At 54.4% G+C, this 115343-nt stretch carries 95 protein-coding genes and 1 riboswitch (1 of these 96 running past the window's edge); of the genes, 29 read left to right on the forward strand and 66 right to left on the reverse strand.

Features of this window, described 5'->3' with window-relative positions; translation table 11 throughout:
• Positions 1 to 429: 429 nt before the first annotated feature.
• From Q9245_RS14565 to Q9245_RS14590, 6 genes are all read right to left on the reverse strand, one after another.
• The gene (locus Q9245_RS14565; protein WP_305897867.1) at positions 430 to 1047 is read right to left on the reverse strand and encodes a sulfite oxidase heme-binding subunit YedZ; all 618 of its coding nucleotides are present in this window, start codon (positions 1045 to 1047) and stop codon (positions 430 to 432) included.
• Entirely contained in the window at positions 1047 to 2018 is a 972-nt protein-coding gene (msrP, locus tag Q9245_RS14570) for a protein-methionine-sulfoxide reductase catalytic subunit MsrP (RefSeq protein ID WP_305897868.1), read from the reverse strand. The genes Q9245_RS14565 and msrP overlap by 1 nt, the downstream gene beginning before the upstream one ends.
• A gap of 92 nt (positions 2019 to 2110) precedes the next feature.
• Positions 2111 to 2923, reverse strand: coding sequence for a CDP-diacylglycerol--serine O-phosphatidyltransferase (pssA, locus tag Q9245_RS14575; protein WP_305897869.1), 813 nt, complete (start codon positions 2921 to 2923; stop codon positions 2111 to 2113).
• 90 nt (positions 2924 to 3013) lie between these two features.
• A complete protein-coding gene (gene ilvC, locus Q9245_RS14580) occupies positions 3014 to 4030 on the reverse strand; it encodes a ketol-acid reductoisomerase (RefSeq protein ID WP_305897870.1) in 1017 nt (338 codons plus the stop codon).
• 67 nt (positions 4031 to 4097) lie between these two features.
• Positions 4098 to 4589 carry an acetolactate synthase small subunit gene (gene ilvN, locus Q9245_RS14585; RefSeq protein ID WP_199007892.1) on the reverse strand — a complete coding sequence of 164 codons (492 nt, stop codon included), beginning with the start codon at positions 4587 to 4589 and terminating at the stop codon, positions 4098 to 4100.
• A gap of 2 nt (positions 4590 to 4591) precedes the next feature.
• Positions 4592 to 6310, reverse strand: a complete 1719-nt coding sequence (locus Q9245_RS14590) for an acetolactate synthase 3 large subunit (protein WP_305897871.1) — start codon at positions 6308 to 6310, stop codon at positions 4592 to 4594.
• A gap of 470 nt (positions 6311 to 6780) precedes the next feature.
• Between Q9245_RS14590 and Q9245_RS14595 the strand changes: the two genes are divergently transcribed.
• Complete coding sequence (locus tag Q9245_RS14595) at positions 6781 to 7257, forward strand: DUF4124 domain-containing protein (protein ID WP_305897872.1); 477 nt, start codon at positions 6781 to 6783, stop codon at positions 7255 to 7257.
• A 73-nt stretch (positions 7258 to 7330) separates the two neighbouring features.
• Here Q9245_RS14595 and clpB read toward each other — a convergent pair whose 3' ends face one another.
• The 3 genes from clpB to rluD form a co-directional block, all read right to left on the reverse strand.
• Complete coding sequence (clpB, locus tag Q9245_RS14600; protein ID WP_305897873.1) at positions 7331 to 9907, reverse strand: ATP-dependent chaperone ClpB; 2577 nt, start codon at positions 9905 to 9907, stop codon at positions 7331 to 7333.
• 158 nt (positions 9908 to 10065) lie between these two features.
• The gene (gene pgeF / locus Q9245_RS14605) at positions 10066 to 10821 is read right to left on the reverse strand and encodes a peptidoglycan editing factor PgeF (protein WP_305897874.1); all 756 of its coding nucleotides are present in this window, start codon (positions 10819 to 10821) and stop codon (positions 10066 to 10068) included.
• Entirely contained in the window at positions 10811 to 11788 is a 978-nt protein-coding gene (gene rluD, locus Q9245_RS14610; RefSeq protein WP_305897875.1) for a 23S rRNA pseudouridine(1911/1915/1917) synthase RluD, read from the reverse strand. Before rluD ends, pgeF begins: the two co-directional genes overlap by 11 nt.
• A gap of 172 nt (positions 11789 to 11960) precedes the next feature.
• On the opposite strand from rluD, the gene Q9245_RS14615 reads away from it, so the two are divergent.
• Positions 11961 to 12794, forward strand: coding sequence for an outer membrane protein assembly factor BamD (locus Q9245_RS14615; protein WP_305897876.1), 834 nt, complete (start codon positions 11961 to 11963; stop codon positions 12792 to 12794).
• 11 nt (positions 12795 to 12805) lie between these two features.
• Here Q9245_RS14615 and Q9245_RS14620 read toward each other — a convergent pair whose 3' ends face one another.
• Entirely contained in the window at positions 12806 to 14470 is a 1665-nt protein-coding gene (locus Q9245_RS14620; protein WP_305897877.1) for an NAD+ synthase, read from the reverse strand.
• A 94-nt stretch (positions 14471 to 14564) separates the two neighbouring features.
• Here Q9245_RS14620 and Q9245_RS14625 point away from each other — a divergent pair, with 94 nt between their 5' ends.
• A complete protein-coding gene (locus Q9245_RS14625) occupies positions 14565 to 16208 on the forward strand; it encodes a PAS domain-containing sensor histidine kinase (protein ID WP_305897878.1) in 1644 nt (547 codons plus the stop codon).
• Between the two features lie 52 nt (positions 16209 to 16260).
• Positions 16261 to 17640 carry a sigma-54 dependent transcriptional regulator gene (locus Q9245_RS14630; RefSeq protein WP_305897879.1) on the forward strand — a complete coding sequence of 460 codons (1380 nt, stop codon included), beginning with the start codon at positions 16261 to 16263 and terminating at the stop codon, positions 17638 to 17640.
• 33 nt (positions 17641 to 17673) lie between these two features.
• Here the strand turns inward: Q9245_RS14630 and Q9245_RS14635 are convergent, their stop codons facing one another.
• The 13 genes from Q9245_RS14635 to murJ all read right to left on the reverse strand — a co-directional run bounded on the left by Q9245_RS14635 (position 17674) and on the right by murJ (position 32985).
• Positions 17674 to 18282: a GspH/FimT family pseudopilin gene (locus tag Q9245_RS14635; RefSeq protein WP_305897880.1), complete on the reverse strand. Its 609-nt coding sequence runs from the start codon at positions 18280 to 18282 to the stop codon at positions 17674 to 17676.
• 91 nt (positions 18283 to 18373) lie between these two features.
• Positions 18374 to 18901, reverse strand: a complete 528-nt coding sequence (locus tag Q9245_RS14640; protein ID WP_305897881.1) for a type IV pilin protein — start codon at positions 18899 to 18901, stop codon at positions 18374 to 18376.
• 20 nt (positions 18902 to 18921) lie between these two features.
• Positions 18922 to 22557 (reverse strand): pilus assembly protein, encoded by a 3636-nt coding sequence (locus Q9245_RS14645; protein WP_305897882.1) that lies wholly within the window; start codon positions 22555 to 22557, stop codon positions 18922 to 18924.
• A 12-nt stretch (positions 22558 to 22569) separates the two neighbouring features.
• Positions 22570 to 23184, reverse strand: coding sequence for a PilX N-terminal domain-containing pilus assembly protein (locus Q9245_RS14650; RefSeq protein ID WP_305897883.1), 615 nt, complete (start codon positions 23182 to 23184; stop codon positions 22570 to 22572).
• Positions 23185 to 23201: 17 nt separating this feature from the next.
• Positions 23202 to 24230, reverse strand: coding sequence for a PilW family protein (locus Q9245_RS14655; RefSeq protein ID WP_305897884.1), 1029 nt, complete (start codon positions 24228 to 24230; stop codon positions 23202 to 23204).
• A complete protein-coding gene (pilV, locus tag Q9245_RS14660) occupies positions 24227 to 24727 on the reverse strand; it encodes a type IV pilus modification protein PilV (protein WP_305897885.1) in 501 nt (166 codons plus the stop codon). Before pilV ends, Q9245_RS14655 begins: the two co-directional genes overlap by 4 nt.
• A gap of 41 nt (positions 24728 to 24768) precedes the next feature.
• Positions 24769 to 25329, reverse strand: coding sequence for a GspH/FimT family pseudopilin (locus Q9245_RS14665; protein ID WP_305897886.1), 561 nt, complete (start codon positions 25327 to 25329; stop codon positions 24769 to 24771).
• 179 nt (positions 25330 to 25508) lie between these two features.
• Complete coding sequence (ispH, locus tag Q9245_RS14670; protein WP_305897887.1) at positions 25509 to 26462, reverse strand: 4-hydroxy-3-methylbut-2-enyl diphosphate reductase; 954 nt, start codon at positions 26460 to 26462, stop codon at positions 25509 to 25511.
• 11 nt (positions 26463 to 26473) lie between these two features.
• Positions 26474 to 26926, reverse strand: a complete 453-nt coding sequence (gene fkpB, locus Q9245_RS14675; protein WP_305897888.1) for an FKBP-type peptidyl-prolyl cis-trans isomerase — start codon at positions 26924 to 26926, stop codon at positions 26474 to 26476.
• Between the two features lie 4 nt (positions 26927 to 26930).
• Positions 26931 to 27455 carry a signal peptidase II gene (gene lspA, locus Q9245_RS14680; RefSeq protein WP_305897889.1) on the reverse strand — a complete coding sequence of 175 codons (525 nt, stop codon included), beginning with the start codon at positions 27453 to 27455 and terminating at the stop codon, positions 26931 to 26933.
• The gene (gene ileS, locus Q9245_RS14685; protein WP_305897890.1) at positions 27455 to 30274 is read right to left on the reverse strand and encodes an isoleucine--tRNA ligase; all 2820 of its coding nucleotides are present in this window, start codon (positions 30272 to 30274) and stop codon (positions 27455 to 27457) included. Before ileS ends, lspA begins: the two co-directional genes overlap by 1 nt.
• A 34-nt stretch (positions 30275 to 30308) precedes the next feature.
• Complete coding sequence (gene ribF, locus Q9245_RS14690) at positions 30309 to 31277, reverse strand: bifunctional riboflavin kinase/FAD synthetase (protein ID WP_305897891.1); 969 nt, start codon at positions 31275 to 31277, stop codon at positions 30309 to 30311.
• A gap of 118 nt (positions 31278 to 31395) precedes the next feature.
• Complete coding sequence (gene murJ / locus Q9245_RS14695) at positions 31396 to 32985, reverse strand: murein biosynthesis integral membrane protein MurJ (protein WP_305897892.1); 1590 nt, start codon at positions 32983 to 32985, stop codon at positions 31396 to 31398.
• Between the two features lie 265 nt (positions 32986 to 33250).
• Here murJ and rpsT point away from each other — a divergent pair, with 265 nt between their 5' ends.
• On the forward strand, positions 33251 to 33520 hold the full coding sequence (gene rpsT, locus Q9245_RS14700) for a 30S ribosomal protein S20 (RefSeq protein ID WP_305897893.1): 270 nt from the start codon (positions 33251 to 33253) through the stop codon (positions 33518 to 33520).
• A 71-nt stretch (positions 33521 to 33591) separates the two neighbouring features.
• Here the strand turns inward: rpsT and proB are convergent, their stop codons facing one another.
• The 4 genes from proB to rplU form a co-directional block, all read right to left on the reverse strand.
• Entirely contained in the window at positions 33592 to 34716 is a 1125-nt protein-coding gene (proB, locus tag Q9245_RS14705) for a glutamate 5-kinase (RefSeq protein WP_305897894.1), read from the reverse strand.
• Positions 34717 to 34747: 31 nt separating this feature from the next.
• A complete protein-coding gene (cgtA, locus tag Q9245_RS14710) occupies positions 34748 to 35950 on the reverse strand; it encodes an Obg family GTPase CgtA (protein ID WP_305897895.1) in 1203 nt (400 codons plus the stop codon).
• A 135-nt stretch (positions 35951 to 36085) separates the two neighbouring features.
• The gene (gene rpmA / locus Q9245_RS14715; protein WP_305897896.1) at positions 36086 to 36346 is read right to left on the reverse strand and encodes a 50S ribosomal protein L27; all 261 of its coding nucleotides are present in this window, start codon (positions 36344 to 36346) and stop codon (positions 36086 to 36088) included.
• Between the two features lie 35 nt (positions 36347 to 36381).
• Positions 36382 to 36693, reverse strand: coding sequence for a 50S ribosomal protein L21 (rplU, locus tag Q9245_RS14720; RefSeq protein WP_114335893.1), 312 nt, complete (start codon positions 36691 to 36693; stop codon positions 36382 to 36384).
• A gap of 241 nt (positions 36694 to 36934) precedes the next feature.
• Between rplU and Q9245_RS14725 the strand changes: the two genes are divergently transcribed.
• Together Q9245_RS14725 and Q9245_RS14730 are read left to right on the forward strand one after the other, a co-directional pair.
• A complete protein-coding gene (locus Q9245_RS14725) occupies positions 36935 to 37903 on the forward strand; it encodes a polyprenyl synthetase family protein (protein WP_305897897.1) in 969 nt (322 codons plus the stop codon).
• 127 nt (positions 37904 to 38030) lie between these two features.
• Complete coding sequence (locus Q9245_RS14730; RefSeq protein WP_305897898.1) at positions 38031 to 39557, forward strand: wax ester/triacylglycerol synthase family O-acyltransferase; 1527 nt, start codon at positions 38031 to 38033, stop codon at positions 39555 to 39557.
• Between the two features lie 34 nt (positions 39558 to 39591).
• Here the strand turns inward: Q9245_RS14730 and Q9245_RS14735 are convergent, their stop codons facing one another.
• Complete coding sequence (locus Q9245_RS14735) at positions 39592 to 40233, reverse strand: DUF2057 family protein (RefSeq protein WP_305897899.1); 642 nt, start codon at positions 40231 to 40233, stop codon at positions 39592 to 39594.
• 113 nt (positions 40234 to 40346) lie between these two features.
• Here Q9245_RS14735 and Q9245_RS14740 point away from each other — a divergent pair, with 113 nt between their 5' ends.
• Positions 40347 to 40547, forward strand: coding sequence for a DUF6316 family protein (locus Q9245_RS14740; protein WP_199007920.1), 201 nt, complete (start codon positions 40347 to 40349; stop codon positions 40545 to 40547).
• A 34-nt stretch (positions 40548 to 40581) separates the two neighbouring features.
• On the opposite strand, the gene Q9245_RS14745 is transcribed toward Q9245_RS14740, so the two are convergent.
• The 8 genes from Q9245_RS14745 to glyA all read right to left on the reverse strand — a co-directional run bounded on the left by Q9245_RS14745 (position 40582) and on the right by glyA (position 47194).
• The gene (locus Q9245_RS14745; RefSeq protein WP_305897987.1) at positions 40582 to 41091 is read right to left on the reverse strand and encodes a phosphatidylglycerophosphatase A; all 510 of its coding nucleotides are present in this window, start codon (positions 41089 to 41091) and stop codon (positions 40582 to 40584) included.
• Positions 41092 to 41105: 14 nt separating this feature from the next.
• Positions 41106 to 42056: a thiamine-phosphate kinase gene (gene thiL / locus Q9245_RS14750; RefSeq protein ID WP_305897900.1), complete on the reverse strand. Its 951-nt coding sequence runs from the start codon at positions 42054 to 42056 to the stop codon at positions 41106 to 41108.
• Between the two features lie 3 nt (positions 42057 to 42059).
• Positions 42060 to 42536, reverse strand: a complete 477-nt coding sequence (nusB, locus tag Q9245_RS14755; protein WP_305897901.1) for a transcription antitermination factor NusB — start codon at positions 42534 to 42536, stop codon at positions 42060 to 42062.
• Positions 42536 to 43012 carry a 6,7-dimethyl-8-ribityllumazine synthase gene (gene ribE / locus Q9245_RS14760; protein ID WP_133006465.1) on the reverse strand — a complete coding sequence of 159 codons (477 nt, stop codon included), beginning with the start codon at positions 43010 to 43012 and terminating at the stop codon, positions 42536 to 42538. Before ribE ends, nusB begins: the two co-directional genes overlap by 1 nt.
• A gap of 49 nt (positions 43013 to 43061) precedes the next feature.
• Positions 43062 to 44177, reverse strand: coding sequence for a bifunctional 3,4-dihydroxy-2-butanone-4-phosphate synthase/GTP cyclohydrolase II (ribBA, locus tag Q9245_RS14765; protein ID WP_305897902.1), 1116 nt, complete (start codon positions 44175 to 44177; stop codon positions 43062 to 43064).
• Positions 44178 to 44240: 63 nt separating this feature from the next.
• A complete protein-coding gene (gene ribD / locus Q9245_RS14770; RefSeq protein ID WP_305897903.1) occupies positions 44241 to 45356 on the reverse strand; it encodes a bifunctional diaminohydroxyphosphoribosylaminopyrimidine deaminase/5-amino-6-(5-phosphoribosylamino)uracil reductase RibD in 1116 nt (371 codons plus the stop codon).
• Between the two features lie 2 nt (positions 45357 to 45358).
• Positions 45359 to 45868, reverse strand: a complete 510-nt coding sequence (gene nrdR, locus Q9245_RS14775; protein ID WP_305897904.1) for a transcriptional regulator NrdR — start codon at positions 45866 to 45868, stop codon at positions 45359 to 45361.
• Positions 45869 to 45940: 72 nt separating this feature from the next.
• Entirely contained in the window at positions 45941 to 47194 is a 1254-nt protein-coding gene (gene glyA / locus Q9245_RS14780) for a serine hydroxymethyltransferase (RefSeq protein ID WP_114335881.1), read from the reverse strand.
• Positions 47195 to 47567: 373 nt separating this feature from the next.
• Between glyA and ettA the strand changes: the two genes are divergently transcribed.
• Both ettA and radA read left to right on the forward strand, forming a co-directional pair.
• Positions 47568 to 49229: an energy-dependent translational throttle protein EttA gene (ettA, locus tag Q9245_RS14785; protein WP_305897905.1), complete on the forward strand. Its 1662-nt coding sequence runs from the start codon at positions 47568 to 47570 to the stop codon at positions 49227 to 49229.
• Positions 49229 to 50608 (forward strand): DNA repair protein RadA, encoded by a 1380-nt coding sequence (radA, locus tag Q9245_RS14790; protein ID WP_133006471.1) that lies wholly within the window; start codon positions 49229 to 49231, stop codon positions 50606 to 50608. The genes ettA and radA overlap by 1 nt, the downstream gene beginning before the upstream one ends.
• Before the next feature lie 10 nt (positions 50609 to 50618).
• Here radA and Q9245_RS14795 read toward each other — a convergent pair whose 3' ends face one another.
• The 12 genes from Q9245_RS14795 to Q9245_RS14850 form a co-directional block, all read right to left on the reverse strand.
• Complete coding sequence (locus Q9245_RS14795) at positions 50619 to 50987, reverse strand: PilZ domain-containing protein (protein WP_305897906.1); 369 nt, start codon at positions 50985 to 50987, stop codon at positions 50619 to 50621.
• Positions 50988 to 51269: 282 nt separating this feature from the next.
• The gene (gene hemE, locus Q9245_RS14800; RefSeq protein ID WP_114335877.1) at positions 51270 to 52337 is read right to left on the reverse strand and encodes a uroporphyrinogen decarboxylase; all 1068 of its coding nucleotides are present in this window, start codon (positions 52335 to 52337) and stop codon (positions 51270 to 51272) included.
• Positions 52338 to 52462: 125 nt separating this feature from the next.
• Entirely contained in the window at positions 52463 to 53881 is a 1419-nt protein-coding gene (locus Q9245_RS14805; RefSeq protein WP_305897907.1) for an FAD-dependent oxidoreductase, read from the reverse strand.
• A gap of 75 nt (positions 53882 to 53956) precedes the next feature.
• Positions 53957 to 58405 (reverse strand): glutamate synthase large subunit, encoded by a 4449-nt coding sequence (gene gltB / locus Q9245_RS14810; RefSeq protein WP_305897908.1) that lies wholly within the window; start codon positions 58403 to 58405, stop codon positions 53957 to 53959.
• A gap of 186 nt (positions 58406 to 58591) precedes the next feature.
• Positions 58592 to 60079, reverse strand: coding sequence for an AAA family ATPase (locus Q9245_RS14815; protein WP_305897909.1), 1488 nt, complete (start codon positions 60077 to 60079; stop codon positions 58592 to 58594).
• 40 nt (positions 60080 to 60119) lie between these two features.
• Positions 60120 to 61196 carry a 3-dehydroquinate synthase gene (aroB, locus tag Q9245_RS14820; protein WP_305897988.1) on the reverse strand — a complete coding sequence of 359 codons (1077 nt, stop codon included), beginning with the start codon at positions 61194 to 61196 and terminating at the stop codon, positions 60120 to 60122.
• On the reverse strand, positions 61177 to 61767 hold the full coding sequence (aroK, locus tag Q9245_RS14825; protein ID WP_305897910.1) for a shikimate kinase AroK: 591 nt from the start codon (positions 61765 to 61767) through the stop codon (positions 61177 to 61179). Before aroK ends, aroB begins: the two co-directional genes overlap by 20 nt.
• A 126-nt stretch (positions 61768 to 61893) precedes the next feature.
• A complete protein-coding gene (pilQ, locus tag Q9245_RS14830; protein WP_305897911.1) occupies positions 61894 to 63960 on the reverse strand; it encodes a type IV pilus secretin PilQ family protein in 2067 nt (688 codons plus the stop codon).
• A 50-nt stretch (positions 63961 to 64010) separates the two neighbouring features.
• Positions 64011 to 64568, reverse strand: a complete 558-nt coding sequence (locus tag Q9245_RS14835) for a pilus assembly protein PilP (RefSeq protein WP_305897912.1) — start codon at positions 64566 to 64568, stop codon at positions 64011 to 64013.
• A gap of 2 nt (positions 64569 to 64570) precedes the next feature.
• Entirely contained in the window at positions 64571 to 65182 is a 612-nt protein-coding gene (locus tag Q9245_RS14840; RefSeq protein WP_114335870.1) for a type 4a pilus biogenesis protein PilO, read from the reverse strand.
• The gene (locus tag Q9245_RS14845) at positions 65182 to 65745 is read right to left on the reverse strand and encodes a PilN domain-containing protein (RefSeq protein WP_305897913.1); all 564 of its coding nucleotides are present in this window, start codon (positions 65743 to 65745) and stop codon (positions 65182 to 65184) included. The genes Q9245_RS14840 and Q9245_RS14845 overlap by 1 nt, the downstream gene beginning before the upstream one ends.
• Positions 65745 to 66809, reverse strand: a complete 1065-nt coding sequence (locus Q9245_RS14850) for a pilus assembly protein PilM (protein ID WP_133006481.1) — start codon at positions 66807 to 66809, stop codon at positions 65745 to 65747. The genes Q9245_RS14845 and Q9245_RS14850 overlap by 1 nt, the downstream gene beginning before the upstream one ends.
• A 269-nt stretch (positions 66810 to 67078) precedes the next feature.
• Here Q9245_RS14850 and Q9245_RS14855 point away from each other — a divergent pair, with 269 nt between their 5' ends.
• The gene (locus tag Q9245_RS14855; RefSeq protein WP_305897914.1) at positions 67079 to 69583 is read left to right on the forward strand and encodes a penicillin-binding protein 1A; all 2505 of its coding nucleotides are present in this window, start codon (positions 67079 to 67081) and stop codon (positions 69581 to 69583) included.
• Positions 69584 to 69675: 92 nt separating this feature from the next.
• Here Q9245_RS14855 and Q9245_RS14860 read toward each other — a convergent pair whose 3' ends face one another.
• Both Q9245_RS14860 and rpmE read right to left on the reverse strand, forming a co-directional pair.
• On the reverse strand, positions 69676 to 70941 hold the full coding sequence (locus tag Q9245_RS14860; RefSeq protein WP_305897915.1) for a malic enzyme-like NAD(P)-binding protein: 1266 nt from the start codon (positions 70939 to 70941) through the stop codon (positions 69676 to 69678).
• 216 nt (positions 70942 to 71157) lie between these two features.
• Positions 71158 to 71379: a 50S ribosomal protein L31 gene (rpmE, locus tag Q9245_RS14865; RefSeq protein WP_114335865.1), complete on the reverse strand. Its 222-nt coding sequence runs from the start codon at positions 71377 to 71379 to the stop codon at positions 71158 to 71160.
• A 232-nt stretch (positions 71380 to 71611) separates the two neighbouring features.
• Here rpmE and Q9245_RS14870 point away from each other — a divergent pair, with 232 nt between their 5' ends.
• From Q9245_RS14870 to Q9245_RS14880, 3 genes are all read left to right on the forward strand, one after another.
• Positions 71612 to 73783: a primosomal protein N' gene (locus Q9245_RS14870; protein ID WP_305897916.1), complete on the forward strand. Its 2172-nt coding sequence runs from the start codon at positions 71612 to 71614 to the stop codon at positions 73781 to 73783.
• A 209-nt stretch (positions 73784 to 73992) separates the two neighbouring features.
• A complete protein-coding gene (locus Q9245_RS14875; RefSeq protein ID WP_305897917.1) occupies positions 73993 to 75996 on the forward strand; it encodes a hypothetical protein in 2004 nt (667 codons plus the stop codon).
• A gap of 217 nt (positions 75997 to 76213) precedes the next feature.
• Positions 76214 to 76555, forward strand: a complete 342-nt coding sequence (locus tag Q9245_RS14880; RefSeq protein WP_305897918.1) for an MbcA/ParS/Xre antitoxin family protein — start codon at positions 76214 to 76216, stop codon at positions 76553 to 76555.
• A 34-nt stretch (positions 76556 to 76589) separates the two neighbouring features.
• Here Q9245_RS14880 and Q9245_RS14885 read toward each other — a convergent pair whose 3' ends face one another.
• Complete coding sequence (locus tag Q9245_RS14885; RefSeq protein WP_305897919.1) at positions 76590 to 76757, reverse strand: hypothetical protein; 168 nt, start codon at positions 76755 to 76757, stop codon at positions 76590 to 76592.
• A 186-nt stretch (positions 76758 to 76943) separates the two neighbouring features.
• Here Q9245_RS14885 and Q9245_RS14890 point away from each other — a divergent pair, with 186 nt between their 5' ends.
• Genes Q9245_RS14890 through Q9245_RS14900 form a run of 3 tightly spaced genes read left to right on the forward strand, consistent with a single transcriptional unit; the run spans position 76944 to position 83454 of the window.
• Positions 76944 to 78926: a class I SAM-dependent DNA methyltransferase gene (locus tag Q9245_RS14890; RefSeq protein ID WP_305897920.1), complete on the forward strand. Its 1983-nt coding sequence runs from the start codon at positions 76944 to 76946 to the stop codon at positions 78924 to 78926.
• Positions 78923 to 80260 (forward strand): restriction endonuclease subunit S, encoded by a 1338-nt coding sequence (locus Q9245_RS14895; protein ID WP_305897921.1) that lies wholly within the window; start codon positions 78923 to 78925, stop codon positions 80258 to 80260. The genes Q9245_RS14890 and Q9245_RS14895 overlap by 4 nt, the downstream gene beginning before the upstream one ends.
• Positions 80260 to 83454: a type I restriction endonuclease subunit R gene (locus tag Q9245_RS14900; protein ID WP_305897922.1), complete on the forward strand. Its 3195-nt coding sequence runs from the start codon at positions 80260 to 80262 to the stop codon at positions 83452 to 83454. Before Q9245_RS14895 ends, Q9245_RS14900 begins: the two co-directional genes overlap by 1 nt.
• Before the next feature lie 57 nt (positions 83455 to 83511).
• Here the strand turns inward: Q9245_RS14900 and Q9245_RS14905 are convergent, their stop codons facing one another.
• Positions 83512 to 85338, reverse strand: a complete 1827-nt coding sequence (locus tag Q9245_RS14905) for a hypothetical protein (RefSeq protein WP_305897923.1) — start codon at positions 85336 to 85338, stop codon at positions 83512 to 83514.
• Between the two features lie 212 nt (positions 85339 to 85550).
• Between Q9245_RS14905 and argS the strand changes: the two genes are divergently transcribed.
• The 4 genes from argS (at position 85551) to hslU (ending at position 89824) form a co-directional block, all read left to right on the forward strand.
• Positions 85551 to 87236, forward strand: coding sequence for an arginine--tRNA ligase (gene argS, locus Q9245_RS14910; RefSeq protein WP_305897924.1), 1686 nt, complete (start codon positions 85551 to 85553; stop codon positions 87234 to 87236).
• Positions 87237 to 87243: 7 nt separating this feature from the next.
• A complete protein-coding gene (locus tag Q9245_RS14915) occupies positions 87244 to 87891 on the forward strand; it encodes an SPOR domain-containing protein (RefSeq protein WP_305897925.1) in 648 nt (215 codons plus the stop codon).
• A 62-nt stretch (positions 87892 to 87953) separates the two neighbouring features.
• Positions 87954 to 88484 (forward strand): ATP-dependent protease subunit HslV, encoded by a 531-nt coding sequence (gene hslV, locus Q9245_RS14920; RefSeq protein ID WP_305897926.1) that lies wholly within the window; start codon positions 87954 to 87956, stop codon positions 88482 to 88484.
• Between the two features lie 11 nt (positions 88485 to 88495).
• Positions 88496 to 89824 carry an ATP-dependent protease ATPase subunit HslU gene (hslU, locus tag Q9245_RS14925; protein ID WP_305897927.1) on the forward strand — a complete coding sequence of 443 codons (1329 nt, stop codon included), beginning with the start codon at positions 88496 to 88498 and terminating at the stop codon, positions 89822 to 89824.
• 82 nt (positions 89825 to 89906) lie between these two features.
• Here hslU and Q9245_RS14930 read toward each other — a convergent pair whose 3' ends face one another.
• From Q9245_RS14930 to Q9245_RS14940, 3 genes are all read right to left on the reverse strand, one after another.
• Positions 89907 to 91148 carry a patatin-like phospholipase family protein gene (locus tag Q9245_RS14930; protein WP_305897928.1) on the reverse strand — a complete coding sequence of 414 codons (1242 nt, stop codon included), beginning with the start codon at positions 91146 to 91148 and terminating at the stop codon, positions 89907 to 89909.
• 91 nt (positions 91149 to 91239) lie between these two features.
• The gene (gene ptsP / locus Q9245_RS14935) at positions 91240 to 93537 is read right to left on the reverse strand and encodes a phosphoenolpyruvate--protein phosphotransferase (RefSeq protein ID WP_305897929.1); all 2298 of its coding nucleotides are present in this window, start codon (positions 93535 to 93537) and stop codon (positions 91240 to 91242) included.
• A 12-nt stretch (positions 93538 to 93549) separates the two neighbouring features.
• A complete protein-coding gene (locus tag Q9245_RS14940) occupies positions 93550 to 94080 on the reverse strand; it encodes an RNA pyrophosphohydrolase (RefSeq protein ID WP_114335856.1) in 531 nt (176 codons plus the stop codon).
• A gap of 182 nt (positions 94081 to 94262) precedes the next feature.
• Between Q9245_RS14940 and Q9245_RS14945 the strand changes: the two genes are divergently transcribed.
• The gene (locus Q9245_RS14945; protein WP_247064827.1) at positions 94263 to 94919 is read left to right on the forward strand and encodes an HAD family phosphatase; all 657 of its coding nucleotides are present in this window, start codon (positions 94263 to 94265) and stop codon (positions 94917 to 94919) included.
• A gap of 153 nt (positions 94920 to 95072) precedes the next feature.
• Here Q9245_RS14945 and Q9245_RS14950 read toward each other — a convergent pair whose 3' ends face one another.
• The 3 genes from Q9245_RS14950 to Q9245_RS14960 all read right to left on the reverse strand — a co-directional run bounded on the left by Q9245_RS14950 (position 95073) and on the right by Q9245_RS14960 (position 97786).
• Complete coding sequence (locus Q9245_RS14950) at positions 95073 to 96269, reverse strand: class I SAM-dependent rRNA methyltransferase (protein WP_305897930.1); 1197 nt, start codon at positions 96267 to 96269, stop codon at positions 95073 to 95075.
• Between the two features lie 186 nt (positions 96270 to 96455).
• Complete coding sequence (gcvH, locus tag Q9245_RS14955; protein WP_305897931.1) at positions 96456 to 96848, reverse strand: glycine cleavage system protein GcvH; 393 nt, start codon at positions 96846 to 96848, stop codon at positions 96456 to 96458.
• A 47-nt stretch (positions 96849 to 96895) separates the two neighbouring features.
• A complete protein-coding gene (locus Q9245_RS14960) occupies positions 96896 to 97786 on the reverse strand; it encodes a LysR family transcriptional regulator (protein WP_305897932.1) in 891 nt (296 codons plus the stop codon).
• Positions 97787 to 97900: 114 nt separating this feature from the next.
• On the opposite strand from Q9245_RS14960, the gene metE reads away from it, so the two are divergent.
• The gene (metE, locus tag Q9245_RS14965; RefSeq protein ID WP_305897933.1) at positions 97901 to 100171 is read left to right on the forward strand and encodes a 5-methyltetrahydropteroyltriglutamate--homocysteine S-methyltransferase; all 2271 of its coding nucleotides are present in this window, start codon (positions 97901 to 97903) and stop codon (positions 100169 to 100171) included.
• Positions 100172 to 100241: 70 nt separating this feature from the next.
• Here the strand turns inward: metE and Q9245_RS14970 are convergent, their stop codons facing one another.
• From Q9245_RS14970 to thiC, 6 genes are all read right to left on the reverse strand, one after another.
• Entirely contained in the window at positions 100242 to 100844 is a 603-nt protein-coding gene (locus Q9245_RS14970) for a DUF2931 family protein (protein WP_305897934.1), read from the reverse strand.
• A gap of 9 nt (positions 100845 to 100853) precedes the next feature.
• Positions 100854 to 102935: a DUF2235 domain-containing protein gene (locus tag Q9245_RS14975; RefSeq protein WP_305897935.1), complete on the reverse strand. Its 2082-nt coding sequence runs from the start codon at positions 102933 to 102935 to the stop codon at positions 100854 to 100856.
• A 145-nt stretch (positions 102936 to 103080) separates the two neighbouring features.
• Positions 103081 to 103887: a 3',5'-cyclic-AMP phosphodiesterase gene (gene cpdA, locus Q9245_RS14980; RefSeq protein ID WP_305897936.1), complete on the reverse strand. Its 807-nt coding sequence runs from the start codon at positions 103885 to 103887 to the stop codon at positions 103081 to 103083.
• A gap of 174 nt (positions 103888 to 104061) precedes the next feature.
• Positions 104062 to 104547, reverse strand: a complete 486-nt coding sequence (locus Q9245_RS14985) for a DUF1249 domain-containing protein (protein WP_114335848.1) — start codon at positions 104545 to 104547, stop codon at positions 104062 to 104064.
• Complete coding sequence (locus Q9245_RS14990; RefSeq protein WP_305897937.1) at positions 104544 to 105164, reverse strand: NUDIX domain-containing protein; 621 nt, start codon at positions 105162 to 105164, stop codon at positions 104544 to 104546. The genes Q9245_RS14985 and Q9245_RS14990 overlap by 4 nt, the downstream gene beginning before the upstream one ends.
• Positions 105165 to 105584: 420 nt before the next feature.
• The gene (thiC, locus tag Q9245_RS14995) at positions 105585 to 107462 is read right to left on the reverse strand and encodes a phosphomethylpyrimidine synthase ThiC (RefSeq protein ID WP_305897938.1); all 1878 of its coding nucleotides are present in this window, start codon (positions 107460 to 107462) and stop codon (positions 105585 to 105587) included.
• Positions 107463 to 107541: 79 nt separating this feature from the next.
• Positions 107542 to 107655, reverse strand: a riboswitch (TPP riboswitch).
• Positions 107656 to 107838: 183 nt separating this feature from the next.
• Between thiC and Q9245_RS15000 the strand changes: the two genes are divergently transcribed.
• Positions 107839 to 109203, forward strand: coding sequence for a TolC family outer membrane protein (locus Q9245_RS15000; RefSeq protein WP_305897939.1), 1365 nt, complete (start codon positions 107839 to 107841; stop codon positions 109201 to 109203).
• 47 nt (positions 109204 to 109250) lie between these two features.
• On the opposite strand, the gene waaA is transcribed toward Q9245_RS15000, so the two are convergent.
• Complete coding sequence (gene waaA / locus Q9245_RS15005) at positions 109251 to 110504, reverse strand: lipid IV(A) 3-deoxy-D-manno-octulosonic acid transferase (RefSeq protein WP_305897940.1); 1254 nt, start codon at positions 110502 to 110504, stop codon at positions 109251 to 109253.
• Between the two features lie 102 nt (positions 110505 to 110606).
• Between waaA and lpxL the strand changes: the two genes are divergently transcribed.
• From lpxL to Q9245_RS15025, 4 genes are read left to right on the forward strand one after another with little or no spacing between them, the layout of a single operon-like run.
• The gene (lpxL, locus tag Q9245_RS15010; RefSeq protein ID WP_305897941.1) at positions 110607 to 111566 is read left to right on the forward strand and encodes an LpxL/LpxP family Kdo(2)-lipid IV(A) lauroyl/palmitoleoyl acyltransferase; all 960 of its coding nucleotides are present in this window, start codon (positions 110607 to 110609) and stop codon (positions 111564 to 111566) included.
• 3 nt (positions 111567 to 111569) lie between these two features.
• Positions 111570 to 112526 carry a mitochondrial fission ELM1 family protein gene (locus Q9245_RS15015; protein ID WP_305897942.1) on the forward strand — a complete coding sequence of 319 codons (957 nt, stop codon included), beginning with the start codon at positions 111570 to 111572 and terminating at the stop codon, positions 112524 to 112526.
• The gene (locus tag Q9245_RS15020; RefSeq protein ID WP_305897943.1) at positions 112523 to 113632 is read left to right on the forward strand and encodes a glycosyltransferase family 4 protein; all 1110 of its coding nucleotides are present in this window, start codon (positions 112523 to 112525) and stop codon (positions 113630 to 113632) included. Before Q9245_RS15015 ends, Q9245_RS15020 begins: the two co-directional genes overlap by 4 nt.
• A 44-nt stretch (positions 113633 to 113676) precedes the next feature.
• Complete coding sequence (locus Q9245_RS15025; RefSeq protein ID WP_305897944.1) at positions 113677 to 114633, forward strand: glycosyltransferase; 957 nt, start codon at positions 113677 to 113679, stop codon at positions 114631 to 114633.
• Here Q9245_RS15025 and Q9245_RS15030 read toward each other — a convergent pair.
• A complete protein-coding gene (locus tag Q9245_RS15030; RefSeq protein WP_305897945.1) occupies positions 114621 to 115286 on the reverse strand; it encodes an SGNH/GDSL hydrolase family protein in 666 nt (221 codons plus the stop codon). The two genes, Q9245_RS15025 and Q9245_RS15030, sit on opposite strands and share 13 nt — an antisense overlap.
• 26 nt (positions 115287 to 115312) lie before the next feature.
• Between Q9245_RS15030 and Q9245_RS15035 the strand changes: the two genes are divergently transcribed.
• Positions 115313 to 115343 carry the 5' end (the start) of a YrbL family protein gene (locus Q9245_RS15035; RefSeq protein WP_305897946.1) on the forward strand. Its footprint extends 641 nt past the window's final position, so 31 of the gene's 672 nt are visible here — the first part of the coding sequence; the start codon lies at positions 115313 to 115315; the stop codon falls past the right edge of the window.

The raw sequence follows: 115343 nt of genomic DNA on the forward strand, positions 1-115343 counted from the left end.
TCGGCCAGCGCCCACACGAATTACTTGGTCAACTTTTTAAAGAGCGTTTGAGCTGCTGCTCAATCAAGGCCGCGAATTATACATCGTCTCGCCACCTTGTCAACCGTTAATTTTAACCGCTGTTTTCGTCTTCGAAAACGGCCGAAAAACTCACCGACGTTACTGCTAAATCGTGGTGCGCATTCTACACTGAACCGCCACCTTGTCAACTGCTTTTTGAAGAATCTTTAAAACGTTTTCTTCAGAACTTTCAAGCAGTTACCGCTTCGGTGCTGGCCGTTCTTAGTGGCTAGCCCCTCAAGCGAGATGCGCATTCTACAGAGCCCAGCTAAGGAGTCAACAGGCTTTCTGAAGAAAACTGTTCACACTTCGGTTTCCACCTACTCGCCTGCGCAAAAGACCAACAGAACGTTCAAATAACAGTCGAATTCAGGCCTTTTTTAACGGCACCAGCGAAGACACCCCAAACCAATACACTCGGACCAACAACAAAAGCATCAACACAACGCCGTAAATCACCATTTCCAACACGTCACTTCTTGCTTGCCAGAGAAAATGGAGCCATACAAAGATAGAAGAAGGATAGATAAGGCGATGCAACGGCTTCCAGCCTCGCCCCATTCGTTTCATCATCTTTTGGGTTGAGGTCAGCGCCAACGGCACCAGCAAAATAAATCCCGCGGCACCCATGATGATGTAAGGGCGACGGGTGAAGGTTGCCCACAAATCGCCCCACCCTAGAATCAACTGCAAGAAAGCCATCACATGCAACACGGCATAGAAGAAAGCAAACAACCCAAGCATTCGCCTGCAACGAATCCATCCCGCCCAACCGGTCAGTTTGCGTAAAGGCGTCACAAACAATGTCGCCAATAACAACTGGAACGCAGCCTTACCCAAACCTTCCGTGATCGCCTGACCTGGATCAGGGCCTAAATCCCCAACCACAATGCGCTGGATCAAAATAAACAACGGAATCAAAGCCGCAAGAAAAAGCCCGACCTTCACCACACGCAGCGTGGCTGCTTTACTCCAATTAGCCAACATCAATAAAACTTCGCCAAATCCATACCCTTGTATAGGTGGGCCACCTGCTCACCATAGCCATTGAATTTCTCTGTTTTCCGCCAATTCGGGCTGAAGATGCCCGACGGCAGCCTGCGCTCTCGTTTTTGACTCCAGCGTGGATGATCTACGTCCGGATTCACATTCGCGTAAAAACCATATTCGTTCGGAGCGATCATCTCCCAACTGGTTTTTGGCCGCTGCTCCATAAACCGGATCCGTACAATCGACTTGATGCTTTTGAAGCCGTATTTCCATGGCACTACCAAACGAATGGGGGCACCGTTCTGATTCGGCAGCTCACGACCATACAAACCGACTGCCAGGAACGACAACTCATTCATGGCTTCGTCCATCCGCAACCCTTCCCGATAGGGCCAATCGATCGTGCTGAACAACGATCTCTGGCCAGGCATCTGCTCCGGGCGCTCAAGCGTCTCAAAATAGACGTACTTTGCCTTAGATGTCGGCTCTAATTGCTTTAACACATCCGCCAGCGGAACACCGACCCAAGGAATCACCATCGACCAAGCTTCTACACACCGCAATCGGTATATACGCTCTTGATAGCTCTGCGGCTTTAACAGATCGTCCAATGGGTAACGGCCAGGCCGGGCGCACTCTCCTTCAACGTCGATAGACCAGGGTTCAACCACCAACTGGTCAGCATGTCGGGAAGGATCCTCCTTCCCCGGCCCAAATTCGTAGAAATTGTTGTAACGGATCACGTCTTTATACGGCGTAAGGTCTTCGTTGGGCGCGTACTGGTCAGCCTTCTTATAATCCAAGGCGGCCAGTTTGTCCTGTGAGTTCGCCAACACAAGCCCGGGGGCAGCTAAAGCAGCGGCTGATACAGCAACGCCCGACATAAACTTGCGGCGATTCAGGTAGACAGACTCAGGCGTGACTTCGGATTCGGAGATAGCCCAGGAAGGGCGTTTCTTGAAATGCATTGGAAGGCTCCAGATGTCGTGGTTCTATCAGTAGACCACACTTTTCCGGAGAAATTCCCGCCCAATGACACTGGGCGGGAATGATTGATCAATTAAGTGCGCTTACCCTTCCGGCGGAACAACGCTCGCACCGGGCCGGAGGCCGCATAAATCAAAAAGGCCGAGAACAACACAGTCGCCGGATCCAGTGCAATCACCACAAAGATGAGCACTACCAGAAGAATGGCTGCAAAAGGCACCCTGCCCCGCAGATCCAGATCTTTGAAGCTACGGTACAGAATATTGCTGACCATCAACACGCCGGTCCCGCCCACAACGATCATGGTGAGCGCCGTTAGCCAAACGGCCGGTTCGAACGTGTGAAAACTCCACACCAAGCCTGCCACACAGGCGGCGGCAGCGGGACTCGCCAAGCCAACAAAGTACTTCTTATCAACCGAGCCAATCTGGGTATTAAAACGCGCCAAACGCAGGGCTGCGCCAGCCACATATATGAAGGTGACCGCCCAGCCTAATTTGCCCATTCCGTTTAGCAACCAGAAAAAGGCTACCAAGCCCGGAGCAACTCCGAAGGCCACCATATCCGCCAAGCTGTCGTATTCTTCACCGAACTTGCTTTGGGTATTGGTCATACGCGCAACACGACCATCGAGCCCGTCCAGAATCATGGACACAAAAATGGCAATGGCGGCGTTATCGAACACTCCGTTCGAGGCAGAGACGATCGCGTAAAATCCTGAAAATAACGACGCGGTGGTCAGTGCGTTGGGCAGTAAAAAGATACCTTTGCGCCTCACTTTCGCGCCCTCAACCACTTCTTCTTCTACAACTTCTCCTGCCTCGATTTCCGCTTCAGCAGCAAGATGAGGGTCAGTCTTGTGTATCGATGTATTCTGTTCTGTCATTCCTTCAACTCCGGAAAGCATTTGTGCGGAGTATATACGAAAAACGCGGCCACTAGGGCCGCGCTTTCAAACCGTACCGGAAATTCCGGATCAGTTCTTATCTTTGTCCACGATTTTGTTCGCGGAGATCCATGGCATCATGGAGCGCAGCTTCTCACCAACCACTTCAATTTCGTGAGCGGCGTTTTCACGACGACGCGCAGTCATTGACGGGTAGTTCAGAGCGCCTTCAGAGATGAACATCTTGGCGTATTCGCCACTCTGGATGCGCTTTAGAGCGTTACGCATGGCTGCGCGAGACTCGTCGTTGATCACCTCTGGGCCGGTTACGTATTCGCCGTATTCAGCGTTGTTAGAGATGGAGTAGTTCATGTTGGCGATGCCGCCTTCGTACATCAGGTCAACGATCAGCTTCAGCTCGTGCAGACATTCGAAGTACGCCATTTCCGGAGCGTAACCCGCTTCGGTCAGGGTTTCGAAGCCAGCTTTAACCAGCTCAACCGCACCACCACAAAGAACAGCCTGCTCACCGAACAGGTCGGTTTCAGTTTCGTCTTTGAACGTAGTTTCGATGATACCGGTACGACCACCGCCCACGCCGCTGGCGTAGGACAAAGCAACGTTCTTGGCGTTACCGGATGCGTCCTGGAAGATCGCGATCAGGTCAGGAATACCACCGCCTTTGGTGAACTCAGTGCGTACCGTGTGGCCCGGCGCCTTCGGAGCAACCATGATCACGTCCAGATCTTTACGGGGAACGATCTGGTTGTAGTGGATAGCAAAACCGTGAGCGAAGGCCAGAGTGGCACCCTGCTTCAGGTTCGGCTCGATTTCGTCGCGGTACAGCTCAGCCTGGAACTCGTCCGGAGTCAGAACCATAACAACGTCGGCAGAAGCAACGGCAGAGGCTACGTCGCTGGTCTTCAGGCCATAGGCTTCAGCTTTGGCGATGGAAGAAGAACCCGCACGCAGGCCAACAACAACGTCTACGCCTGAATCTTTCAGGTTGCACGCGTGAGCGTGGCCCTGGGAACCAAAACCAAGGATGGCAACCTTCTTGCCCTGGATGATGGAAAGATCACAATCTTTATCGTAATAAACCTGCATTTCAAACCTCAACTTTTAAAAGTATTGGCCGCGTGCGGCCATGGTATTCGAATTTTCTTCCAGCCTATCAGAGGCTGAGTACCTTTTCGCCTCGCGCGATACCGGAAACACCGGTACGCACCACTTCCAAGATTCCAGACGTGCCAACCGCTTGAATAAAGCCGTCGAGCTTACTGCTATCACCCGCCAGCTGAACGGTATAAACCGAGCTGGTGACATCAACAATCTGGCCACGAAAGATATCCACCGTACGCTTGATCTCGGCGCGCTGAGAGCCTGTCGCCTTCAGCTTCACCAACATCATTTCGCGCTCGATGTGGGCACCTTCCGTGAGGTCCACCAGCTTTACCACTTCAATCAGCTTATTCAGCTGCTTGGTGATTTGCTCAATCACCTTGTCGGAACCGGTCGTGGTGACGGTCAGTCGTGACAAAGTAGGATCTTCAGTAGGCGCTACCGTGAGCGTCTCGATGTTGTAATTGCGCTGGGAAAACAGCCCAACCACCCGAGACAATGCACCTGGCTCGTTTTCCAGCAATACAGAAATGATTCGACGCATGATCACACCCTCTCCGTCTTGCTGAGCCACATATCTTTCATCGAACCACGGGCAACTTGCATCGGGTACACATGCTCAAAACGGTCAACATAAATGTCTACGAACACCAGCTTGTCTTTCATCGCCAGAACTTCTTTCAGCTTGGGCTCAAGATCTTCTTTGCGATCAATGCGCACGCCCACATGGCCGTATGCTTCAGCCAGTTTGATGAAGTCCGGGAGAGATTCCATATAGGACTGCGAATGGCGAGACTCGTAGTTCATGTCCTGCCATTGCTTCACCATGCCCAAGGCCTGGTTGTTCAGGTTAATAATCTTGACCGGCAGATCGTACTGCTTGCAGGTAGACAGCTCCTGAATGTTCATTTGGATACTGCCTTCACCGGTGAAGCACAAGACCTCTTCATCCGGATGGGTCAGTTTGATACCCATCGCCGCCGGCAAACCAAAGCCCATAGTGCCCAGACCACCGGAGTTAATCCAGCGGTTCGGCTTGTCGAACTTGTAGTACTGAGCGGTAAACATCTGGTGCTGGCCAACGTCGGTGGTCACGAACGCATCACCGTTGGTGAGCTTCCAGAGCATCTCAACCACTTCTTGCGGCTTGATGACATCCGGGCTGGTTTCGTAACGCATACCGTGGAACGCGCGCCATTCGTCGATTTGCTTCCACCAGGCTGCCAGTGCATCGGCTTCCGGCTTTTCTTTGGATTCTTTCACCAAAGACAGCATCTCTTTCAGCACGGCATCCACTGGTCCAACGATCGGCACATCAACATCGATGGTTTTGGAAATCGATGCCGGATCAATATCAATGTGGATAATTCGAGCACCCGGACAGAACTTCTCTGTGGCGTTGGTTACCCGGTCATCAAAACGGGCGCCTACGCACAGGATCAGGTCGGAGTGGTGCATGGCCATGTTGGCTTCGTAGGTACCGTGCATGCCGAGCCAGCCCAAGTGCTGCTTGTCGGTTGCCGGGTAACAGCCAATGCCCATCAGTGTGTTGGTAATCGGGAAGCCAAGCTTTCGGGTCAGTTCGGTTAACTGATCGGAGGCCTTACCAAGAATGACACCACCGCCGGCATAGATCACCGGGCGCTTGGCAGCCATCAGCATATCGACGGCTTTCTTGATTTGCCCGGCGTGACCCCGAACGGCCGGGTTGTACGAACGCAACTTGACCTTTTTCGGATACGAATATTCGAAACGCTCGTTGGGCGCCGTCATATCCTTCGGAATATCGACAACAACCGGACCAGGGCGGCCCGTTGAGGCAATGTAATACGCCTTGCGGATAATTTCCGGGATTTCCTCCGGGTGCCGGACACTGAGGTTGTGCTTAACCACAGGGCGGGACACACCGATCATATCGGTTTCCTGGAACGCATCCTCACCGATCAATGTGGATGCAACCTGGCCACAGAGAACCACCATCGGAATTGAATCCATAAATGCGGTGGCAATGCCAGTAATCGTGTTGGTAGCGCCAGGGCCAGAGGTCACCAGAACAGTGCCTGGTTTTCCGGTTGCACGGGCATAACCATCGGCCATATGGACCGCTGCTTGCTCATGCCGAACCAGAATGTGTTTGACTTTATCCTGCCTGAACAGCGCATCATAAATATGAAGGGCTGCGCCACCCGGATAGCCGTATACGTGTTCGATACCTTCATCTTGAAGGGACCGGATCAACATATCGGCACCAGACAATAACTCCACGTTTTCTACCCTCTTCTACAAGTGAATGAGCCGGGATTCGTCCCGGTTGCCTGGATCCACGGTTTACCAGCTTCTTTTGAAAGCCGGACCGGCGTACTCCTCCACACCAATTCTTTAGAGGTTGTCTCTGGGCCAGCCGCACTCCTGAGGGTTGCGGAGAACGGCCAGCAACGGGTTGCAACGGTAGCAACAACCATCGCCCGCCTAGTAATGGCGCACTCGGTGTGGTGATTAACGGGGGATACTTATTCGGGATTGCCGAGCCGTATTTACCCCTATCTTCAGGCAGTCGGTAATTCTGACAGCGGGAAACTCGCTGTCAATAGCCGTTGTGGCTTAATTGGCACCATTTTATGCTCTTCTCTGCCATACTGCGAAAATAACCATGCTAGAGTTTTGAACCAGACGAAAGAAAAACCTTTGCTCTGGTGGCACCATCTTCAGGCGACAAACGAACAACGGGCAACGACATGAACCGAAAGATACTGATGTTTTCTATTCTGATGGCCGCAACTCCCGGCCTGGCCGCTGATAGTTCAGTATACAAATGGACAGACGACAACGGCGTAACCCACTTCGGCGACCGGCAACCAACCGGCAAGAAAGCCGAGCAGGTCAATGTTCGCTCGGGTACCAGCCGCACCGCCGGCTCTGAACGGGCCAGCCCGCAAGAACGCCTGAGTCAGCTCGAGGAGCAGCAACAATCAGCGGCAGAACGAAAAAAAGAAACCGCGGTTGAAGAAGCCAACCGCAAACAACGTGAAGCAAATTGTGAAACCGCGAAAGCCAACCTGAAGGTCATCAGCAGCAATGCACGAATCCGGGTCGAAGAAAACGGTGAGATGCGATACCTGAGCCCCGAAGAAATCGAACAGCAACGCCAACAGTTTGAAGATATTGCCGAAGAAAACTGCGGCCCCGCCCAGGGCAACAACACCGAACAGTAACGGCGCACTAAAAACGAAAAAGCCAGAGGACTCTCGCCCTCTGGCTTTTTTTATTTCGCCCCTCTCCGGCGCCTTATTCCTTGGTAAACGTCAGCTCACTGCCATCTACCTTCGCCTTGACCGTATCACCCGACACAAACTCCCCTTGCAGAAGTTTCTGTGCCAGCGGGTTTTCGATCAAACGCTGAATTGCTCGCTTCAACGGCCGCGCGCCATACACCGGATCGTAGCCTACCTCGGCCAGCAAATGCAGAGCGTCTTCGCCCAATTCCAGACTCATATCCTGCTCTTTCAGGCGTTTTGCCAGATTCTCGATCTGAATGCTCGCGATGCCTTGAATCTGACTTTCGGCCAGCGGATGGAACACCACCACGTCGTCCACCCGGTTGATAAACTCCGGACGGAAATGGGTACCCACAACCTCCATGACGGCGGATTTCATTTCCTCGTAATTTTCCTCCCCGGCTTTCTCCTGAATGATGTGAGAGCCCAGGTTTGAGGTCATCACCACCACCGTATTACGGAAGTCCACCGTGCGCCCCTGGCTGTCCGTCAGGCGGCCGTCGTCCAGCACTTGCAACAGAATATTGAAGACATCCGGGTGTGCCTTTTCCACCTCATCAAGCAAGAGCACAGAATAAGGCCGGCGCCGAACCGCCTCGGTCAGGTAACCGCCTTCTTCATAGCCCACGTACCCGGGAGGCGCACCGATCAAGCGAGCTACAGCGTGCTTCTCCATGAACTCGGACATATCGATGCGCACCATGGCGTCTTCGGTATCGAACAAGAACGCCGCCAGAGCTTTACACAGCTCGGTTTTACCGACACCGGTCGGCCCGAGGAACAAGAAAGAACCGTTGGGGCGATTGGGATCCGACAAGCCGGCTCGGGAACGACGCACGGCGTTAGAAACCGCTTCCACCGCCTCGTTTTGCCCAATCACCCGACCATGCAACGCCTCTTCCATGCGCATTAGCTTGTCACGCTCGCCTTCCATCATCTTGGACACGGGAATGCCCGTCCACTTGGAGACGATCTCGGCGATCTCCTCCTCGGTGACCCGATTGCGCAGCAGCGTCATTTCCATCATTTCAGCCTGACTGGCCATATCCAGTTGCCGCTCAAGCTCCGGAATCTTGCCGTATTGCAGCTCCGACATTTTGCCGAGATCGCCACTGCGGCGAGCATTTTCCAGATCAATTCGAGTCTGCTCCAGCTCACTTTTGATCTTCTGGGATCCGTGCAAAGCCGCTTTTTCAGTGTTCCAAACTTCTTCCAGATCCGCATACTCACGCTCAACATCGCCAATCACTGACGACAACTCTTCCAAACGCTTTTTGGAGGCCGCATCGGTTTCTTTCTTCAGCGCTTCCCGCTCAATCTTGAGCTGAATCAGGCGCCGCTCGAGGCGATCCAGGGCTTCCGGCTTGGAATCCATTTCCATCCGAATCTGACTGGCCGCCTCGTCCACCAAATCAATCGCCTTGTCCGGCAGCTGGCGATCGGTGATGTACCGGTGGGACAATTTCGCTGCAGCAATGATGGCGCCGTCTGTCACTTCCACCCCGTGGTGAACCTCGTAACGTTCCTTGAGGCCACGCAGAATGGCAATACTGTCTTCTTCCGTCGGCTCATTGACCAACACCTTCTGGAACCGGCGCTCCAGAGCAGCATCTTTCTCAATGTTTTCACGATATTCGTTCAACGTAGTGGCGCCAACACAATGCAGTTCACCTCTCGCCAGTGCGGGCTTAAGCATATTGCCCGCATCCATCGAGCCTTCCGCCTTGCCGGCACCGACCATGGTATGAAGCTCGTCGATAAACAGAATGATCTGCCCTTCCTGTTTCGACAATTCGTTCAGAACAGCTTTCAGGCGTTCCTCGAATTCACCGCGGAATTTGGCTCCGGCGATCAGTGCGCCCATATCCAGCGAGAGCACTTTCTTCTCTTTTAGGCTGTCCGGCACTTCGCCATTCACAATGCGCTGCGCCAAACCTTCAACAATGGCGGTCTTACCGACCCCCGGCTCACCAATCAATACCGGGTTATTCTTGCGGCGACGCTGCAGCACCTGAATGGTGCGGCGAATCTCATCGTCCCGGCCAATCACCGGATCCAGCTTGCCAGCAACGGCCTGCTCGGTCAGGTCGATGGTATACTTCGACAATGCCTGTCGGTTTTCTTCCGCTCCGGGATCATTCACAGCTTCACCACCCCTCACCTCATCAATGGCCTTTTCCAAAACCACTTTGTCTACTCCATGCTCACGCAGAATACGGCCCAGCGAGCCACGATCTTCAACCGCCGCCAGCAAGATCAGCTCACTGGAAATAAACTGGTCGCCACGCTTCTGAGCCAATTTGTCGGAGATATTGAACAAGCGCCCCATGTCGTTCGACATGGACACGTCCCCGGCATTACCTTGCACTTCCGGCAGGGTTCCAATTTCATTAGCAACCGCCTGTCGAACCCGACCGGGTTCAACGCCTACTTGTTGCAACAGCGGTTTGACCGAACCACCCTGCTGATCAAGCAAGGCCAGCATCAGATGCACAGGCTCAATAAAGTTGTGGTCTTTCCCGACCGCAATCGACTGAGCATCCGCGAGGGCGCTCTGTAACTTGCTGGTCAACTTATCAATTCTCATAGTCATTTTTCCCCGAACAGTTCTTGCGCGCCGGTATTTCCACACACACTTAAAGGCGCGGAATGAGCGGCGATCGCGATGTCTTGATAACTAATGTAGGGGCTAGACGGGGGACTTCAAGGAAGTGGAAAGAAATAATGTCAGAAAATTGACGCTCGTCAGTCGAGCCAGACCAAGGTAGCCATGCGGCCCGTCTGACCATCTCGACGATAGGAATAAAACCGTTCTGAATCGCCAACGGTGCACAAACCGCCGCCGTGGATATCAGTCACCCCCGCCCGAGTCAGGCGCAGGCGAGCCAGCTCATAAATGTCAGCGATGAAGTGCCCGGGGCGAGCGCCTTGCGTGCAGAAAGCGCTGGCCGATTCAGCCTGTTGCTCAACAAAAGCCGCTTGAACCTCCGGACCCACTTCGAAATTCGCAGGCCCGATAGATGGCCCAAACCAGGCCACAAGCTCTGACGGCTCCACCGCCATGGCTTCAATGAGGTTTTCCAGCACGCCGCCGCAAAGGCTTCGCCAACCAGCATGAGCGGCGCCAACCACCGCCCCGCTCCGATCCGCAAGGATCACCGGCAAGCAATCTGCCGTTAAAATAGCGCAAACTACGCCTCGTTCTCGGGTGAAACTGGCGTCGGCATCGGGGCAGTCGTTCAGATTGTTTGAAGTCAGCTCTACCGCTCGAGTGCCGTGCACCTGATTCAGCCAACCAATCTGACCTGACTCGATACCCATGACCGAGGCCAGACGCTGACGGTTCCGAGCCACATCGGCGGAGTTATCACCCACATGCCCGCCCAGATTCAACGATTGCCAGGGCGACTGACTCACCCCACCCTTTCGGGTCGTACTGAGCGCCCGCACCTGAGCAGATACGGACCAGTCAGGCCGGAGCAGATCGCTGTCAGAAATCATTTTCTTCCAGCTCGCGCGCGTGCTTGCGCAACGCCGCTATGAGTTGAACCATGTCGTCCGGCAACGCGACTTCCCAACTCATGGTTTCACCGGTTTCCGGATGTTCCAGCGTCAACTTGCGAGCGTGCAAAGCTTGACGGTTGAACGCGGCCAGCTCTGCCCTCAGCTCTTCTGTTGTTCCCTTGGGCAAGCGTAGACGACCGCCATAAACAGGGTCGCCCACCAATGGGTGCCGAACGTGCGTCATGTGCACACGTATCTGGTGCGTACGGCCACTTTCCAATTTACAGCGCACATGGGTGTGGGCTGCAAAACGCTCAATCAGCCGGTAATGAGTCACCGCAGGCTTGCCCGATGACACCACTGCCATTCGCTTACGATCCTGAGGGTGACGACCAATCGGTGCATCCACGGTGGCGCCACCGGTCAACGAACCCACCACGACAGCTTCGTATTCACGGCCCATGGTGCGTTCCTGAAGCTGATTTACCAACGAGGTGTGAGCAATCAAACTTCTGGCCACGACCATAACGCCAGAGGTGTCTTTATCCAGACGGTGCACGATGCCGGCCCGAGGCAGGTTTTCCACCTCCGGCGCATAATTCAACAATGCGTTTACCAAAGTGCCATCGGCATGACCGGCCGCGGGGTGAACCACCAAACCCGCCGGCTTGTTGATCACCAGCAAATGCTCATCTTCGTAGACGATATCCAGTGTGATGGGCTCGGCTTCCCAGGTCACTTTCACTTCCGGCTCGGCGTCCAGCTCAAGTACATCGTTGAGCATCACCTTGTCTCTAGGCTTGCAGGATTTGCCGTTCACCGTCAGTACGCCACTCTTGATCCACGACTGCAAACGGGAGCGGGAATGCTCGGGCATCAACTCGGCCGCCGCCTGATCGAGTCGTTTATCGCTCAACCCCGGCGGGATTTTGAACTGGCCGGTGATTCTGTTTTCGGAAGACATCAAGCCTCGCTTCGCCACTATGCTTTTAAATTTTGAGGACACCGGCTGAATACCGATGTTACGTTTCAGTCAGATTAGCCGGAGATACTTCTGTTAACACTGCACATAGGCAGTCTTCCCCGTTACAATGGCCAATCCAATCATCAGTCTGACCATTATACGGGATTCCGGCATGAGATCAGTTGTCCGTTTACTGCTACTTTCCACCATTATCGCGCTGGCTGCCGGCTGCGCCTCCAATAAAGACGTGGAAGTACTCCCGGAACAAACCTACTACGAGAACGCCCGCAAGGCCATGAACGCCGGCAACTTCAACGAAGCCGAGCAAAGTCTGGATGCCCTCGAAACCTATTATCCGTTCGGCCGTTATGCTGAACAGGCCCAGCTGGACCTGATCTACGCCCGCTACCAGAACCTTGATCTGGAAGGTGCCCGGGCAGCCGCAGACCGCTTCATGCGCCTGAATCCGCAAAGCGAGCAACTGGATTACGCACTCTATATGCGCGGTTTGGCATCGTACAACCTGGACCTCGGCCTTGCCGCCCGCTACTTTCCGATCGACGCTTCCGCCCGCAATCCCGGTGAACAGCTGCAGGCGTTCCGCGATTTCTCACAATTGCTGAGCCGTTTCCCTGACAGCCAGTACGCGCCGGACGCCCGCCAGCGCATGATCTCGATCCGCAACCGCATGGCTGAGCTGGAAATACACGCTGCGCGCTACTACATCAAACGGGAAGCCTATGTGGCAGCCAACAACCGCGCTCGCTACGTCGTCGAAAACTACCCGTCTTCGCCGGCCGTTGAAGATGCTCTGGTTATCCTGGCTGATACGTTCCTGTTTATGGACCTGAACAAAGCCGCCAACGATGCCATCGCCACACTGCGCAAGAACTTCCCGGACAGCGAAGCCTTCGACAACAAAGGCAAATTCCAGGCGAACCAGTTCGAGCGGCAGAACCGCTCGCTCCTGAATGTCGTCACCTTCGGACTACTGGGCGACGAGTAAGGCGTAACGCCTTACTTGCCTATCTTCCAGCCGTTGGTAATCGGATACCGGCGGTCTTTACCAAAGCCCCGCTCGGTAATACGCACACCAATCGGAGCCTGCCGGCGCTTGTATTCGTTGATATCCACCAAACGGGTCACCCTCTCGACGTCGGCACGCTCATACCCTTCCGCCACAATGGCTTCAGCGCTGTAATCCCGTTCAACGTACAGATTCAGGATGGCATCAAGCGTGTCGTAACCGGGCAGACTGTCTTCGTCTTTCTGATCCGGCGCCAGCTCGGCTGAGGGCGGCCGGGTAATTACGCGCTCAGGAATCACCGGCGATAGACTGTTTCGGTAACGTGACAAACGAAACACCAGTGTTTTGGGCACGTCTTTCAGCACATCAAAACCGCCCGCCATGTCGCCATACAGCGTGGAATACCCCACCGCCAGCTCGCTCTTGTTGCCGGTGGTTAACACCAGCGAACCAAACTTGTTGGACAATGACATCAACAACACGCCGCGCAGACGGGCCTGCAGGTTTTCCTCGGTGGTATCCGGCCGAGTGCCTTCGAACGGCGCTTCCAGGGTTTTCATGAACACGTCGTACATTGGCTCGATAGAAAACACGTCATACTGCACGCCCATCGCAGTGGCCTGAGCTTCCGCGTCTTCGAGGCTGGCACTGGAGGTGTAGCGGAACGGCATCATCACCGCCCTGACCCGCTCCTTTCCGAGCGCATCCGCAGCGACCGCTAAGGTCAAGGCCGAGTCGATGCCTCCAGACAGACCCAGTACAACCGATTTAAAGCCGTTTTTATTAACGTAATCCCGCACGCCGGTCACCAGAGCGTTATACACGTTGGCTTCAAGAGACGGCTCAGGGCATGGGAGCTGCGACACCGGCTGGCAATGGTGCTCGCACAAAAACTCGACCGGGAACAACCCTTCTTTAAATTGCGGCACTTCGACAGCGAGCGTACCCGAGTGATCTACCACCATTGAACCGCCGTCGAATACCAACTCATCCTGCCCGCCCATCAGATTGACGTACACAATGCTGACGTTGTTGTTGGCCGCTTTACGCTCCAGAAGGGCTTTTCGCCGAGCCTGTTTGTCGATGTCGTACGGTGAGGCGTTCAGATTCAAAATCAGCTGGGCACCTGCGGCAGCCGCATCTTCGACCGGGCCATCAGCCCAGATATCCTCACATACGGTAATGCCCACCGGCACACCTTTGATTTCCAACACTTTGGCATTCTGGCCTTCGGCAAAATAGCGTTTTTCGTCGAACACCTGGTAATTCGGCGGGCACCGCTTGAAATACTGCCCGACCAACTCACCGCCTTCGATCACCAGGGCAGCGTTGTAGAGCAAACCGCCCGAACGCACAGGCGCTCCAATGACAATGGCCGGCTCAAGCTTCGCCTGCTTCAGCTGCTCCAGTGCATCCGACACCCGAATACCCAAACTTGGTCGCAGCAAAAGATCTTCCGGCGGGTAGCCGGTAATACACAGTTCCGGAAAGACCACGATATCGGCCTGGTGCTCCTGCCAGGCGTCTCGGGCGGCTTGAATAACCCGCTCTGTGTTACCTGGAATATCCCCTACCAGAAAATCCAACTGGGCCATCACCACCCGCAACTTTTTCACGGGGGTAGACGCCTCGGATACTTTACCGGGTGCCGACATGCAAAAAGGCTCCTGTAACTTATTGCCGTTAAAAGGCTATTATAACCACGCTCCGACGAGGAATTCTCCTGACTGACAACAGATAACTTCCGATATGGCTTCAGACTCCCCTACAAGCGTTGCACGCTCGCCCTTCGGGCCTCATGCAAAATATCAGCAAGCCAGATTATTTCGGATCTATAACCACTATCGGCTGGTCATCAGCGCCTTGCTGGCTGGCCTGATATTTATCGAGCCCTTCATGGCGGAAGCGAAATTTCGCTGGCTCGATACTTACCAAGTCGGTGCACTGTCGTACTTTGCGGTAAACGGCTTTATTGCCCTGGTACTGGTAGCCGGATTTCATCCCCGCCAGCGGCACATTACCTTATCGGTCCTGGCCGACATTCTTATCATTCACGGTTTATTGCTTGCCAGTTCCGGCATCACCAGCGGCTTGGCCAACCTGGTCATTGTGTCCGTAGCCGCGGGCAACATTCTTGCCCCGAACCGCCTGGGCACTTTTTACGCGGCTCTGGCGACCCTCTGTTCACTGGGAATTTCCATCTGGGCCACCCTGACCCTCAACGCCTCTGCCGACGATATAGTGCGAGCGGGCTCGCTGGGCATTTTGTATTTTGCCGCAGCCTTTGTCTTGCAAGGTATCTCGAAACGGGTCATCCGCAGCGAAGCGCTGGCCACCAGTCGCGCAAAGAGCATTGCCGAGCTTGAGCAAATCAACCAGCAGATCATTCAGCGCATGCGCACCGGCATTTTGGTGCTGGATCGTTTCGGCCAGATTCGTTTGGCTAACGCCGCTGCCGAAGAAATGCTGTTTGAAGAAGCCGCTACGCACCCCTATGGCATGCGCCAGGCGCGGACACTACCGGCTCCTTTGAGAAACGGCCTGGACGCCTGGTTAAGCGACCATCACGCCAAGATCGAGCCGTTCCAAGCCACCCAAACCTCTCCCCTGCTGCAAGCCAACTTTACCCAGCTTGATCAGGACCGTGGTGACCAGATCCTGGTGTTTATAGAAGACATGAGCAAGGTTACCCAACAGGCTCAACAGATGAAACTGGCGTCTCTCGGACGGTTAACCGCGGGTATCGCCCACGAAATCCGCAACCCGCTGGGCGCCATCAGCCATGCCGCTCAGCTGATGGAAGAATCTCCGCACATAGACCCCAGCGACCAGCAAATGCTCGATATCATCCGACGGCACTCCAAGCGGGTTAACGGTATTATCGAGAACGTTCTGGATCTGTCTCGACGGCGCATCGCAAGCACCGAACTTGTCGATGTCCGATCGTGGTTAACGAACTTTTGCGACGACTTCCAGCAAACCCAGGCCGACATTATCCCGGCCTCAATTGAGCTGCTGATTGAAGACGAGGTTCCCGACGCGCGCTTTGACAAAAGCCAGATTGAACAAGTGATGGTCAACCTGTGCGACAATGGCTTGCGGTACAGTGAGCAGAATACCGGTGAAAAAAGGATACAATTACTGGTTGGCGCAACCCCCGACGGCGAGCGGGCCCGTGTCGATATTCGCGATTTTGGCGCCGGTATAGCCCCGGAGTACCGCGATTCAGTGTTCGAGCCGTTCTTTACTACGGACAAAAACGGAACCGGGCTAGGACTTTATCTTGCGAGGGAGTTGTGCGAAGCCAATCAGGCGCATCTGTCGCTGGTTGAAGACGACCAACCCGGCTGCCGCTTTCGCATCACCTTCGCTCATTCGGGGCGGATGATTTAAGTAACAACGACCATCGGGCGTTAGCAATTCAACAGGGAACCGGTAACACACCATGAGCAATCAAACAGCGCTGATCGTAGACGACGAACCAGACATTCGCAGTCTTCTGGAAATTACTCTGGGGCGAATGGGCATCACCACCTACACCGCCGCCGATCTGACCAGCGCGCGCGCTCTATTGGAAGAACACAAGCCCCAGCTGTGCCTGACAGATATGAACCTGCCCGACGGCAACGGCATTGAACTGGTGCAATGGATCCAGCAGCACAGCCCCAGCACCCCGGTAGCCGTGATTACGGCCTATGGCAGCATGGATACTGCCATTGAATCCCTTAAGGCCGGCGCGTTTGATTTCGTCTCTAAACCGGTTGAACTGCCCCGGCTTCGCGAGCTGGTAAACAGTGCCCTCAAACTGTCGGAACCCAAAACCCAAAAAACAACCGAGGTGGACAACCCCGGCCTGTTGCTCGGCAATTCCCCGGAACTTCGTAAACTCCGCAACCAGACTCGCAAACTGGCACGCAGCCAAGCCCCGGTATTCATCAGCGGCGAATCCGGCAGCGGTAAAGAACTGGTCGCTCGAATGATCCACCTACAGGGTCCGCGCGCGGAAGCACCATTCATTGCCGTTAACTGTGGCGCGATTCCCTCAGAGCTGATGGAAAGCGAATTCTTCGGGCATAAAAAAGGCAGCTTTACCGGAGCGGTTGAGAACAAAGACGGCCTGTTCCGAAGCGCCGATGGCGGCACCCTATTTTTGGACGAAGTCGCGGACTTGCCACTCGCCATGCAGGTAAAACTGCTTCGCGCCATTCAAGAAAAAGCCGTGCGGCCCGTTGGCGATACTAAAGAGGCTCCCGTGGACATTCGCGTGCTTAGCGCCACCCACAAGAATCTGCCCGAATTGGTGCTGTCCGGAGACTTTCGCCAAGACTTGTTCTACCGCATCAACGTCATCGAGCTGGCCGTACCCGCACTTCGAGAACGAAGAGATGACATTCCCATGCTGGCCGAACACATACTTGAGCGCATTGCCCGCGAGTATGAGTGTGACCCAGCCACACTAACCACGGCCGCGATTGACCGACTGAAGAGCTATGACTTCCCGGGTAACGTGCGTGAGCTGGAGAACATTCTAGAACGGGCGTTTACACTGTGTGACGAAGACCGTATTGATGCGGAAGATTTGCACCTTGGCGGTGGCGTGGCCCACGGCAGCGCCGCCCGAGGGCCCGGACACGGTGGCGAAGGGCTATCGGCTTTAGTACCTGAAGGTGAGATTGATCTGGAAGGCTATCTTGAGACGATTGAACGGCAGGCCATTGAGAAGGCGCTTGAGGCTACACGGTGGAATAAGACGGCTGCTGCAAAAAGGCTAGGGATTAGTTTTCGAGCGATGCGGTATCGGTTGAAGAAGTTGGGGATGGAGTGACCGCTTCAGACTCACTCCATCTCCTCCGAACCATCACAGTGGAGGGCAAGCTCCGTTGAAATCAACACGCTGCATACGAACCCTGCCACTGACTGAAATAACGAGTTCACGCGCATTCGGCGCTATTTCCCGCTTCACACATACCCTCAAGCGGCCAGCACCAAAGGCTCCACTGATACGCTCGGCATGACCTAACGGCGTATAAACCAACGCAGACCGCAGCGGCCCATTACCGCTCATCGACACATTGCGACCGGCGCCCGGAACGCGCCCATGCTGCAATACCGTCTCACCACTGTCGATATCACCGCTATGATTAGAATCTCGGAACACAATCCACTGGCCGCTGGACCAGTCGCCACTGCAACCACTTGTAGGTTCACCAGCGCATAGCGAGACAGGGTGCCCCCGCATCACCGATGCCTCTCTGGCGACCATCAGCGCACCTCGCGCAGCATTGGTCGCCACAGCCAACTCGTTTCGAGCCATCATATTGGAAAATGCAGGAATAGCTGTTGCTAGCAGGATCGCCGCAACCGCCATGGTTACCATCAGCTCAATCAGAGAAAAACCTGCTGGCCGACCATGCACATCGTAAAAAGAAACCGCCCGAGTTCGGGCATTTCGCTCATCCTTGAGCATGAAGAACTCCCTGTTATTCCTGAAAATACGCAGCCCAATTCCTTTGGAAATCCGCGCATCCAATTAATCAATTAACAAACTCAAAAACCAATCACCAACACTTATCAACACTACCACCAGCACCACGCGTACCCTTTTGATCAAGCGTCAACGTACCGCATTTGCCGCTGTCATGACTGGCTTGCGCACCCTTAGGAGCTGCACTGATGGTATATCCGGTCCTTGTTAGTGGTTTGACTTCATAAGTGTAATCAGCTCCTGTTTGCGCCTGAGTCATGCAAGCAAGCTCCAGCGGGTTTTTGGCCGCCTTAAAAGGATTGTCTTTTCCGGCTAGGTCTTTGTCGTACCGCATATTAGTGGTGTAGAACCGCTCCATATAACTCGCTTGCTCTACCAAGCAAGCTGCAGCAGCCGCTCGCTTGGTTTTGACCACCTGCTGTGTATACGAAGGATAAGCAATCGCTGCGATAATCCCAATGATCGCCACCACGATCATCAGTTCAATCAAAGTAAATCCGGACTCAGCGCCGCGGTGCCGACGATGCGGCATCGCGGCGACCTGCACGTCCAGATACCGGCGAGCAGGATTGCGGTTATTGTTCACTGTATCCAACTGCATGTAACTCTCCATTTCCTGCTTTAGTTGATAATTTCATGCCAGTTTAAACGTTGAGATCCGCCCGCGCCTATGGTCGTTTCCTTGCTCACATCACTAGAATCAAGCGCAGATCCAAACAGTCGAACATTACCATTACTCGCCTTCAATGCCGTAAAGACTCCAGCCATCCCCACGCTATACCGCTCACCGTTGTAGTAATAAAGCTTACCACCCACAGTTACGGAGTCTTTGGAGTCAATTGTTCCATCACCATCAGCATCTAGAACCGGCACACCGGGATTCGCACCGGAGAAAGGATCAACGATTAAGGTGGCCCCTCCTGGCGACGTATCGCATGGACTACTCGATTTAGGAATCAGTGTATTTACAATAAGCCTTCCAGCGATCAACTGGGTCTGATAAACAATCCGCTCGCCTTCCCTACCTTCTACGGGCGATACAAGGTCCATATACCAGCCCACATCACCATCACTGGTCAGGTCGGAGAATTCACCATCGCTTGTAACCCGAAACACCCCTCCTGTAGTGCTCTTTTCAGCGATGAGTGTACGTTCTTGTAGATCACTGCGTGAATCCGTTGATTTAGCTTCGGCTAAACCTGACGGACCCGCTAGTGCACGCAAGCCATACCAAGTTTGCACCTTTGGGCTGCTCTCCAAGATATCGGATTTTGCCAGATAGCGCCCTGTCCCGAAGAACACCCAGATAGCCCCAGTATCCGGGTTTTGGGTCGCATACATATCTGCGGTAATGGGCTGGCGATTACCATCGCTATCCTTGGCCACATAGATCGGCTGACTGACACTGCCGCCATTTGGCTTTAGTTCAAAACGCCATACATTACCTTGTAGATCACCGGCAAATGCGTATTCACTCACACCATCAGTGTCATTCTTTTGAATAACATATGGCGCTGAAAGCCCATTAGCCGTCGAGGTTCCAGCTGAATAGACTTTGAGATCCCCCGTTTTAAGATCAAACTGCAGCAGAGCCGCTCGCCCGTTTTCACTATTAGGCCCATTACCCAAGTGGGCAACCCATTTCCCCGCTCCCGTACTTTCCTTGATTAAGGATATCGTAGGGCGTCCCAAGGCCATGCCAATCCACTCATCGTTAGATTTGCCATCCCCTGCGGACCTTTCCCAAAGAATCGCATTTTTAGCCTTTTGGGGATCGGCAAGGTCTGCGGGGTTGGTGATATCCAAAGCATACACAGTGCGAGACGTACCTCGCCCCGTCGTACCCACCAAAATGGTCTTCCACGCACCATCTATGTAGACATTCTGGGTAGTCAATTTGCCATCGTTGTAGAACTGATGCGGAACAGGCTGCGACCCATCGACCGGGTTGTAAACACCGTATTCAGGATTAGCAAGTCTTGCCAAAGATGCATCTCCAGTCCCGCCTACTACCGCTCCCGGTATATAGGCGAAGACTTCTTTGCCTGTATTCGCATTGAAGGCATGCAGCATGCCATCATTCGCTGCAACATACGCAAGGGGAGTGCGGCCCGTGTTATCCGTAACGAATTTCTTGTAATCTTTGGTGCCGCTCAAACCGTCAAAATAGGTCTCGTCGAGAACGTGCTTGTAAAGGTCAGGCTTTGGATCACCTATTACGACTGGGGTGGAGTTAACGATATCGCCCAACAACGTACCTCGCTTACGCAACACGTCTGTGAGCGGGGATACCACGGAATCCTCATAACTCCGATCCCCTCTTAGATAATTAACGATGTGCGTGCCCCAAGTCGAACCCTTTGGATCCGAAGGGTAAAGGTTATCGCCCAGAGTCGTCAGATAGTTACCCAAAGCCCCCGCTTTAAACTCAATAGGGTTCCCGCTGGTATCTATGGTCCAAATATTACGATCAGCGGCCACCGGAAGCTGGGCTGATGCGCTCCAAGGAGCAACACTGAAGGTGTCGGTTGTCTTATCATAACCAACCGACTTAAGCTCACCGGACCAAGCGCCGGTCATGTAGCTAGCACTATACTGCCTCGTACTCGAGGTCAGAGTCTCCCCGCCACTAAATGAGGGCGCGCCACCTGCACCGGGAGCTGAGGCAATGTCTGCCAGCGCCTGCTTAAGCCCATCTGCGAACTGCTTGGGATCACGTGCAGAAAAGAAGCCCCCATAGCCGTTAATAGCTGCATGCAACATATCGCTGACGTTCTCAATTTTTCCTTGGCCGCCATTGCGCCCCGGAGTGGGCCAACCGTTCCAGCCGCTAACGGCGCTCGAATCACCATTGCGGGCCCAATCGAAAAGTTCAGCAGGTGTTGCCCCTAGGCCACTCACCGTCAACCCCAAACCGACGGTAAAGGTTGTCATATGTTGCCATGTTGCGGGATCGGTCTGCGTTGCCGGAACCTGGTTTTTCTGGCCATCAGTGTTCCCGTTACGCAGATCCGTTTTCCAGTAATAATTAGCAACGTCCGCCAACGTAGCAGTATCGCCGTCTGCAGCACCGCCCACGAAGGGCGCAACAGCTTTATAGTTAGTTGTCGCTGTATTATCAGCCCCTTTGAGGAAATCTGAAGGCGCCGACCCACTCCAGTAACCATCAGACACTAAAATTGCGTATGAAGCCCTGCAGGAATACTCAACCGCTTTACCATTTGCATCAGTATCGAGCCAAGGTTGCTGGGTCTGGTAATAACGTCCCGCGGTCTCCAACGCTCGGCGCAGCGGCGTTCCACCACTGGTCCCAACACCCTCAAGCCAGTTCCAGAAACGTTGTTTCTGCGAACCACTAGAGCCATCACCAAATGGCTCGACCTGTTTGATCTTCATATGGTAATCAAATTGCCCCGAACCAAGGTTGCTGGAACTGGAGTTGTTGATCGCGCCAAAACCAAAACGGTAGGCAGGATCTAGCCCAAAAAACGCACTCATAATGCCGCTTTTGGCGGACAGTGCGCGGGTGCGATAGTAACTGTAATAATTGGCAACGTTCTGGCCGTATGTCGTCGTCTCGCCACCAACGATAAGGGTGTCACTGGCATGATGGCAATTTGTCCAAGCACTACAGCTTTTGCCGTCTTCAACCACTCGATGTTTATCACTGCCATCGAAATAAACAAAGGACGGGGGCGCTTCAAACCTGCACTGTTTATCTTCCCACTCACCACCAGCGCTTTCACACGACTTCTTGCTGTTGTATCTGGTATCAACATACTCACCGTCAGTATCGGAGTAATCCGAATCGTCGAGGATATCGTTGGTAGCGCTGGAACCAAACGGGTTGTTATAACCCTCTGGAAAAGTCGACGCCCCATACCACGAGCCATCGGCTTTCGGCGGCACGGTATAGAGCGTTTCAGGATTATAATACTGGCGATTACGACTGGATTTACGGAAATCATCACCCGACCTTGGTGCGTCATCGGGAAGATAAGACCGCCTCATCGAGCCAGAATCATCGTGCAACAGCACAACATTAGGCGGCAACGGTTCACTCACGACTAAAGGAGTCTGGTCAACGCCTACGCTATCAAGAGCCGCTTGGGCACTGAAAACCGGCAAGAAAGCAAACAACGTTAGCGCTGCAAAACGCCAACTAGCCATCGTGAACGTCCTAGCATTGGACGCTGTGGCAGGAAACCAGCTATCGCCAGCAACAGGGCTTTCTAGCTTAGTATTTATCATTTTCATAACGGACATCTCCTACATCCGGTAGGTCGCTTGGAGAACGACCTGCGCGCGTTCAGCGTTTATCGCCGCAGTGGGGTCAAGCGCCCGCGCGGTGATGCGGTAACAAGTACCTTGATTGGTGAGTTGTGTGCCGCCTGGGCCACCCTCGTTCTGGTCCGTGGTTCCCGTATAGCCAGTGCCAACACCTGTGGATGAACAGTTACCCAACAGTTGCACGACGAACTGTGGCGGGCTAGCCGAGTCGATAGCAGTAAATTCTGTTTGGCCAGTCCCATTGGGAATTGATTGCCATAAATTATTAGCAATTTGGCCACTGGGGTTAGAGGCACAGCTTTTATCGCTGCAATCCAGCGAAGCCGAGTTGGCTGCTATCAGTGCTTCCCATGTCTGCCGATTGCTGGTGAAATCACGCGCTCCCATGATTAACGCCGCCTCAGCCGCCTGGAAGCCCGTCTCACGATCATAGGCACCACCCGCCATGCGTTCTTGGAGTATTGTGCCTCGCATTCCGGCGAGACCGACAAGAGTCACTGCAATCAGCAACACCAGCGAAACCACAAGAGCCATTCCTTGTTGTCGGCGCTGGCTCCACACCTCTACGATTCTGCTTTTTCGTTCGGACATCATGATTGACCGCTCAACTTTCAATTAATATTCAGCCGGTTACGAAGTGCCACCGTCGACGTAAAAACCCGCTGAAGTGGCTGATTATCCGTTCCTGCAGCGGCTCCTGGTTGAGTTCCCCCACTCTGGACCGTTATCGCAAGCCGAACGGCATCCACATTTTCCCAGTTACCCACACCGCCAGCTGTAACAAAGGAGTTACCGCCCTGTTCGTGGTAGCGAATGGTCATTCCTGAAACTCCCCTCACCATTTCCGAGGCTTCTGATGTCACGCCTTGGCCGCGGCCGTAACGATATAGCGACCGTCCACCCGCGCCATTTTGCCCTACATACCAAATGTAGTTGGTCGGAATGGCAAGATAAGAGGAAGGGCTAAAAGAGTTGCAACTCCCTCCACTTGGGGTTTGCGGCACTGGATGATTCAAGCATTTAGTCTGATTCCCTGGGGAACCCATTCCCGCATTATGCCCAACGGTGACATTGCTACTGTTGTAATCGCTCACTTGGAAAATAGTGGCCTTATTAACATCGCAGAGCATCAGAATATCTTCTGAACTTATCGAGGTCGTGGGGGCCTGAAGCTTCACATTGGCCCGAGGTCCAGTTGAAGCCTCAAGCGTCAGCGCGGCCCCTCTGGCGCTGGCCAAGCGAATAGCATCGCCGCCGCCTGCTACCGGTGCACCAGCACCATTGGCAGGAAGAACGGCAACAGTCGTTGCATCATCCCAACCTTGAATGGGCGTATTGTTGTCGAGCATTGGGTCACCAGTAGCCTTAAGCACACTTGCGACACTCCCCGTCCCGCACGGATTAGCGCCTGCAGCCCGAAGCTCTCTAGCGAGGAACTCAAAAGAAGTGCGGGCCCCCTCCTGAACTTCTCCCAGAGCCACATTGCTTCGGTATGCGTTCTGGTTAGCCAGAAATACACTGCCGACCCCGGCGATAACCAGCAGACCCAGCACGAGAGCAATCATTAACTCGACCAGCGTGAAGCCGGCGGCTGCTCGTGGCTGAACCAAAATCTGACTGTATCGTTTGCTAGACATCATAACTTCGCTCGCGTGATCATGGTTTGGCCGGCAATACCGCCAGTCGCCCTCTCGTCGTTAAAGGTGATGGTAATCGTGTAATTACCCCCTCCATTAGCCGTGATATCACCTTGCGTTCCCGGCCCCATCAAACTGCCGAGATCATCACACCACTGATTTTGATTGGCTTGGGCCAGTGCGCTGCCCTTCGTCGCTCCGGAACAATCACCCGGAGCCGCCCAGTCCTTAGGCACCGTCACCTTCAAATTATCGTAATCACCGGCTCGAACGCCTGTTAAATCAACCCTCATAGCATCCAGAATAGAGTAACTAGCAATCGTTCCGATACTGCGCACCATCGCACTGTTGTTATTGCTGAGAGCCTTTGATTGCAGCGCAGCCATGCCGAGAAAGCCAATCGACAGCACCAGTACGGCGATCAACACTTCAATCAAGCCAACTCCTGATTGGCGACCCGGAAAAACCGTTAACGGTTGTTTTACTTGGAGGTTGGCCATGCGTATAGCTCCACTCTGACGGGCATCGTTCATCAATCGGTTCATGGACAATTTGCTCGCGTTTCGGTGACGACCTGCACCGTACTGCCGGCAATCAACTCCACACGCCGAGCGTTATCGCTCGTGAGCGCAGAACTGCACAACACGACCACTGACGGGTCTCCACCGGCTGTGTTGTACGGGGTCATCATGTTATCTCCCAGGTAGCCCATTCCGTCCCCCCGGAAACGCACGGTTGTGGAAGCAACAACGACCAAGGGCTGGTCGATCGAATCAGCTAACGCAGAATGGAGGGCTTCAGCAGCACCACCATCTCGCGGCAAATACCGCACTTCACCGGCGAGTGCAGCGGTGCAACCAGAGCCGATCCCGCTCGTCGGTGCGTTATCCTCCCCGCACAACGCCACCGACTGGTTGCGTTTAACGGCTTCTGCACGGGCTGAACTGATCGCTCCAACCCACGCATTCGTCGCCGTCACCAACTCGTTACGCGCAAGCGTATCCCGAAAACTCGGAATGGCGACGGTTATCAGTATTACCGCCACCGCCAAAGTAATCATCAACTCTACCAACGTAAAACCGCTGTCGCTCCGGACACGCATAAAGCAAACCTCTTATTATCTCAATTTCAGCTTACGAAACTCTGTAAAGAACACCTACCGCGAAACGACAAACGGTGAGAAACCAGGCGTGAGCGGTATCCAGACAACAAAAAAGCGTGATCGAAATCACGCTTTTTTGTTGTCTGGACTGCTCTTGTGCCCTTGGTCGTCAATGCTCGCTATTGAACATTCACCGCATCAATCCGTAACTCCTTAGGCATAGAAAACACAATATTCTCCTCCCGCCCGGCAATCTCCTGCGGCTCTTCCCCGCCCAGTTCCTTCAAGCGGTTAATCACATCCGCCACCAGCACTTCAGGCGCCGAAGCCCCGGCCGTCACACCCACCGCTTTCTTGCCTTCCAGCCACTGCTTATCGATTTGCGCAGCTTCGTCAATCAGGTAGGCGGGGGTTCCCATCCGTTCCGCCAGCTCGCGCAGACGGTTGGAGTTGGAACTGTTCGGGGAGCCCACTACCAGCATCAGGTCGCAGTCGCCGGCCAATTGCTTTACCGCATCCTGGCGGTTCTGGGTGGCGTAGCAGATATCGTCTTTGCGCGGGCCTTCGATTTTCGGGAATTTGGCGCGCAGTGCGTCGATCACCCGGGCGGTGTCGTCCATGGAAAGCGTGGTTTGAGTCACGTAGGCCAGGCGTTCGGGGTCTTTCACTTCCAGCTTTTCAACATCGCCTTCGTCTTCAACCAAGTAGATGTTGCCGCCGTTGCTGTGGTCGTACTGGCCCATGGTACCTTCAACTTCCGGGTGGCCGTGGTGGCCAATCAAGATGCATTCACGACCGTCGCGGCTGTTGCGCATGACTTCCATGTGCACTTTAGTCACCAGCGGGCAGGTGGCGTCGAAAACCTTCAAGCCACGGCGAGCGGCTTCGTTTTGCACGGCCTGGGATACGCCGTGAGCGCTGAAGATCACCAAGGTGTCATCAGGCACTTCGTGCAATTCGTCAACAAACACAGCGCCCCGATTGCGCAGGTTATCAACCACAAACTTGTTGTGGACGACTTCGTGGCGCACGTAGATGGGCGCACCGAAGACGTCGAGCGCGCGGTTTACGATTTCTATGGCACGGTCTACACCGGCGCAGAAGCCACGGGGGTTAGCTAATCGGATTTGCATATCTTTGCCCTTCAGTGTGTTTGCCCGGCGGGCTCCACATCGATGATCTGTACTTCAAAGCTCAGTGTACGCCCTGCCAGCGGATGGTTGAAGTCGACTTCCACCTCATCACCTTCCACCCGGCTGATTACGCCGGGCAATTCCTGCTGGCGGGCATCGGCGAAGGAAATCACCACACCCTTCTCCAAGACCATATCAGCACTGAATTCGTGGCGCTTGAAGGTTTGCAGGTTGGTCGGGTTGTGCTGGCCGAACGCTTTTTCCGGTGGCACTTCGAAGGTTTTGTGGTCGCCAGCTTTGAGGCCCATCAGGTAGGCTTCGAAATTCTCCGGCAGGTTTTCATCGCCGATTTCCAGCGTCGCCGGCTTTTTTCCGAACGTGCTGTCCACGGTTTCGCCGTCCTGAAACTTGAGAGCGAAATGCAGAGTTACCCGGGTGCCTTTATCGATTGGCAAGTCGTTCATCGGATCAATTACTCCTGTCGGCATCCCCGCTGTCTTCAGCGGGTTTACGAAATACGTCGAGCACCATCATAGCCGCACCGATGGTGATGGCGGTGTCAGCCAGATTGAAGGCCGGAAAATGCCAGTCCTGCCAGTAAAAGTGCAGGAAGTCGACCACGTACCCGTGAACCACGCGGTCATAAACGTTGCCGATGGCTCCCCCAAGGATTAGCACAATGGCAATGGCGGTCCAGGTTTCGTTGGCTTTAAGTTTTTTCAGCCAGCCGGTCAGAACCACGCTGACCACCAAGGCCAAGGTGACGAAAAACCAACGCTGCCATCCAGCGGCGTCCGCCAGAAAGCTGAAGGCCGCGCCCGTGTTGTGCAGCAAGGTCAGGTTGAAACTGGGCATCACCGGTACCGGGTTGCCGTAGGTGAGCATGGCGGTGGCCAGGTACTTGGTACCCAAATCCACCGCGATCACCAGCACGGCCAGCCATAACCACTTCAGCTTGCTGCCTTCGCGCTCATCCACCATAACGCTTTCCATCAGGCGTAGGCGCGGGTTTCGCCCGAGCCTTCCACGTTGCTGACACAGCGGCCACACAGGTCCGTGTACTTCTCGTTCTGGCCAACATCTTCGCGGTGGTGCCAGCAGCGCTCACACTTGGCGTGAGTGGCCGGAGCCACTTTTACCAGCAAACCTTCAAGGCTGGTCTGCTCCGCACCGTTAGCTTCGCTGACAGGCTTAACCGTCGCTTCAGAAGTGATCAGAACGAATCGCAGCTCTTCACCCAGGAAGTTCAGGCGTTCGGCCAGACTGCCTTCGCAGTACAAGGTGACTTCAGCACTCAAGGAGCCTTTGATATCACCACGGGCACGAACGTCTTCAAGGCATTTATTCACAGCTTCTTTCACGCTGAAAATTTCACGCCAGTAGTCACGGCCCAGCTCTGCATCTTCCGGCAGTGCGGTCAGGCCTTCGTACCAGGTTTCATAGAACACGGTCTCACCACGCTTGCCGGGCAGGTGCTGCCAGATCTCGTCAGCAGTAAAGCTGAGGATCGGAGCGATCCAACGCACCAGCGCTTCCGCCACATGGTAAAGCGCAGTCTGGCACGAACGGCGTGCAATGCTGTCTGCCTGCGTGGTGTACTGGCGATCTTTGATGATATCCAGATAGAAACCACCCAACGTCGCTTCACAGAAGCTGTACACCTTCTGGTAGATGCGCAGGAAGGCGTAGTTTTCGTAGTCTTCTTGCAACTCGTTTTGCAGCTGTAGGGCGCGATCCACCATCCAACGGTCGAGGGCGATCATGTTTTCCGGAGCCACCATGTGCTGCTCCGGATCAAAACCGCTCAGGTTGCTGAGCAGGAAGCGAGCGGTGTTCCGGATGCGGCGATAGCCGTCTGCGGTCTGGCGCAGGATATCCTTGGATACCGACATCTCACCGCTGTAATCGGTGGCAGACACCCATAAGCGCAGGATGTCGGCACCCAGCTCGTTCATCACTTCCTGCGGCGCGATCACATTGCCCATGGATTTGGACATTTTGTAACCTTTGGCATCCACCGTGAAGCCGTGGGTCAGCACCTGCTTGTAGGGCGCTACGCCGTTCATGGCGATGGACGTTTTCAATGACGACTGGAACCAACCGCGGTGCTGGTCAGAGCCTTCCAGATACAAGTCTGCCGGGAACTGCCCCAGTTCTTCCCGTGCGCGCAGTACAGATTCGTGGGTCACACCGGAATCAAACCAAACGTCCAAGGTATCGAGCACCTTGTCGTACTGGTCGGCGTCGTCACCCAGCAATTCGTTTTGATCGATGTCATACCAAGCGTCGATACCGCCGGATTCAACCGCTTGCGCGACTTTTTCGATCAGTTCTTGGGTGTTTGGGTGCAGGTCCTGAGTTTCCTTGTGAATGAACAAGGTAATCGGAACGCCCCAAGTGCGCTGACGGGAGATACACCAGTCCGGGCTCTGCTGGAACATGGCTTCAATGCGGTTCTGACCCCAGCTAGGCACCCAACGGATACCTTTGATGGCTTCCAGTGCATCGTCGCGCAGGTTGAGCTTGTCCATGCTGATGAACCATTGTGGCGTTGCACGGTAGATCAACGGAGTTTTGGTGCGCCAGCAATGCGGGTAGCTGTGGCGGAACTTCTCGGCACGCACCAATTTGCCTTCACGCTCCAGTGCAGAGCTGACCGGCTCATCGGCTTTGTAGACGTGAATGCCGGCGAATTCGCCCGCGGCGTCGGTGTAGGTTCCGTCGGCTTTGACCAGATTGATGGTTTCAATGCCGTAGGCCTTACCCACTTCAAAGTCTTCCATACCGTGGTCTGGCGCGGTATGAACTGCACCGGTACCGGCATCCAGTGACACGTGATCGCCCAGAATCAAAGGCACCTGCTTGTCGTAGATCGGGTGATGCAGCAGTTGATTCTCAAGCACGGAGCCGCTGACGTTAGCCAGCACGCGGAATTCTTCCACACCCCAACGAGCCATGACGCCTGCAACCATGTCGGTCGCCAGAATCATCCGCTCCGGGCCGTTGCCGGTATCCACCTGCACCAAGGCGTATTCCAGGTCAGCGCCCAGAGAAACCGCTTGGTTGGCCGGAATGGTCCAAGGCGTGGTGGTCCAGATAACCACGGAAACATCACCTTCACCTTCGTCGGTTCCAAACAGTTTGAGCACAGCCGCCTGATCAACCGCGGTAAAGCGCACGTCAATCTGGGTAGAGGTTTTGTCTTGGTATTCCACCTCGGCTTCTGCCAGTGCGGACTGACCAACCACACTCCAGTAAACCGGTTTGAAACCACGAACCAGATGACCTTTGGCGACGATCTTGCCGAGGGCACGCACGATACCCGCTTCTACTTTCGGGTCCATGGTCAGATAGGGCTTATCCCACTCACCCATCACACCCAAACGGATGAAGTCGGCTTTCTGGCCATCAATCTGTTTGGCGGCGTAATCACGACAAGCCTGGCGGAAGGTTTTGTAGTCGACTTTCACGCCGGCTTTGCCGATTTCCTGCTCGACCTTGTGCTCGATGGGCAGACCATGGCAGTCCCAGCCCGGCACGTAGGGTGCATCGTATCCCATGAAGCTGCGGGACTTAACGATCATGTCCTTCAGAATTTTGTTGACCGCATGCCCGATGTGAATGCTGCCGTTCGCATAAGGAGGGCCATCGTGCAGGATGAATTTTTCCCGGCCTTCGCGCTGTTTACGCAGGTTGCCGTAGACATCGAGATCCTGCCAGCGTTTGAGCATATCCGGCTCACGCTTGGCCAGGTTACCGCGCATCGGAAAGGCGGTTTCCGGCAGATTCAGGGTATGCTTGTAGTCGCTCATGTTTGTGTGCGCACTCTTTGGTTGGTCAGTTAAATCAGTTAATGGGCTCGGCGGGGTTATCCGCCAGCCAGGCCCGGGCTTGCTCGAAATCCCGGGCGATCTGTTGCCGCAATTCATCAACAGAATCGAATTTCACTTCGTCCCGCAGGCCATGGCGGAACACAACACTCATATGCTGGCCATAGAGTGTGCCAGCAAAGTTGAACAGGTGCACTTCCAGTGCTGGCCGCTTGCCGTCCACCGTTGGGCGAAGGCCGATGTTTGCAATGCCGTCTTGCCACTCACCCGTCTCAAGGCGGGCACGAACCACATAGACACCGCGCAGAGCAGGCATACGGTTCAGCAAGATGTTCGCCGTGGGAGCGCCAAGCTGTCGGCCAAGCTGTCGGCCGTACACCACCCGGCCATGAATCCGGTAAGAATGCCCCAACAAGCGCTCCGCTTCCTCAAGACCGTTCACGTTCAGAACCTTGCGAACCCGGGTACTGCTGACACGCTCTCCATCAACCGTCACGGTACGGGTATTCTCGACGGTAAAACCGTGCTCCCGCCCTACTTGTTCCAGTAAACGAAAATCGCCGGCCCGATCACAGCCGAATCGGAAATCATCCCCCACCACCAAATGGCGCACGGCCAAGCCGTGGATCAGCACGTTTTCGATAAAATCCATGGCTGAGAAGCTGCGGAAGGTGTTGTCGAAACGAATACACAACACGATATCGATGCCTTCAGCCAATAACGCTTCGAACTTCTGTCGGAACGGCATCAGGCGAGGGGGCGCTTCGCTGCCCTGAAAAAACTCCCGGGGCTGAGGCTCAAAAAACATCACCACCGAGGGTACGCCCAACTCGAGCGCTTTCTGCCGCACTTGCTCAATAATCGTTTTGTGGCCCAGATGTACGCCATCGAAGTTGCCGATGGTTGCGACACAGCCACCCGCGAGCGGCGAGCCTGCTGCCGCGGATAAACGCTTAAGATTGGTGAGGCCTCGGATCAGACGCATCTACTGCGAACCTTTACTTGCCAGCTGGCTTTGGGTGCACACACCTACGGAACATGCACTGGTGAGAAAACGCGCGATTATACCCCAGTCGCGAGTGTGGTAAAAATCGTGAAGGCGCTTACTTCTGCCGGAATTGGCGAAGGCGCACGCCGCACAGCACCAAAGTCGCGAAATAAGCCGCTACACCCGCCGCCACGATCACCGCCATATCGGCGGTTCTTTCAAGCCCGCCCGAGCCGAGCCAATCGGCCACTGGCGCATTCAGCCATAGCACCACAGCGGCCAACGCACTGTTTGCCACGGCCAATTGAATCAGAAACTTAGGCCAACCCGACTGACTCTTCCAAACACCCTCTTTGCGCAAGCCACGCCACAAAAGATAGCCGTTCAGCCACGCCGACATCGAGGTGGCCAAAGCCAGGCCGGCATGAGCCAGAGGTACAATCAATGCCAGATTAAACGCCATGTTGGCGACCATCGCGATAATGCCAATTTTGACCGGGGTTTTGGTGTCCTGTCGGGCAAAAAAGCCCGGCGCCAGGACTTTGATCAACATAAACGCCAACAACCCGGCAGAGTACGCTCGCAAGCTTTGGGCTGACATAGCCACATCACGATCGGTCACTTCGCCGTAATGAAACAGCGTTGCAATCAAAGGCTCCGCCAACAGCGCCAACGCCAGCGCCGCGGGCACGCCAATTAGCAATACCGCCCTGACCGCCCAATCCAAGGTGGCGGCAAATTGATCTTTTGATTCCGCCGCATGCTTGCGGGAAAGGCTCGGCAAAATCACCGTTGCAATTGCAATGCCGAACACTCCAAGCGGCAATTCAGACAAGCGATCGGAATAGTACAACCAAGACACACTGCCGGTTTGCAGGAACGAAGCCAGCACAGTATCCAGCAACAAGTTGATCTGACTCACCGACACCCCAAACAACGCCGGCATCATCAGCTTCAGAATACGGCTCACACCTTCATGGCGGTAGTCCACCCGCGGCCGCGGCATCAAGCCAAGCCGCATCAGAAACGGCAACTGGAAGAACAACTGCAGCGCTCCGGCAATAAATACCCCCCAAGCGAGCGCCATGACCGGTTCGCTCATCAGGGGCGTAAGGAAAATGGCCGCCGCAATCATCGCGAGATTGAGCAGTACCGGTGTAAATGCCGGCACAGCGAAACGGTCGTAGCTGTTGAGAATGCCGCCCGCGAACGCGGTGAGCGAGATCAGCAGAAGATAAGGAAAGGTGATTCGAAGCATGTCGCTGGCCAGCGCAAACTTCACGTCGTCCTCAAGAAACCCGGGGGCAAACACAGCGGTCAAAACCGGCGCTCCCAACATAGCTACCAGCGTCACCGCCAACAGCACCAAGCCAAGCGAGCCCGCCACCGCATCAACGAGGCGCTTCACCTCGGAAACATCACCCTGTTGCCGGAAGGAAGACAACACCGGCACAAAGGCCTGAGAGAAAGCCCCTTCAGCAAATAAACGACGCAGAAAATTCGGGATCTTAAAGGCAACAAAAAAGGCGTCCGCGGCGGTGCCGGCACCAAAGTAGCGGGCGATCACCATATCCCGCACCAGCCCCAGAACCCGAGACAACATGGTCATCACCCCGACCACGCCAGACGAACGCAGCAATCCGGGCGGTTTGGGCGGCTCTTTGACGGGGGACGGCGCTTGTGTTGGTTGCGGTTCCGAGGACATGTTGCGAGAATCCAAATTCAGAGTTCAAGCCTGAGCGGCGTTTCGGTATTCCACAGGGCGGGCCTAGGCGCCGCAGTATGCCCCGTGCAGCGATGCGCGAGTGTATCACAGGCCTGCAGCACGCGGGGATTACTGCTCCGACAACCTTGACATTTCAAGCTTACGGCGGCATAGTTCCGCGTCATTTATATCGACGCGCTCGTTATGGCGCGCCCGCGATCTAAACATATTCCGTTTTTATAGCAACGAATTCAGGAGTTTTACGGTGGCAAATTCCCCGCAAGCCAAAAAGCGCGCTCGTCAAAACGAGAAAAACCGCAAGCACAACGCCAGCCTGCGTTCCATGGCACGCACCTACATGAAAAAGGTCGATGCCAAGATCAAGGCCGGCAACTACGACGAAGCCCAAGCAGCCATGAAAGAAGCCCAGCCTGTTCTGGACAGCATGGTTAACAAAGGCATCTTCGCCAAGAACAAAGTTGCTCGTCATAAGAGCCGCGTGAACGCAAAAATCAAGGCTCTGAAAACTGCCTGATTTGCGCTCATAAAAAAACCGGCTTACGAGCCGGTTTTTTTGTACCTGAAATTTACGATAGCCACGCGGTGTCAAACAATCACCAGGTTATCCCGGTGAATCATTTCCTCATCGGACACATACCCCAGCAACTCGGTAATGCGATCACTGGAATGGCCGGCAATCACGCCCGCCTCATCAGCGTCGTAATTGACCAACCCTCGGGCAATTTCACGCCCGGCCAAATCGACACACATAACCATTTCACCGCGACGAAACTTTCCACTTACCGCTTTTACCCCGACAGGCAGCAAGCTGCGCCCACCCTGGCGCAACACCTTCACCGCTCCGTCATCCAGAGCCAAGGTGCCGCGAGTCTGCAAATGACTGGCGATCCACTGCTTCCGCGCCGCCAGCCTGCCCTGTTCAGGCAACAACAGCGTGCCAATAACGTCACCGTTTCGTAAGCGCTCAATCGCATTCTCAATACGACCACCCACAATGACTGTAAAGGCCCCTGAACGCGCCGCCAATCTGGACGCCCGCAACTTGGTCAGCATGCCGCCTCGCCCCAACGCTCCGGCACCACCGCCCGCCATCGCATCCAACTCGGGATCTTCCGCCTTACGCTCGGTTACCAGCTCGGCATCTTCGTGCTTACGCGGATCTTTGGTGAACAAACCCAACTGGTCGGTCAGAATAATCAGGCCATCCGCCTCAACCAGATTCGCGACCAGCGCACCGAGCGTGTCGTTGTCACCAAAACGGATCTCATCAGTGACCACGGTGTCGTTCTCGTTTACGATCGGCACCACGCCGTAATCCAGAAGCGTGCGCAGCGTACTGCGACCGTTCAGATAACGCTTACGATCGGACAGGTCGTCGTGAGTCAGAAGAATTTGCGCGGTGTGAATACCATGGCGCTTGAACTGGGCTTCCCAGGTTTGCACCAACCCCATTTGACCCACTGCCGCTGCCGCCTGAAGCTCGTGCAAATGCTGAGGCCGCGCAGCCCAGCCCAGCCGACTCATACCTTCCGCCACCGAGCCCGAAGACACCACCACCACTTCAACGCCACTGCGTATCAAACCGGCAATCTGATCAACCCAATGGCCCAGCGCAGCAACATCCAGCCCTTTACCGTCATCGGTCAACAAAGCACTGCCAATCTTCACCACCAATCGACGGGCTTTCTTTAGCTGGATGCGTTCACTCATGACAGCAGCAATATCTCTTTAGGGTTGCAGATTATTCGGGAGCGTAAACCACTTCGACGTCATCATCGTCGTCGTCAAAATCGTCTTCGTCGTCATCGTCGCCGGCTTCACGGGACGCCCGGCGGGCGTTACGGTCCGCTTCAATCTTGGCTCGCGCCTCGTCATCCATTTGACGACGACGTGCGGCTTCCTGCTCGGCAATTTCAGGATTCTCCGCCTCTTCTTCCGCCTGCTCTTCGATCCAGCGCATCACCGCCTGAACCAAAGGCTTCGTGCCTTCACCGGAAAGCGCCGACACCACGAAAACAGGACCTTCCCAACCGAGTTCATCGACAATGGCCTGACAATGAGCCTCACGATCTTCCTCAGGCACCATATCGACCTTGTTGAGCACCAGCCAGCGCGGACGATTTGCCAGCGTTTCGCTGAATTTCTCCAATTCGTGCGCAATCGCTTTGACGGCTTCTACAGGTGAAGACCCGTCGTAAGGCGCCACATCCACCAGGTGCAACAATAACCGGGTTCGCACCAAATGCTTCAGGAAGCGAATTCCCAAACCAGCACCTTCGGCGGCACCTTCAATCAAGCCCGGAATGTCTGCGATCACGAAGCTCTGGTGAGCCTGCACACTGACCACACCCAAATTAGGAACCAGCGTGGTAAACGGATAGTCCGCCACTTTAGGCTGCGCCGCAGACACAGAACGGATAAACGTGGATTTACCGGCATTGGGCATGCCAAGCAGACCCACATCGGCCAGAACTTTCAGCTCCAGGCGCAAGTTTCGAGCCTCGCCATCAGACCCTTTACTGGTCTGGCGCGGCGCCCGATTAATCGATGACTTGAAGCGGGTATTCCCAAGACCATGAAAGCCGCCCTGAGCCACTTTAAGCCGCTGCCCCTCTTTGGTCAGATCACCCAAAACCTCATGGGTGTCCATATCCACAACCGTGGTACCAACGGGCACTGGCAGCTCAAGATCATCACCTTTGATACCGGTACAGTTTCGACCCGAACCTGGCTGACCATTCTGCGCCTTGTGTTTGCGCTGAAAGCGATAGTCGATCAGGGTATTCAGATTACCGTCCGCTACCAGATAGACGGAACCGCCATCCCCGCCGTCACCGCCGTCGGGACCACCCTTGGGTACGTATTTTTCACGCCGGAAACTCAAACAGCCGTGGCCGCCTTTTCCCGCTTCAACAATGATGGTGGCTTCGTCTACAAATTTCATACGTCAAATGCCTTTGCATAAACTAAAAAGCCCCGCAGCCTCATGGAAGCTTTGCGGGGCTCCGGATTCACCTGAGGACTGATCAAATCAGCATATCAGGAAATCCAAGGTTCGACAGAACCGGATCGCCGCTGCTTACGCAGCTGGAACGATGCTCACGAACTTGCGGTTCTGCGGGCCTTTAACTTCGAACTTCACCTGACCTTCCGCTTTCGCGAAAAGGGTGTGGTCCTTGCCAAGGCCTACGTTGTTGCCAGCGTGGAAACGAGTGCCGCGCTGACGAACGATGATGCTACCTGCAGTTACAGTCTCGCCGCCGTAGCGCTTGACACCAAGTCGTTTCGACTCGGAATCGCGACCGTTACGGGTACTACCTGCTGCCTTTTTATGAGCCATTACCAGCCTCCTTCTTTAAGGGGTATGTTCAGAGCTTAGCCCTGAATGCCCGTGATCTTAACTTCAGTAAACCACTGACGGTGGCCCTGACGCTTCATGGAATGCTTACGACGACGGAACTTGATGATGTTGATCTTGTCGTGACGACCGTGGCTAACCACTTCCGCAGTCACTTTAGCACCATCAACAACTGGAGCACCGACTTTAACGTCGTCGCCATTGGCTACCAGCAGAACACGATCAAACTCAACAGAGCCGCCGGTTTCAACTTCGAGCTTTTCCAGCTTCAGTGTTTCGCCTTCTTTTACACGGTGCTGTTTGCCACCGCTAACAATAACTGCGTACATTTTCTGTCTCCGCGATTGACCCATCCCTGCTCTTATCCGCCTGGTTCTAAGGGAAGCGCTTTGGCAACCCTATTGCAGGGAGCGCAGGTTGGGATGAGTTGGGCGCGTGATTGTACGAAAAGCCGGCGCCCAATACAAGGGAGTATGCGACTCAAGTTGACACTCCAGGCAGCAATACCTAGCATTGCCGCGTCCTGCCCGAAAACTCAACGAACATACCAGTAAGGGACTTATCAGCCCCATGACAGCCCAGCGCATCCACGACACGGTAGCGGAAGACTTCAGCCGCGTGAACGATCTGATCATCCAGCGGCTTGCCTCGGATGTCCCGATGGTCGAGAAAATCGCCCAATACATTATCGAAAGCGGCGGTAAGCGCTTGAGACCCTTACTGGTTTTGCTCGCAAGCCAAGCCGCGGGCTACACCAAAGACGACCATCTCAAGCTGGCTGCCGTGATCGAATTCCTGCACACCGCCACGCTTTTGCACGATGACGTGGTCGACACTTCCGACATGCGCAGGGGCCGCAGCACCGCCAACGCAAAATGGGGCAACGCGCCAAGTGTGCTGGTAGGTGATTTCCTTTATGCCCGCGCTTTCGAAATGATGGTGGAGCTGCAGAGCCTTCCTATTATGAACGTTCTGTCGCACGCCACCGCAGTGATTGCCGAAGGCGAAGTGATGCAGCTGATGAACGTGAAAAACCCGGACCTCACGGAAGAACAGTATCGGGTGGTGATTCACAACAAAACCGCCATGCTGTTCGAAGCCTCATCCCACACCGGCGCTCTGCTCGCAGGCGCGAATGCAGAACAAGAAAACGCTCTGAAAGACTACGGTAAGCATCTGGGACTGGCGTTCCAGCTGGTGGATGACGTGCTGGACTATCAGGGCGATGCCGAAGCCATGGGTAAAAACGTGGGCGACGACCTAGCCGAAGGCAAAACCACACTGCCGCTCATCTATGCCATGAAGAACAGCGGCGATGACGAACGCAAACTGATTCGCCAGGCTATTCGCAAAGGCGGCCTGGACGATCTCCCCAAAGTTCTGGACATTGTGAAAGCATCCGGCGCCATCGAATACACCATGAGCAAAGCGCGAGAAGAGGCCGAAACCGCACGCAACCTACTAACTTGCTTGCCGGAATCCGCTTATCGCGACGCACTGGAGAGGCTGACGGAAGCGGCCGTCGCTCGGGTAAGCTGACCTATACAGAGCCGAATACTGGCCGCAAAGCATCATGACGCAAGGCCTTCTGGCCAACCAAGGCGCCTAGTGTTCTGCGCTATACTGCCGCTGCCCGGTCACATATTCGCTATAGGGAACCCTCTGCATGCACCAGCTGTCGGAACTGGACGCCTCGTTTCTGTACCTCGAATCAGAAACCACCCCGATGCACATCGGAGGCGTTTACCTTTTTGACGCCAGCGAGCTGGAAGCTCCCGTCTCATACGCCACGTTTATCAAATACATCTGCAGCCGCCTGCACGTTGCACCGCTGTTTCGCCAGAAACTCAAAGAGATTCCGCTGAGGCTCGGCCGCCCCTACTGGGTGGACGATGCCGACTTCAGTATCGAGCGCCATCTGGCTTACGTTTCACTGGGCGACCGCGGCAAGCAAACCTGCATCAAAGCTCTGGCCGCAAAGATTCTGGAAGAACCCCTTAAACGGGATCGTCCGCTTTGGCAGATTACCTTTGTAGACGGTTTCAAGCTGGACACTCCGGAAGGTGACAAAGACGGCTTCGCACTGATTGTTAAGCTACACCACGCCTCAATCGATGCGTTTAGCGGCGAGGAAATCATGGGCAAGCTGCTGGAGTATTCGCCGGTAGCCAGTGCCATTAATCCGCCGCGCCCCTGGCAACCTCGCTCGGAACCATCAGAAGAACGCGTTTTCCTCCAGGCTGGCGCGAATATGCTGAAGGCCCCGATGCAGTTCGCCTCGTTGGCTTATAACACCGCCGAAGCCGCAGCCCGCGGACTCATCCACAAGCAGATCCACAAGCTGCCATTGCCAGCCTCGCTGTTTAACGCTCCTCACTGCCCATTTAACCGGCAGATCACCGGCAATCGGAAGATTGTCTCGGCCAGCGTAGAACTGGCCCGACTAAAAACCATTAAAGCCCAGCTAGGCGACGTCACACTGAACGATGTGGTGCTTGGCATCTGTGCGGAAGCCCTGAACAGATACCTGATTACCCAAGGCGCGAAAACCCGCAAACCTCTGGTGGCAATGACCCCGATCTCCGTGAGATCCAGCAGTCTGCGGCACGCCACCGGCAATCAAATGTCTGCAATGCTACTAAACCTCGCCACCAACGAGGCCGACCCGGCACTCAGGATTCGCCAAATTCATCGCAACGCCGTTGAAACCGAACCTTACCGGGAAGCCATAGCCGCCGACCGTCTGACGGAACTGTTGCCGTCCACATTGCTGGCGTTGTCCGCTCGCCTTTATTCGGAGCTTCGGGTTGCGCAGAGCTACCAACCCCTGTTCAACCTTCCGATTACCAACGTACCCGGCCCGCAAGTGCCGATGTACCTGCAAGGCGCCAAGCTGGTTCAGCAATACAACAGCGCCCCCCTGTTTGACAGCATGGGGCTCGTCATTGTTGCCGTCAGCTATGAGGGGATGGTGACGCTCAACTTCACCCTGTGCCCGGATGTCGTCGGCGACGGCGAGAGTCTGGAAAACCTGGTGCACGACAGTCTTTCGGCGATTGAAATGCGGGCGGAAGCCGCCGGAGAAGCGGTCATTGACGACCTGATGGGCAGCCATCCCAAAAACCTGTCTGATGAAATTCTTGGCTACCTTGAAGGCTTGTTAAAAAAACGCCCTCTACGTTTCAAGCGCTAGCCGCTTCGGCTAGCGCTGTTACAGGAGAACGGCGTTACTCGAAAGCCCAGCGAAGGAACGTTTTCTTCTCCTCGTCCGTTGCCTCGCCCCACAACCGCTTCATCTTCTCAAGCGTCGTGCCCGAGCCCGCACCGTAGTTACCCTCACCGCCGCCAAACACCGGCGTGCGATTCTCGGCCGGCCCTTTCCAGACAGAGGCTTCAGCCACCGACGCTCCGCCAGTCGTCACAATGGTTGCGGAAAAATCATTGCTCAACGCTTCTGCTTCAGCGCGGGTAGCGGGTTTTTCAACCGAGAATTGATAGGTCATGCCCGGCTCGGCGTCGAAACGTACCACCTGCGGCTTGGTTTCAATCACATGAACTTTTGACTCGCCATCGTCCACAACCCCAGACTTCGCCCAAATGGTCTTATAGGTAAACACCACCTCGTTGCTACCCGGAAGCAAGCCATAATCCAATGCCAGATCGTCCATCAGGAAATTGGTCATGGCTCTGCCATTGACCTCTGTCACCTGAATGGTTCCGGGTGCTTTCAAAACAGCAGGTTCGGTTGCGGCCGGGATATCACCTTCCCAGGTATCGATTCTGGTTAAGGACGAAGCGCACCCAGCCACCAACAAACTCAAAACACCCAGGGCTAATTTGAAAAAACCACCAACGTGACACATACTCATTTACACATCCTTTTTTGAGAAAAAGTTTGAATTCGGCCGCATTTGAGCTAATGCTAAACAGGATACGCCAAACACTTCTGTGCTCGAACCCCAAGATAGCAAAAGGAGGAATTATGGATACTCAACAGCGGGCCGGCGAAAAGGCACCCCCTCCGTTTCGTAGCAGTCGCTTTTTTTGTGTCGGTAGCAAATGGTATTTCACCACCCGCGAAGGCTTCGACAGCGGCCCCTTTGCCTCAAAAGAACGAGCCGAGATCGGCCTGAAACGCTTTCTACACGTCGTTAAACTACTGCCCGAAGAACAACTCCACTAAGAACGCACCCTGCCCCGCTTTTATACCATGCCCTTCACACCATGAACGGCATTATCCAATAGTCAATTGCAGCAAGGCACCCGAGCGCCATAAACCCGGCCACCACATCATCAAACATAATACCCAGCCCACCGGGCATACGGGCATCCAACCAGCTGATCGGCCATGGCTTCAACACGTCAAACAGCCGGAACAGCATGAACGCCATCAACACACCGTAAACCTGATCCGGAAACAAGCCCAGGGCAATCCACATGCCCACGAACTCGTCCCAAACGATGCCGCCATGGTCGTGGACCTTCAAATCGTCGGCGGTTTTGCCGCACAGCCAGATACCGATAAGAAATGCCGCCAAGACAATCAACCAGTACGCCATCGGCGGCAACCATGCAAAGCTGTACCACACCGGAATGGCGGCGAGGCTTCCCCAGGTGCCCGGCGCCTTGGGCGCGGCACCACTGCCAAACCCGAAAGCCAGCAAATGCACCGGATTGCGCAGAAAACCCGGAGGCAGAATGGCTTTCACGTTGTCTGGCTCTTGCATCACGTTATTATCCGTCAATCAGACCTCCCAAAATGATCAAACCCCTGTCGGAAGCCAAGGGTTTCGGCATTCGCCACTCGTAAGCCAAGTTTCGTCTGTATATGCCCAATAACGGTGAGCTGATGACGAACAGATGAATCCAACCCCGCCAGTTTGTCGTCGGCAATCGTCAGGCACAACTGGTAGTCGTCACCTGCGCTCAACGCCAAGCTTAGCGACTCGTCGCCCTTGAGTGCCACCAAGGCATCAGAAAGTGGAATTTTGTCAGCGTCCAGCTCAGCCCCCACACCGGAAGCGTCCAGAATATGCTGCAAATCGGCAAGCAATCCATCCGATATATCGATGGCGGCAGATGCCTTACCAATCAAAGCGCTTCCCAACTGCAATCGGGGCTCGGGATAATGATAGCGGTAAAGCACTGCTTGCTGCTCATCGGTGGGCATTGCACACCCCAGATAATCCAAGGCAGCACCCGCGTCCCCCAGCGGCCCGGTCACACAGACAAAATCCCCTGCACGCGCGCCAGAGCGCTGCAGCGCCAATCCCTGCGGCACCGTACCGTGTACCTGGAGTGTGATCGTGAGCGGGCCTCGGGTGGTGTCGCCACCCGCAAGAGCGATACCAAACGCATCACTGGCTTGAGCCAAACCACGGGAATAGCCGGCCAGCCATTCTGGCTCGGCACTGGGTAACGATAAAGCCAGCGTAAAACAGACGGGATCAGCTCCCATCGCAGCCAGATCACTGACCGCTACCGCTAATGAGCGCCAACCAAGATATTCAGGGGAGTAATTCGGGGGAAAGTGAACACCCTCAACCAGAGTGTCCACCGAAAACACCAAATCTCGCCCCGCTGGGACGCGCTGAATCGCGCAGTCGTCACCGGGGCCAAGAATGAGCTGCCCTTGCCGTGCTTTGTCAGCCAGGGGCTGAAAATACTGGCGAATCAGCTCAAATTCACCCATGAATCAGCGTGGACGAGTTTCAGCCAACCGCAGTCGACGGCTGAGTTTGTCCAGAATACTGTTCACGAACTTGTGACCTTCGGTGCCGCCAAAACGCTTGGCCATTTCAACACCTTCGTTGATCACTACTTTGTAGGGCACATCAATTCGGTACTTCAGCTCATAAGCACCCAAACGAACGATAGCCAATTCGACCGCGTCCACTTCTTTCATGGGACGGTCCAGGAAGGGCTCCAAAAGCCGGTCCAGTTCCGCCTGCTCGCGGTGCACGCCCCTCAAAACGTCTCGGAAATACATGATATCCACCTTGCTCATGTCATTATCGACCATGAACTCGGCTTCAATATCCGAAATAGGGGTTTTGCTGAAATGGCGCTGGTACAACCCCTGCATTGCTAATGCCCGGGCACGGCGTCGGTCGCCGGCCTTGGGCTTGTTCGTATTCCCCGGTTGGGGACTGCTATCGCCTGCTTCGCTCATTACTCACCCAACTTCTTGAACAAACTGACCATTTCCAGGGCAGTAATTGCTGCTTCCGCACCTTTGTTGCCAGCCTTCGTTCCTGAACGCTCGATAGCCTGCTCGATGGAATCAACGGTCAATACGCCAAAGGTGACTGGCACGTCGGTTTCCAGACTCACTGCCCCCAAGCCACTGGAAGCTTCACCGGCCACGTATTCAAAGTGCGGCGTGCCACCACGGATAACAGCACCCAGCGCGATAATGGCATCGTAGTCAGAGGTTTCTGCAACACGCTTCACCGCCAGCGGCATTTCATAAGCACCTGGCACGCGAATCACGGTGATATCGCTCTCGGCGATACCGTGACGACGCAGTGTATCGATCGCGCCTTCCACCAGGCTTTCAACTACAAAACCGTTAAACCGGCCAACCACCAGCGCGTAACGTCCGCTGCACTGGGTAAAATCACCTTCAATTACTTTGATATCTGCCATCTCGGGCTCCTTCGCGGGCTGCAGCGCATTCGGGCTGCGGCCAGATTTATCATTCGGGGGTGTAAGGTACGTATTCCACAACTTCCAGGTCGAAACCGGAGATAGCCGAGAATTTTACGGGCGGGCTCAGCAAACGCATTTTGCCAACACCAATATCGCGCAGAATCTGAGAGCCAGTGCCTACGGTAAAGTACACACCGGAGCTGCCCTTGCCTGAAGACCCACGGCCTTCATCAAAAAACTCCTGCATGCGATCTTCCAGATTACGACTGTCTTCTGCGCTGTTCAAAAGCACAACCACGCCTTTGCCTTCGTTGGCAACTTTCTCCAGGGCATGATGCAGTGGCCAGCTTCGGGAATCTTTGCGGCGCGCACCTAGCAGGTCACGCAAGGTGTCCGTGATATGAACGCGAACGTGCACCGGCTCTTCGGAACTGATGTCACCCATGACCATCGCCAGATGGGTTGAACCCTGAATGTTGTCCCGGTAAGTGCGCAGCTTGAAGACACCGTATTCGGTATCCAGATCGTTCTCTTCCACGCACTCCACGGTCTTCTCGTTCATGGTGCGGTAGTGGATCAGATCGGCAATGGTGCCAATCTTGAGATCGTGCTCCTCCGCAAATCGCTCGAGATCCTCACGGCGGGCCATCGAACCGTCATCATTCATGATTTCACAGATCACGCCAGCTGGCTCACAGCCAGCCAGAGATGCCAGATCACAAGACGCTTCGGTATGACCGGCCCGGCTCAAAACACCGCCGGGATCAGACATCAACGGAAAAATATGCCCCGGCTGAACCAGATCTGACGCTTTCGCATCGCGGGCTACCGCCGCCTGAACGGTCCGGGCACGGTCCGCCGCAGAAATACCGGTGGTCACGCCTTCGCGGGCTTCAATCGACAAGGTGAACTTGGTGCCAAAGCCGGACGCATTCTGCTGAACCATCAGCGGCAAGCCCAATTGCTCACAACGTTGCCGTGTCATTGGCATACAAATCAGTCCACGGCCAAAACGCGCCATGAAGTTGATCGCTTCCGGCGTGCAATGTTCTGCAGCCATCACCAGATCACCCTCGTTTTCGCGGTCTTCATCATCCATCAGGATGACCATCTTTCCCTGTCGAATATCTTCGATGATGTCTTCAATGCTGTTCAGTGCCATACGCTTCTGCACCCTGTCACCCCGGCTGTTCACAACAACAACCCAGAGGAATGAATTAAATGATTAACTGCGAGCGAGGATCAATCGTTGATCTTCGCCCACCTGACGGCGGTCCAGCACCTTCCATTGCACTTTGTCAGCCATAACTTCAATGGGCAGATGAGCCGTCGGCCGCCCCGTACTGCCCAAAAATACCGGAGCCTGGTACAACCAAAGCTCATCCACCAGGTTTTCGTTGATAAAGGTGCCCGCCAACGTTGGCCCGGCCTCTACCAGTAATTCGTTAATGCCTTTCTCGCCAAGGGCATCCAGCAGCTCGGCCACGTCTACGCCGTTATCTCTCCAGGCGACACCGGCAATACTTACACCCAGCGCGGCCAAATCCTGAGCAGGTGCCGTTGGCCGAGTGGAGCTGGCGCAAAACACCTGAACATTGCCGCCTCGGAGAATACGCGCCGACGTTGGCGTTCGTGCGTCACGATCAGCGATCACTCGCAGCGGCTGGCGTGATGGCGCCGCCGCATCCCCCAGGTCACCCATATCATCGAGGCGCACCGTCAGCGCGGGGTCGTCTGCCAACACCGTACCGACGCCTGTGAGAATGGCATCGCTCATAGCCCGCAGGCGTTGAACATCGCGACGCGCCTCAGGGCCTGTAATCCACTGACTTTCGCCAGATGCCATGGCCGTTCGACCATCCAGGCTGGCTGCCATTTTCAAGCGCACCCATGGCCGGCCAGTGTTCATGCGTTTCATAAAGCCCGGGTTCAGGCCCGCGGCCTCATCACTCAGCACACCTTCGGTTACCCTGATGCCCGCGTCGCGCAGCATATCCAGACCGCGGCCGGAAACCGTCGGATTGGGGTCTTTCGTTGCCACGAACACCTGGGCAACACCCGCCTCCATCAACGCCTTCGCACATGGCGGAGTGCGGCCATAATGACTGCAGGGCTCCAAGGTTACGTAGGCCGTCGCGCCCCGGGCTTCCTGCCCGGCCTGGCTTAATGCATGCACTTCGGCATGCGCCTCACCCGCTCGCTCATGCCAGCCTTCACCGACTATACGATTGCCTCTGGCAATCACGCATCCTACACGTGGATTAGGATGAGTGGAGTAACGACCGCGCCAAGCCAACTGGATAGCCCGGGCCATCATTGCTCTGTCGCGGTCTGAAATCATACTTAACCTTTCCCTGTCGGGTTTTCGGCCAACGCACGCGCTACATCTGCGGCATCGCCGTTACCTTGGGACAAACGCTCAATCTCTTCTTTGAACTCGTTGATGTCCTGAAAACTGCGATAAACCGAGGCAAACCGGACGTAGGCCACTTTATCCAGTTGACGCAGCTCGGTCATCACCTCTTCGCCCAGCTGCATCGACTTCACTTCACGTTCGCCGGTCGCCCGCAGCCGGTACTTGATTCGGTTCAGTGCCGCCTCGATCGATTCAATGCTGACCGGGCGTTTTTCCAGAGCTTTCATCAATCCCGCCCGCAACTTTTCTTCATCGAAAGGTTGCCGGGTACCGTCTTGCTTAACTACCCGCGGCATCACCAGCTCGGCCGTTTCAAATGTGGTAAACCGCTCATGGCAGGACAAGCACTCCCTGCGGCGGCGCACCTGATCGCCTTCGGCCACCAGACGCGAATCAATAACCTTGGTATCGGCTTCACCACAGAAAGGACAATGCATAGTTCAGACGCTCCGGAAAAATGGGCCCGGGAAGCCCCGAAAGGACACCCGGGCAGACTTACTCAGTGCAAATCAAGCGTAAACCGGGAAACGCGCGCACACCGCTTCAACCTGCTCTCGCACACGGTTGATGGTGGCTTCGTCTTCAAGATTATCGAGGATGTCACACATCCAGCCCGCCAGATCGCGACATTCCTGCTCACCGAAGCCACGAGTGGTGACTGCTGGAGTACCTACACGCAGACCAGACGTCACGAACGGAGAGCGTGGATCGTTCGGAACCGCGTTCTTGTTCACCGTGATGTGAGCACGACCCAGTGCCGCATCCGCATCTTTACCAGTGATGTCCTGCTTGATCAGACTAACCAGGAACAAATGGTTCTTGGTGCCGCCGGAAATCACGTCGTAGCCGCGCTCAATGAACACGTCGGCCATGGCCACAGCGTTCTTCACAACTTGCTGCTGGTAGGCTTTGAACTCGTCGCTCATGGCTTCCTTGAAGCAGATTGCTTTAGCCGCAATCACGTGCATCAAAGGACCGCCCTGGCCGCCCGGGAACACGGCAGAGTTCAGTTTCTTCTGCAGGGCTTCGTCATCACAGGCCAGGATCAGGCCGCCACGCGGGCCGCGTAGAGTTTTGTGAGTAGTGGTGGTCACAACGTGAGCGTGAGGCACCGGATCCGGGTAAACACCCGCAGCCACCAAGCCCGCTACGTGCGCCATATCCACGAACAGGTAAGCGCCCACTTTGTCAGCAATCTCGCGGAAACGGGCAAAGTCCAGTTCCTGAGAGTAAGCAGAGAAACCGGCAATGATCATCTTCGGCTTGTGCTCAACGGCCAATGCTTCCACTTCGTCGTAGTCGATCAGACCGGTTTCCGGGTTCAGACCGTACTGTACGGCGTTGTAGATCTTACCGGAGAAGTTCACGCTGGCACCGTGGGTCAGGTGACCACCGTGGGCCAGGCTCATGCCCAGAACGGTATCGCCCGGCTGAACCAAAGCCATGAAGACAGCGGAGTTAGCCTGTGAGCCGGAGTGCGGCTGCACGTTCGCGTAAGCAGCACCGAACAGTTCTTTGGCGCGATCGATCGCCAGCTGTTCAGCCACGTCCACAAACTCGCAACCACCATAGTAACGCTTACCGGGATAGCCTTCGGCGTACTTGTTGGTCAGCACACTACCCTGAGCTTCCATTACCCGAGGGCTGGTGTAGTTTTCGGACGCGATCAGTTCGATGTGCGCTTCCTGACGCTTTTCTTCCGCCTGCATGGCGTTCAACAGTTCGTCATCGAAACCGGCGATTTTCATATCACGATTAAACATGGAGTGCTGCCCCTGTCTGAATGGCTGGTGCGACGTACCGTTGTGTATGCCGCAACCCCTGAAAAATTGGGCCGTCATTCTATCTCGAATGCGGGTCAAAAATCATCCTTTATACCGTCCGCAGATACCGACACGCCGGCAATCCCGGTTTCCACTCAATTGCTATCACTCAACGCTTTAGATACCTTACCGGATCAAAAGCACGCGGTCAGATCGAGGGTTGCGGGGCAGGCCTTCAGGGATCGTCAAAATCACGGATGATTTTGTCGAGCGTACATGGACGTATTCACAGCGCATCCCTGAAGGCCTGCCCCGCAACCCGCGCCACCGCATCCGGAACTCAAAAACCTGATTTCAAAGGGGTTTAGCCGATATGGCCCAGTACGTATACAGCATGAACCGCGTGGGCAAAGCGGTACCGCCCAAGCGGGAAATCCTGAAAGACATTTCTCTTAGCTTCTTCCCGGGCGCCAAAATTGGCGTACTCGGCCTGAACGGCTCGGGTAAATCTACCCTGCTTCGCATTATGGCTGGCGTTGACCAGGATTACATCGGTGAAGCCCGTCCGCAGCCCGGCATCAACGTGGGTTACCTGCCGCAGGAACCCGAACTGGACGAAGAGAAAACCGTCAAAGAAATTGTGGACGAATCCGTTGCTCACGTTCACAACGCCCTGGCCGAGCTTGATCAGGTGTACGCCGCCTACGCCGAGCCCGACGCCGATTTTGACGAGCTGGCCAAGAAGCAGGGTGAGCTGGAAGCGATCATCCAGGCCACCGACGGCCACGACATCGAACGCAAGATGGAAGTCGCCGCCGACGCCCTGCGTCTTCCGGCCTGGGATCAGAAAGTAAAGGTTCTATCGGGAGGCGAGCGCCGCCGAGTGGCCCTATGCCGCCTGCTGCTGTCCGGCCCGGATATGCTGCTGCTCGACGAGCCAACAAACCATTTGGACGCTGAATCCGTCGCCTGGCTGGAGCGCTTCCTGCACGATTACGAAGGCACCGTAGTTGCCATCACCCACGACCGTTACTTCCTCGACAACGTTGCCGGCTGGATTCTCGAGCTTGACCGTGGCCAGGGCATTCCGTTCGAAGGCAACTACAGCCAGTGGCTGGAGAACAAAGAGAAGCGTCTGGAGATGGAATCCAAACAGGAAGCCGCTCACCAGAAGGCCGTTAAGCAAGAGCTGGAATGGGTTCGCTCCAATGCGAAGGGCCGACAGTCCAAGAGCAAGGCCCGCTTGTCTCGCTTTGAGGAAATGAGCTCTCAAGAATTCCAGAAGCGTAACGAAACCAACGAACTGTACATCCCACCCGGACCACGTCTGGGCGACAAGGTGATCGAGATTGAAGGCATCAGCAAAGCCTTCGACGACCGTCTGTTGTACGAAGACGTGTCACTGACCGTACCGCCTGGCGCCATTGTGGGCATCATCGGTGGTAACGGCGCTGGTAAGTCCACCCTGTTCAAGATGATTGCCGGCATGGATCAACCAAATTCCGGCACCATCACCGTGGGTGAAACGGTTGAGCTGGCCTATGTTGATCAGATGCGCGATCTTGATGGCAGCAAAACCGTTTGGGAAGAGCTGTCAGACGGCAACGACATCATCAAAGTCGGCAACTACGAAACCCCGTCCCGCGCCTATGTGGGCCGCTTTAACTTCAAAGGCACCGACCAGCAGAAGCGCGTTGGCGACTTGTCCGGCGGTGAGCGTAACCGTCTGCACCTTGCCAAGCTGCTGAAACAGGGCGGCAACGTGTTGCTGTTGGACGAACCCACCAACGATCTCGACGTAGAAACCCTGCGTGCACTGGAAGAAGCACTACTGAACTTCCCGGGCTCTGCTTTGGTGATCTCGCACGACCGCTGGTTCCTGGACCGTGTGGCAACACACATCCTGGCGTTCGAAGATGACGGCGAAGTGGTGTATTTCGATGGCAACTTCACGGAATACGACGCCGACTTCAAGAAGCGCAAAGGCGACTCTGCCATGCAGCCCAAGCGCATGAAGTACAAGAAGCTGGCGTAATGGCAAAAACCAAAACCGCGTACGTTTGCACCGAGTGCGGCGCTGACTATTCCAAGTGGCAAGGGCAATGCACCGCCTGCCAGGCCTGGAATACCGTCAGCGAAGTACGCGGCATCTCCGGCAACAACGCCAAAGGCGCTCGAGGCATTCGCTTCGAGGGCTACGCGGGCAGCTTGTCGGAGGTCAAAAGCCTTGACGAAGTCAGCCTGGCCGAGCAGGCCCGCATTAGCACCGGCATGCAGGAATTTGACCGCGTGCTCGGTGGCGGCCTGATCGAAGGCTCAGCGGTATTAATGGGCGGCCATCCCGGCGCCGGCAAAAGTACTCTGTTGCTTCAAGCCGTGTGTCAGTTAGCTGCCCAGCACCCCGCCCTGTACGTGACCGGCGAAGAATCGCTGCAACAAGTCGCCATGCGCGCCAAACGCCTCGGCTTGCCCACCAAAGACCTGAAAATGCTATCCGAAACCAGCGTCGAGCGGGTCATGCAAGTGGCCGAAGCAGAAAAGCCGCGTATTCTGGTGGTGGACAGTATTCAGGTGATGCACGTTGCCGACATCGAATCGGCACCGGGCTCTGTCTCGCAAGTACGAGAAAGCGCTGCCTACCTGACTCGTTTCGCCAAGCAAACCGGCACCATTCTGTTTTTGGTAGGCCACGTCACCAAAGACGGCAGCCTGGCCGGGCCGAAAGTGCTGGAACACATGATCGACTGCTCGATCCTGCTGGAAGGCTCCAGCGACAGCCGTTACCGCACCCTGCGGGGCATCAAGAACCGATTCGGTGCGGTGAACGAACTGGGCGTTTTCGCCATGCTGGAACAGGGCCTGAAAGAGGTGAAAAACCCCAGCGCCATCTTCCTGAACCGCGGTGAGGAAGCGGCGCCGGGCAGTGTCGTGATGGTCGTCTGGGAAGGCACCCGACCAATGCTGGTGGAGATTCAGGCACTGGTGGATATGGCTCAGGGCAGTTACCCAAGACGGGTTGCGGTTGGATTGGACCAGAATCGTTTGGCGATGCTGCTGGCAGTTCTGCATCGCCATGGTGGCATGCACGTGGCAGATCAGGATGTGTTTGTGAACGTGGTTGGCGGGGTGAAGGTAGCTGAAACCAGTGCCGACTTGGCACTGCTGGCCGCGGTTGTTTCGTCCTTCCGGAACCGAGCCTTGCCGCAGGATTTGGTGATTTTCGGGGAAGTCGGCCTTTCCGGTGAGATTCGCCCCGTGCCTAGCGGGCAAGAGCGAATTTACGAGGCCTCCAAGCATGGCTTCACACGGGCACTGGTTCCAAAAGCCAATGCTCCTCGCAAGCCTATCGAGGGAATGAAGGTTATTCCGGTGACCAAACTATCGGATGCACTTTCGGCATTGGAGGAGTTTTAAACTCCTCCTCTTATTCAATCAGATGCGCGAGCTCTCGCTCCAACGAATCCGGATCACCTAGGTTCAATTCCACCAACCGCCGCAAATGCATAGCACTTTCGATATCGATGTACTGGCATTTAAAACCCAGACGATGGCCTTCAACGTGCACCAATTCCACCGCCATCACAATACCGGCCTCGTGGCCGTTCAACTGCACCACAAGCTCACAGGGCTCGCCAAGTGGCACACTCCAGCCTTCTGGTCGCTCCACAAGCGCCCCTTTGAGGGATATATCCAACACCTCCGTTGACCACACCTGTTCCTGCCAGTGCAGCTCGCAGGGAGCATCAAAGCTAATGCGGTGGAAACGGCGATTTTCGGGATTTTGGGCAGCCAAAGGGGGTCTCCGAGTATTGAATAGCTCTGCTATGACTATAGACCGGACACAATGGGGAATCCATCGCTGGAAATAGCAGAAAAACCAAACTACGTTTCGGGTGGACATTAACTGTGAGGCATGAAGCGAGCTGGCGGGACGGCCTCCGAAAAATTTCGAAGGCCAAGGATGGCCGAAGAGAAGCGCACATGGATGTGCTCGTAGCGGTTTTTCGGAGGCCGTCCCGCCAGATCGCCCAGCACCACACTGGCAATCTAGAGGACGACTATCTCCAAAACTCAATTACTGCTGATGATACTTGGCACTCAGCTCAACAACCGCCTCAATGAACGCCCCGGCATGCTCCGGATCCACTTCCGGTGTAATACCGTGACCCAGGTTGAAGATGTGCCCGGTGCCCTGTCCGTAACGAGACAGAATATCTTCTACCTCCTCACGGATACGCTGCTTAGGAGCATACAACATAGTCGGATCCATATTGCCCTGCAGAGCAACCCGATCACCCACTCGTGCACGAGCGTTGCCAATATCCGTGGTCCAGTCCAGACCAACCGCATCACAACCCGTGTCGGCAATCGACTCCAGCCACTGGCCACCGTTCTTGGTGAACAAAATCACCGGCACCCGGCGACCCTCATTTTCACGGATCAGCCCGTCGACAATCTTCTTCATGTAGCGCAGCGAGAACTCTTCATAGGCCCAGCCGCTCAGCACGCCACCCCAAGTATCAAAAATCTGCACAGCCTGAGCGCCGGCTTTGATCTGGCCATTCAGGTAATCGATCACTGAATCCGCAAGGTGATCCAGCAAACGATGCATCACTTCCGGCTGACCGTAAGCCAGCTTCTTGGTTTCACGGAAGTCCTTGGACGAACCGCCTTCCACCATGTAAGTCGCCAGTGTCCACGGGCTACCGGAGAAACCGATCAACGGAACCCGGCCATTCAACTCACGGCGAATGGTCGATACCGCATTCATCACATAATCCAGATCAGACTCCGCCTTGATGTTTGGCAGGGCGTCTACATCGGCTTCCGTACGAATCACTTTACGGAACTTCGGACCTTCGCCGGTTTCGAAATACAAACCAAGGCCCAACGCATCGGGAATGGTCAGGATATCGGAGAACAAAATCGCCGCATCCAGTGGATAACGCTCCAACGGCTGCAGCGTTACTTCACAGGCCAGCGGCGTGTTCTTGCACAGACTGAGGAAGTCACCCGCCTGGGCCCGGGTTGCGCGGTACTCCGGCAGGTAACGGCCCGCCTGACGCATCATCCACACCGGGGTACGGTCTACAGGCTGGCGCATCAAAGCGCGCAGGAAGCGATCGTTCTTCAACTCAGTCATAGTTACAGTCTTCTCATCGTTTATGGGTCAGAGACAATGGGAGCCAATGATACCCCGTTTGCGCCAATAAAAAAGGGCGGCTTTCCCCTAGGAAGCCGCCCTTCTGGCACCGATCAAGATTTTACTCAGACATCCAGGTAGTCAAGAATGCCTTCTGCGGCCTGCCGGCCTTCCCAGATAGCGGTGACCACGAGATCCGAACCGCGAACCATATCGCCGCCGGCGAAGATCTTCGGGTTGCTGGTCTGGAACGGCAGCTCCGCTTCTTCTGGCGCGGTGACGCGTCCGGAGTCATCGGTATTCACACCGAGTTCCTCAAACCACGGCGCCGGGCTCGGGCGGAAGCCAAAGGCAACCAACACCGCATCAGCCGGAATCACTTCCTCACTGCCGGGCACCACTTCCGGACGGCGGCGGCCGTTTTCATCCGGCGCACCCAGTTCGGTAGTAACCACTTTAACGCCTTCCACCTTGTCATCGCCGACAATTTCCACCGGCTGACGATTGAAGAGGAACTTCACGCCCTCTTCTTTGGCGTTCGCCACTTCGCGACGGGAGCCCGGCATGTTCTCTTCGTCCCGACGGTAGGCGCAGGTTACGCTTTCAGCCTGCTGGCGAATGGAAGTGCGGTTGCAGTCCATAGCCGTGTCACCACCACCCAGAACCACCACACGCTTACCTTTCATATCAATGAAGTCCGCAGGCTTCTTCTCAAAGCCCAGACGGCGGTTCACGTTAGAGATCAGGTACGGAAGTGCATCGTGAACGCCCGGCAGATCCTCACCGGGGAAGCCGCCTTTCATATAGGTGTAGGTGCCCATTCCCATGAAGACCGCATCGAACTCGTCAAGAATGCTCTTCAGCGAAACATCCTTACCCACTTCGGTGTTTAAGCGGAATTCCATGCCCATTTCTTCGAACACCTGACGGCGACGGGCCATCACGCTCTTTTCGAGCTTGAACTCCGGAATACCGAAGGTCAGCAGGCCACCGATTTCCGGGTAGATATCAAAAACCACAGGCTTAACGCCGTTGCGCACCAATACATCGGCGCAACCAAGGCCGGCAGGGCCAGCACCAATCACAGCAACCTTCTTATCTGTCCAGCTCACCTTGGACATGTCAGGCTTCCAGCCCAACGCAAAGGCGGTGTCAGTGATGTATTTCTCAACCGAACCAATGGTCACCGCACCAAAACCGTCGTTCAGGGTACAGGCGCCTTCACACAAGCGATCCTGCGGACAAACACGGCCGCACACTTCAGGCAGCGAGTTGGTCTGATGGCACAACTCAACCGCTTTCATGATGTTGCCTTCCGAGACCAGCTTGAGCCAGTTCGGAATATAGTTGTGCACCGGGCACTTCCATTCGCAGTACGGGTTACCGCACTCCAGACAACGATGCGCCTGGGATCCCGCATGGGTTTCGGTAAACGGATGATAAATTTCACCGAACTCTTTCTTCCGCTTTTTCGCCGGAACTTTCTTCGGGTCAACCCGCCCTACTTCGACGAACTGGAAGTCATTATGAAGTCGTTCTTTCATAGTGTTGCTCTCATACTTTCGATTTCGACGCGGGCTGCGTATGTAGCGCAGCCCCACTCACAGTTTTCCCGGGGCTTACTCCGGACGGGCTCGGGTGCTGGCCAACAGGCTGCGAAGATTCGCGGCCTTTGGTTTAACCAGCCAGAACCGGTTGATGTAATCGTCGAAATCCTCCAGAAGATGTTCAGCCCAGGCACTCCCGGTTTCGGAAATGTGCTCACGAATCACACCGCGCAGGTGGTTTCGGTAGGCTTCCATGTCTTCTCGTGCAATACGCTGAATCTCAACCAGCTCGTGGTTGTACTTGTCTACAAAGGTGTTATCCAGATCGAGAACGTAGGCAAAACCACCGGTCATACCCGCACCGAAGTTGTAGCCTGTTTCGCCCAGAACGGTCACCAAACCGCCCGTCATGTATTCGCAGCAGTGATCGCCTGCGCCTTCCACAACCGCGTGAGCGCCGGAGTTACGAACCGCAAACCGCTCGCCCGCTGTGCCCGCGGCAAACAGCTTCCCGCCGGTTGCGCCGTACAAGCAGGTATTACCGACGATAGACGTTTCCTGGGTTTTGAAATCACTGCCACGGGGCGGCTTGATCACCAGCTTGCCGCCGGTCATGCCTTTGCCCACGTAATCGTTAGCATCGCCGTGCAGCACCATGTTCAGACCGCCAACGTTCCAGACACCGAAGCTCTGGCCAGCGGTACCTGTCAGGTCGAGGGTGATCGGGGCATCTGACATGCCTTTGTTGCCATATCGAGCGGCAATTTCACCTGACAAACGGGCACCGATTGAACGGTCACAGTTGGTGACTTTGTAGGTCCAGGCGCCGCCCGATTTTTCGTTCAGCGCGGCTGCCGTATCCTTCACAATCTGCTCGGCCAACTTGCCTTGGTCGAACGGCAGGTTCCGCTCTACCTGGCAGGTCTGCGGTTTGTCTGCCGGAATGTGATCGTTTTCCAGCAAGCGGGTCAGATCGAGTTTCTTCTGGCGCGCGGTGTTGCCGGGCAGGCGCTCAAGCAGATCAACACGCCCAACCAGCTCTTCGATGCTACGAACACCGAGCTTGGCCATCCACTCGCGCGTCTCTTCCGCAACAAAACGGAAGAAGTTCATTGCCATCTCGACGGTGCCTTTGAAGTGCTCTTCACGCAGGTAGTCGTTCTGAGTCGCCACACCGGTCGCACAGTTATTCAGGTGGCAAATACGCAGGTACTTACAACCCAAAGCCACCATTGGCGTGGTACCAAAACCGAAGCTTTCCGCACCCAGAATCGCGGCCTTCACCACATCCAGGCCGGTTTTGATTCCGCCGTCCGTTTGCAGGCGAATTTTGCCGCGCAGGTCGTTGGCGCGGAGCGCTTGCTGTGTTTCGGTCAAACCCAGCTCCCACGGGGAGCCGGCATAGCGAATCGAGGTCAGCGGGCTGGCCGCAGTACCACCGTCATAACCGGAAACTGTAATCAGGTCGGCGTAGGCCTTGGCCACACCGGCAGCAATGGTGCCTACACCCGGCTCGGATACCAGCTTCACCGACACCAACGCCTCGGGGTTAACCTGCTTCAGGTCGAAGATCAGCTGAGCCAAATCTTCAATCGAATAGATGTCGTGGTGCGGCGGCGGTGAAATCAATGTCACACCCGGCACTGAGTAACGCAAACGGGCAATCAGGTCGTTCACCTTGCCACCCGGCAGCTGGCCACCCTCACCCGGCTTGGCACCCTGAGCCACTTTGATCTGCATAACGTCCGCGCTGCGCAGGTACTCGGCGGTGACACCGAAGCGGCCGGAAGCGACCTGCTTGATCTTGGAGCGCTTGTTGGTGCCGTAACGGGCTGGATCCTCACCACCTTCACCGGAGTTGGAGCGACCACCCAAGGTGTTCATCGCCACAGCCAGAGCCTCGTGCGCTTCCGGCGACAATGCACCCAGAGACATCGCAGCCGAGTCGAAACGCGGGAAGATGTTTTCCACAGGCTCTACGTCAGCGATATCGATTGCCTGAATGCCATCCTTGAACACCAGCAGGTCACGCAAGGTCGCGACCGGGCGCTCATTCACCAAACTGGCGTATTCACGGTAATGACCGTAGTCACCGCTGATCACCGCGTCTTGCAGCTTACCCACAACATCCGGGTTGAACGCATGGTATTCCTGGCCGTGGATGTACTTCAGCACACCACCCGGCGAGAGCGGCTTACGCGGCTTCCAGGCAACCGCGGCAAGCAGCTCCTGATCTTGCTGGAAATCGCCAAAATCAGCGCCCTGGATACGGCTAGGCACACCCTTAAAGCAAAGATCAACCACGTTGTCGGCCAGACCAATCGCTTCAAACAACTGCGCACCACGGTATGAAGCAATGGTGGAAATACCCATCTTGGACAGGATTTTCAACAGGCCTTTGTTGATGCCCTTACGGTAATTGTTCTTGGCTTCGATCGGATCCATCATCAGCTCGCCTGTGCGAATCAGATCGTTCATCACCTGATACGCCAGATACGGGTAGACCGCGGTCGCGCCAAAGCCAAACAGTACTGCGAAGTGATGCGGGTCGCGCACCCACCCACTCTCGACGATGAGGTTGGTATCGCAACGCAAACCGTTCGCTGACAGGTGGTGATGAACCGCCGCGGTGGCCATCAAGGCATTCACCGGCAGCTCACCTTCCACCAAATCCTTATCACTCAGGATCAGCAGCACCTTGCCATCACGAACTGCCGCTGCAGACTCTTCGCATACACGAACAATCGCCTGCTCCAGACCTTCTTCCGGACGGTAGCTCAAGGCTACCCGGCCGACTTCAAAGCCGGGGCGCTTGTTATTGGTAAGCTTCAGGAACTTGGCTGGCGACAGCACCGGCGTTGTCAAAATAACCCGGTCCGCGTGTTCTGCAGTTTCTTCGAATACGTTCCGCTCTGCACCCAGACAGGTCTCGAGCGACATCACGATGGTCTCTCGCAGCGGATCGATTGGCGGGTTGGTTACCTGCGCGAATTTTTGACGGAAGTAATCCGCTACGTGCCGAACCTTGCTTGAAAGCACCGCCATAGGCGTGTCGTCGCCCATAGAGCCGACGGCCTCCTGTGCGCCTTCTGCCAGCGGCCGAAGCACCTGGTCACGCTCCTCGAACGAAACGTTAAACATTTTCTGGTGAACCAGCAGCTCGTCGGCCTCCATCAATTTGAATTCGGGAGACTCCTGATAAAGCGTGGACTCGACTCGCAGCGCGTTTTCTTTTAACCAGCGGCGGTACGGCTGAGCGTTCTTGAGACGCTCATCAATATCCGGTGTATGCAGAACCTCGCCGGTTTCAGTATCAATGGCCAACATCTGGCCCGGCCCTACCCGACCTTTCGCCACAACGTCAGACGGCGCGTAATCGTAGGTGCCGACTTCTGATGCCAAGGTAATGAAATCATCCTTGGTGATCACCCAGCGTGCCGGGCGCAAGCCATTCCGGTCCAGCATACAAAGCGCGTATCGGCCGTCAGACATAACCAGGCCAGCCGGGCCGTCCCATGGCTCCATATGCATGGAGTTGTACTCATAAAAGGCACGCAGATCCGAGTCCATGGTGTCCACGTTCTGCCAGGCAGGCGGAATCATCATGCGCACGGCGCGGAACAGATCAACGCCACCGGCGAGCAGGATTTCCAGCATGTTGTCCATACTGGACGAGTCAGACCCTGCCAGATTGACCAACGGCTGCAAGGTTTGCAGGTCCGGCAGGTCTGGAGAGCTGAACTTGGCCGCACGGGCGATCGCCCAGTTACGGTTGCCATCAACCGTGTTGATCTCACCGTTGTGCGCAAGATAACGGAACGGCTGTGCCAGCGGCCACTTGGGCATGGTGTTGGTTGAAAAACGCTGGTGGAACACGCAGATTGCGGTTTCCAGATCCGGATCACCCAAATCTTTATAGAAGTTGGCCAGATCAGCGGGCATCATCAGGCCTTTATAGGCCAATGTGCGATGCGAAAGACTACAGATGTAGAATTCGGAATCGTCAGCCATGTCTCGCTCGGCATAACGACGACCAAGGAACAGGCTGATTGCAAATTCTTTCTCTGTTTTGTCACCTGGCTCAACGAACACCTGTTCGATGCGGGGCAAGCAGTCTTTTGCCATCGGCCCCAGACAACTGTCATCGACGGGCACTTCACGCCAGCCCATGATGTCGAGGCCTTGTTCGGTCAATCTTTGCTCTATTGCAGCTCGACCCGCGGCCGCTTTACCTTCCTCTTGGGCTAAAAAAACCTGGCCAACTGCAAATAAGTCGCCAGGTTTTTTGCCAAACGCTGCTTCAGCAGCTTTAACCAAGAAGGCCTTTGGGCTCTGCAACAGCAGACCACAACCATCACCGGTCTTTCCGTCGGCAGCGATGCCTCCACGGTGAGTCATACAGGTGAGTGATTCGATAGCTGTTTCCAACAACTTATGGCTAACCTCGCCCTTCATGTGGGCTATCAGGCCAAAACCGCAGTTGTCCCTGAATTCATCGGGATGATACAAGCCTGTCGTCATAAGCGTTCTCTCACGTAAAAAGCATTCCCGCCACCCCATTTTGCACCACCGTAGTGCACAAAATGAGCTGACACTTTAAAAAAGGGGGAAGGGATTATACGTATAGAAAATGAGCACGCAAGGAATATTTAAAAGTTTCGTAATTGGCGAACACGGAGTGCACCATATAGGTGCACTCTCGCCGATTTAAAAGCTTTCGTAGGTTCGAATCCAGGGTCTATCGACATTTAATGCATCAGGAAGGGTCGCGGCGGCAGTTTCCGCCTCGTTCCGGGTCGCGTAGTTTCCGTACACCAGCATAAACCACGGCTTGCCATCACGTTCACCAACGGTGTAACGCAATTTGTTGTCCTCCGGCAATCGGCCAAGCACATTTAGGACGGTTTGTTCCAAGCGCCCCGCCACCAATTGCAGGGTCCAACCCTGGCGCTGTTGCAGGCGCTCAAGCGCAACAAATCGCTCCGGCAGAATGGGCGTAAACGTGGGCTCTGGCTCTGGCTCTGGCTCTGGCTCTGGCTCTGGCTCTGGCTCTGGCTCTGGCTCTGGCTCTGGCTCTGGCTCTGGCTCTGGCTCTGGCTCTGGCTCTGGCTCTGGCTCTGGCTCTGGCTCTGCAACAGTTTTCGCGGGTTCCAGCGGAAGGTCCAGCACAGCGGGCGGTTCCGATGCCACATTTTGTTTCGGCATCAAGGCACTTTCATACTCTTCTGCCGGAGACTCCGGCCCGATCGTGATACTTTTTCGGACACGCTCAGGCTCAGCCTTGGCATCCGGCAAATTTTCCACCGTTTGATCGTACTGTAGCGACACTAACCACCAGGAAATACCCAGCAACAACAGTGCAATGGCCGGCCAGCGAAGACTTTGGACCGGCGGGAAGTTAAAACGGGACACGCCCTGAGCACCCGCCACCATATCAAGCCAAACACCCGACGCCACCCGCTTTAACCGGCCAAAGCTGCCCTGACTCAGGATGTGAATCTGTTTTAACCGGTATGCAGACAGCAATTCATCCACAGACCCGCCCGCGTTAATAACACGAGGCTCTAAATAGGCAAAAACGTCGTCTTTGTTCAGCGCGGGCAACGGTAGATGATGCACATAACCGGCATCGGGCTCTGACGAGAGCACTCGTTCCACGGCTTCGCTGCCGGCAAACACGGGGATCGCTGCCGCAGCTCGGTCGGACGCAACAAATGCGGAGAGAATAAGATTCAAAACATCCGGCGGGCATCGATCGGCATCATCTATCAGGAGAACCTGACGCTGGCCACGCTCAACACGACTCTCCGACCACGAAAAATAACGATAAACCGCTTCACGGGGCTCGAAATCTTCGGGAATAGCAGAGCGAGATACGCGTTTTAGCTCTCGAGCCAAAGCCGCGGCGCTTGTCAGGGCGGCTACCGGCACAGAGTGAAAATCCAGCCGTGACGATTCACTGCGAACCAACTCGGCCAGCACCCGCGTTTTTCCGGCTCCGGGCGCGCCTGTAATAACCAGCGCCATATCGCCGAAGCCACAGAGATGGCGCAGAGTTTCCAAGGCGTGCTGGCGCATCGCCCCGGTAAAGAAAGGCGCGTCCATCTCAAGCGGATTCTCGCTTAATCCGTAACGCTGCTGCAGACGCGGGAACAACCCACCGCCATCAAGACTGTTTAACGTGTCCTGAGCCACACCTCATCCCTGCATTATTGTTTTTTGGGTAGACAATCGGTTAACCGATAAACGCTTGCAAGGTCGCACGCAAATTCTCGGATTTGTAGTCTGCGGTTACCCAAGCGTCGCCCAATGCGCGCATGAGTACCAAACGGATCTGGCCATCAACGTTTTTCTTATCCACAGCCATCAGGCGCATGAAGTCGTCTTCTGTCATTCCTTCTGGTGCTTTGTCTGGCAGACCGGCGCTACGAATCAAGGCATCCGCACGATCTTTATCTGCTTCGCTAATATGCCCTTCGCGCACAGACAAATCGGCCGCCATCATCATACCAGTTCCAACCGCCTCACCGTGCAACCAATTGCCGTATCCTGCAAACGTTTCGATCGCATGGCCAAAGGTATGGCCCAGGTTAAGAATGGCGCGCAGACCTCCTTCTTTCTCGTCCAAGGAAACCACTTCCGCCTTACACTCACAGGAACGGTATATGGCTTCACCCAGAGCTTCGGTATCAAGTGCGCGAAGAGCTTCGATATTATCTTCGAGCCAGCCCAGGAATTCAGGGGTGCGAATCAAACCGTATTTAATCACCTCAGCAAGTCCCGCAGACACTTCTTGGGCAGGAAGGGTTGCAAGTGTATCGGTATCAATCAGCACGGCTTGCGGCTGATGGAAAGCTCCCACCATATTCTTGCCGAGAGGATGGTTGATGCCGGTTTTACCGCCGACGGATGAATCCACCTGCGACAACAGTGTGGTCGGAATCTGAATGAACGGTACACCACGCTGGTAACACGCCGCCGCAAACCCTGCCATATCTCCCACCACGCCGCCACCCAGCGCCGCAATGGTCGTATGACGGGTGTGGCGATTTTCCAGCAAACCGTCGAAGATAAGATTCAGCGTCTGCCAGTTTTTATGTTCTTCGCCATCCGGCAGCGTGACCACATCAACCTGTTTTCCCGGGAAACACGCCTTCGCTTTTTCCAAATACAACGGCGCGACCGTGTCGTTGGTGACAATCATCACCTGACTGCCGCTCACCCATGGAGCCAGGTCGTATGAACCCAGCAGTCCCGATCCAATCACAATGGGGTAGCTGCGCTCACCAAGATCAACTTTGAGTTCTTTCAGTACCTTGTACATGCTGACGACCTTCCTTCCGCCTTTGCCTTCTATGCCTTGGGGTTTTCGGACTGATCCTGTTCACCAACTGCCGAACCACGAGCCGTGGGCTTTTTCGGTCGGTGTACATCACTATATCGGCTAATTGGGTATACAGGGGGTCCCGGATCGCAAACAGCTTTCGCAACACCCCTTCAGGATCATCATTTTGTAGAAGGGGACGATTGCGATCCTTTCTTGTTCGCTCTACTTGCTGCTCTATGGAGGTTTTCAGATAAACAACCACTGCGTCTTTTCGCAGTAACGGATGGTTTTCCGGGCGCATCACGGCACCACCCCCTGTTGCCAAAACCACTTCGGTTTCGGCTGTCATCTCGTCGAGCATGGCGGTTTCTCTTTGCCGGAAGCCGCCTTCACCTTCGACATCGAATATCCACGGGATATTTGCCCCACACCGCTCTTCGATAACCCGGTCCGAATCCATAAAACGATAACCAAGCTCTCTGGCAAGCAAACGGCCGATAGTGCTTTTTCCGGCCCCCATGGGCCCAACCAGAACAACGCGTTTGGGCAAAGACATAACTTTCCGCTCAACAATTTTTCAGGCGGATGAGAATAGCACAGGGCGCGCCAATCCATAACCTCGCCAAGGCACAGACACAAAAAAGCCGCCGGTATTAGCGGCGGCTTTCAAACTCTGGCCCAATTACTGGATCAGATCGCTCTTGATGATCTTCGGTGTGATAAAGATCAGCAACTCACTGCGCTCGTCTACATGCTCAGTGCGCTTGAACAAACGACCCAGGTATGGGATGTCGCCCAGGAACGGCGTCTTGGTTGTTTGAGTAGCAACTTCTGACTGGAAGATACCACCAAGCACCACGGTTTCACCGTTCGCGACCAGAACCTGGGTCGTGACTTCGTTGGTATTGATCGACGGAATACCTGCCGTCACCTCACCACGAGAATCCTGATTCACGATCAGATCCATAATGATCTTGTCATCCGGCGTAATCTGCGGCGTTACTTCCAAAGAAAGCACGGCTTCCTTGAACGACACAGACGTAGCACCACTTGAAGAGGCTTCCTGATAAGGAATTTCTTCACCGGACTTGATCGATGCGCTCTGGCGATCAGCCGTCACAACGCGCGGCTGTGAAACCACTTCGGCACGACCATCACTTTCGAGCGCTGAAAGCTCAAGATCCACCAGGAAGTCATCACTACCCCAGCCGATGGCGAAAGAAGAGGCGCCCTCTCCGGTGACACCCAGATCCACACCCAAAGCACCCGGGAACGAAATCGTGTTACTGCCGCCACTTGCGGCATCACGCGCTTCGCTGAGCGTTCCCAATGAGCCACCAACGGTCACTACATCGTTGCCACTCACATCATAGGCTGCGCCACCCCAACGAACGCCCAGGTCTTCAGCTACGTTGGTCTGCGCGCGGACAATTCGAGCCTCAATAGAAACCTGACGCACCGGAACGTCCCAGGTGCTTACCAAGCGACGAATTTCTTCGAGCTTGTCCGCGGTTTCACGAACCGTAATGGTGTTGGTGCGTTTATCCGAGGACACGAAGCCTCGCGAGGAAATCAATTCTGCGTCAGCCTGGATGAGACTCACAATTTCATCAGCCTTCGCGTAGTTGACCTGAATAATATCCAGTCGAACCGGCGCCAGCTCAGCAATCTGCTTATTGGTTTCCAGTTCCAGCTTCTCACGAGCCGCGATTTCTTCAGCGGGCGCGACCAACAGCACGTTACCAATCTGACGCTTATCCAGACCTTTAGTCTTCAAAATCAGATCCAGCGCCTGATCCCAGGGCACGTTCTGCAGGCGCAGCGTAATGCTACCGCCCACGGTGTCACTGGCCACCAGGTTCAAGCCTGTGAAGTCAGCGATCAGCTGCAGCACCGAACGAACCTCGATGTCCTGGAAGTTGAGCGACAGTTTCTCGCCAGAATACGGGAACTTCTCTTCGCGACGCGTTTCTGCTTCTTCCTGAGAAATCTCTTCCACGCTAACCGTGAACTCGCGGCCAGACTGGTAGGCGATGTAGTCGTAATCCCCTTCCGGGCGAATTTCGACAACTGCATTACCATCTTCCATAAAGGTATCGATGCGAGTGACCGGCGTTGCAAAATCCGTCACGTCCAGACGGCGGCGCAAATCAACGGGAACATCAAGACCCGGCATGGTCAGGCGAATACGGCCACCCAGCTCGGTCAGGTTGACGGCCGAGGAACTGCTGCCCAGATCGACAATCACACGCCCTTCGCCAGCCTTGCCTCGACGAAAATCTATACCGGCCAGAGCGTTTGCTCCTGACGGTGCAGAAACACTCGTTTGTTGCGTGCTGGGTGCCGACGCTACCGATGACGATGACACTGCGCCACCACCGATGGTCATCACCAGCGAGTTGTTGTTACGAGTCGTCTCGTGTGGAACCAACTCAATCAAATTGAAGATCAAACGGGTGCGATCCTTGGTTTCCACAACGGTCACACTCTGGGCATTGCCCGACCCCAACGGAATGCTGCGTTTATTGATCGCACTCGTCGTATCTTTCAGGTCAACGGTAATACGTGCCGGCCGCTCGATGGTGTAGCCGGTCGGCTCCGGTGGTGTACCGTCGAATTCCATGGTCACTTCCAAGCGCTCACCCGGCAGCGACGAAAACGTGACGTCCTGCAGCGTGACCGCGCTGGCCAGGCTGCTCCATAACCCCACGGCGATAATACCTACGGAGACATTTAGTTTTTTGAACATCGCTAGCCTCGACCCTAAACCTGTTTGTTCTTGCATGTTTCTTGTCGTCATCATCCTGCCGCTCCCGAGCCCTCATCCAAAGACAAGGAGCGGGGGCGTTCAACCCATCCACCCCGGCCATTCGGAACGATTTCAATCAATTCGATGCGCGTTTCACTGACACCTACGATGCGGCCATAGTTTTGCCCCATGTAGTTACCAACCCGCACTCGATGAATGCCAGATGCACCATCCCGCACTAAGGCATATAGGGTACCACCGGCGCCTTCCAAGGTTCCCACCATGCTCAGCGATTTCAGATCGAAGTTTTCAAGCACCTCTCTTGGGCGATCAAGATCCGGCTCCACATCGGTGATCGGCTTTTCATCCACCATAGTGAGCTGAACATCGACGGGCGGTTCAAACGGCGCTCGACGATCTGCCGCCGAATAACTGAAGGCCTCGTAGGCCTTGAACTCTGGCAAGGGCTCTACGTGCCCCCGGGGTTTCGCCCGGGTATCCGCCATAAACTTGTCCAAATCCGAGAAGCCGTTTCCCTGGGAACAAGCCGTCAGTAACGACGCCAGACACACACCCAGCCAGGCTTTTCCTGCATGCTTCTTTGCCATGCTTACTCTCCAGCCCGGTAACGGTAGGTACGAGCGACAACCTGCATATCAAGTTGTTCACCGTTTCCACCGATTGGTTTGATAGTCAAATCGTGCAGCGTAACGATGCGCGGCAAACTTGCCACGCTGCTGACGAACGAGGCCAGCTCGTGATACGAACCTGAAACCCGCACATTAATAGGAAGTTCAGAGTAAAAATCTCTTTGGCGCTCGGGTTGCAGTTTCACTTCCTGCAAGCTCAGACCACTGCCCAGAGCGGTATTGGTGATATCTTCCAACAAGCCCGGCACCTCGGTTTCACTTGGCAGCTGGCGCACCAGTGCTCCAAAGGTCTCTTCCATTTCGACCATCTGAGCTTTAAAGACCTCCAGGTTCGCTACCCGATAGGCTTTCTGCTCGTATGTTTGCTTCAGCTCTTGTTCTTTTCTCTCAACCCGGTCCAGTTGGGCATACTGATCTTTGATGAAGAACCAATACCCACCGCCCAGAATCAAGCCAAACACCAAGAGGAATACGATCGCCTTGATCGGTGCCGGCCAAATGCCTGCATTGTTGACATCCAGATCATTGATATCGAATTCATTAAGACTTTTCAGTGAGTCCGCGAGGCTCATTATTTATCCTCCCCTTCGGGCTCTGGCGTTTTCTGCTGAACCGATAGATTGAACTGACTGTAGCCAGCACGGCGATTGTCTGCAGCAGCAACGTTGGTCAGGTTTGGCCCCGTAAACCACTCGGATTCGTCGAACTGACGCATCAGGTTAGAAATGCGGCTGTTGGACTCTGCCATGCCAACGATATCCAGGCGTTCACCGGTCTTCTTAAGGTCGGTGAAGAACAACCCATCGGGAAGCGTGCGAACCAACTCGTCAAACACCCGAACAATGACCGGGCGCTTACCCTGCAAATCTTGAATGACCTTCATCCGGGCGAGCAATTCGTCGCGCTGTCGCTTGAGGTTCTCAATTTCTTTAATCTGCTTATCCAGCTGCTTCGTTGCAGTTTCGATGTAAGCGTTGCGAGATTGCTGGTAAGCGATTCGGTTGTCCGTATCGGTTTTCCACAAGAACACTAAACCCGCCGCAATAATCACCGCGCCCAACATCATCACCACAAACTGTTTCTGCTTTTCTGCGCGCAGCTCTTCGCGCCAGGGCCTGAGGTTAATTTTTGCCATCAGTCGAAACTCCTCATTGCCAGTCCACAGGCAATCATCAACGATGGAGCATCATTGCTCAGCGAGGATGCATTCACCCGGGAGCCCACTGCCATATCCGCGAACGGGTTCGCAACCAGCGTAGGCGTCCCTGTTTTTTCTTCGACCATTTCGGTAAGCCCCTGAATCGAAGCTGTACCACCGGCAAGCACCACGTAATCCACTGCGTTGTATTGGCTGGCACCGAAGAAAAACTGCAGCGCACGTGCCACCTGCTGGACAACCGCTTCCCGGAATGGATTTAGCACTTCGGTTTCGTAATCATCCGGCAAACCACCTTGCTTTTTAGCCAGGCCGGCTTCTTCTGTGGACAAACCATACCGGCGCTGAATTTCCTCAGTAAGCTGCTTACCCCCAAAGATCTGCTCCCGGGTATAAACCGTTTTACCTTCTGCGAGAACACTCAGCGTGGTCATGGTGGCCCCGATATCCATGATCGCCACCACCAACTCTTCACCCTGAGAATCCAGTTGTGGCTCAATCAGCTCGTAGGCCCGCTCAAGCGCATAGGCTTCAACGTCAACCACCTTCGCGTTCAGCCCTGCTATTTCGAGAGCATCTTCGCGAACGTCAACGTTTTCTTTTCGGCAAGCAGCGAGCAGCACATCGACCTGATCCGGATTACTCTCGGAAGGCCCCTGCACTTCGAAATCGATCGCCACTTCATCAAGGGGGTATGGGATGTATTGATCCGCTTCCAAAGCAATCTGGTCTTCCATCTCAAACTCGTTGAGACCCGAATCCATTTGAATCACCTTGGTAATGACCGCCGAACCGGAGACTGCAACAGCCACCTGTTTGACACTGGTGCGGGACTTGGACGCGACACGCTTGAGCACTTCGCCCACCGCCTCTACGTCTGTAATGTTTTTCTCGACAACTGCGTTGGCCGGAAGGGGCTCAACAGCGTAGCTTTCGACCCTGTAACGGTCGCCCTGCTTTGACAGTTCGAGGAGTTTTGCTGAACTGGAGCTGACATCAACCCCAAGAACAGAACTGGATTTTTTTCCTATCAATCCGAACACGCGCTCACCCTATACCTGGTTGAATACACCCGGCGTTGGAGCCCCTCGGCTTCTTACTTGTTCGCGGCAGAAGTCTCGAGATCGCTCTCTTAGCTTTATGCAGTTTCCCTGCTTGTTATCTATTTTATATGTAAGAGAATTTCTTATTCATTCCGTCTACAATGCAATCTCTCGATTTTACGGGAGACATTGCACTCCGGAAGGCCGCAAAACCTTCCTAAAGCAATTTCTCAAATAATAGACCTATATCTAACAGATGTCAGAAAAAAATGTCTCATTTGATGCGTACATCTCGTGTTTTCGCCTGGATCATTCTTACCGGCCTGAGTGTCGCTGTCATTTTGTCTGCAAGCTTGTACCTGTATTTACGACCAAGCCTGCCTCCGGTCGAACAACTTCTCGACGTCAAACTGCAAACGCCTCTGCGGGTGTACAGCCATGACAACAAATTAATAGCAGAATTCGGCGAAAAGAGAAGGACGCCGGTCACAATCGAACAGATCCCTACACTTCAGTTACAAGCCTTTCTGGCTGCGGAAGACGCTCGTTTTTACGAACACTTCGGGGTGGACATCAAAGGCCTGACACGGGCTGCGATCGAACTGGTCTCCACCGGATCGATTCAATCCGGGGGCAGCACCATCACCATGCAGGTTGCAAAAAATTACTTTTTGTCACGCGACCGGACCTTCATTCGCAAGTTCAGCGAAATACTTCTGGCCATTCAAATCGAGCGCGAACTGAGCAAAGAGAAAATTTTCGAGCTGTACCTGAACAAGATCTATCTGGGCAACCGCGCATACGGCATAGCGGCCGCCGCCCAGGTGTATTACGACAAACCGGTTAATGAACTCTCTCTGGCCCAAATGGCCATGCTGGCCGGTCTGCCAAAGGCTCCATCCGCCTACAACCCGATCGCCGACCCGGAACGCGCACTCGTGCGCCGCAACTGGATACTCGGACGCATGGAAGACCTGGGATTCATAACCAGAGACGCTCGCGAACTGGCCTCTGGCGCGCCCATTACGGCCAGCTACAACGCCCGAGATACAGACGTCGATGCTGACTATGTTGCCGAAATGGCCCGCTCTGAAATGGTTCGCAGATTCGGCGACACGGCCTACACCGACGGCTACAGCGTCACTCTGACCGTTGACAGCCTGAAGCAGCAGACCGCCACCGACACGTTACGAGCCGGGCTCGAAAATTACGATCGCCGCCACGGCTTCCGCGGCGCCATCGCGCAGGTCGACATTGACGGCCTCACACCCGCCGAACTATCAGGAGAGCTTGCCAACTACCCCAGTGTGGAAAGCTTGCTACCAGCGATTGTGACGGCAATTGACGACAAGAGCGGAGAGGTTCAAACCCACACCCGTGCGCTGGGCCCCACCACCATGGCATTTGAAACCATGAAGTGGGCACGCAAACACCGCACCCAAAGCCTGACCGGCCCGGAACCCAAGAAACCTTCGGATGTTGTAAGCGTTGGCGATGTCATATATGTCAAAGCACTCGAATCGGCGCAAACCTCCGAAGACACGATATCTGTCGCACAAAACGTTGCTCTGGCACAGGTGCCCGATGTTGAAGGCGCCCTGATTTCCCTGAACGCAAAAACCGGTGCTATTGAAGCCCTTACCGGCGGTTACAGCTTCGGGCAAAGCAAATACAACCGCGCGACTCAGGCAAAGCGGCAGCCGGGCTCCACGTTCAAGCCGTTTTTGTATCTGGCAGCACTGGAGAACGGGCGCACCCCCGCCACCATCTACAATGACGCACCGATTGTACTCAACAACGCAGACCTGGAGGGTTCATGGCGCCCTCAGAACGCGTCCGGCCAGTTCTACGGGCCAACAACCTTGCGCAAAGGCCTGTACCGCTCGCGCAACCTGGTATCCATTCGGTTATTACGCGATTTGGGCATCCGCACCACGCTGGACTACTTGGAACAGCTCAAAATCCCTACTGACAACATGCCTGCAAACTTGTCATTGTCGTTGGGAAGCGGCCTGCTTACCCCCATGGAACTCGCGCGCGGCTTTGCGATCATCGCCAACGGCGGTTATGACGTTCAACCCTATTTGATCGAAAGCATTCGTGAATCCAATGGCACGGTGATTTACCAAGCACCTGAAACCATTCTCTGCGACCATAATTGCGACGCACTTGAGGCGCAAAACAGCCCGGCGAAAGCAGATAACACTGTAGCCGACGAAGTAGCACCGGAAACCGACGGCATCACCCTCCCTGCGTCCCGAAATTCCGAAAGCCCCCGCATCATGCGCAAACTGGCAGATACCCGCTCGATTTACATCATGCATTCCATCATGCAAGACGTAATTCAACAGGGCACAGGGCGTCGCGCCAGAGCGCTGGGGCGAAGCGATCTAGCCGGCAAAACCGGCACCACCAACGAGCAGAAAGATACCTGGTTCGCCGGTTACAACCACAGCATGGCGACAACGGTTTATGTCGGTTTTGATCAGCCGGCACCACTGGGGCGCGGAGAATACGGCGCCAGCACCGCACTGCCCATCTGGGTTGATTATATGAAGGTTGCGCTGGCGGACACGCCAGCTTCAGTGATGCCCCGCCCCAATGGCCTGGCCAACATTCGCATCAACCCGGAAACCGGCGAGCGTGCTCACCCCAATGAGGAAGGGGTATTTGAGCTCTTCAAAGAAGAGAATGTTCCCGCGCCGTTAACCGCTGACGAGCTTGGCAACCCATCCGGCAGCGCGCCGGAAAGCTTCTCCCGGCAGATTTTCTGAGCCGGGAACAAGGCAACCCCAACAATCAACCACAAAAAAACCGGCGGGATCACCGCCGGTTTTCTTGTGCGTGAAGCTGAACTACATCAGAGTTAGATGATGTCGTCCATAGACTTCAGCGGGTAGTGCGCAGGGTATGGTTGGCCTGCTACACCAGAATCCACAGCAGCGCGTGCCACCGCAGCGGGTACCACTTCCAGCAAACGAACATCCATCGGCTTCGGAATGATGTAATCCTTGCCGAATTCCAGGCTGTCTACGCCGTAGGCTTCACAGATTTCCTGGGGAACCGACTCTTTTGCCAGTTCACGGATAGCGTTTACCGCCGCCACTTTCATTTCTTCGTTGATGCAGGTCGCGCGAACGTCCAAAGCACCACGGAAAATGAACGGGAAGCCCAACACGTTGTTCACCTGGTTCGGGTAGTCTGAACGGCCAGTAGCCATGATCAGATCATCACGGGTAGCCATAGCCAGCTCGTGATTGATTTCCGGATCCGGGTTAGAGCAAGCAAACACAATTGGGTTCGCTGCCATCTTCTTCAGCTGTTCAGCTGTCAGAAGATCAGGACCGGACAGACCCAGGAATACGTCTGCGCCATCGATAGCGTCATCCAGCGTGCGCTTGTCTGTGTCGTTCGCAAACATTGCTTTGTACTGGTTCAGATCATCACGACCAGAGTGGATCACACCCTTACGGTCGAGCATGAAGATGTTCTCAGAGCGAGCACCACAGCTGATCAGCAACTTGGTGCAGGCAATGGCGGCTGCGCCAGCGCCCAAGCAAACAACTTTCGCGTCTTCAATGTTTTTGCCCTGCAGCTCAAGGGCATTGATCATGCCAGCTGCAGTTACGATCGCAGTACCATGCTGGTCATCGTGGAAGATGGGCACGTTGCACTTTTCAATCAGTGCGCGCTCAATTTCAAAGCACTCAGGTGCCTTGATGTCTTCCAGGTTGATGCCGCCAAAGGTGTCGGCGATGCGCTCAACAGTTTCAATAAACGCTTGCGGGCTTTCGGAATTAACTTCGATATCGAATACGTCAATTCCAGCAAAGCGCTTGAACAGTACGCCTTTGCCTTCCATTACCGGCTTACTCGCCAGAGGACCGAGGTTACCCAGGCCCAGGATAGCGGTACCGTCAGAAATAACGGCTACCAGGTTACCCTTGGCGGTATATTTGTATGCGTTCTCGGGGTCCTTCGCGATCTCGCGGACCGGCTCGGCAACTCCAGGACTGTACGCCAGAGATAGATCGCGAGCTGTTTGAGTAGGCTTAGTGACTTCTACACTCAGCTTACCCGGCCGCGGTTTGGCGTGATATTCAAGGGCTGCTTCTTTCAGATCTTGAGACATTGCCACTGTTCCGTTTGTCACGTTTAAAAGTAAAAGCCGCCTGACCTCAGGTCGACGGAGCGCGACATTATGGCGCGCTCGCCCAAAAACGACAAGCTAAACCCGAATATTTTATAGCCAGTCAATAGGGCATTTTGCGTATAACGATTCTTATTGCCTGAATTCCAGGCACAAAAAAAGCGCCCGTAGGCGCTTTTTTTTACATTCCGGCTAAGCTCAGTCTTTCTTAGCACCGATACGACCGCCGAAACGCTTGTTGAACTTATCGATACGACCACCGGTGTCCATAACCTTCTGCTTACCAGTGTAGAACGGGTGGCACTGGGAGCATACGTCCAGCTGCAGGTCGTGACCAACAGTAGAGCGGGTCTTGATCACGTTACCGCAAGAACAGGTAGCAGTGATGTCTTCGTACTTAGGATGAATACCTTCTTTCATGGCGAACCTCTTTCGGGCATGCCGCTACCTGATCACCGCCGGAGAAACCGGTTTTGGGTCAGGCACCGCAATTTTGAATCAATTGAAAGACCGCGCACTACCACGCCCGGCCAGAAACAGACCGCGAATCTTACTGGCAAAGCTGGCCACAGGCAAGTATCTTCCGCAGAGTCTATTACCTCAAAAGCATTAGCCGGCGCCATATCACCGATTTTCAGGATACGCAGATACCGTGACACATCCCAAAACCGCACGCATCGCCTTGAACCGCCCCCTGCGCCGGCTGTTCGATTACCGTATCCCGGACAACCTGCAACTCACGCCCGGCCAACGGGTTAACGTACCTTTCGGCCGGCAGACACTGACCGGCCTCGTGGTTGAAACCGGCGTGCAGCCGCCGAAAGGCATCACCCTAAAACCCATACAAGCGGCGCTCGAGCCGTGGCCTGCGCTTCCGGACAACACCTTTCGCCTGCTCACTTGGGCCAGCGACTATTACCAGCACCCACTGGGGGAATGCCTGTTTACCGCCCTGCCCCCGGCGCTTCGGCGCGGAAGACCCGCAGCTCTGAAACCCGACGAGCAATGGCAAACCACCACAACCGAAGCAGCACTGCCAGCGAACGCCCATCGGCAAGTCGCACTCTTCAACGCCATCAAAACAGCGCCCGGCATCACCTCCAGCGCACTGGTGCAGTCTGGCTATAGCCGAGCCCAAATTCGCTCGCTGGAACAAAAAGAACTAATCCAGCAAAGTGTCGCCTCAAATGTACAGCCGGAGATCCCGGAAGCAGCTCTCCCCGCTCCCGTATTATCCAACGCCCAACAAAAGGCCGCTGAAGAGCTACCAGAAGACACCAGGCAGTTCTCCGCAAGCTTGCTGTTCGGCATCACCGGTAGCGGCAAAACCGAGCTGTACCTGCACTATCTAAAAACGCGCCTTCTGCATAACGAACAAGCGTTGGTACTGGTGCCGGAAATCAATCTGACACCGCAAACCGTCGCCCGATTCCGCCGTTACTTCGGCAACCGCATTCAGGTATGGCACTCTGCCCTGAACGATAGTGACCGCCTTAGCACCTGGCTAAAGATTCGCAACGGCGAGCCAATCATTCTAATAGGCACCCGGTCGGCCGTCCTGCTCCCTTTTATCAATCTTCGCACCATCATCGTGGACGAAGAGCACGACAGCTCCTACAAACAAGGCGAAGGCTTCCGCTACTCCGGCCGCGATGTCGCCGTTTACCGCGCCCATTTGAACCAATGTCCGGTTATTCTGGGTTCGGCAACGCCTTCTCTGGAATCCTGGCACAACGCCAGCCAAGGTAAATACAACCTTGCCCGCCTGGAACAAAGGGCCGGTAACGCCAAACCACCCGAGCTTACCCTCTTGGATATTCGCAGCCGCCCACTGGAAGCCGGGCTGGCCCGCCCTACCCTGACGGCTATAAAGGAAACACTGGATAGAGGTGAACAGGCGCTGGTATTCGTGAATCGCCGCGGCTTTGCCCCCATCATGATGTGCTTTGACTGTGGCCACATGGAAGAGTGCCCCCGCTGCGATACCCGCCTGACTTACCACCGGCGAGACCGGGCCATGCGCTGCCACCACTGCGACTACCAGGCCGCTGCAAGCCACACCTGCCCGAAATGCAAAAGCGAAAACTTCAAACCGGTGGGCCAAGGCACCGAGCGCACGGAGGAAACACTGGCGGAACAGTTCCCCGACATCCCGATCGTTCGGGTAGACCGGGACAGCACACAGCGCAAAGGCAGCATTCAAGCGATACTGAAACAGGTCAACAGTGGCGAGCCCTGTATTCTGGTGGGCACTCAAATGCTCGCGAAAGGCCACGACTTCCCCAACGTCACCTTAGCCGCCGTAGTCAACGCCGATGGCGGCTTGTTCAGCGTGGACTTCCGTGCGCCGGAACAAATGATTCAAACCCTGCTGCAAGTCAGCGGCCGGGCCGGCCGTGGCGACAAACCGGGCAAGGTGCTCATACAAACTTGCCACAGCGACCACCCCCTGCTGAATGCTTTATGCCAAGGCAATTACCCCGCCATCGCGGATCAACTTCTGGCCGAACGGGAATCCGGTTTACTGCCCCCATTCCGCGCGATGGCCATCCTGCGCGCAGAAGCCGACACCATGCAAAACAGCCTGCAGCTGCTTGACTCGCTGAAGCCCGTGGCCAGCACTCCCGGCGTTGAAGTGTGGGGGCCACTGCCCGCAGTTATCGCCCGAAAAGCCGACCGCCACCGTGCACAGCTAATATTGGTGAGTGATCACCGCAAACAACTCAACCGATTACTCACCTACCTGTGCCAGCATTTGGACCAAACCAAGCTGCCCAGTAACACCAAATGGATGGTGGATGTAGACCCGCAAGAAACCGGTTGAAGCAAGCAAAAACGCGAATCAGCGCAAGCCGTGCAAAACGTTACAATCTTTTTCACAATTTTGACCGAGCGAGCATTCCATTTCTGTTGGCTGTGCTATGATTTTCAGCAATCTAACCGATAAAGCTGAATAACAACTGAGGTTGCGGTTCTCTCGCAGGGAATGCGCAGCGAAAAGGCTTTTGCTGTAACGAACACTGGAGATAAATAATGTCAGGGAAAATCCTTGCGCGCATGTCAGCGTTGTCGCTGGCCGTAATGCTGGCCGCTTGCGGGGGGGACGAAAGTTCCACACCTATTGTTAACGTAAACACCGGTCAAGACGACCCTTCCACCCAAGAAGACAACACTGGATCAAGCGAAAACGAAGGTGACACTGGATCAGGCGACACAGCGGTTCCTGGAGACACTCCCGACACCGGCGGAGACAATACTACTGAAAAAGTCGCCTTGCTCGGCACAGGAACAGGGGGCAACTTCACAGAAGGCCAGCTATTTGCTGCACCACCTGCCATTGAAGCCCAAGGATCACACAGCTTTGACTTAACGCTTGCGGACCCTGAAACAAAAGAACCATGGCTGAAGTCTGGCCAGAGCGTCAGCTACGCCTCTCCCTGTATTGACGCAGGTATCGCAAGTATCGAAGGCCCTACATCCGCTGACTCTGGCATCATCAAAGCCAGCTATAAGAGTTCCGGTTGTTACGGCACTGACTTGGTCCATGCTTTTGTTGGAGACTCAACAACCCCGGCCGCTTCGGGTTCGGTCACAATTACCCCTCCCGCAACGCAAGAATTGGCGTTAGCAGACTACAACCCTCAAACCGACTCAATAACAGCGACTGGCTCCATACATAGCTCCTCTACCAACGTATCCAAGTATGGACAAGCCAGGCTATCCGTAGGCATTGTCGATATTAATGATGGCAATAAACTGCAAGAAGGCATCCCCTACACTGTCAATTTTAAGGCGTTCTGTGCCGGGGGCGAGAACGGTTCTTTGCTCGAGCCGGCATCTATTTCGACCGAAAACGGCATCGCTGAGACAATCTTTACTGCAGGCGCATGTAATCAGAACCCACAGGAAATAAAAGCAACCATTGAAGGAGCCGACGGCAGCATCGCTCCAGCCAGTATTGCAATTACCGTTGATGAGTCTCAGGCTTTCCAGCTTATTGCTGCATTACCTGAACCTATGTCAATCGCACCTTCATTTTTATCTACCGAAGGTCGTGAAACAGTTTCAAAACTCAAGTTCACACTAAAAGATCAAGCTGGCAGCGGAGATGGCCTGCCATTTGAAGATGTGACATTCACTATCGATAGCCCATCAACCGCTGAATTTGTTGAGCAGGGAACTGGAAACGCAGTCAATTCAATTACTGTAACAACGGACAACGACGGTGTCGCTATCGCACAGGTACGTGCAAAAGAAGGCGTTGACCATGAAGAGTTTCGAGTTATTGCTACCTTTGGCAGCCTGACGACTTACTCAATGCCAATTGTTGTTAATTCGATGCTCCCCTACGAGCCAAAGTTTTCACTAAGCACTGAAAACTTCGCTCCCAATACATGGGGAATAAATGGTGTTCAATCATCTCTAACTATTTACGTGGCAGACAAAAATGGAAACCGTATACGCGGCAACACTTATGTAAATTTCCAAACTGATGAGGGCTCCATTGATCCAGACTGCGTAGTATCGGATGGGCGATGCACAGTTACATGGGAAAGCCTCAGAACATCTCAGCCTTATGCTACGATCACTGCCTCTACACACGGGCGTACAGCTGCTGGAGGCACCGGCACTATAGAGTCATCAACTCAGATTCTTATGTCGACTAATCAAAATGTCTTTCTAACCTTAAACAGACAAGGTGCGGTTGATACTGCAGGCACTCAGTATTGCGCCACTGCTTGGGTTCAGCTACCTGGGGAGGGGGCAACTATGTTCTCACCGCCGGTCGGAACCGAAATTTCGTTTGAAATATCTACAGGCGAGCTGGCCCCCGGAGCAGTTGCATCCAAGACAATCCCGTCCGTTGGCAGTTTGGTTCTAGACAGCGACGGTTACGAGGTGTGCACCACAGTTAAACCAGAAGTAGATGACACTGTGACGCCCAATGCCTACGCAATTGAAGTCGTTGCTACAGTCCAAACTCCCGACAACGGAGACGCGGCCACGAAAATCACCTCTGATAATTGGACAGATTAAAATCAACAAAAAGCCCGGCCTAACCGCAAGCCGTTTACCTTATGTGTGGATGAGCTTGGCTGACTCGGGCAACAATGAAAAACCAGCGACCAAAAATCGCTGGTTTTTCTTATTCAAAATAACTGAATAACTGCATTTTTACGCTTCTATTTTGGCATGGCAAATTTTCTGATCGACCTCTACCATCGAACTATGATCCCTCGATGGAGTCCCTGCCATGACCTCAGAAACACTTCGCAGTACATCACCCCAAGAGATGGCAGAGGTGGGTCTTCGGATTTGTCGCCGAATAGCAAGAGCCTGGGATCTTAACGAGTCAGAGCAGATAGGCCTTCTTGGGATAGCCCCGCAGAGCAATGAGGTACACCCCGAATCCCTGGAGCGGTTTTCCTATATTCTTGGAATCTATAAGAATTTGAGGATTTTGTATCCCACCGAGGAGCGGGCAAACCAGTGGGTGAAAAGGCCCAATAGGGCTTTTGGCGGCAAGTCGGCCTTAGAGATCATGATCGAAGATCCCGCTCCCGTGCGGCGGTATCTTGATGCTCAGTTGGTTTAATTCGCTTGCCCGGTCCGGGTGCAGGCATTTTCCCTTAACCCTTCTTTTTCTTCTTTTTGGCTAGTTCTGGAAAGTCCTGCTCAACCTTTTCTAGAAACCATTCTTTCATCGTCAGTCCGCGCTTCTTAATCTCACGATGAAGCGCTTCTTTGTCTTCTGCATCTATCTCTAAAACAATCCTTCCGGACTTACCTATGGCCATACTGCCCCCATTAATGTCACGTCACATGACGTAATATTGTTAATTGTAGTTTGAAATTGCAACAAACAAAAACCCTTTAATTTGCCGTATTTAAATACGTTATGTGACATCATATCACTTGACATAACATTGATAAAGCATTACACTGTCGGTAATTATTGAAAATCCAAAACTAAAGGTAGCTTCATGGATCCAGTGCAAAATACTCAGGCAGCATCTCTTTCCTCATTTGTATGGGAGGCGGCTAACGAGCTGTGGGGCGATTTCAAGCACACAGACTTTGCTAGGATCATCATTCCGCTTTTGCTGCTTCGGCGAATGGAGTGTGTTTTGGAGCCAACGAAAGAGGATGTCCTGGAAGCGTATGAGTCCGAGAAAGGAAGCGGCATCGATCTGAGCATCTACCTTCCTAACATCTCGAAGCTGCCCTTTTACAACACCAGTCAGTACACCATGGGAACCGTTGGTTCCACACACACCCGATCAAACCTGGAACAATACGTCAGTCACTTCTCACCGAATGTCCGTCTGGTTTTCGAGGAGTTTGGGTTCAATAACACCGTTGAAGAGCTGGATAAGGCCAAGCTCCTGTACCGAATGGTCAGCCGCTTCTCCAATATCGACCTTCACCCGGATGTTGTTTCAAATCGTGTTCTTTCGAATGCCTATGAGGATCTGATCCGCAAGTTTGCGGCGTCGATCAATGAGAAGGCCGGGGAATTTATGACCCCGAAAGACGTTGTCCGCTTGACTACAAAGCTGGTTCTGAGTGCCGACGAAGAGATCTTCACGGAAAGCGGCGTTATCCGGTCAGTCTACGATCCTTCATGCGGTCTTCTGGGTTTTATCACTGACGCGATGGACCAGATCGAAGAGATGGGGTCTACCGCCAAAATCATTCCCTACGGACAGGAGCTTGATCCAAAAACTCACGCGATGGCACTGACCTCGATGCTGATTCTCGGATGGGATGGCAAGAATATCGTTCAGGGCAGCACCCTGTCCAACGACAAGTTGAGTGATAAGCGATTCCACTACGGCCTTGCGAATCCTCCCTTTGGGATCAAATGGGATAAGGATAAGTCGGTTGTTGAGGCCGAGCACAAAAACCTCGGCTATGCCGGTCGTTTTGGCCCCGGACTTCCACGTGTCAGTGACGGCTCTATGCTTTTCTTGATGCACCTGATTTCTCGGATGGAAGACCCTGAAAACGGCGGTGGCCGTGTTGGTATCGTGCTTTCAGGGTCGCCTCTGTTTACCGGTGATGCGGGCTCTGGTGAGTCTGAGATTCGTCGCTGGCTTCTTGAACAAGATTATGTGGAAGGCATCATTGCTCTACCGAACGACATGTTCTTCAACACTGGCATTGGCACCTACGTCTGGATTCTTTCCAATAAGAAGGCTGATCAACGGAAGGGCAAGGTTCAGCTCATTAACTTGGCTAATGTCTGGACGCTCATGAGGAAGTCTGAGGGCACCAAGCGTCGATACCTCACCGATGATCAGATTGACGATGTGGTTCGTCTGTATGACAGCTTCACTGAATCCGAGAACTCAAAAGTCTTTGACACCACTGACTTCGCCTTCCGCAAGGTTGCGATTAAGCGCCCTCTTCGTGGCAAGCTCATCGTCAATGAAGAAAGCATTTCCTTACTCCGTGAAGGGAAGCAATTCCAAAAGCTTTCGAAAGAACAGCAGGAGGCTTGGCTCGACTACTTTGATGAGCAACATGGCGAACATGAATACGACTGGGCGCACGGTCTGGTCAGCCGCCTGAAGAATACAGGCAAAATTGGCAAGACCACCAAGGCACTCGGAACCGAGTTCGCCAACACGCTGTTTCAGCAAGACCCTGACGGCGACATTGTCACCGACTCCAAGGGTAACCCTATTCCTGACACCTCTCTGAACGATACAGAGAATGTTCCGTTCAAGCAGGACGTAGAGGCCTATTTTGAAGAGGAGGTTCTACCCCATCTTCCAGATGCGTTCATTGATCACAGTGTCCGCGATGAGAAGGACGGTGACGTTGGCATTGTTGGCTACGAAATTAACTTCAATCGCTATTTCTATAAGTACGTTCCGCCGCGTTCATTGCACGATATAGATACTGATCTGAAGGCTTCTGAGGCTCGGATTCAAGCGCTGCTTGATGAGGTGGCTGAATGAAAAGCTACCCCCTATACAAGAACACCGGCCTATCTTGGATCGATGAGGTTCCCCAGGAATGGAAAAAGGTTGCTATCAAATTCTTAGCATCAGATAAGAATTCAATATTTATTGATGGCGATTGGATTGAAAGCAACGATATTACCGACAGTGACAGTATTCGCTACATTACTACAGGAAACGTTGGGGTCGGTAGATATATCGAGAAAGGCAATTCTTTCATTAGCGAGGAAACTTTCTCTAAGTTGAGATGTAAAGGTGTTGAGTCTGGCGATATTTTGATAAGCAGGCTCAACCTTCCTATAGGTCGATCATGCATAGCTCCAAATCTCGGGCAGCGAGTTGTTACATCTGTAGACAACGTTATTTTGCGGAGTGATGATGCGTATGACCGAAGATTTCTAGTCTATCTGTTCTCTAACCCAGATTATCTTAATAACGCAGAAAACCTCGCCCGTGGCACGACCATGCAGAGAATTAGTCGCACTCAGCTTGGGAATATACGGATTTTTGTTCCTGAAAGTCTGAGCGAGCAAAAGTCAATTGCTGACTTTTTGGACCGTACACTTGCACCTGTGGATAGTTTGATTTTTGAGAAGCAAAAATTCATCAGCCTTCTCAAAGAAAAGCGCCAAGCCCTGATCTCACACGTTGTGACCAAAGGTTTGGATGCAGATGTGGTGATGAAGGATAGTGGGGTTGAGTGGATTGGTGAGATTCCGAAGCATTGGACAACATCAAAGCTTAAACATGTATCAACGTGCAACGATGAGGCTCTGGCCGAATCTACAGATGGAAATTTTGAAATTGAATATGTTGATATTGGCTCTGTTAAATCCGATAAAGGCATAGTTAAAAGTGAGACCCTTAAATTTTCGGATGCACCATCAAGAGCGCGAAGAATTGTCCGAGATCAAGATATTATAATTTCGACAGTTCGAACCTATTTGAAGGCTATCGCACCGATTGACGATCCTTCATCGAACTTAATTGTGTCAACTGGATTTGCAGTAATTAGACCTAAATTGGTTGATTCTAGGTATGCAAAATATTTTTTGATGTCAAGCCAATTTATACATGAGGTAATTGTTCGGTCAACAGGAGTTGGGTATCCAGCCATCACAGCAACTAATCTGATGAATATTGATCTGACTATTCCTGACCAGCGCGTTCAAGTTGAAATATCTGATTTTTTGGATCAACGAATCCATAAAATCAATAGTCTAATAGATGAAACATCAAAATCAATTGAGTTGCTTAAGGAGCACCGGACTGCTCTGATAAGTGCTGCTGTAACTGGAAAAATCGACCTAAGAAAGAAGGAGGTAGCGTAATGCCACAAGCCCATCACGAGATTAACTTGGAGGCCTACGTTACCAAGAAACTGGTCGCTAACGGCTGGCTGGAAGGCAATCCCGAGAAGTACGACCGTCATCTGGCCATGTACCCGGATGATGTCGTTGACTGGGTGAAAGCCTCTCAGCCTGAGAAGTGGGACAAGCTTTACGCCATCAATGGTGAGGATACCCGAAATGTCCTTCTTAGCCGTCTGGAGAAAGAACTGAATTCCAAGAACGGCGGCACGATCAACGTCATTCGTCACGGTCTTTCCATTGCGGGTGCTGGTCGCATTGATATGAGCCAGTGCGCTCCGGAAGACAAGAACAACGAAATCCTGATTGATAAATACAAAGCTAACCGCCTGAGGGTCGTCCGCCAGGTCAAGTTTAATACGACTCGTGAGTGGTCGATTGACCTCGTGTTCTTCATTAACGGCATACCAACAGCAACAGTGGAGCTTAAAACAGACTTCACTCAGTCCATCGAAGATGCGATTACTCAGTACAAGCAAGATCGCCTCCCGAAATACAAGCTGAACGGCAAGTCCGTTTCAGAGCCCTTGCTTACCTTCAAACGGGGAGCTGTGGTCCACTTCGCGATGTCCGATTCAGAAATCTCGATGACGACGGAACTGAAAGGCGACAGCACCTACTTCCTGCCCTTCAATAAGGGCAATAACGGTCATGCAGGCAACGCGCCAAGAGATGATGGTGAATACCCAGTGGCTTACTTCTGGGAATCTGTGTGTACCTGGGAAAGCTGGCTCCGGATTTTCCATAGCTTTGTTTATGTTGAGACCAAAGAAAAGGTCGATAAGCACGGAAAGCCCTTCAAGGCTGAGACCCTGATCTTCCCGCGCTATCATCAGTTCGAAGCTGTAAACAAGATGATTCAGGACGTGAAGAAAAACGGGCCTGGTAAGCAGTATCTAAACGAGCACAGTGCCGGTTCCGGTAAAACCAGTACCATTGCCTGGACAGCTCACGATCTAATCAAGATCCGCCACGATGACGGTACACCGTACTTCAACTCGGTCATCATTGTGACTGATAGAACGGTCTTGGATTCCCAGTTGCAAGACGCTGTGAAGCAGCTTGACCATCAGTTCGGTGTTATTGAGGCAATTGACTCTCAACAGTTCGGTGACTCAAAGAGTAAGCGCCTGGCGCAGGCCCTGAAAGAAGGGGTGCCCATTATTGTTGTGACGATCCAGACCTTCCCGTTTGCAATGGAAACGATTCTTACCGACAGAACGCTAAAAGATCGAAACTTCGCAGTCATTATCGACGAGGCTCACACCAGTCAGACCGGCAGCACCGCCCAAGGCCTTCGTGCGGCCCTGTCCATGGACTCCAAGAAGAAAATGGATCAGATGGACATTGAAGAGGTGCTGCTTGAGATCCAGAAATCCCGTGTACAGCCTTTGAATGTCTCTCATTTTGCGTTTACGGCCACACCCAAGCATACGACCATGACATTGTTCGGACGTCGTCCTGACCCTTCTCAGCCGCCTTCTGATATCAATAAGCCGGAATCCTTCCATAGGTATACCCAGAGGCAGGCCATTGAGGAAGGATTTATCCTGGATGTGCTTCAGAACTATATTCCCTATCGCGAAGCCTATCGATTGGGTGTTCAGGGCGTTGAGGATAAACGTGTCGATAAAAAGTTGGCTAACAGAGCACTGGCCCGCTGGAAATCTTTGCACCCAACCAACGTGACCCAGAAGGTTGAGTTCATCGCAAACCACTTCATGAACTCCGTTGCGAATCTTCTCGATGGTGAAGCCAAGGCTATGGTGGTTACCAGTGGTCGAGCCCAGGCTGTGAAGTACAAAATGGCCTTCGACAAATACATCAAGAAGCATGACCTTCATGGGATCAAGGCCCTAGTGGCCTTTTCTGGCAAGGTGCCAGGCCAAGATCTTGGCGAGGATGATCCTAAAGACCCTCTCGGATTCGATCCTGAATCTGATTACACCGAATACAACCTGAACCCCGACGCAGAAGGTAAAGATCTCCGTAACGCGTTTGATGAGGCTCAGTTCAACGTCATGATTGTGGCCAATAAGTTTCAGACTGGTTTCAACCAGCCGAAGCTGGTGGCCATGTACTTGGATAAGAAAATTAGTGGTGTCGAAGCTGTACAGACACTCTCCCGATTAAACCGAACTTATCCAGGCAAAGAAGAAACTTACGTCATCGACTTTGTGAACGATCCTGAAGCCATTCTGAATGCTTTTAAATCCTACGATGAAGGCGCGGAGATGGCAGAGGTTCAGGACCTCAATGTCGTCTATGAGATCAAATCAGAGCTGGATAACGCTGGGATCTACAACCAGTCAGACCTTGAGCATTTCAAAACGGCTCGTGGAAGATTCTTGGTCGGCAAAGATGTCCCTGAAAATGTTCATAAGCGCCTTTACTCTGCAACCCAGCGGCCCACGGATATTTACAACTCAAAGCTCAATGAACTGTCTGACGCCATCAAGGAGTGGGATAAGGCCTTTGAAAAGGCCTTTGAAGCGAAGGACGAAAAAGGCATGTCCCATGCTGAGGCTAAGCGCAGTGAACTCAGCAAGGAGCGGGAAGAATACAAGCAATTCAAAACGGTTCTTGCCCGATTTGTTCGTGTCTACAACTACATTGCCCAGCTTGTTGAATTGAGTGATGCAGAGCTTGAGAACTTTGCAGCGTTCTCCAAGCTTTTGAGTCGCAGGCTTGAAGGCGTGACTCCTGAGAATGTAGATCTTTCTGGTATCATTTTGACCCACTACGCAATCAAAAAGGTGGACGGTGATACTGAAGGAGAGGCTGAGCCGGTTCGCCCTATTACCGGTGGTGGTGGAGAACCTATTGATCGTGAAAAGGAATTCCTGACACAGATTATCGGCCACCTTAACGACATCTTTGGTGATGTGTCTGACCAAGATACCCGAGAGAACTTTTTTGAAGGGTCCTACAAATCCCTTTTCAACGACTCAAAGGTTGCCGAGCAGGTTGATAAAAACACCAAAGAGCAGGCCTTACAGGGCGATCTGATGAAGGTACTGGTGAATAAGGTCTTTGGTTTGAGAAATGACTACAAGGACTTGTCTGACGTTGTCTTTAAAGATGAGGACGCGTTGGCTGCATTTGCCTCACTTCTCATCGACAAGCGGAAGCATGATCTCGAAAACAAAAACTGAATGAGACTATACTATACGTAAGGTTAAAAAACTTTGCGTATAGTCGCTCCACCGATTCTATTGGTATTTCCTGTAATACAGAATTTTCTCCTCCGGAATTGGTGTCTTGGCGAGTCCCAGCTTCATCGCTGGCGTAATTTTCCGAGTTGATCGACTGCAATAGTTGTAATGAATCCTGAATATGTCGCCAACGATGGTGTACATCTCAGGGTTGTATGCTGAATAGCCATGCCAGATTCTTCCCATTCCTGTTCCAGACTGAAACGGTCTCTCGAAATACATGGACATCCTACGGATATTCATAAAGAACCTGTCTACAGGGGCGAGAGTGACCATCCGGTACAGGTTCGCCTGGTGCATCGTGTCGTACTTGGAAAGATCCGTGACAGCGGCCACCATCTTCTCTGGCTCAGCTTTTGAAACCCATGGGTGCTCTATCCACCACTCAGGTGAGTTCGGGATTTTAATAGGCTTCTTGAGGCGCTCAGCGATGATGTTGTTCGTCACCTCCATCAGATCCTTGAAGGTCAGCTGCCTCACAGGGATCCCTGAGATAACCGAGACCATTTTGCGGAACTGCGCAACAAGCTTTTCTTTCTCATCATTGGTTTTATTCTTTGATGTCCGGACTAGAAACCCATCAGAGCGATCTTCGGCAATTTCCTCACGGAAAGCTGAGATATAGGCGGTCTTCATACCGCTATCCAAATCCAAGAAGAAGCGAGTTTTTTCAGTACTTGCGAAAAGGCGCTTGAGCAAGAAAAAGTGGGCCATCATCGTATATTCGTTATGGACTAAGGCCCCACGGACAGGAAGCTGTTTGGTAGCGTCGATGTTTTCCGATGAGTCTGAGAGATTGAATTTTTGGTCGATGAAAGACTTTATTTTGATTTCGTCCCTGAGATTTCCCGCAAAAGGCAGTTTCTCTTTCGGAGGTCGATTCTTAACGGCTTCATCAAACTCTCTGGCAAGCCAAATTCTGGCATGCTTGCGGTGATGTTTCGCTCTATCGTAGTCACCAGACTCAATAGCATCTCTTTCGGCCTCATATGCGTCTACAGAGCCGTCGTAGTTGAAGTTGAAAGCAAACACATAGCTGGAATTCAGGCAGGCTGTAGCAATCCCATAAAGATCTGAGTTTCGCTTGTCGTCACGGTGAGACCAGTTAGTCATCAGGATCTGTCTGTCCGTAGATAGGTAAAGGCGCTTGAAATTCATCCTCTCAAGCTTCCTCTCCCGGCTTCTTGCAAAATCCAGGCATTGTCTGTGGATGAACCGAATTTTCCCGTAAACAGCCTTTTCAGAAAGATCCAGAAGCTCGGCTATGCGTCGAATGGGTTCCTTGTTGACCAAAAGCTTGAATAGGAGCTTGTTGAGATGGGGCTTCTCCTGCCGTCTTGATTTTGGCTTTGCTGAGAAATTTTTCCCGCAATGGTTGCATTGGTAGCGCTGATTTCCGCTGCTTGTCCTGCCATTTTTATTGACTGATATTGGCTTTTTGCCTATGTTGCTATCACAAGCCTGATTTGGGCATTTAAGCGGGTTCTCATTCAGATAGCCGGAGATCCTCGAAAGCTCTTCATAAACAGCTTGATTGCTTTTCAGAGTCGTGGAGACAACGGTGATGTCCTCACCTTGCTTTTTTCGCTCTGTGCAGATTTCACAAACGAGAGAGGCAGTATTTTTACCGGTTCCTGAGATCCGATAGGAGCCTCCACCACGCTGAAATGCCTCTTCCAACCCTTCGCCAGATCCATCAGAATTTTTGATAGAACTGAGCGTCAAAAAGTTTTCACACGTCGGATTTCGGCATCCATTAGCCTGGATATCTTCAACAGGGAAGGGAATTCTGGGCGGTCGATTTTGGAAAGATTTCTTTCCCATTTTTGGAAGCGCCTATACTGTCTGGATGTACAGTATTATAGGCCCTTCCAGAGGGATTGTCAGCTAAGCCGTCCACACATAAGGTAAACGGCTTGGCCTAACCGCCGGGCTTTTTGCTTACACTCCAACTTTCCGCGATAATACGCCTCTTCTATTTTCAACGGGCGCCCTGCCCTGACACCCACTCTTCTGAAAACCGAGTCGTCTGACGCATGAAAGAGACCGTATCCGAGCTTCTCCAGTCTGCACTGGCCACCCTTCAATCCGAAGGCACGTTGCCGGCTGATCAAACCTTCACTCCGCAAGTTGGCAATACCAAGGACAAATCCCACGGGGATTACGCCTGTAATATTGCTTTGGTGGCTTCCAAAGCCGCTGGCTGCCCTCCGCGAAAACTGGCTGAAGCGTTGATCGCTGCGCTGCCGGAAAGCGATGCGGTTGCCAAGGTAGAGATTGCCGGGCCCGGGTTTATCAACTTTTTCATGAGCACCGCCAGCGCGTTCGGGATTGTGAACACGATTCTGGATGAAGCGGAGCAGTTTGGCCGTAATAACAACGGCAAGGGTGAAAAGGTTCAGGTGGAGTTTGTTTCCGCCAACCCCACCGGCCCGCTGCACGTGGGTCACGGCCGTGGCGCGGCGATCGGAGACTGCCTGTGCCGTCTGTTGGAAGCCAACGGTTACGATGTTACCCGCGAGTTTTATTACAACGATGCCGGTGCTCAGATCAACAACCTGGCACTGTCGGTTCAGTCCCGGGTGAAGGGCCTGACACCCGAGCACGAAAGCTGGCCAGAAGACGGTTACCGGGGTGATTACATTGTTGATGTGGCCAATGCCTACCTGGCCGGTGAAACCGTGATCGCGGACGACCGTGAAGTTACGGCTAAAGCGGACCCCGATGACCAGGCGGCGATTCGCGAATTTGCCGTTGCCTACCTGCGCCGGGAACAGGATCTGGACCTGAAAGCCTTCGGCGTTCAGTTCGATGTGTATTTCCTGGAATCCTCCCTGTACGACGATGGCAAAGTAGAAGCCACCGTTGAGCGCCTCAAAGCCAACGGCTACACCTATGAGCACGAAGGTGCCATGTGGCTGAAAACCACCGAGTTCGGCGACGATAAAGACCGGGTGATGCGCAAGAAAGACGGTGGCTACACCTACTTCCTGCCAGACGTGGCCTATCACCTGGACAAGTGGCAGCGTGGCTTTACCACCGTGATCAATGAGCAAGGTGCGGATCACCACTCCACCGTGACGCGGGTTCGCGCGGGTTTGCAGGCACTGAAAGCCGACATCCCTCAGGGCTGGCCGGATTACGTTCTGCACCAGATGGTGATGGTTACCCGTTCCGGGCAGGAAGTGAAAATATCCAAACGTGCCGGTAGCTACGTCACCGTGCGTGATTTGATCGACGAAGTGGGCCGCGATGCCACCCGCTTCTTCCTGGCGGCGCGCCGGGTAGACTCCCAGTTGACCTTCGATATTGACCTGGCCCGCTCTCAGACCAATGAAAACCCGGTGTATTACATTCAGTATGCCCACGCTCGGATCTGCAGCGTGTTGCGCAAGCTGGAAGCCGAAGGCGTTCAGCGCGGTCGCACCGAATGCGTGGGTGACTTGAGCCTGCTGAAGCTGGATGAAGAAAAAGAGCTGGCAAACCAGTTGGCGAAATACCCGGAACTAATTGCCAACTCCGCGGCTCAGCGTGAACCGCATCATTTGACGCACTATTTGCGCGACCTGGCCGGCCAGTTCCACACCTACTACAACGCGCACAAAGTGCTGATTGAAGACACCGCACTGCGTGATGCACGAGTGAGCTTATACCTGGCCGTGCGCCAGGTGATCGAGAACGGCTTAGGCCTGCTGGGCGTAAGCGCCCCTGAGGAGATGTAAGCAGCTCATGGCCAGAGATTATGCCAAGAAAGACCGCCCTTCCGGCAAAGGTGCTGCTGCGCCCCGAAAGCGCAATGCCCAGTCAGGCAATAAGTCTGCGGCCAAGCCGAAACGCAGTGCACCTTCGCACTCCCAACAGGGTGGCTTATCTGTGAAGTGGATTTTATCTCTGGCCGCTGTGGGCGGCTTTATGGGCTTCATTGTGTACTTGAACACCCTGCCTACGGGGCAGGAGGTTCAACAGTCGTCGCCCTCGCAGGCACAACAGACACAACCCCAAGCGCCTCAGAAGCAGCCACCGACGCAAACCGCCCGCAAGGAGCGCGACTTCCGGTTCTACGAAATGTTGCCAGAATCCGAAGTGGTTCCGCCCAAGGTTGAAGAATACACCCCCGGCCCTGCCAAACAGGCCTACGATTACGTGGTTCAGTCTGGCTCGTTCCGCAGCAAGCAAGATGCCGAGCGCCAGCGCGCCCAAATCGCCTTCCAAGGCCTACGCGCGCACGTGCAGCACGTGGTTCAGGACAACGGCAGCGAGTGGTACCGCGTGAACGTGGGCCCCTTCACCTCACGAAGCCAGATGAACTCCGCTGTGGATAAGCTGGTGGCCATAAATATTCAGCCTCTGGTTCGAAAGATTCCCAAGAAAGGTTGAATTCACTTCAAGCGCCTCCATAACGTCTGAATACCAATCTTCATCAGGCAACTGGAGCCAAAATGACTACGATTGTTTCCGTCCGCCGTGACGACGAAGTCGCCATGGGAGGTGATGGCCAGGTTTCACTGGGCAACACCGTCATGAAAGGCAATGCCCGCAAAGTACGCACGCTGTATAACGGCCAGGTGATTGCTGGATTCGCCGGTGGCACCGCCGATGCCTTCACCCTTTTCGAGCGCTTCGAAGCCCAGCTGGAAAAGCATCAGGGCAACCTGACCCGAGCGGCCGTGGAGCTCGCCAAAGACTGGCGTTCCGACCGTGCCCTGCGCAAGCTGGAAGCCCTACTGGCCGTAGCCGACAAAACCGCCTCTTTAATCATTACCGGTAATGGCGATGTGATTGAGCCGGAGCAAGGCTTGATTGCCATCGGTTCCGGCGGCCCTTTTGCTCAGGCTTCTGCCCGCGCGTTGCTTGAAAACACCGATCTGAGTGCGCACGAAATTGCCGAGAAGGCTCTGGAAATTGCAGGAGACATCTGCATCTACACCAACCAGAACCGCACTCTGGAAGTGCTGCCCATCAAAGACTGACCGGAGCGACCATGTCTGCAATGACTCCCCGTGAAATCGTTCACGAACTGAACAAACACATCGTGGGCCAGCAAGAGGCCAAGCGCGCCGTCGCCATCGCCTTGCGTAATCGTTGGCGCCGGATGCAGCTGGACAGCAGCCTGCGCGATGAGATCACCCCGAAGAACATTTTGATGATCGGCCCCACCGGTGTCGGTAAAACCGAAATCGCTCGCCGCTTGGCGAAGCTGGCCGACGCGCCCTTCCTGAAGGTAGAAGCCACCAAGTTTACCGAAGTGGGTTATGTGGGCCGCGACGTGGAATCCATCATCCGTGATCTGGCGGATATGGCCGTTAAGATGCTCCGAGAGAAGGAGATGAAGCGCCACGAGAATCAGGCACTGGATGCCGCCGAAGATCGCATTCTGGATGCCCTGCTGCCGCCTGCGCGCGATTTCAACGAAGACAGCGCCCGCGACAACGATTCCGCCAGCCGCCAGATGTTCCGCAAGAAACTTCGCGAAGGCGATCTGGACGACAAGGAAATCGACATTGATCTGAGCAGCAGCGGCGCCGGCGTTGAAATCATGGCGCCGCCGGGCATGGAAGAAATGACCAACCAGCTGCAAAGCATGTTCTCGAACATGGCCTCGGACAAGCGCAAAACCCGCAAGATGAAAGTGGCCGACGCCATGAAGCGGGTGAAGGAAGAAGAAGCTGCCAAGCTGGTGAACGAGGAAGAGATCAAACAAAAGGCTCTGCTGGCCGTTGAGCAGAACGGCATCGTGTTCCTGGACGAGATCGACAAAGTGGCCAAGCGGTCCGAAAACACCTCGTCAGACGTTTCCCGTGAAGGCGTTCAGCGTGACCTGCTGCCCCTCATTGAAGGCAGCACCGTGAGCACCAAATACGGCGCGGTACGGACCGATCACATTCTGTTCATCGCCTCGGGTGCCTTCCACCTGTCCAAGCCGTCTGATTTGATCCCCGAGCTTCAGGGACGTTTGCCGATTCGGGTTGAGCTGCAGGCGCTGACGCCGGATGACTTCAAGCGGATTCTGACTGAGCCGGATGCCTCTCTGGTGCAACAGTACGAAGCACTGATGGGTACCGAAGGCGTGAAGCTGAACTTTGCAGAAGATGCCATCGCCCGAATTGCAGAAATTGCCTGCAAGGTGAACGAAACCACCGAAAACATTGGTGCCCGCCGCCTGCACACCGTACTCGAGCGTTTGCTGGAAAGCTTGTCGTTCGAAGCCGGCGATCAGGTGACTGACGGTTTTGAAGTAACGGCTGCGTACGTTAATGAAAAACTGGGCGAGCTCGCCGAAGATGAGGATTTGAGCCGGTTCATCCTGTAACCGCCTAAGCCTTAAAGCAAAAAGCCCGGATGACAGTTGTTATCCGGGCTTTTTTTATCGGCTAGCTCGTCGGCTTATCGCATTACTGCGCCTTGGAGAACAGGTGCGTCACGTTACTCAACCCACTGGCCAAGCGACCTTTCTGCGCCTGTTTTTTCCGGCCTTTGGCCACATACAGCGGCAGCAGTTCACCGTACAGACTGGTGCTGATGGTACGTTGTTCGTCTTCCAGCCGGTCCCGGCGCAGCTTGATGCCGTATTGCGCCAGCTTCGGCTCCAGCTCATCCGCACGATTCAGAAGATCGCGACGGGTCATCTGGTAGGCGTGCTCGCATACCATACGGCGACTCTGGAAGCTGAACACGTTGGAGAAGAACAGTTTGGCGTCGTCCCGCGTGGGCTCAAACAGCAGAATGTCTTTATCCGGATAGTCTCTGGCGTATTGGGCAATCCCCGACTGCATTCTTGAATACACCATGGTGCGGAAGGTCTGGGACAACATATTCGGCATACCGGAATGCGTCAGATCACCGGCTTTCAACGACCCGGCACGCACGGCCGCACTGGCATCAATGGGCACCTGCGGGTTAACGGCAAAGACCAGATCCGCCCCATCCTCAAACGCAACAGACGCATGCAAGCCCTTCCGAAGCGTGCCGTCCACATAATAGCGGCCATCAATCTCGACCGGCACATACAAACCCGGGGAGGAGGTGCTGGCCTGAACCGCCTTCGAAATGGGTACGTGGTCAAAGCCGGGTGCACCAAAGCATACGGCGTCGGAGCTTTCCACATCCGCTGCTACAACGTACAAACTGCGCTTGAGTTGCCGGAAATCGTTGGTGCGGCCGAGCATGGTAAACGCGCGGCGCAGGTAATCGTGCAGCCCTTCGTTATCAAACAACCCGGCCGGTGCGGCCTGAGCCAGAATGGTCAGGGCTTCCAGCAAGCTTTGATCGTAGGGGTTGTTGATAAACCGGCTGACCGCCGTACTTAGCAGTTTGGGCACCGCCAGCAAACGACTGCCAATCTCGCGAAACGCAGGGCGGTAGAACACATCGGGGTGGAAAGGGTGCACCTCGGCCTCGTTGCGCACAAAAATCCGGCACAACTGCGCGGTGGTTACCTGGTTGGCCAAGTGGGAGGCCACAAACGAGCCGGAGCTTACACCAACGTAGACGTTCAGCTCATTGAAGTTGAGACCATCAAGCGCCTCGTCGAGCGCCCGCAATGCGCCGATCTCATAAATACCACCCAACGGCCCTCCGCCGCCCAGGGCAAGGCCTATTTTTGGTGTTGGCTTGAGTTCGGTCGCGTCTGTCATCAACTATCCTTTGTAGGTACTACAGGTCAGATTAACAGCACTAAGCTACCAATTGATTTTAGAGTAAACACACTAACCACGAAAACACGGCTTAAAGCGCGGCCGGCTCGCACACCGGTGTCTTAACGGGGCGAAGGTATCGGCCGAAACCTGCGTTTCTCAGTGCCAGATCCACACAACTCTTGATCACGTGAGGCGAATCCAGCAACAGAACGTCTTGCAGCAACTGAACCGCCCACTCACGATCCACGCTGCGGATCACCGATTTCACTTTCGGCAAGCTGGCCGCGTTCATCGACAGCGAGTCATACCCCATGGCCATCAGCAACAAGGCTCCGCCCGGATCACCGGCCAGCTCGCCGCAGATACCGACCGGTTTGCCCACGGCATGGGTGTCTTGTGCAATACGCACCAAGGCCTGCAGAACCGCTGGATGATAAGAATGATACAACTGGGCAACCCGCGGGTTATTTCGATCGACCGCCAGCAGGTATTGCGTGAGATCGTTGGAGCCCACCGACACGAAATCCACACGATCGGCCAGCTCACGAATCTGATACACCGCCCCCGGCACTTCGATCATCACGCCCACTTTGGGCATGTGGACATCGTAGCCTTCTTCGCGGACCTCGTGATAAACCCGGTAGATCAGGTGCAGCGATTCCTCCACCTCGGAGACGTTACTGATCATCGGCAACATGATTTGCAGGTTATTCAAGCCTTCGCTGGCCTTGAGCATCGCCCGAACCTGCAACAAGAAGATTTCCGGGTGATCCAGCGTCACCCGAATGCCGCGCCAACCCAGAAACGGGTTTTCTTCCTGGATCGGGAAATACGTCAGTGCTTTGTCACCGCCGATATCCAAAGTTCGCATCGTCACAGGATTCGGAGCAAAGGCTTCCAGCTGCTCGCGATAGTATTCCCGCTGCTCTTGCTCGGAGGGGAAGCGGTCTTTGATCATGAACGGCACTTCGGTGCGGTACAGACCGATGCCTTCGGCGCCGTGGGACAGAGAACGCACGACATCGGTCATCAGCCCGGTATTCACCAGTAAAGGCACCCGGTGGCCATCCAGGGTTTCACAGGGCTTATCCCGTAGCTCTTCCAGCCCGCGGAACAACTCGTCTTCTTCTTCGCAAATTGCCTGATAAAACGCCCGAAGGTCGGCAGAGGGCGAGGCGAAGATTTGCCCTTCGAAACCGTCGACCACCAGCTCACGACCACCCAGCTGGTTGACGGGGATATCCACCAACCCCATAACGGTCGGCACGCCCATCGCCCGCGCCAAGATGGCAACGTGGGAGTTACTGGAGCCTTTGACCGACACCAGGCCCACTAATTGCCCTTTCGGCACTTCGCCCAGCATCGCAGGGGTCAGCTCTTCGCTCACCAATACGGTGCGTTCGGGGTATTCCAGATGTTTTTGTTCGCCTTCCTGCATGTGCGACAACAAACGGCGCCCCAGATCGCGGATATCCACCACCCGTTCCTGCAGGTACAAATCATCCATCATTTCAAAATGACGGATGTACTGCTGGATCACTTGCTTCAGGGCACCCTGCGCCCAAATGCCTTCCTGAATTTTGCTGACCACTTCGCCGGGAAGTGCGCTTTCATCCAGCATGCGCAAGTAAACATCAAACAGTGCCTGCTCTTCGGGCCGAAGCTGCGAAGCCAACCGGTTGGCCACACGCTGGATATCTTCTTTGACCGCTTGAACCGCGCTCCAGAACAATTCCAGCTCACGATCAATATCCTCGGCGGGCTTCTCGGGAACCACATCCAGATCGGCTGAGGGGTATACCACCGTGCCCGTACCGATTGCGACACCCGGCGCACCGGGCACCCCGTTAAAGCACACGTCGTGGGCTTCTTCACCGGTTAACGACAGGCCGCTGATGGCGCCTGTGGCTTCGCTGTGGGCGATAACCCCGGCCAACTGAGCCGAGATCGTTACCAGAAAGGCTTCTTCGCCTTCATCAAAGCAGCGGGAGTTTTCCCGCTGCTGAACCACCAGAACGCCCAATACCGCGCGGTGGTGAATGATGGGCACCCCGAGAAACGAGCTGAAGCGTTCTTCGCCGGTTTCCGGGAAGTAACGATAACGCGGGTGGGAAGGTGCATCTTCGAGGTTGATGGGCTCCTCGCGGGAGCCGACAAGCCCGACAAGACCTTCGGAATGAGCCAGGCTGACATGGCCCACCGCATCTTTATAGAGACCTTCGGTGGCCATGAGTATGTAGCGGTTTGAGGCGGGATCCAGCAGGTACACCGAACAGACTTCGGTTCCCATGGCTTTCTGCACTCGCGAGACAATGATATCGAGTGCCTCGTTCAGATCACGGGCGCTGTTTACCTCTTGTACAATACTTCGCAAGATGCCGAGCATGGGGCTAATCCATCATTTTTGGTGTTCCTTCAAACGCCGGTTTGACTCTCCTTTTTGCCACTGTTCCATGTTGTGAAACAGTCTGGGGGCCAGTTCTCTCAGCGCGCGCCTGTACACTTCTCGTTTAAACGATATCACTTGTCCTAACGGATACCAGTAGCTCACCCACTGCCAACCGTCGAATTCAGGTGAATCTGTACCATCCACGCGAACATGCGCATCTGGTGACAACATCCGCAGCAGGAACCATTTCTGTTTTTGCCCCACACATACGGGGTGCGAGTTGTGGCGTACCATCCTCCTGGGCAGCCGGTATCTTAGCCACCCTCGTGTGCATGTGATGATCTCCACATCATTGGCACTCAGGCCAATTTCCTCTTCCAGCTCCCGGTACAAGGCCTCTTCAGGAGACTCATTCGGGTTAATACCGCCTTGCGGAAATTGCCAGGAGTCCTGCCCTATTCGCCTTGCCCAGAGTACTTCGCCCCTGTGGTTGGCCAGAATGATTCCGACGTTGGGTCTGAAACCGTCTGAGTCGATCACGGCACAGTCCTCGTAAAGTCGGTGGTCGGTTGCTTTTCCAACCGACGAAATTTGTCCAAGTTGCTCTCATTCTTACAGAAACCCAATGGTTCAGCAAACGCTGCTGCGAGCAGTACAGCTTGTCAGAGCCGTGCTAGACTGTCAGCTTCGCTTAAAAGCCTGTGACAATGGGAGGACGCGGCTTGACGCTCGCAATTTTTGATTTGGACAACACTCTGCTGGCCGGCGACAGCGACCACGCGTGGGGCGAGTTTCTGGTGGAGGAAGGGTTGGTAGACCCAGAGGTATACCGCCAGGCAAACGATCGCTTCTATCAGGAGTACCTGAATGGCGAGCTGGACGTTTTCGAATACCAGCGCTTTGCTCTGCAACCGCTGTCCACCCACAGCATGGAAGAGCTCGAATCCTGGCGCGAAACGTTTATGGCGAAGAAAGTGCAGCCGATGATGCTGGAGAAAGCCGCCAAGTTGTTGGCCGATCACCGCGCTCAGGGGCACACGCTGATGATCATTACTGCCACCAACCGATTTATCACCGAGCCGATTGCGGAGCTTTTGGGGGTGGATTACCTGATTGCGACCGAACCGGAGTTGGTGAACGGGCGGTTTACCGGCGAAGTGGCAGGAACACCGAGCTTTCAGGACGGCAAAGTGGTGCGCCTGAACGACTGGCTAGAGGCCTTCAATGAAACGTTGGACGGCGCGTGGTTTTACAGCGACTCCCACAATGATGTGCCGTTGCTGAAACTGGTGCAGAACCCAGTGGCTGTGGACCCAGACCCTACATTGGAGAAACTGGCTGTTGAGAGTGGCTGGCCGGTGATGTCGCTTCGGGACTGATACTCCGGCATCTGTTCGCCGGTCATCGATGGGACACCCTTCCGGGATACGCTGTGAATACATCCATGTAAGCTCGACAAAATCATCCCTGATTTTGTCGATCCCGGAAGGGTGTCCCACCGATGACCTACTTTGTGCAGTAGCTGACTACCTTTACAGAAAACCGGTCAGTGACCGCACGAAGCAAGATTTGATGTAATCCGTTTCAGGAATACCGGGCACAACCGGATGATCCGGCGCCTGATGACCTTGCTCCAGCAACTGAACGAAACGGTCAATCTTACGGCCGCTGCCGCGGATGATGTCGATCAGCTTTTCCTGCGACAAATGCATGGAACAAGACGCAGACACCAGCAGCCCATCCCGCTCAAGTAATCGCAACCCCAGCTGATTCAACCGGGCATAAGCCTGTTCACCGGCTTTTTGATCACGACGGCGCGGAATCAGCGCGGGTGGATCCAGTACCACGATGTCGAACTTCTCTTTCTCGTCCGCCAGCGCTTTCAAGGCGTCAAAGGCATCGCCTTCAATGGTATCCACATTATCCAGCCCGTTCAGCTTGGCATTGTGATGCACTGAATCCACCGCGGACGATGACGCATCCACACAAGTTACTTGAGAAGCACCGGCAACTGCGGCCTGAATACCCCAGCCCCCCACGTAACTAAACACATCCAACACCCGCTTACCCGGCGCATAGGCCTGCAGCCGCTGACGATTCATCCGGTGATCGTAAAACCATCCCGTCTTCTGTCCGCCAGCCAACGGTACCTCAAACTGCGCGCCGTTCTCTTCCACCCGCAGAACGTCTGTCTCGGGGCCATGAGCAAATTCCACATAGCTGGAAAGCCCTTCCACCTTGCGCATCTTGCCATCGTTCTTCAGCACCACCACACGAGGATGCGCCAAACGCTGAACCGCACGCACAATAGCGTCTTTCATCAGCTCCATGCCCGCCGTGGAAATCTGCACCACCACAACGTCATCAAAACGATCCACCACCAAACCAGATAGGCCATCGCTGTCACCAAACACCCAGCGGTAAAACGGCTTATCAAACAACCGATCCCTCAACGAAAGCGCCGCCTCCATCCGGTCCGTCAAGCGCTTGGGGGTCATACCGTGAGCAGGCTCCCGACTGATCAAACGCCCACAAATCAACGCATGGGGGTTCACAAATACCGTACCCAGCGGCTTGTCGTTCGATGCCCGCAACTGAGCCTGAGCCCCGGCTTCGAATTCCGTTAACGGGCTGCGCTTGATGTCCACCTCGTTACTGTAAACCCACAAGTGGCCAGCACGGAGACGGCGTTCTGCGCCTTTGCGCAGGTACAGAATCGGGAAATCCATTAATTAGTCACCTGAAAAATTGGGGCGAGGGAATTTTGTGCGGCCAGCACACGGTCCGAGCGTGGCGCCGGGGAAGGTTTCCAAAACCTTGCGGAGCCATGGATGGCGGAGCAGAGCGTACAGGGAAGTATTCACAGCGTGTTTTGGAAACCTTCCCCGGCGCCATGCCCGCACTAGGCAAGCAACTTAGCCTTCTGAAGCCACGTGCTCAGCGTAAGCCTCAGGATCCATCAAGCCATCGAGCTCGCCTTCATCCGCCAGCTTAACCTTGAACATCCAGCCTTCACCATAAGGATCATCGTTGACAATCTCGGGCTCGTCCTCAAGCTTCTCATTCACCTCAAGAACCTCACCAGTCACCGGGCTAAACACATCCGAAGCCGACTTCACCGACTCCGCAACACCCGCTTCCTCACCACCGTTAACCGTAGCACCCACTTCCGGCACTTCGATAAAAACCACATCACCCAACTGCTCCTGGGCGAAATCCGTGATACCAACAGTCGCCGTACCATCAGCCTCAACCCGCACCCACTGGTGCGTATCGATATACTTAAGATCCGCAGGGATATTGCTCATAATTTGTGTGTCCTGTTGAAATTTTTTGCGCAGTTTAACCGAAGAGCTTAGTTCCAGCGAATGCTACGGGCCAGCTTCATAAATGCAACCAGATAATCCACCTCCTGATCCCGCTCGCGAAAGCCCAGAAAAATCTGTTTCGGCATACCTTCCTTGCCCAACGACAATGCCTTAATCGGCATTTTCTGCGCGTATTCATCCACCAACCAGCGCGGCAGTGCCGACACACCGCGGCCCGCAGCGACCATCTGCAACATGATATCGGTTGTTTCGATCGTTTTATGGAACGCCGGTGCGGCGTGGGCCGGCAAAAAGAAGCGAGTAAAGATATCCAGTCGCTCCGGCGCTACCGGATAGGTGATCAGTATTTCGCTCGCCAGCTGCTCTGGTTCTACCCAGTCACTTTGTGCCAGCGGATGATCGCTCGCCACCACCAACACTTGTTCATAATCGAACACCGGCTCAAAGCACACGCCGGGGCGATGCAGAGGATCAGGTGTCACCAGCAAGTCGATATCATGGCCGAACAGCGCGCCCATTCCACCAAACTGAAATTCTTGTTTCACGTCTACATCCACATCCGGCCACTGCTGCAGATAAGGGCCGACTACCTTCAATAACCACTGGTAACAAGGGTGACATTCCATCCCCACGCGCAAGCTGCCACGCTGCCCCTTGGCCACTTGCCCGACCAGCATCTCGGCGTGTTCAAATTGCGGCAGAAGCCGGTTGGCGAGCGACAGCAGTTGCTCACCCGCTTGGGTAAACCGCAACTGCCGCCCTTCCCTGAGCCATACCGGCGTTCCCAATTGCTGCTCCAGCTTCCGAATCGCGTGGCTCAACGCGGATTGCGTCAAATGCAGCTGCTCGGCCGCAGCGGTGAGCGAACCCTGCCGTTCAACCGCTCGAAATATTTCCAAATGACTTCGTTCAATCATGCCCTAACCGTGAATTCTGCTCATGAATTGTTGAGATAATACCATTTTTATTCATCACAAAAACTTTCTAATCTAGCTCACCTACTTACAGCAGAAACCACTAAGGACAGCATCATGGTGACAACACACAATCTCGGCTTTCCGCGCATTGGCGGTCAACGAGAACTGAAATTCGAACTGGAACAGTACTGGGCCGGACGTAAAACTGAACAAGATTTGGCCGCAACCGCCGCGGAGCTTCGCCAGACTCACTGGCAACAGCAATCTGGCCTCGACTTTGTGCCCGTGGGCGATTTTTCCCTCTACGATCAAGTGCTCGACATGTCTGTCACGCTCGGCAATTTACCGGCTCGCGCGGCAGACAAAGAAGGAAACGAGCTCGACGTCTACTTCCGCGCCGCCCGTGGCCGAGGTGCCAACGACAGTCCTTGCTGTGCCATCGCGGCCGGCGAAATGACCAAATGGTTCGACACCAACTATCACTACATTGTGCCGGAGTTCACCGCTGACACTGAGTTCAAGCTGAACCCTGAGCGACTCATCAATCAGTTGGCGGAAGCACAACAGCAAGGCGTATCAGCGAAACCGGTGATTATTGGCCCGGTTTCTTACCTGTGGCTTGGCAAAACCTCCGACGGCAGCAATCGCCTTGATCTATTGGAGCGCCTGCTGCCTGCTTATTCACAATTGCTGGAAATTCTCGCTGATGCCGGAGCCGAATGGGTTCAAATCGACGAACCCGCACTCGTAACAGAGCTAGACGCCAACTGGCGTTACGCCTTTAATCTGGCCTATCACCAACTGAAAGCGAATCGCCCGAAGTTGCTGCTGGCCACCTACTTTGGTGAACTGCGTAACAACCTGCAACTGGCTTGCGAGCTGCCCGTAGCCGGGGTTCATCTGGACGCCATCAGCGCACCGGATGAGGTTAACCGCATTGCCGATTGGCTGCCGACGCACAAAGTGCTGTCGCTGGGGGTTATCAGCGGTCGAAACATCTGGAAAACCGATCTGAATAAAACGCTGGACTGGCTAGAGCCAGTGCACGAAAAACTTGGCGACCGCCTGTGGCTGGCACCATCCTGTTCACTACTACACGTACCTGTTGACCTGGCACAAGAAACCGGATTGGATCCTGAAATCCGTAACTGGCTGGCCTTTGCTCTGCAGAAGCTGGACGAGCTTCAGGTGCTGACCCGCGCTCTCAACGAAGGCCGCGAATCGGTACAACAGCAACTGACACAAAATCAGGAAGCCATCGACAGCCGCCGCCATTCGACTCGCGTTACTAACCCGAGCGTTCGTGCAGCGGTCGCGGAGATAACAACGGAACTGGGCAATCGCCAGAGTCCGTATGCCCAGCGCATTCTGCTTCAGCAGCAGAAACTTCAGCTACCCGCATTTCCGACCACCACCATCGGCTCGTTTCCACAAACCCCGGAAATCCGCCAGGCCCGTTTGCAGTTCCGAAAAGGCGATTTAGCTGCGGCCGACTATGAAGCCCATATGAAGGCCGAGATCGAACGCTGCATTCGTAATCAGGAAGCCTTGGGCTTGGACGTTCTAGTGCACGGTGAAGCTGAACGCAACGACATGGTGGAATACTTCGGTGAACAGCTGGAAGGCTACGCGTTTACCCGCTTCGGCTGGGTGCAATCATACGGTTCGCGCTGCGTTAAACCACCCATCCTGTTCGGCGACATCTGCCGCCCGAAAGCCATGACCGTAGACTGGATTCGCTACGCTCAGTCACTGACTGACAAGCCCGTAAAAGGCATGCTGACCGGCCCGGTGACCATCTTGAACTGGTCGTTCGTGCGGGACGACCAACCCCGCAAGCACTCATGCCTGCAACTGGCACTGGCCATTCGCGAGGAAGTCCAGGATCTGGAAAAAGCCGGCGTGGGCATCATTCAGATCGACGAAGCAGCCCTGAGAGAAGGCTTACCGCTGCGTCAGTCGGATTGGGAAGGTTATCTCGATTGGGCCATCAACAGCTTCCGCATCGCTGCCAACGGCGTAGAGGACAGCACACAGATTCACACGCACATGTGTTATTCGGAGTTCAACGACATCATCGAAGCCATCGCTCGTATGGATGCCGACGTAATTACCATCGAAACGTCACGGTCTGACATGGAGCTGCTGGACGCATTCAAGAGCTTCGAGTACCCGAACGACATCGGGCCCGGGGTGTATGACATTCACTCCCCTAACGTTCCCGACAAAGAGCAAATCATCAACCTGATGAAGCTCGCCGCAGAGCGGATTCCGGCGGAACGGCTGTGGATTAACCCGGACTGCGGGCTGAAAACGCGAAAGTGGGAGGAAGTGACACCCGCGTTGGAGACCATGGTGGCCGCCGCGCAGGCGTTGCGGGCATAAGGTAAACGTAGAAAGGGTGTGCCAAATGGCACACCCTTTTTTGCTTTCAACCGATATGCACGGTAATGATTTACCAACCTTCTAACGGTACGCCGTGTTCCTTGAGGTAGGCGCCGTGTTCTTCGAGATAGCTTTTCGTTAAACCGGCAAAGTCTGCAGGGTCCCCTGGCACTTCCTTCGCAGTAACTCGCAGTACCTCCACCGCATTCGACAACTGGCTCATTATCCACACAACAACCTCCCCACCGGGGGCTAATCCCAGAACCAAGTTATATCTTGGGAGATAGCGGGCATCACCTTTTGGAGTATATGTAAGCGCTGGTTCGCTCATACGCTTTTCCAAATCCAGAGGCACTCGAATCAATGCGGTGTAGTACTTCTGCTCAGCAAATGAAAACCAATGCAGTGCGATTAAGTTAGGAAACGGATCCATACTTCCACCCGACCCAAAAGGGCCATTGTCCCCCTTCCAACAACATTCCACCCCTCCCCCTACGGGTCCACGCCAACTCCTTACTCCCGACTTTTCTAAATGCGCATCAATTAACCACATGTGATAGTGTTCAGGCGCAGCAACGGTAATATCCCAGTGCACCTTTTCATCACCCCAGGAAGCACAACCTGTCAAAAGACTTGTGATCACGCACATCAGGATCGCTATCAAAATTCGCATAAGCCATTCTCAACGATTGGGATGGATAATTCGCTCACCAGAACTCACCGGAGCGTTTGGACTAAAATTTCGGCCTAGACGTAATTGAAATAGTGCGCTCTTTAGCAAAAATTTAAGCGGGTCATAATTGGCTGAATGATGCGTGTATCGCTGCCGGATCATTTTTCCCTGATCTGCTCTTAATTGGATTTTGTCCTCTCCCGCGACGACTTGTTCCATCATCTCCCCCGAAATAGCTATTAAGTCATCAGGCAGTCGACCAACAGCGCTATCGAAGTCCAAATCCTGGAACGGAACACCCATCTGAACAGCCAATGTTCGCATGAGATGGAGCGCTATTCGCGAGTATTCCCCCCGGATGTTGCGCACCATCCTCAACGCCAACTCTATGCGTCCTCGCGGGGCCGGATGCTCAGATTCGATCTTATAAATACTTAAACTAGCATCCCCAAATGGACCAAGGTCTTCCGGGTTCGGATCATGATATTCAGATGACCTGACAGGTAAACTGAAATCACCTATCCATCCTTCCGATGTTTTTACGCGCCGTAGCTCTTCGAGGTTATCCCATTGCATCGTTTGGTCAGGCCAATCAATTCGATCATTATCGATTTTATGATATTTACTGATAATCAAATCTTCTCGAAGAATATCTGGGTATCCTCCACCAACATCGGAATGCGCTCCGGGCAAAACGATTTCCCTAAAGTTCTTCGGGATCTCTCCATTCGCATTTCGCAAACTGTTCAATGCAAAATTTTCCCTAAATTCATCGGCAGCAACTAGATGAACCGCATACTTGACGCTCTCTGGTGCGAGATAAACGTCTACGGGGTCGTTTCGGTCGTTACTGGGCGACAGATCCAATTCAGCTGGATTGATAACGGCCGAGACAGTATCAAACAATCCGACGAAACGAATCACCACACGCTTCGGCCAACCAATCCCGTTCTTCAACAATACCCGACCGAGCGCACCATCTAATCCCCGATTTATCTCATATGCCGCATGGCGTGCTGAAGCAGCACCGCGGCTAAATCCAAACAAGTCGATAGTTAGACTCGCAATGTCATCTGACACCCCGAATGCGTATATTCTTCGAGCGACCTGTAAAAACGCATCTTCTACCTGGCTGATAATTCCGGTTTCTCCCATTCCTGAGATCGCCCCCACGGTTGAGTCCTCCCCTCCCGTTTTAGTGCCAATACCCGGAGCGTATACCCAAAACCTCCGGATGATCCCAATGTCATCAACTTTATTGGACTCCTCATATAGATCTCTGAGTTTGGCCACATTACTCGGGGCGTTCCTATAGCTCCCACCACCCGACAACCCCAACCAATATTGACACTCCTCCTCCGATATCTCCCCTCGTTCAAAGGACTGAACACACTCCTTAGCCACGCGCTCCTCTAGCTCCCGAGAATTCTCGGCGTTATTCAAGGTGCCATCGGTAAAGATGCCGATTTCGAGGTGGATTTCCTGAGAGGCTTTTTTCTTTTCGGATTCGTTATTTCGCACGGTGGATAAGGCAAGCGGTGCCACTGCCTTCGCAGGAAGGCTCGTGCTTGAGGTTTGGGGTGTCGATCGTTGTTGCCGAGCCTCTTCTTGCTGTCTCTCGCGATACTCTGCATCAAACTGGCTGGCACCTAAGTGCCCTATGCCTCCAACGCCATGGGAGGCTAGTTGCTGCGGTGTAATGCCGTGTCGGTTTAGTGCATCCACGCTGCTGCGTATTTCGGAGTTAGCTAAACCGTCACCTAAAGCCCACTGCTCCTGCCCATCGCCGGAGCTGCGCCAATACACCACCGGAGCTGAGGGCTCACCATCGACAACCTCATGGACTAACCAGAGTTCGCCGTCATCAATTCGACGCACGACCTCCTCAACTAACGCGGCACGGTAGTTTCTTGCGGCACGGCCACCACCGGGAGACGCACGGGATCTTCCAAGCATGCGCTCAAGATCACTGCTGTTGGCATTGTGTGCGTGATCAAGGATAAGGCTTTTAGCTTTGAAAGCTGCAAAAAAAGGAGATTCCAACCGGGGCAAATCTGCCGCACGCAGATCCCAGGTGCTTACAATTTTCATGGCTCGTCATCCGTTGACTGAGGGTATTCGTCCTTGTGAAGCGGTGCTCACATCATTGCAATAGTAACAAACTGACTATCCCGGTCAGTGAACTGCCTTCCATTGGCACACTGACGGTTACCGGCAAGAGATATGCAGGTTTTGCTCAATACCCTGAGCTGTTTTCGTCCAGTTCGAACTTGAACCGGGCTGCTCTGCGAACTTCGGTAGAAACGCTCCCGGAAGGATCTAGCTCGATCCACCGATAGCCCGGTGGGCGGGGCTCTACGGAGAAGTCACTGGCTCCGGCAGTAAACTGGATACAGGTGGAGGGAGTGGCGAGCAGTTGAACGCCATTCCGTTGCCGTTGTAGCTCTTGATGAATATGCCCCCACAGCACGACTTTCACCTGGGAATGCCTATCGATAATCCGCCAAAAGGCCTCGCGAGTTTTAAGGCCAATCTTTTCCATCCAGTCGGAACCAATGTCCACTGGGTGGTGGTGCAAGCAAACCATTGTAGGTAGTTCGGGCTGTTCAGAGAGCGCGCTGTCGAGATGAGCCAGCTCTTCGTCTGACAGCTCACCAAACACTTTTCCATGAACGGAAGAATCGAGCATGACGAAGTGCCAGCCGCCCTGCACCCTTTGGCGCTGATCGGCTTGAAACTCGGCCGCTATCGAGTTCATCAACGGCGTATCGTCGTGGTTGCCGGCAATCCAGAGGGACGGGCAGTCAAACGTTTTCAACTGCTCGCCGAAATAGCGGTAGGCTGCCGCCGAGGCGTCTTGAGAGATATCGCCTGTGGCCAGGACCAAGTCGGGTTGCCCGTGAACCTTGAGCACTTCAGCAATAACGGCAGCTAGACTGTCTCGGGTGTTCACGCCCAGCAAGGCTCCGTCTGACTGCGCGGTCAGGTGGGGGTCCGTCAACTGCAGCACCCGTAACGGGCGGTTGGGTTCAGATTGGGTCATGCAAGCCCTGCTGTTGTCTCTGCAACTGGTTATTTGTTCTTAGTTTACGATGACTGGCGCTCGTTGCATTAGCTACGAATTAAGGATATGTCACATTCTCGCCAATCGCGCCTGATATTTTGCAGTATTTGACAACCATGACACAGGCTAAGGTGCCTGCAATAGGATTTCGGCTCAGTCTCCGCCCTGTCCCGCCGTCCAAACAGCATGTTCCAACGGTAGGTGACCAAAGCGCAGGCAATAATCCAACCAGTCAGCAAGAAAGCCGTTGATCTGAACTTTCTCATCCGGGTGGTGCATAAACCGGTTCGGGTAATCGTTCACAGGGGCGATATGGCGGTGACGGTAACAGCTGATCACTTCTGCCATTGTTGCATCGTGATAAACGCGAACGGTCATCTTAGGGTTGTTCAGCCAACGACCACTGTTGTGCACTTGTTCAAGCAACAACGTTTCCGTAAATCGTGCCGTTTGCAGGCGTTCGATCCGAACCCGGCCTAGATACTGATCTTCCCGATGTAACTCGATTTCGCACACCGCCTCATTTTCAGCATCAAGCTGTCTCAGCTTCCGAAGCCGATGATAGTTGCCATCACACAGCGCACCGAGCTGTCGTAAATCGGGGACGTATCGCTTTGGTCTCTTAACCCATTCGGTCATGCCCGCCACTCCTCTCGCAACCGGTCCCGGTTCAGCTGCAGCCACTGGATGGCAATGATGGCGGCGGCGTTGTTGATGCGCCCATCGGCAATCATGGCGAAGGTTTCTTCAGCTGAAACCACATGAGAGAGAATGTCTTCATGCTCCTGTTCAACACCAAAAACACCTCCAGCACCGGCTGTGCTGATTTGCCCGCAGTAGAGGTGGATCATTTCGGTGGTTCCCCCGGGGGATACCATGTAATCACAGATTTTATCCAAACGGCTGAAGCTCAGCCCGGCTTCTTCCTGACCTTCGCGCTGCGCAACGTCTTCCGGGCTTTCGCCCTCTTCGTTCATACCAGCAACGAGTTCAAGCAGCCACGGCGATTGATTGCGCCCGAGCGCACCGAGGCGGAATTGTTCAAGTAATACGACTTCGTCCCGTTCCGGGTCATACGGCAGTACGCAGGTGGCGTCGCCGCGGATGAAGAGCTCGCGGGTGAAGGTGGGCATTTCACGGCCATCGAAACGCGGGTGGGTCAGCCAGAGCTTGTCCATGCGGAAGAAGCCCTGGAAGACGGTTTCGCGTTTTTCGATTTTGACGTCGTTGGCTGTGAACTGGAACGGTTGTGGCATCGGTTCTTCCGGTTTAGTCATCGGTTTTGAACGATAGCCGTTATTGTGGGGGGGCTGCAAGTTACAGCCTTAGCCTGCGTGCTTGGTGTTAGGCAGACCTTGGGATAGGCATTCCAAAAACCGCTCCTTCGGCACATCCATGTGGCGCTTCTGCTCCGCCATCCATGGCTGCGCACATTTTTGGAATGCCTATCCCAAGGTCCGCCCCTGACTCTGCGCAGCTCGCAACCCTCAAGAGCCTGTTTACGATAACACTGCAGAAGTTTAATAGGGCCGGGGTGGTGGGGCGGTTCAGAAATTTGCGGAGCCAGGGATGGCGGAGCAGAAGCGCCCACGGATGGCTCGAGCGTTTTCTGAACCGCCCCGCCACCCCGGCTCACATCTCCCAACCAACAGGCTAGGAGACGTAAAGCACCAAAGTCAGACCTTGTCGTAAAGCTTAGAGCCAGACTCCACAAACTCGCGGGATTTTTCCTGCATGCCTGCGTCGATGGCACTCACTTCATCCATGCCCTGCTCTGCTGCGTAATCCCGTACTTCCTGTGAGATCTTCATGGAGCAGAACTTCGGCCCGCACATCGAGCAGAAGTGGGCCACTTTGGCAGAGTCTTTCGGCAAGGTTTCGTCGTGGAACTCCCGAGCCGTGTCTGGGTCCAGCGCCAGGTTGAACTGATCTTCCCAGCGGAACTCAAACCGAGCTTTGGACAACGCATTATCACGAATCTGTGCACCCGGATGGCCTTTCGCCAAGTCAGCCGCGTGGGCTGCAATTTTATAGGTGATGATGCCGGTTTTAACGTCATCCTTATTGGGCAAGCCCAAGTGCTCTTTCGGCGTGACGTAGCAGAGCATGGCACAACCGAACCAGCCAATCATCGCTGCACCGATGCCCGAGGTGATGTGGTCATAACCCGGTGCAATGTCTGTGGTCAGAGGTCCGAGGGTGTAGAACGGCGCTTCGTCACAACACTCCAGCTGCTTGTCCATATTCTCTTTGATCAAGTGCATGGGCACGTGGCCGGGGCCTTCGATCATGCATTGCACGTCGTGCTTCCAGGCAATCTTGGTGAGTTCACCCAAAGTTTCCAATTCACCGAACTGCGCTTCGTCGTTGGCATCGGCGATGGAGCCTGGACGCAAGCCGTCGCCGAGGCTGAAGGACACGTCATAAGCCTTCATGATTTCGCAGATGTCTTCGAAGTGTTCGTAAAGAAAACTTTCTTTGTGATGCGCCAGGCACCACTTGGCCATGATGGAACCACCACGAGAGACGATGCCAGTCGTCCGCTTCGCAGTCAGCGGCACGTGATGCAGGCGCACGCCGGCATGAATGGTGAAGTAATCCACACCTTGCTCGGCCTGTTCGATCAGGGTATCGCGGAAGATTTCCCACGTCAGGTCTTCGGCTACGCCGCCGACTTTTTCAAGCGCCTGATAAATCGGCACGGTGCCGATGGGAACCGGAGAGTTCCGGATGATCCACTCGCGGGTTTCGTGGATGTTCTTGCCGGTGGATAAGTCCATCACAGTGTCTGAGCCCCAACGGATACCCCAGGTCAACTTCTCGACTTCTTCTTCAATGGAAGACGTGACCGCGGAGTTACCGATGTTGCCGTTGATCTTAACCAGAAAATTACGCCCGATGATCATCGGTTCGGTTTCCGGGTGGTTAATGTTGGCGGGGATGATTGCCCGGCCCCGTGCCACTTCTTCACGAACAAATTCCGGAGTGATTTCCGCCGGCAGGCTGGCACCAAACGACTGGCCCGGGTGCTGATCATCCACCAGCCCCTGCTCACGGGCTTCTTGGAGTTTCATGTTTTCCCGAATGGCGATGTATTCCATTTCCGGGGTGATGATGCCTTGGCGGGCGTAGTGCATCTGAGTGACATTCTTGCCGGGCTTCGCCTTGAACGGCTTTCGCTCGTCCATAAAACGAAGCGGGTCCAGAAGTGGATCTTTCATGCGGCGGCGGGTGAATTCGGAGGTGTAGCCATCCAGCCGTTCAACATCGCCACGTTCGGCAATCCAGTTGGCACGAACTGGCGCCAAACCTTTGCGCAGGTCGATTGTTGCTTCCGGGTCGGTGTAGGGGCCAGACGTGTCGTACACCAGCACCGGCGCATTCTTCTCGCCGCCCATTTCAGTCGGGGTGTCACCCACCGTAATTTCCCGCATTGGCACCCGAATATCAGCTCGGCTACCCTGCACATAGATTTTTCGTGAGCTTGGTAATGGTTTGATTGCTGCCGAATCCACTTTTGCGGAGTCGCTGAGGTATGCTGGTATGTCCGTCATGTCTGCTCCCAGGATATCTGAGGTGTCAGGTCGCGCATGACGGAGCACTGCCAAAACGCCTTTTAGGGCTGCTTGGCACTGTTCGTGCGGTCTTAATCCCTACGCCGGTATTATCCGGATCAGGTCGCGGGTTCTGCGTTGCAATCTCAGCCTATCGCCCGAATTTGGCGATTCAGCACCCCGTCAAGACGCGAAGATAGAATTCGTTGCTCCCACAAAGTGTGAGCATCTCAAGTGTAGAGACGGGGCACATTATTGTCCATAATGTGCCACCGATACTTTTGGCCCATACTGTCGCATTAATATTCGGCACGATGGCCTTACGATCCTTGTATCCAGATTACGGATGCCCGGAGACAGTTTGTCAGGAGATACAATGAAAAAACGCTTACTTCCAGGACTGATCACCCTGCTTGCAGCACAGCCTGCATTTTCTCTGGATTTGATGGAGACTTACGAAAAGGCGCTGTCTTACGACTCGGGCATTGCGTCGGCCAACGCGCGCTTTCAATCTCAGCAAGCGGCCAGTGACGTAAGCAAAAGCACACTGCTGCCTCAGATCGGCGCTTATGCCGAAGCCAACCACATCGACTTCGAGGCGGACAATGGTCAAGGCAGTGACAGTTACAAGTCTCTGAATTACGGCGTGCAACTCACCCAGCCTATTTTCCGGGCCGATAACTGGTTCCGCTACGACGCCAGTAAATTCCAGACCGAAGCCGCGCAAGCCCAGTATAACCTGGCACAGCAGCAGCTCATTCTTGATGTGGCAACGGCTTACTTCAACGTGTTGCGCGCCCAGGATACCGTAACCACCGCGCAAGCCACCGAAGCGGCCATTCAGCGCCAGTTCGAACAAGCACAGGAACGCTACGATGTGGGCCTGATTGCCATTACCGAGGTGTATGAAGCGCGCGCCAGCTACGATGACAGCAAGAGCCTGCGCATCGCCGCTGAAAACCAGTTGAACGTAGCCCGGGAACAGCTGGCCCGCCTGACCGGCGAATATGCCGCCGATCTGGAAAATCTGCGGGAAAACTTTCCGCTAGGTCGCCCAAATCCGATGGACCCGGCATCCTGGGAAGCTACGGCACTCGATCAGAACTGGTCTATCCAGGCAGCCATATACCAGCTGAACGCCAGCGAAGCCAATCTGAAAGTGGCCAAATCCGGCCACATGCCAACGCTTGATCTGGTGGCGTCCTACGGTGAAACTGAGCTTGAAAACGCCAAAATGCCGCAGCAGGAAGGTACGCAAGGCGTTATCGGGCTAAAGTTGAATGTGCCGCTGTATATGGGCGGTGGTACCCAAGCCGGTGTTCGCCAGCAACGCTCTCTGGTAACGGTTGCTGAGCAGGACCTGAACACGGTTCGCCGGGATGTGCAGGTGAATACTCGCAGCCTGTTCCTGACCGTCAACAACAACGTGGAAACCGCTTCTGCGCTTGAACAGACGATCATCTCACGCCGCAGTGCTCTGGATGCAACACGCGCTGGATACGATGTAGGAACACGGAACATTGTGGAAGTGCTGGATGCCGAGCGGGCGTTCTACGTGGCACTTCGCGATTACGCCAACGCCCGTTACGACTACGTGATCAACTCTCTGCAATTGAAGCAGGCTGCCGGAACGCTCAGCCCTCAGGACCTGATCGAGCTGAACAACTGGCTCAGCGAAGGTGCCCGCGGTATTGAAGCGATGGCCAACGACGGTAAAACTCTGGAAGATCCTACCGAGTAAGTCCCGCCGGTTTTGCCAGCAACCCCGGGCCAATTAAGGCCCGGGCGTTACACTCTTTCGATGATCCCTTCGACGACTTTATCCAGCGCGCCCCGATTATTATTGACTACGGCCAGCGCCCTTTGCCCGTATGCTTTGCACTCCTGAGCATCCGACATTAATCGACTGATGGCTTGCGCGAGATCCTGACAGCCCTCAACCATCTGCACGCCCTGATCTGCAATCAGACGATCAAAAATGGTTTCAAAATTGAAAACATGAGGCCCGGAAAACACCGGCATCCCCCAAGCAGCAGGCTCCAATGGATTGTGTCCGCCGCGCTCAATCAACGAACCACCGACAAAGGCAATATCACTGGCTCCGTACAACATCATCAGCTCACCCATGGTATCCCCGAGATACACCTGAGCCTGGCCTGGATTCTCATTGCGGGACCGGCGGGCCACCCGAAAGCCCTTTTCTTCAGCCATGGCTGCAACCGTGTCGAAGCGCTCCGGGTGCCGGGGCACGATAACCAACAACGCGCCGCTGTGCTGTTCGAGAATACTTTGATGCGCGCTCAACAATTGTTCGTCTTCACCGCTGTGGGTACTGCCGGCAATCCAGACATTGCGGCCCTCAAGCGATTTTCGAACCTCTTCGGAGGCCTTTCGGACATCATCGGGAATATCCACATCAAACTTTACGCTGCCCGTCACTTCGACCCTATCCGCAGCGACGCCAATGCGCCGGAACCGTTCTGCATCGGGCTCAGCCTGGGCCGCCACCCAGCTGATGCTCTTCATGACCGGGGCTGCCAGCCCTTTCACCTTCTCGTAGCCTTGCGCTGAACGTTCAGACAAACGAGCATTAATCAGGAACACCGGGACTGTGCGACGCCGGCACTGACGGATCATATTAGGCCAGATTTCGGTTTCCATAATAACGAGGATGCCAGGATTGACGCGATTCAGAAATCGGCGAATCGCTCCCGGTGTGTCGTAGGGCGCATAGGCGTAGGCTACCCTGTCACCAAACATCTTCCGAGCTTGAGCCAGCCCGGTATCGGTCATGGCGGTCATCAAGATTGTTGCGCCCAGCTCCTTTGCCAATAGCCGCCGAACCAACGGACCCGCCGCAATGGTTTCACCCACCGATACGGCGTGAACCCAGATGACCGGCCCGGACATTTCCGGCACGAGGCCGAGGCGGTGCTGCCAATCTCTTCGCAAAGCAGGCGCTTTTCGACCCTGCCACCAAAGCCGAAGCAGGATAAAGGGCAGAACCAACCGGATCAGCTGGGAATAGATAAAATGAAACACGCAGGACTCCCGGCAAAACAGTGCGTTATCATAGGGCGAAATTTGTCGAGTGGCTGCATCTTGCCCTCGGGCGTCACGTTTGTCGATTCAGGATTCACGATTTTGAACAAGAAGTACCGCAAACAACCGAGAAACACCGATTACTCAGCTTACCGCCATCCCCGTTGGTGGCCAACTTGGCTGGGCATATCGATTATGTGGCTGTTTGCCCAACTACCCATTCGTTTTCAGTGGTGGCTGGGCAAGATCGCCGGCTTGCTGGCATGGAAACTGGCCAAGAGCCGCCGGCATATTACCGAGGTCAACATTCGACTGTGCTTTCCCGAGCTTTCGGATATTGAACAAGCAGAACTTGTCCGAAAAGCCTTTATCGCCAACGGTATCGGCTTGATGGAGCTGGGTATTGCTTGGTTCCGTGACCCGAAGAAGCTCACCGGTATCACCCAAGTGCATGGCCTCGAACACTTTGAAAAGGCGATGGAAGATGGCCATGGCGTTCTGCTTCTGGGCGGCCACTACAGCACGCTGGACCTCGGCGGCAGTCTGGTCACAGAGTTTATCGATGCCGACGTGATGCAGCGAGACCACAACAACCCGCTGACCAACGCGGTGATGACCCGAGCGCGGGGCCGCCGGTACGGAACGGTTTTATCCTCCAAAGATCTGCGAGGCCTATTTCGCAGCCTGAAGAAAAACCATGCGGTCTGGTACGCAACCGATCAGGACTATGGCCGGAAAGACATCGTCTTCGCGCCTTTCTTTGGCATCGCCACCGGCACCATCACTGCCACGTCCCGAATTGCAGACCGCAGCAAATGTCGGGTTGTTCCGTTCAGTCATTTCCGCCGCGAAGATAAACCCGGTTACGACATCTACTTCCACCCGGCTCTGGAAAACTTCCCCAGCGGCAACGATCTGGATGATGCCACCCGCACTAATGCCATCATAGAACAGGAAATCCGAAAGGCTCCGGACCAATATCTGTGGATGCATCGCCGGTTTAAAACCCGCCCCTCAAAAGATGATCCGGGCTTCTACAAAAAACGGAAGAAAAAGAGGTAACGCGTGAATCCTGAATCGCGGGCGCCGGCAATCTGGTTGATTACCGATAACAAACCCGGGCACAAAAACCAGCTGAAAGGGCTGGGCAACCGCTTGCGGGTGCTCACCGGCGCCAGTATTCATTGGGTTGACGCGGCCGACTATTCAGTGCCGCTCTGGCGCGCGCTCCTGGGCGTGGCACCCGCGTTGGACACTTCGCTGCCTGCGCCCGTTATGATTGTTGCTGCGGGTTCGGGTACGCACCGGTTGCAGCTTACCTTACGACGAAAAGCTCACACGGTAGTTTTGATGAAGCCGGCGTTCCCGCTCGCCTGGGTAGATGCCGCTATTATTCCCGCCCACGACAAGACAAAAGCATCGCGCAGGACACTGGTTACCGAGGGCGTCATCAACGCCGTCACTCCAATGGCCCAGTTGACCAGCAAACCCGAGGCCCTTATTTTGATTGGCGGCCCGTCCCCTCACTTCGACTGGGACGACGATGCCGTTTTCGCCCAGATTACAGACCTGATCAACCGATACCCTGAATGGCGATGGACCATCAGCGATTCTCGCAGGACTCCTGCGGCCCTCACAAGCAAGCTAAACGATCTTCAGACGACAAAGGTAACCTTCCTGAGCCACGCACAAGCCCATGAAAACTGGCTAAATCACCAACTGGCCAAATCCAGAGCTGTCTGGGTGACTCCTGACAGCGTCTCTATGGTTTGTGAGGCCGCCACTTCCGGTGTTCCAACCGGCTTGTTGAACCTACCTGCCCGAACGAACAGTCGAGTCGTCAACGGCATTCATCGACTCGCCGAACAAGGTTGGGTTTACTTTTGGCAAGATCATAGCCGTGTCATGACGGAACATCCCGAGCATCACGCACGGCTTTGGGAGGCGGACCGTGCCGCGCGTTGGCTGATCCAACGATTCAAAAGCCTATCTCAGGTCGCCAACAAGGAGGCGTTGCATTGAGAATACTTCAGGCACTTCCCGCCCTATACAGCGGCGGAGTTGAGCGGGGCACCGTGGAATTTGCTGCGGAACTGGTCAAACGTGGCCACGAATCCTTTGTCGTTTCAAACGGTGGCCCGATGGCCGAACAAGTGCGAGGTCAGGGTTCCACCCATCTTTACATGCCCATTCACCGCAAGACACCCGCCTCGTTTGGCCAGATTTTGCCTATGCGGCAGCTGCTTAAAAGCCTCAAGCCCGATATCGTGCACGTTCGCTCCCGCATGCCTGCATGGATCATTCATCTGGCGCTGAAATCGTTACCGGAGCGAGACCGCCCTGCCGTTGTTTCAACATTTCACGGCATGTACTCGGTCAACCCCTACAGCGCGGTCATGGCGAAAGCGGATCACGTCATTGCCGTCTCCAACTGCGTGAATGACTACGTCCTGAACAACTTCCAGGTACCAGAAGACAAGTTGACCGTGATTCAACGCGGAGTAGATATTGATGCCTTCCGCCAGCGCGCGATTAACGAACAATGGCGTGAGATTTTACTGTCACGATACCCACAGCTTGAAAATAAAAAGATCATCATGATGCCAGGTCGAATTTCCCGCTGGAAAGGTCAGCTGGATTTTCTGAAAGCCATGGAAACGATCGTGCGCAACCGCCCCGATTGCCACGGCATCATTGTGGGCGGGGCGGAGCCCGGGAAGGAACGTTTTTTACAAGAGCTGGAAACCGAACGAAGCCGGCTAAACCTGACCAATCAGGTTTCATTTCTTGGTCAACGCAACGACATGACCAACCTGTACTTGTTCGCGGATGTGGTTTGTCACATGTCGACCAAGCCAGAACCCTTCGGCCGTACAGTCACAGAAGCCTTGGCTTCAGGTACCCCGGTTGTCGCCTACAATCGCGGCGGTGCGGCAGAAACGCTCCAGGCCTGCTTCCAAGAGGGATTGGTCATACCGGATGATACGGATGCCTTCGCCAACAGTGTCTTAGGGCTACTCGACCGACCGAAACAAGACGTTGAGCTACCAGAGCGGTTTTTATTGCGGGCGCAGACGGAGGGGACATTGGCTATATACGAGCGCGTACTCAGCAGGAGGCAGCGTTGAGAATAGCACTGCTCCTAGGCACTCCGGGAGGTAACTGGGGCGGCATGGAAAAGCACGTCTCAGACCTGGCAGAATCGCTCGCACGCCTGGGGCATGAGATCCATATTCTAGCCCACCCAGATTATCAGAAGCGCTTTTCGAATATCCATTTTCATCCCTGCCCGATGAGCTTAGGCCGCCGAAACCCATGGCTGCTCTGGAAAATAAAAAAAAGCCTCAAGCGAATTGATCCAGACGTTGCGCATGCTCATGGCAATAAAGCTGCAGCCTTGTTAGGCAGCATGAAAACTGGGGCCTGGCAATCAGTTGGCACTGTCCATGGCAGCAAGTCAAACACGCGCCCTTTCGCAGCGCTGGACAAAGCAATCGCGGTGAGCCGCTCAATCTATACGCAGCTTAACCACCCACATCGGTTTTTGGTATACAACGGTGCGGCGAAAACACCGGAGAAAACGCTTTCAGCCCCCCCTCATCGCCCGCAGGGACTAAACGTAATTGCTGCCGGCAGACTAGAGCCAGTCAAAGGGTTCGACAGGCTCATCCAGTCCTGGCCCACGGTGCTGGCAGCGCGCCCTGACGCCCGCCTCACAATCTTTGGGGATGGCTCGGAAATGAAGCGCCTCAAACAGATAGCAAAAGCCCCCGAGAATAATAGCTCTATTACGATCGCAGGCTATCAGAGTGACCTCAAGACCTACCTGGAGAGCAGTGATCTGCTGGTAATCAGCTCGCTACGCGAAGGGTTTCCCTATGTATTGGTAGAAGCTTTGCTGGCAGAGTGCCCGGTGGTATCTACTCCAGTATCGGGCTGCTTGGAATTACTACCAGAACGGGCATTGTCACCAGACTTCTCAGCCAGTGCGATTAGCGAAACGATTAGCAAGGCATTGACTGACCTTGAAGGGCTGCGTGAGAGTGAGCAAAAGGCTTTCAACTTCGCAAAGGAAAGTCTCACGCTGGAAGGGATGGCAAGGGCTACGGTTGTGGTCTATACAGCATGAGCTTCTTCAAGAACAGCCTTAACACTAGCCGCCACAAGCTGATGGCCGATGGCCGTAAGGTGCGTTCCATCATCCATTAAAGTCTGTCGACGCTCTCCCCAAATTTTATCGTATGTGTCGACGTACACCACTCGTTCAAATTCATCGGCAATCCGCGCAAGAGCCTGATTGTAGTTTTTGATTCTACCGTTGCGGCTTTCATCGAGGTTGGGGGCCGTTGCAACCAAGACAAATTGTGTCTCTGGCGCAGACGCAATGACAGACCGAATATTGTCCCTATACTCTTCCAATGGCACCTGCTCGACAGCGCCCAGTCGTTTTTGCAGCTGCCAGATCCGGGCAAGCTTTTTTATCTTCTTAACGAATTTTCGTGCTAACTTGCGGCTCAGGCTATCAGGGTAATAGAGCACATAGGGGGCACGGCGGAACGTCAGCCAAGAATCAACCAACCCATACTGGATGAATGCGAAGGAGAAGTGTGCCGCTGGGTATGAACGATTATACTGAAGCAATTCACGGGTGGTGCTCATAGTGTGGCCACAGTTAGTCAGCTCCAGCGTCAGAGATTCACTAACTATTTCGGGCCACAAAGGGAACAGCTCACCCTTAAGCCCTTCCGTATTGCAGTCGCCATAGGCTATTGATCGATTCACCTTCTACGCTCCGTAACCGTATATTTATGTTAGACCTTTCCAGCAAAGAGCCCTTCG

Origin of the sequence: Marinobacter sp. MDS2, from assembly GCF_030718085.1 — a bacterium.
Lineage (GTDB): Bacteria > Pseudomonadota > Gammaproteobacteria > Pseudomonadales > Oleiphilaceae > Marinobacter.

Bases quoted from the DNA above. Each gene is read 5' to 3' on its own strand.
- Q9245_RS14565 (WP_305897867.1), bottom strand. From the start codon at position 1,047: ATGTTGGCTAATTGGAGTAAAGCAGCCACGCTGCGTGTGGTGAAGGTC.
- msrP (WP_305897868.1), bottom strand. From the start codon at position 2,018: ATGCATTTCAAGAAACGCCCTTCCTGGGCTATCTCCGAATCCGAAGTC.
- pssA (WP_305897869.1), bottom strand. From the start codon at position 2,923: ATGACAGAACAGAATACATCGATACACAAGACTGACCCTCATCTTGCT.
- ilvC (WP_305897870.1), bottom strand. From the start codon at position 4,030: ATGCAGGTTTATTACGATAAAGATTGTGATCTTTCCATCATCCAGGGC.
- ilvN (WP_199007892.1), bottom strand. From the start codon at position 4,589: ATGCGTCGAATCATTTCTGTATTGCTGGAAAACGAGCCAGGTGCATTG.
- Q9245_RS14595 (WP_305897872.1), top strand. From the start codon at position 6,781: ATGAACCGAAAGATACTGATGTTTTCTATTCTGATGGCCGCAACTCCC.
- clpB (WP_305897873.1), bottom strand. From the start codon at position 9,907: ATGAGAATTGATAAGTTGACCAGCAAGTTACAGAGCGCCCTCGCGGAT.
- pgeF (WP_305897874.1), bottom strand. From the start codon at position 10,821: ATGATTTCTGACAGCGATCTGCTCCGGCCTGACTGGTCCGTATCTGCT.
- rluD (WP_305897875.1), bottom strand. From the start codon at position 11,788: ATGTCTTCCGAAAACAGAATCACCGGCCAGTTCAAAATCCCGCCGGGG.
- Q9245_RS14615 (WP_305897876.1), top strand. From the start codon at position 11,961: ATGAGATCAGTTGTCCGTTTACTGCTACTTTCCACCATTATCGCGCTG.
- Q9245_RS14620 (WP_305897877.1), bottom strand. From the start codon at position 14,470: ATGTCGGCACCCGGTAAAGTATCCGAGGCGTCTACCCCCGTGAAAAAG.
- Q9245_RS14625 (WP_305897878.1), top strand. From the start codon at position 14,565: ATGGCTTCAGACTCCCCTACAAGCGTTGCACGCTCGCCCTTCGGGCCT.
- Q9245_RS14630 (WP_305897879.1), top strand. From the start codon at position 16,261: ATGAGCAATCAAACAGCGCTGATCGTAGACGACGAACCAGACATTCGC.
- Q9245_RS14635 (WP_305897880.1), bottom strand. From the start codon at position 18,282: ATGCTCAAGGATGAGCGAAATGCCCGAACTCGGGCGGTTTCTTTTTAC.
- Q9245_RS14640 (WP_305897881.1), bottom strand. From the start codon at position 18,901: ATGCAGTTGGATACAGTGAACAATAACCGCAATCCTGCTCGCCGGTAT.
- Q9245_RS14645 (WP_305897882.1), bottom strand. From the start codon at position 22,557: ATGAAAATGATAAATACTAAGCTAGAAAGCCCTGTTGCTGGCGATAGC.
- Q9245_RS14650 (WP_305897883.1), bottom strand. From the start codon at position 23,184: ATGATGTCCGAACGAAAAAGCAGAATCGTAGAGGTGTGGAGCCAGCGC.
- Q9245_RS14655 (WP_305897884.1), bottom strand. From the start codon at position 24,230: ATGATGTCTAGCAAACGATACAGTCAGATTTTGGTTCAGCCACGAGCA.
- pilV (WP_305897885.1), bottom strand. From the start codon at position 24,727: ATGGCCAACCTCCAAGTAAAACAACCGTTAACGGTTTTTCCGGGTCGC.
- Q9245_RS14665 (WP_305897886.1), bottom strand. From the start codon at position 25,329: ATGCGTGTCCGGAGCGACAGCGGTTTTACGTTGGTAGAGTTGATGATT.
- ispH (WP_305897887.1), bottom strand. From the start codon at position 26,462: ATGCAAATCCGATTAGCTAACCCCCGTGGCTTCTGCGCCGGTGTAGAC.
- fkpB (WP_305897888.1), bottom strand. From the start codon at position 26,926: ATGAACGACTTGCCAATCGATAAAGGCACCCGGGTAACTCTGCATTTC.
- lspA (WP_305897889.1), bottom strand. From the start codon at position 27,455: ATGGAAAGCGTTATGGTGGATGAGCGCGAAGGCAGCAAGCTGAAGTGG.
- ileS (WP_305897890.1), bottom strand. From the start codon at position 30,274: ATGAGCGACTACAAGCATACCCTGAATCTGCCGGAAACCGCCTTTCCG.
- ribF (WP_305897891.1), bottom strand. From the start codon at position 31,277: ATGCGTCTGATCCGAGGCCTCACCAATCTTAAGCGTTTATCCGCGGCA.
- murJ (WP_305897892.1), bottom strand. From the start codon at position 32,985: ATGTCCTCGGAACCGCAACCAACACAAGCGCCGTCCCCCGTCAAAGAG.
- proB (WP_305897894.1), bottom strand. From the start codon at position 34,716: ATGAGTGAACGCATCCAGCTAAAGAAAGCCCGTCGATTGGTGGTGAAG.
- cgtA (WP_305897895.1), bottom strand. From the start codon at position 35,950: ATGAAATTTGTAGACGAAGCCACCATCATTGTTGAAGCGGGAAAAGGC.
- rpmA (WP_305897896.1), bottom strand. From the start codon at position 36,346: ATGGCTCATAAAAAGGCAGCAGGTAGTACCCGTAACGGTCGCGATTCC.
- rplU (WP_114335893.1), bottom strand. From the start codon at position 36,693: ATGTACGCAGTTATTGTTAGCGGTGGCAAACAGCACCGTGTAAAAGAA.
- Q9245_RS14725 (WP_305897897.1), top strand. From the start codon at position 36,935: ATGACAGCCCAGCGCATCCACGACACGGTAGCGGAAGACTTCAGCCGC.
- Q9245_RS14730 (WP_305897898.1), top strand. From the start codon at position 38,031: ATGCACCAGCTGTCGGAACTGGACGCCTCGTTTCTGTACCTCGAATCA.
- Q9245_RS14735 (WP_305897899.1), bottom strand. From the start codon at position 40,233: ATGAGTATGTGTCACGTTGGTGGTTTTTTCAAATTAGCCCTGGGTGTT.
- Q9245_RS14740 (WP_199007920.1), top strand. From the start codon at position 40,347: ATGGATACTCAACAGCGGGCCGGCGAAAAGGCACCCCCTCCGTTTCGT.
- Q9245_RS14745 (WP_305897987.1), bottom strand. From the start codon at position 41,091: ATGCAAGAGCCAGACAACGTGAAAGCCATTCTGCCTCCGGGTTTTCTG.
- thiL (WP_305897900.1), bottom strand. From the start codon at position 42,056: ATGGGTGAATTTGAGCTGATTCGCCAGTATTTTCAGCCCCTGGCTGAC.
- nusB (WP_305897901.1), bottom strand. From the start codon at position 42,536: ATGAGCGAAGCAGGCGATAGCAGTCCCCAACCGGGGAATACGAACAAG.
- ribE (WP_133006465.1), bottom strand. From the start codon at position 43,012: ATGGCAGATATCAAAGTAATTGAAGGTGATTTTACCCAGTGCAGCGGA.
- ribBA (WP_305897902.1), bottom strand. From the start codon at position 44,177: ATGGCACTGAACAGCATTGAAGACATCATCGAAGATATTCGACAGGGA.
- ribD (WP_305897903.1), bottom strand. From the start codon at position 45,356: ATGATTTCAGACCGCGACAGAGCAATGATGGCCCGGGCTATCCAGTTG.
- nrdR (WP_305897904.1), bottom strand. From the start codon at position 45,868: ATGCATTGTCCTTTCTGTGGTGAAGCCGATACCAAGGTTATTGATTCG.
- glyA (WP_114335881.1), bottom strand. From the start codon at position 47,194: ATGTTTAATCGTGATATGAAAATCGCCGGTTTCGATGACGAACTGTTG.
- ettA (WP_305897905.1), top strand. From the start codon at position 47,568: ATGGCCCAGTACGTATACAGCATGAACCGCGTGGGCAAAGCGGTACCG.
- radA (WP_133006471.1), top strand. From the start codon at position 49,229: ATGGCAAAAACCAAAACCGCGTACGTTTGCACCGAGTGCGGCGCTGAC.
- hemE (WP_114335877.1), bottom strand. From the start codon at position 52,337: ATGACTGAGTTGAAGAACGATCGCTTCCTGCGCGCTTTGATGCGCCAG.
- Q9245_RS14805 (WP_305897907.1), bottom strand. From the start codon at position 53,881: ATGAAAGAACGACTTCATAATGACTTCCAGTTCGTCGAAGTAGGGCGG.
- gltB (WP_305897908.1), bottom strand. From the start codon at position 58,405: ATGACGACAGGCTTGTATCATCCCGATGAATTCAGGGACAACTGCGGT.
- aroK (WP_305897910.1), bottom strand. From the start codon at position 61,767: ATGTCTTTGCCCAAACGCGTTGTTCTGGTTGGGCCCATGGGGGCCGGA.
- pilQ (WP_305897911.1), bottom strand. From the start codon at position 63,960: ATGTTCAAAAAACTAAATGTCTCCGTAGGTATTATCGCCGTGGGGTTA.
- Q9245_RS14835 (WP_305897912.1), bottom strand. From the start codon at position 64,568: ATGGCAAAGAAGCATGCAGGAAAAGCCTGGCTGGGTGTGTGTCTGGCG.
- Q9245_RS14840 (WP_114335870.1), bottom strand. From the start codon at position 65,182: ATGAGCCTCGCGGACTCACTGAAAAGTCTTAATGAATTCGATATCAAT.
- Q9245_RS14845 (WP_305897913.1), bottom strand. From the start codon at position 65,745: ATGGCAAAAATTAACCTCAGGCCCTGGCGCGAAGAGCTGCGCGCAGAA.
- Q9245_RS14855 (WP_305897914.1), top strand. From the start codon at position 67,079: ATGTCTCATTTGATGCGTACATCTCGTGTTTTCGCCTGGATCATTCTT.
- Q9245_RS14860 (WP_305897915.1), bottom strand. From the start codon at position 70,941: ATGTCTCAAGATCTGAAAGAAGCAGCCCTTGAATATCACGCCAAACCG.
- rpmE (WP_114335865.1), bottom strand. From the start codon at position 71,379: ATGAAAGAAGGTATTCATCCTAAGTACGAAGACATCACTGCTACCTGT.
- Q9245_RS14875 (WP_305897917.1), top strand. From the start codon at position 73,993: ATGTCAGGGAAAATCCTTGCGCGCATGTCAGCGTTGTCGCTGGCCGTA.
- Q9245_RS14880 (WP_305897918.1), top strand. From the start codon at position 76,214: ATGACCTCAGAAACACTTCGCAGTACATCACCCCAAGAGATGGCAGAG.
- Q9245_RS14885 (WP_305897919.1), bottom strand. From the start codon at position 76,757: ATGGCCATAGGTAAGTCCGGAAGGATTGTTTTAGAGATAGATGCAGAA.
- Q9245_RS14890 (WP_305897920.1), top strand. From the start codon at position 76,944: ATGGATCCAGTGCAAAATACTCAGGCAGCATCTCTTTCCTCATTTGTA.
- Q9245_RS14895 (WP_305897921.1), top strand. From the start codon at position 78,923: ATGAAAAGCTACCCCCTATACAAGAACACCGGCCTATCTTGGATCGAT.
- Q9245_RS14900 (WP_305897922.1), top strand. From the start codon at position 80,260: ATGCCACAAGCCCATCACGAGATTAACTTGGAGGCCTACGTTACCAAG.
- Q9245_RS14905 (WP_305897923.1), bottom strand. From the start codon at position 85,338: ATGGGAAAGAAATCTTTCCAAAATCGACCGCCCAGAATTCCCTTCCCT.
- argS (WP_305897924.1), top strand. From the start codon at position 85,551: ATGAAAGAGACCGTATCCGAGCTTCTCCAGTCTGCACTGGCCACCCTT.
- Q9245_RS14915 (WP_305897925.1), top strand. From the start codon at position 87,244: ATGGCCAGAGATTATGCCAAGAAAGACCGCCCTTCCGGCAAAGGTGCT.
- hslV (WP_305897926.1), top strand. From the start codon at position 87,954: ATGACTACGATTGTTTCCGTCCGCCGTGACGACGAAGTCGCCATGGGA.
- hslU (WP_305897927.1), top strand. From the start codon at position 88,496: ATGTCTGCAATGACTCCCCGTGAAATCGTTCACGAACTGAACAAACAC.
- Q9245_RS14930 (WP_305897928.1), bottom strand. From the start codon at position 91,148: ATGACAGACGCGACCGAACTCAAGCCAACACCAAAAATAGGCCTTGCC.
- ptsP (WP_305897929.1), bottom strand. From the start codon at position 93,537: ATGCTCGGCATCTTGCGAAGTATTGTACAAGAGGTAAACAGCGCCCGT.
- Q9245_RS14950 (WP_305897930.1), bottom strand. From the start codon at position 96,269: ATGGATTTCCCGATTCTGTACCTGCGCAAAGGCGCAGAACGCCGTCTC.
- gcvH (WP_305897931.1), bottom strand. From the start codon at position 96,848: ATGAGCAATATCCCTGCGGATCTTAAGTATATCGATACGCACCAGTGG.
- Q9245_RS14960 (WP_305897932.1), bottom strand. From the start codon at position 97,786: ATGATTGAACGAAGTCATTTGGAAATATTTCGAGCGGTTGAACGGCAG.
- metE (WP_305897933.1), top strand. From the start codon at position 97,901: ATGGTGACAACACACAATCTCGGCTTTCCGCGCATTGGCGGTCAACGA.
- Q9245_RS14970 (WP_305897934.1), bottom strand. From the start codon at position 100,844: ATGCGAATTTTGATAGCGATCCTGATGTGCGTGATCACAAGTCTTTTG.
- Q9245_RS14975 (WP_305897935.1), bottom strand. From the start codon at position 102,935: ATGAAAATTGTAAGCACCTGGGATCTGCGTGCGGCAGATTTGCCCCGG.
- cpdA (WP_305897936.1), bottom strand. From the start codon at position 103,887: ATGACCCAATCTGAACCCAACCGCCCGTTACGGGTGCTGCAGTTGACG.
- Q9245_RS14985 (WP_114335848.1), bottom strand. From the start codon at position 104,547: ATGACCGAATGGGTTAAGAGACCAAAGCGATACGTCCCCGATTTACGA.
- Q9245_RS14990 (WP_305897937.1), bottom strand. From the start codon at position 105,164: ATGCCACAACCGTTCCAGTTCACAGCCAACGACGTCAAAATCGAAAAA.
- thiC (WP_305897938.1), bottom strand. From the start codon at position 107,462: ATGACGGACATACCAGCATACCTCAGCGACTCCGCAAAAGTGGATTCG.
- Q9245_RS15000 (WP_305897939.1), top strand. From the start codon at position 107,839: ATGAAAAAACGCTTACTTCCAGGACTGATCACCCTGCTTGCAGCACAG.
- Q9245_RS15025 (WP_305897944.1), top strand. From the start codon at position 113,677: ATGGAAAAGCACGTCTCAGACCTGGCAGAATCGCTCGCACGCCTGGGG.